This is a genomic window from Pseudoalteromonas sp. PAST1 (genome assembly GCF_021532515.1).
GTDB lineage: Bacteria > Pseudomonadota > Gammaproteobacteria > Enterobacterales > Alteromonadaceae > Pseudoalteromonas > Pseudoalteromonas simplex.
On sequence record NZ_JAKGBH010000007.1, the window covers coordinates 55,863 to 146,334 of the forward strand.

General features: G+C 41.5%; 71 protein-coding genes (1 of these 71 running past the window's edge). 27 read left to right on the forward strand and 44 right to left on the reverse strand.

Annotated elements, in window-relative coordinates:
* The 3 genes from L1272_RS05035 to L1272_RS05045 all read right to left on the reverse strand — a co-directional run.
* Window positions 1-564 carry the 5' portion of an ATP-dependent Clp protease proteolytic subunit gene (locus L1272_RS05035; RefSeq protein ID WP_194442745.1) on the reverse strand. It extends 132 nt beyond the left edge of the window, so only the first 564 of its 696 coding nucleotides appear in the window; the start codon lies at window positions 562-564; the stop codon falls past the left edge of the window.
* Between the two features lie 43 nt (window positions 565-607).
* Window positions 608-1,528 carry an alpha/beta fold hydrolase gene (locus L1272_RS05040; protein ID WP_194442744.1) on the reverse strand — a complete coding sequence of 307 codons (921 nt, stop codon included), beginning with the start codon at window positions 1,526-1,528 and terminating at the stop codon, window positions 608-610.
* A 158-nt stretch (window positions 1,529-1,686) separates the two neighbouring features.
* Window positions 1,687-4,056 carry a TonB-dependent receptor domain-containing protein gene (locus tag L1272_RS05045; protein ID WP_235372880.1) on the reverse strand — a complete coding sequence of 790 codons (2,370 nt, stop codon included), beginning with the start codon at window positions 4,054-4,056 and terminating at the stop codon, window positions 1,687-1,689.
* A gap of 251 nt (window positions 4,057-4,307) precedes the next feature.
* On the opposite strand from L1272_RS05045, the gene L1272_RS05050 reads away from it, so the two are divergent.
* From L1272_RS05050 to L1272_RS05070, 5 genes are all read left to right on the forward strand, one after another.
* Window positions 4,308-5,558, forward strand: a complete 1,251-nt coding sequence (locus L1272_RS05050; RefSeq protein ID WP_235372881.1) for an MFS transporter — start codon at window positions 4,308-4,310, stop codon at window positions 5,556-5,558.
* Between the two features lie 143 nt (window positions 5,559-5,701).
* Window positions 5,702-9,262 carry an ImpA family metalloprotease gene (locus L1272_RS05055; protein ID WP_235372882.1) on the forward strand — a complete coding sequence of 1,187 codons (3,561 nt, stop codon included), beginning with the start codon at window positions 5,702-5,704 and terminating at the stop codon, window positions 9,260-9,262.
* 139 nt (window positions 9,263-9,401) lie between these two features.
* Complete coding sequence (locus L1272_RS05060; protein ID WP_235372883.1) at window positions 9,402-9,875, forward strand: VOC family protein; 474 nt, start codon at window positions 9,402-9,404, stop codon at window positions 9,873-9,875.
* Window positions 9,876-9,971: 96 nt separating this feature from the next.
* Window positions 9,972-11,285 carry a DASH family cryptochrome gene (locus L1272_RS05065; RefSeq protein WP_235372884.1) on the forward strand — a complete coding sequence of 438 codons (1,314 nt, stop codon included), beginning with the start codon at window positions 9,972-9,974 and terminating at the stop codon, window positions 11,283-11,285.
* A gap of 130 nt (window positions 11,286-11,415) precedes the next feature.
* The gene (locus L1272_RS05070; protein ID WP_235372885.1) at window positions 11,416-13,098 is read left to right on the forward strand and encodes a sensor domain-containing diguanylate cyclase; all 1,683 of its coding nucleotides are present in this window, start codon (window positions 11,416-11,418) and stop codon (window positions 13,096-13,098) included.
* Here L1272_RS05070 and L1272_RS05075 read toward each other — a convergent pair.
* The 8 genes from L1272_RS05075 to fucP all read right to left on the reverse strand — a co-directional run bounded on the left by L1272_RS05075 (window position 13,084) and on the right by fucP (window position 22,840).
* On the reverse strand, window positions 13,084-13,653 hold the full coding sequence (locus L1272_RS05075; RefSeq protein ID WP_138619528.1) for a DUF2799 domain-containing protein: 570 nt from the start codon (window positions 13,651-13,653) through the stop codon (window positions 13,084-13,086). The genes L1272_RS05070 and L1272_RS05075 overlap by 15 nt on opposite strands.
* A 115-nt stretch (window positions 13,654-13,768) precedes the next feature.
* Entirely contained in the window at window positions 13,769-15,436 is a 1,668-nt protein-coding gene (locus tag L1272_RS05080) for an asparagine synthase (protein WP_235372886.1), read from the reverse strand.
* Between the two features lie 112 nt (window positions 15,437-15,548).
* Window positions 15,549-17,432 (reverse strand): propionyl-CoA synthetase, encoded by a 1,884-nt coding sequence (locus L1272_RS05085; RefSeq protein WP_054551846.1) that lies wholly within the window; start codon window positions 17,430-17,432, stop codon window positions 15,549-15,551.
* A gap of 160 nt (window positions 17,433-17,592) precedes the next feature.
* Window positions 17,593-19,809 (reverse strand): tetratricopeptide repeat protein, encoded by a 2,217-nt coding sequence (locus L1272_RS05090; RefSeq protein WP_194442738.1) that lies wholly within the window; start codon window positions 19,807-19,809, stop codon window positions 17,593-17,595.
* A complete protein-coding gene (locus tag L1272_RS05095; RefSeq protein ID WP_138619536.1) occupies window positions 19,809-20,567 on the reverse strand; it encodes a substrate-binding periplasmic protein in 759 nt (252 codons plus the stop codon). Before L1272_RS05095 ends, L1272_RS05090 begins: the two co-directional genes overlap by 1 nt.
* Window positions 20,568-20,651: 84 nt before the next feature.
* Complete coding sequence (locus tag L1272_RS05100; protein ID WP_054551843.1) at window positions 20,652-21,032, reverse strand: hypothetical protein; 381 nt, start codon at window positions 21,030-21,032, stop codon at window positions 20,652-20,654.
* Window positions 21,032-21,412: a hypothetical protein gene (locus L1272_RS05105; protein ID WP_171041543.1), complete on the reverse strand. Its 381-nt coding sequence runs from the start codon at window positions 21,410-21,412 to the stop codon at window positions 21,032-21,034. The genes L1272_RS05100 and L1272_RS05105 overlap by 1 nt, the downstream gene beginning before the upstream one ends.
* Before the next feature lie 150 nt (window positions 21,413-21,562).
* Window positions 21,563-22,840 (reverse strand): L-fucose:H+ symporter permease, encoded by a 1,278-nt coding sequence (fucP, locus tag L1272_RS05110; protein WP_194442737.1) that lies wholly within the window; start codon window positions 22,838-22,840, stop codon window positions 21,563-21,565.
* Window positions 22,841-22,995: 155 nt separating this feature from the next.
* Between fucP and L1272_RS05115 the strand changes: the two genes are divergently transcribed.
* Window positions 22,996-24,126 (forward strand): ROK family transcriptional regulator, encoded by a 1,131-nt coding sequence (locus L1272_RS05115; protein ID WP_194442736.1) that lies wholly within the window; start codon window positions 22,996-22,998, stop codon window positions 24,124-24,126.
* A 32-nt stretch (window positions 24,127-24,158) separates the two neighbouring features.
* Here the strand turns inward: L1272_RS05115 and L1272_RS05120 are convergent, their stop codons facing one another.
* The gene (locus tag L1272_RS05120; protein WP_138599923.1) at window positions 24,159-26,198 is read right to left on the reverse strand and encodes a S9 family peptidase; all 2,040 of its coding nucleotides are present in this window, start codon (window positions 26,196-26,198) and stop codon (window positions 24,159-24,161) included.
* A gap of 141 nt (window positions 26,199-26,339) precedes the next feature.
* Entirely contained in the window at window positions 26,340-27,572 is a 1,233-nt protein-coding gene (locus L1272_RS05125; RefSeq protein ID WP_235372918.1) for a TMEM143 family protein, read from the reverse strand.
* Window positions 27,573-27,808: 236 nt separating this feature from the next.
* On the opposite strand from L1272_RS05125, the gene L1272_RS05130 reads away from it, so the two are divergent.
* The 3 genes from L1272_RS05130 (at window position 27,809) to L1272_RS05140 (ending at window position 31,042) form a co-directional block, all read left to right on the forward strand.
* Window positions 27,809-28,717 carry a GGDEF domain-containing protein gene (locus L1272_RS05130; protein WP_054551839.1) on the forward strand — a complete coding sequence of 303 codons (909 nt, stop codon included), beginning with the start codon at window positions 27,809-27,811 and terminating at the stop codon, window positions 28,715-28,717.
* A 59-nt stretch (window positions 28,718-28,776) separates the two neighbouring features.
* Window positions 28,777-29,361: a YqaA family protein gene (locus L1272_RS05135; RefSeq protein ID WP_054551838.1), complete on the forward strand. Its 585-nt coding sequence runs from the start codon at window positions 28,777-28,779 to the stop codon at window positions 29,359-29,361.
* A gap of 94 nt (window positions 29,362-29,455) precedes the next feature.
* Window positions 29,456-31,042 (forward strand): L-lactate permease, encoded by a 1,587-nt coding sequence (locus L1272_RS05140; RefSeq protein ID WP_235372888.1) that lies wholly within the window; start codon window positions 29,456-29,458, stop codon window positions 31,040-31,042.
* 58 nt (window positions 31,043-31,100) lie between these two features.
* Here the strand turns inward: L1272_RS05140 and L1272_RS05145 are convergent, their stop codons facing one another.
* Together L1272_RS05145 and L1272_RS05150 are read right to left on the reverse strand one after the other, a co-directional pair.
* On the reverse strand, window positions 31,101-33,041 hold the full coding sequence (locus L1272_RS05145; RefSeq protein WP_235372890.1) for a phytase: 1,941 nt from the start codon (window positions 33,039-33,041) through the stop codon (window positions 31,101-31,103).
* Window positions 33,042-33,099: 58 nt separating this feature from the next.
* On the reverse strand, window positions 33,100-35,400 hold the full coding sequence (locus L1272_RS05150) for a TonB-dependent receptor plug domain-containing protein (RefSeq protein ID WP_235372892.1): 2,301 nt from the start codon (window positions 35,398-35,400) through the stop codon (window positions 33,100-33,102).
* A 284-nt stretch (window positions 35,401-35,684) separates the two neighbouring features.
* On the opposite strand from L1272_RS05150, the gene L1272_RS05155 reads away from it, so the two are divergent.
* Both L1272_RS05155 and L1272_RS05160 read left to right on the forward strand, forming a co-directional pair.
* A complete protein-coding gene (locus L1272_RS05155) occupies window positions 35,685-36,602 on the forward strand; it encodes a GGDEF domain-containing protein (RefSeq protein WP_235372893.1) in 918 nt (305 codons plus the stop codon).
* A complete protein-coding gene (locus L1272_RS05160; protein ID WP_235372895.1) occupies window positions 36,586-37,584 on the forward strand; it encodes a helix-turn-helix transcriptional regulator in 999 nt (332 codons plus the stop codon). The genes L1272_RS05155 and L1272_RS05160 overlap by 17 nt, the downstream gene beginning before the upstream one ends.
* A 36-nt stretch (window positions 37,585-37,620) precedes the next feature.
* Here the strand turns inward: L1272_RS05160 and L1272_RS05165 are convergent, their stop codons facing one another.
* From L1272_RS05165 to L1272_RS05175, 3 genes are all read right to left on the reverse strand, one after another.
* The gene (locus tag L1272_RS05165) at window positions 37,621-38,691 is read right to left on the reverse strand and encodes a cytochrome-c peroxidase (RefSeq protein WP_194442730.1); all 1,071 of its coding nucleotides are present in this window, start codon (window positions 38,689-38,691) and stop codon (window positions 37,621-37,623) included.
* Window positions 38,684-41,341: a TonB-dependent receptor plug domain-containing protein gene (locus tag L1272_RS05170; protein ID WP_235372896.1), complete on the reverse strand. Its 2,658-nt coding sequence runs from the start codon at window positions 41,339-41,341 to the stop codon at window positions 38,684-38,686. Before L1272_RS05170 ends, L1272_RS05165 begins: the two co-directional genes overlap by 8 nt.
* A gap of 258 nt (window positions 41,342-41,599) precedes the next feature.
* A complete protein-coding gene (locus L1272_RS05175) occupies window positions 41,600-44,359 on the reverse strand; it encodes a cadherin-like domain-containing protein (protein WP_138599933.1) in 2,760 nt (919 codons plus the stop codon).
* A gap of 259 nt (window positions 44,360-44,618) precedes the next feature.
* On the opposite strand from L1272_RS05175, the gene L1272_RS05180 reads away from it, so the two are divergent.
* Both L1272_RS05180 and L1272_RS05185 read left to right on the forward strand, forming a co-directional pair.
* The gene (locus tag L1272_RS05180) at window positions 44,619-45,971 is read left to right on the forward strand and encodes a magnesium transporter (RefSeq protein WP_138619557.1); all 1,353 of its coding nucleotides are present in this window, start codon (window positions 44,619-44,621) and stop codon (window positions 45,969-45,971) included.
* Window positions 45,972-46,277: 306 nt separating this feature from the next.
* Window positions 46,278-47,183, forward strand: a complete 906-nt coding sequence (locus tag L1272_RS05185) for a tetratricopeptide repeat protein (RefSeq protein ID WP_054551828.1) — start codon at window positions 46,278-46,280, stop codon at window positions 47,181-47,183.
* Here L1272_RS05185 and L1272_RS05190 read toward each other — a convergent pair.
* From L1272_RS05190 to L1272_RS05200, 3 genes are read right to left on the reverse strand one after another with little or no spacing between them, the layout of a single operon-like run.
* Window positions 47,180-47,728, reverse strand: coding sequence for a hypothetical protein (locus L1272_RS05190; protein WP_235372897.1), 549 nt, complete (start codon window positions 47,726-47,728; stop codon window positions 47,180-47,182). The two genes, L1272_RS05185 and L1272_RS05190, sit on opposite strands and share 4 nt — an antisense overlap.
* Before the next feature lie 59 nt (window positions 47,729-47,787).
* Window positions 47,788-48,483: a response regulator transcription factor gene (locus tag L1272_RS05195; RefSeq protein WP_166339112.1), complete on the reverse strand. Its 696-nt coding sequence runs from the start codon at window positions 48,481-48,483 to the stop codon at window positions 47,788-47,790.
* A 4-nt stretch (window positions 48,484-48,487) separates the two neighbouring features.
* Entirely contained in the window at window positions 48,488-49,960 is a 1,473-nt protein-coding gene (locus L1272_RS05200; protein ID WP_235372898.1) for an ATP-binding protein, read from the reverse strand.
* Window positions 49,961-50,128: 168 nt separating this feature from the next.
* Between L1272_RS05200 and L1272_RS05205 the strand changes: the two genes are divergently transcribed.
* A complete protein-coding gene (locus tag L1272_RS05205) occupies window positions 50,129-51,010 on the forward strand; it encodes a dioxygenase family protein (protein ID WP_235372899.1) in 882 nt (293 codons plus the stop codon).
* A gap of 62 nt (window positions 51,011-51,072) precedes the next feature.
* On the opposite strand, the gene L1272_RS05210 is transcribed toward L1272_RS05205, so the two are convergent.
* From L1272_RS05210 to L1272_RS05225, 4 genes are all read right to left on the reverse strand, one after another.
* Window positions 51,073-53,592, reverse strand: a complete 2,520-nt coding sequence (locus L1272_RS05210) for a TonB-dependent receptor plug domain-containing protein (protein WP_187489926.1) — start codon at window positions 53,590-53,592, stop codon at window positions 51,073-51,075.
* Between the two features lie 135 nt (window positions 53,593-53,727).
* Window positions 53,728-54,708, reverse strand: a complete 981-nt coding sequence (locus L1272_RS05215) for a GGDEF domain-containing protein (RefSeq protein WP_235372900.1) — start codon at window positions 54,706-54,708, stop codon at window positions 53,728-53,730.
* 150 nt (window positions 54,709-54,858) lie between these two features.
* Window positions 54,859-55,236, reverse strand: a complete 378-nt coding sequence (locus L1272_RS05220) for a DP-EP family protein (RefSeq protein WP_235372902.1) — start codon at window positions 55,234-55,236, stop codon at window positions 54,859-54,861.
* Between the two features lie 23 nt (window positions 55,237-55,259).
* Complete coding sequence (locus L1272_RS05225; RefSeq protein WP_235372903.1) at window positions 55,260-58,514, reverse strand: nSTAND1 domain-containing NTPase; 3,255 nt, start codon at window positions 58,512-58,514, stop codon at window positions 55,260-55,262.
* A 226-nt stretch (window positions 58,515-58,740) separates the two neighbouring features.
* Between L1272_RS05225 and L1272_RS05230 the strand changes: the two genes are divergently transcribed.
* On the forward strand, window positions 58,741-59,169 hold the full coding sequence (locus L1272_RS05230) for a hypothetical protein (RefSeq protein ID WP_194442725.1): 429 nt from the start codon (window positions 58,741-58,743) through the stop codon (window positions 59,167-59,169).
* Window positions 59,166-59,357, forward strand: coding sequence for a helix-turn-helix transcriptional regulator (locus L1272_RS05235; RefSeq protein ID WP_054551820.1), 192 nt, complete (start codon window positions 59,166-59,168; stop codon window positions 59,355-59,357). The genes L1272_RS05230 and L1272_RS05235 overlap by 4 nt, the downstream gene beginning before the upstream one ends.
* A gap of 53 nt (window positions 59,358-59,410) precedes the next feature.
* Here L1272_RS05235 and L1272_RS05240 read toward each other — a convergent pair whose 3' ends face one another.
* Window positions 59,411-60,601 (reverse strand): MFS transporter, encoded by a 1,191-nt coding sequence (locus L1272_RS05240; protein WP_235372904.1) that lies wholly within the window; start codon window positions 60,599-60,601, stop codon window positions 59,411-59,413.
* Window positions 60,602-60,868: 267 nt separating this feature from the next.
* Here L1272_RS05240 and L1272_RS05245 point away from each other — a divergent pair, with 267 nt between their 5' ends.
* Together L1272_RS05245 and L1272_RS05250 are read left to right on the forward strand one after the other, a co-directional pair.
* Window positions 60,869-61,720 carry a universal stress protein gene (locus L1272_RS05245; RefSeq protein WP_235372905.1) on the forward strand — a complete coding sequence of 284 codons (852 nt, stop codon included), beginning with the start codon at window positions 60,869-60,871 and terminating at the stop codon, window positions 61,718-61,720.
* 104 nt (window positions 61,721-61,824) lie between these two features.
* Window positions 61,825-63,957 carry a TonB-dependent receptor gene (locus L1272_RS05250; RefSeq protein WP_235372906.1) on the forward strand — a complete coding sequence of 711 codons (2,133 nt, stop codon included), beginning with the start codon at window positions 61,825-61,827 and terminating at the stop codon, window positions 63,955-63,957.
* A 785-nt stretch (window positions 63,958-64,742) separates the two neighbouring features.
* Here the strand turns inward: L1272_RS05250 and L1272_RS05255 are convergent.
* Window positions 64,743-64,889: a DUF2986 domain-containing protein gene (locus tag L1272_RS05255; RefSeq protein ID WP_082389188.1), complete on the reverse strand. Its 147-nt coding sequence runs from the start codon at window positions 64,887-64,889 to the stop codon at window positions 64,743-64,745.
* A 156-nt stretch (window positions 64,890-65,045) separates the two neighbouring features.
* On the opposite strand from L1272_RS05255, the gene L1272_RS05260 reads away from it, so the two are divergent.
* Window positions 65,046-66,536, forward strand: a complete 1,491-nt coding sequence (locus tag L1272_RS05260) for a dipeptidase (protein WP_235372907.1) — start codon at window positions 65,046-65,048, stop codon at window positions 66,534-66,536.
* A 65-nt stretch (window positions 66,537-66,601) separates the two neighbouring features.
* Here L1272_RS05260 and L1272_RS05265 read toward each other — a convergent pair whose 3' ends face one another.
* The 4 genes from L1272_RS05265 to L1272_RS05280 form a co-directional block, all read right to left on the reverse strand.
* Window positions 66,602-67,393, reverse strand: coding sequence for a putative porin (locus L1272_RS05265; protein WP_152967109.1), 792 nt, complete (start codon window positions 67,391-67,393; stop codon window positions 66,602-66,604).
* Window positions 67,394-67,519: 126 nt separating this feature from the next.
* A complete protein-coding gene (locus L1272_RS05270) occupies window positions 67,520-67,948 on the reverse strand; it encodes an OsmC family protein (protein WP_235372908.1) in 429 nt (142 codons plus the stop codon).
* 89 nt (window positions 67,949-68,037) lie between these two features.
* Complete coding sequence (locus tag L1272_RS05275; RefSeq protein WP_082389187.1) at window positions 68,038-68,190, reverse strand: DUF2256 domain-containing protein; 153 nt, start codon at window positions 68,188-68,190, stop codon at window positions 68,038-68,040.
* On the reverse strand, window positions 68,180-69,676 hold the full coding sequence (locus tag L1272_RS05280) for a cryptochrome/deoxyribodipyrimidine photo-lyase family protein (protein ID WP_138616891.1): 1,497 nt from the start codon (window positions 69,674-69,676) through the stop codon (window positions 68,180-68,182). The genes L1272_RS05275 and L1272_RS05280 overlap by 11 nt, the downstream gene beginning before the upstream one ends.
* Window positions 69,677-69,845: 169 nt before the next feature.
* Between L1272_RS05280 and L1272_RS05285 the strand changes: the two genes are divergently transcribed.
* Window positions 69,846-70,133, forward strand: a complete 288-nt coding sequence (locus L1272_RS05285) for an EF-hand domain-containing protein (RefSeq protein ID WP_054551812.1) — start codon at window positions 69,846-69,848, stop codon at window positions 70,131-70,133.
* Window positions 70,130-70,597, forward strand: coding sequence for a hypothetical protein (locus tag L1272_RS05290; RefSeq protein ID WP_235372909.1), 468 nt, complete (start codon window positions 70,130-70,132; stop codon window positions 70,595-70,597). The genes L1272_RS05285 and L1272_RS05290 overlap by 4 nt, the downstream gene beginning before the upstream one ends.
* A gap of 43 nt (window positions 70,598-70,640) precedes the next feature.
* Here the strand turns inward: L1272_RS05290 and L1272_RS05295 are convergent, their stop codons facing one another.
* A complete protein-coding gene (locus L1272_RS05295) occupies window positions 70,641-71,240 on the reverse strand; it encodes an FMN-dependent NADH-azoreductase (protein WP_235372910.1) in 600 nt (199 codons plus the stop codon).
* Window positions 71,241-71,426: 186 nt separating this feature from the next.
* Here L1272_RS05295 and L1272_RS05300 point away from each other — a divergent pair, with 186 nt between their 5' ends.
* Entirely contained in the window at window positions 71,427-73,349 is a 1,923-nt protein-coding gene (locus tag L1272_RS05300; RefSeq protein ID WP_138601398.1) for an alpha/beta hydrolase family protein, read from the forward strand.
* A gap of 59 nt (window positions 73,350-73,408) precedes the next feature.
* Here L1272_RS05300 and L1272_RS05305 read toward each other — a convergent pair whose 3' ends face one another.
* From L1272_RS05305 to yghU, 3 genes are read right to left on the reverse strand one after another with little or no spacing between them, the layout of a single operon-like run.
* Window positions 73,409-73,795: a hypothetical protein gene (locus tag L1272_RS05305; protein ID WP_054551808.1), complete on the reverse strand. Its 387-nt coding sequence runs from the start codon at window positions 73,793-73,795 to the stop codon at window positions 73,409-73,411.
* 58 nt (window positions 73,796-73,853) lie between these two features.
* Complete coding sequence (locus L1272_RS05310; protein WP_054551807.1) at window positions 73,854-75,152, reverse strand: MFS transporter; 1,299 nt, start codon at window positions 75,150-75,152, stop codon at window positions 73,854-73,856.
* 35 nt (window positions 75,153-75,187) lie between these two features.
* Window positions 75,188-76,027, reverse strand: coding sequence for a glutathione-dependent disulfide-bond oxidoreductase (yghU, locus tag L1272_RS05315; protein WP_054551806.1), 840 nt, complete (start codon window positions 76,025-76,027; stop codon window positions 75,188-75,190).
* A 111-nt stretch (window positions 76,028-76,138) separates the two neighbouring features.
* On the opposite strand from yghU, the gene L1272_RS05320 reads away from it, so the two are divergent.
* Both L1272_RS05320 and L1272_RS05325 read left to right on the forward strand, forming a co-directional pair.
* Complete coding sequence (locus L1272_RS05320; protein WP_054551805.1) at window positions 76,139-76,513, forward strand: STAS/SEC14 domain-containing protein; 375 nt, start codon at window positions 76,139-76,141, stop codon at window positions 76,511-76,513.
* Between the two features lie 8 nt (window positions 76,514-76,521).
* Complete coding sequence (locus tag L1272_RS05325; protein WP_235372911.1) at window positions 76,522-77,541, forward strand: endonuclease/exonuclease/phosphatase family protein; 1,020 nt, start codon at window positions 76,522-76,524, stop codon at window positions 77,539-77,541.
* Between the two features lie 39 nt (window positions 77,542-77,580).
* Here the strand turns inward: L1272_RS05325 and L1272_RS05330 are convergent, their stop codons facing one another.
* Both L1272_RS05330 and L1272_RS05335 read right to left on the reverse strand, forming a co-directional pair.
* Entirely contained in the window at window positions 77,581-78,171 is a 591-nt protein-coding gene (locus tag L1272_RS05330; protein WP_187490558.1) for a rhomboid family intramembrane serine protease, read from the reverse strand.
* 112 nt (window positions 78,172-78,283) lie between these two features.
* On the reverse strand, window positions 78,284-78,970 hold the full coding sequence (locus L1272_RS05335; RefSeq protein ID WP_187490557.1) for a type 1 glutamine amidotransferase domain-containing protein: 687 nt from the start codon (window positions 78,968-78,970) through the stop codon (window positions 78,284-78,286).
* Between the two features lie 134 nt (window positions 78,971-79,104).
* On the opposite strand from L1272_RS05335, the gene L1272_RS05340 reads away from it, so the two are divergent.
* Complete coding sequence (locus L1272_RS05340; RefSeq protein WP_235372912.1) at window positions 79,105-80,016, forward strand: LysR family transcriptional regulator; 912 nt, start codon at window positions 79,105-79,107, stop codon at window positions 80,014-80,016.
* On the opposite strand, the gene L1272_RS05345 is transcribed toward L1272_RS05340, so the two are convergent.
* The 6 genes from L1272_RS05345 to L1272_RS05370 all read right to left on the reverse strand — a co-directional run bounded on the left by L1272_RS05345 (window position 80,013) and on the right by L1272_RS05370 (window position 87,201).
* On the reverse strand, window positions 80,013-80,750 hold the full coding sequence (locus L1272_RS05345; RefSeq protein WP_235372913.1) for a dienelactone hydrolase family protein: 738 nt from the start codon (window positions 80,748-80,750) through the stop codon (window positions 80,013-80,015). The two genes, L1272_RS05340 and L1272_RS05345, sit on opposite strands and share 4 nt — an antisense overlap.
* A gap of 89 nt (window positions 80,751-80,839) precedes the next feature.
* Window positions 80,840-82,069 carry a glycerophosphodiester phosphodiesterase family protein gene (locus tag L1272_RS05350; RefSeq protein WP_235372914.1) on the reverse strand — a complete coding sequence of 410 codons (1,230 nt, stop codon included), beginning with the start codon at window positions 82,067-82,069 and terminating at the stop codon, window positions 80,840-80,842.
* Window positions 82,070-82,104: 35 nt separating this feature from the next.
* A complete protein-coding gene (locus L1272_RS05355; protein ID WP_054551798.1) occupies window positions 82,105-82,962 on the reverse strand; it encodes a carboxylate/amino acid/amine transporter in 858 nt (285 codons plus the stop codon).
* 98 nt (window positions 82,963-83,060) lie between these two features.
* Complete coding sequence (locus L1272_RS05360; RefSeq protein ID WP_235372916.1) at window positions 83,061-84,488, reverse strand: amidohydrolase family protein; 1,428 nt, start codon at window positions 84,486-84,488, stop codon at window positions 83,061-83,063.
* 147 nt (window positions 84,489-84,635) lie between these two features.
* Entirely contained in the window at window positions 84,636-86,774 is a 2,139-nt protein-coding gene (locus tag L1272_RS05365; RefSeq protein WP_194441708.1) for a M3 family metallopeptidase, read from the reverse strand.
* 217 nt (window positions 86,775-86,991) lie between these two features.
* Window positions 86,992-87,201, reverse strand: a complete 210-nt coding sequence (locus tag L1272_RS05370) for a hypothetical protein (protein ID WP_138616917.1) — start codon at window positions 87,199-87,201, stop codon at window positions 86,992-86,994.
* A gap of 198 nt (window positions 87,202-87,399) precedes the next feature.
* Between L1272_RS05370 and L1272_RS05375 the strand changes: the two genes are divergently transcribed.
* Window positions 87,400-88,272, forward strand: coding sequence for a mechanosensitive ion channel family protein (locus L1272_RS05375; protein WP_054551795.1), 873 nt, complete (start codon window positions 87,400-87,402; stop codon window positions 88,270-88,272).
* Window positions 88,273-88,294: 22 nt separating this feature from the next.
* Here the strand turns inward: L1272_RS05375 and L1272_RS05380 are convergent, their stop codons facing one another.
* The gene (locus L1272_RS05380; protein WP_054551794.1) at window positions 88,295-88,843 is read right to left on the reverse strand and encodes an HdeD family acid-resistance protein; all 549 of its coding nucleotides are present in this window, start codon (window positions 88,841-88,843) and stop codon (window positions 88,295-88,297) included.
* A 156-nt stretch (window positions 88,844-88,999) separates the two neighbouring features.
* Between L1272_RS05380 and L1272_RS23200 the strand changes: the two genes are divergently transcribed.
* Complete coding sequence (locus L1272_RS23200) at window positions 89,000-90,364, forward strand: mechanosensitive ion channel domain-containing protein (RefSeq protein WP_235372917.1); 1,365 nt, start codon at window positions 89,000-89,002, stop codon at window positions 90,362-90,364.
* Window positions 90,365-90,472 lie beyond the last annotated feature (108 nt).

Below are 90,472 nucleotides of genomic sequence, written 5' to 3' on the forward strand. Positions count from 1 at the left end.
TTGTGCCACAGCTGCAGGTTTTAGCTCTTTAGATAAACCAATCGTTAGCAAGTCATGATTAACTCCGCGTTTTGCATAAAAGGCTTTTTCACGAGCCATGGCTTTTGCGATTATTTCATCGTATTGAGTGCGCAAAGCCTGCCACTTGGTTGTTTTTTCTGGCTCTTTTAAATGGCTTACCATGGCATCAATATCGCTATCTCGCCAGCGAGCTGAAGCGGCATCGCCGTGCCAACCGACAATGGCGTTCTTAGCTATGGTGGTAGGGTTTCCTGCAAGTAATACGTAATTAGCACACGACGAAAAGCAAAATTGTTTTACATGAACTTTTAAATTATGCGCCAAAATCAATTCGGCGAGATCCATACCTAAATCAATGTTTCCGCCACCACTGGTGATTTGTATGCTGTTTATGTTTTGCTGCTCAGCCAAAAGCTGTGCAACATGTTGATTGTTTTTGGCATTAATTTCGCCTTGATAAATAATGCGCTGCTCGCTCAGTGACACACCGGCAAAACTTAACCAAGGGATGATTAAAAATAGACTAAAAAATACACGTAACATAAAACGCTAACCTTATAAATTGTATGATAATTCTATCATGCTTTTAGGGTTTTTTAGCGGCTTTTTTGGCGCTGACTTTAGCGGCATGTTTAGCTATCCACTTAGTCATTTTTTTCATTAAAGCGGGTGGAAAATCATGGCCCATTCCGGGCACGACTCTTAACTTACTGCGCTTTATTAACAGGGCGGTGTTAATACCCGCAGACAGCGGCATAACAGGATCAGCACTGCCGTGAATTACTAACGTGGGCGCTTTAATCTTTTTTAGTAATTGCTCGCGATAAGGCGTTGCGGCAATGGCTGCAAGCTGACGTTTAAAGCCTGTTTGATTTGTGTGGGCCCGCTCAATATAGCGTTCAGCGTTGGCGTATAAAGCGTGTTCATCTTGTGGGTAGGCTGGGCTGCCAATGAGTTGGTTGAGCCTAACATTGTAATCAATCGCGGCTTCTTTATTATTGCTTCGGGGGCGTATTTTTGCGAGCTTTACCAAAAGGTTAATGTTTGATCCCGAAAACGATAACGGCGAGCTACTCGACATAATTGAAGTTAAGCTCAGTACACGTTTTTTATACTTTGCCGCGGCAATTTGCGCAATCATGCCACCCATCGACGCCCCCACTAAGTGCGCTTTTTTGATAGCCAGTGCATCCATTAATTCTTTTACATCGCGAGCCATGTCATCGAGCGAATAGGGCAGTTTTGCGCGAATGGGTAATCGGCGGCTAAGCCAATGCTTTACGAGACTCGGCTTGCCTAACTCATCTAACGATGAGGATAGCCCTGCATCACGATTATCAAAACGAATAACCCGAAAGCCTTTTTCGACCAAGCCAAAATAAAGCGACTCTGGCCAAACGGTAAATTGAGCACCTAAGCCAATAATTAAGATGATCACCGGCGCATTTTTATCGCCTTCATCTTGATAACTAATACAGATACCGCTGGCTGTAAGGATATGTTCCATAGACTGACAAATAGGCTTACGCAGGTACCATCAGCTTAATGTGTGAAGTTGGCAATTTAGTGACAGTAAAAAGAATACTGATAACAGGAGCAATAATAGGGACGGTAAGGAAAATAGACAGCATATGACTACATGCTGTCTATTTTCAGGGAATTTACTTAGAAGTAAGCGGTAACGCCAATCCAGAAGTTACGGCCTTTATCTTTAACGTTGTAGTCGTCTGTGAATGTAACTTCGCTAATTACACCGCGACCTGTTAGGTATTCGTACTCACCATCGCCATTTAGGTCGGTATAGCTTGTGCTATAAGAGGTGAAATCTTCGTCTAATAGGTTGTTTACACGGGCATTGATTTGCACGTACTCATTTACATAAAACTGTGCACCTAAATTAAGTAGGTTGTAGTTTTTGTAATACAGCGCTTTATCGTGCACGTTATCCCAGCCGCGGTAACGGTCTGAACGATATACACCTTGTAGGTATAGGTTCATAAAGTCAGTCGCTTCCCAGTTTAGGGTAAGGTTTGCCATGTGCTCAGCTGAGTTAGTTAATGGTTGACCTTGTTCAGGACCGCTCTTTTGTTCGCTATCAGTCCACGTGTAGTTACCGTTAACAGACACTGTTTTAGTGATTGTGTATTGACCAGCAATTTCAACACCTTGAAGGTCTACTTCGTCGATATTGATCTTTTGGCTGTAGCTATCGTAGCCAAGCTGATCGTATTGACCTAAGTTCACACATGGACGTACGTCGTTAGTTTGCTCACAACTTAAAATTGTATCGCCGCTGGCAATTTTGTCTTCAAACTTGGTGTTGTAGTAAGTCACGTTAATGTTGTGATCGCCATCAAGTGAAGTCCAGTAAAGTGCAACTTCTGAGTTAACACTGGTTTCTGGTTCTAATTCAGGGTTACCTGCAAATGGGCTTGTGCCTTGGCCACCAAATCCGGTGATCCCGTCATAAAGGTCAGTTGTTTTTGGTGTTTTGTAACCTGTACTTACACCACCTTTTAAGGTCCAAGTGTCAGATAAGTTATATACACCGTAAACACGAGGTGATACTTGGCTGCCAAATACATCGTGGTCATCGTAACGAGCACCAAGTGTAAAGGTGAAGTTATCAGTTGCCATCCAGTTATCTTCGGCAAAGATTGAGTACATGTTTTGCTCTTGTACTTTGCCAGCTTGATCACTTTCAAGACCAAATACACCGTCTTTTAATTCACCGTCGATAAGCTGGCCACCAATTGCTAGGTTATGGCTACCAAAGCGTCCCTCGATTGGAATATCAAAACGTAAGTCATAGGTATATTGGCTGCTTTCAAGTGGGCGAGCAGGGCGTGGTAAGAATGTTTCTTCAGCTAAGTCTTTACGTGCTTGCTCGTCCATTCCTTCGTATTCGCCAGTACCATCGTACATAGCTTGCAGCTCTAATCGCTCGCTTACACTCAGTGGTAAAGTACGGCCATTGTTTTGCGTATCAACATAAGACACAGAGGCTTTTACCGTTGCCCAGTTAAGATCGCCATCATAACTGAGTGACCACCATTCACGGTCAAACTCTTGGTCTGCGGCGTAACCTGCGCGCGGGTTTACTTGGCCGCGGCGATCTTGCCAAATTGATTCAATGTTATCTTTAGTACCAAGTGGGTAAGTAATGGTGCCTGACTCAATGTCGTAGCTAGGTGTGTTGTCGTACACTTGGCTTGAATTGTCATAATCAAAACGTAAATGATGAGATTCAAACGGGGTATAAGTTAACGTAAAACCATACTGCTCATTTGTGTTATCAACGGTACGACCGCCACTGCCAAAGCCTAATGAACGAGTATGTACAACACCATTAGGATCGGTCGCAGGTTCAAATGTTGGCGATGATGCTTGTTGCTCGTAAACACTGCCGCGCACACCTAAACTTAATACGTCTTTAATTAGCGGGCCCATCACACTAAAGTCAGTGGTAATGTCATCACCAAAATCATCGTTTTGCTGTAATGAACGGCTAAAAGATACTGCACCACTCCAGCTGTCAGTGTGCTTTTTAGTGATGATATTGATTACACCACCCAGCGCATCTGCACCATAAAGTGTTGATGCAGGACCGCGAATTACTTCAACTCGCTCAATCGCATCAACCGGTGGTACGTGGTTAAACGCGTTGCCACCAAAATTGTTTGGGTAAATGTCGCCATGGTTATTTTGGCGTTTACCATCAATTAGTAACAGGGTGTATTCACCTGTTAAACCACGCATACTCACACTGCCTTGGCCCGTTTTATCACGAGTTGTGCCAATGTCGATACCTTCTAAATACTGCACAGCATCAAGTACTGAGGTGAAGGCATGAGATTTAATATCTTCATTGGTGATAATTGAAATACTTGCAGGTGCTTCGGTAACTTTTTGCTCAAAACCTGTTGCGGTGATTACTAAGCGTTCCATATCTTGTTTCGGCTTAGCGTCATCAGCAAAGGCTGAAAAATGTGTTGCTATGGCAAGTGCCAGTAAGCTTGGTTTTATTGATTTCATTGTAGGGTTCCAGTTCTTTTTGTAGGTTATCCCTTTGAGGGACGCTGCGTATAGTACAGAAATGAAAAATACAATCAATAATTATTCTTATTTAGATTAATCTTTTTCAAGTTGCATTTACAGTTATTACAACTTTTTTCTATTTATGTTTTTGTTGATTAGTAAAATAAGATGATTAAAGCGAAGTCAATTTACAATCTTAAAGCCTGTTAATGTATAGTGCTTCCATCATCACCATAAAAATTAAAATAATGAATTCAGACATCTCTTTAGCGCGCTTTAAGCAGTTTCCTGTGCTTATGTGGATCTTCTTATTTGGCTCGTTTATTACCCGTGGTAGCTATTACATGGTATGGCCATTTCTCGCGGTGATTTTGTACGAAAAGTTTGCTTTATCGGCAACAGAAGTCGGGTTGGTACTTACCAGTGCTGCGGTGATTTCGGTGTTTACCAGTTTTATTGGCAGTAGCCTATCCGATAAAGTGGGCCGGCATACGCTGATGTACATTACCGGCGTGCTGTATATCATTTCTTTCTCGCTGTTGGCTGAGGTAGAAACCGTGGCCGGTTATGTGATTGTGATGACCTTATGCTCGATTGCGACTGCGCTTTGGCGACCATTAACCAGTGCGGCAATTGGCGATATTATTGATGATGCACAAACTCGTGAGCTGGCCATGCAGTCGCTGTACTTTATTGTTAATGTGGGCTGTGCGGTGGGCCCATTAGCTGGGGTATGGCTAGGTTTAACCGGTGAGCAGTCGAGCTTTTATATTACCGCAGGGGCATTTGCTATTTTATTAGTGCTGCTTGTTTGGGGCTTTAATTTTAGTGATAAAGCTGCAAAAAATACTGCCGCAATCGACGAGCCAGAAGAGAAAAAACCAGCTGTAAAGGGCAAGCAAATTTTACGTATTTTATTTGCAGATAAGCTGTTGCAGTGTTTAATTTTAGCCAATATTTTGTGCATGTTTATTTATGCGCAAATGGATAGTTCACTCATACAATACTTAACTCGTGCAGAGGCTCCCGACCTACTTGCATTGATTTCTGCGCTTATTTTTACCAATGCGTTAGTGATCATTTCAAGTCAATTTCTGCTGTTAAAAATGATGGCGCGATTTAGCCTAACGGTGCGCATTCAAATTGGCTTGGTGCTATTGATGGTGTCACAGTTTTGGCTAGCACTTAATCCAATCGATTTATTCTGGGGCTGGATTGGTGCGATAGTGGTGATGAGTTTGGCCGAAACCATTTTGTTTCCGACGATGAACGTTCACCTTGATAGGCTGGCGCCTTCTCATCTTCGTGGTGCCTACTTTGGCGCAGCTTCGTTTTATGATTTAGGGTTTGCTTTAGCGCCACTCGGAGGTGGTTTAATTTTAGATTATTACAATGGCCCAACCTTGTTCTTTGTAGCAGGAGGGCTTTGCGTTGTGGTGATTTATTTATACGCCATACTCGAAAAGTTACCCAGACCCGATTTTGCAAACCCGTCATAACCTTTAAATAGCCCCTTTATGGGGCTTTTTGCGCTTTAACAATTAATGACAGCGATATCAATTTACGTATTTTTTCCGAGATATTAGTTTGTAGTATCGGCTTATAATGTTAAAAAATTGTTTACCATACCAATAAGAACTCAATGAACGCACCTTACTCTTTGTGCAAACGCTCGCTATTATGCTCGGCTGTATTGCTAACACTTGCTGCTTGTGGCGGCTCAGGCTCAGATGAAAAACAAACAACAACACCGCCTGTAACCGAAACACCACAAAATCAAGCGCCGCAAATCAGCGGTCAATCACAGACTTTACGTGTTGGTGAAACCTTGAGTTTTAGCCCTGAAGTCTCTGATCCAGATAATGACCCTCTTACTTTGTCTGTAACAAACTTACCAAGTTGGCTAAGTTTTAATGAAGCCTCAGCAAGTATCAGTGGCACGCCAGAGCAAGCAGGTAAGTATGCAAACATTGAGTTTACGGTCACTGATGGGCAGCTGTCTGCCCAGCTTTTGATTGATATTAATGTAGAAGCCAAGCTTGTCGAAAATACGCCGCCAACGCTCACGTCTACACCATCGGATAGCAATGAAGGCCAAGCTTATACTTACCAGCTAACATTTACTGATGCACAAAATGACACTGTGGTAATAAGTGAAGTTAGTAAACCTGATTGGCTTAGCTTTGATGCGACTAACCTCAGTTTTAGCGGCACGCCCTTGTTTGCGAATACGGGCGAACAGCAAATTCGTTTTCGTTATTCAGATGGCAAAGTGACGCAGCAGGCAGAGCAAACATTTAACATCGCTGCCAGAGCAAACTCAGCGCCGGTGGTTTCTCCACTGAGTAGTGAAGTGCGTGCTGAGCAGGCATTGAGTGTGCAGTTAGTCAGCAACGATGCAGACAACGATGATGTGAGCTTAACCGTAACAGGTTTACCAACGTGGCTAAGTTTTGATGAGCAAACTAGCATCTTATCAGGCACCGCGAGTAATGAAGAACTTGGTGAACATAAATTCACAATCACAGCCTCTGATTCACGTACAGAGACTAGCTTCGAGTTTGTGTTAAACATTACTCAAAGTTATGTGGCCGAGGCACTCGAAACGGGTAATGCGCTGGTTGTGCCAAACAGCGAATTACTTCTTGATGCGACACTTAATGAAATTGATACCCACAAAGCGCGCTTTCAAAGCATTAAAAATAGCTTATTTGGGTTTGGCTCAAGCTCCACCCTTGATGAATTAAGCTGGTATCCAACCTGGGATGCAACGCTATTAAATGCCACGTATCCATTCAATGAGCCGGTACTACTTACCAACAATAGTTGGCAAGATGGCTACGAGACAAAAATTAGAAATCTTGCTGTAGTCGGGACTAGTGATGGTGAGCAAGGCCGTTACTTGGTATTTGGTAGTAATCCTTATCGAAATACCATTAACGAGCAAATGACTCAGTTTTTGAAAAACAGCACCACATGGTTAGCTGGCAGAGAAATAACCGCAGAGCAGCCACTCAAACTTGTATTAGCACAACTAGATCAAAGCTATTACTTTCAAGATAGGATCAAAACGCGAGAGTGGTTTGATAGTCAATATGAAGGCATGGTGAGCTATAACGACAATGCAAGTTGTGACAACGACGCTTTAGCAACGTGTTTAACATCTGACACGGATATCCTGATTATCTCTCAGCATGAGCGTGAAGGATTAAATATTGATAATGTAGTGGCTGCAGTAAAGCAAGCGCAAGAAAACGATATAGCAGTGATCTATATTCAGCGTGATGGTAGTCAAACGGCACTAGGTAAAGCGCTATTTGAATTACTCCATGTGAGCGTTGCAGGTGATAACTACTGGCACCGGTTAGAATTGGCAAATTGGAACCCAATTGCTATCAACGACAGCTTGCCAACTGATGCGCAAACTATTAAAGACTTACTTAGCCGCTTTAAAAGCAGCGAATTTAGTGTTGATTTAAGTGCTTGCGATAATCGAAGCTGTCCAGCTGAAAGCCAATATCAGCAACAGTTTAGTGATGCGGCAACGATCATTAATTCGGTGTTTAGAGGTTTTGACCAAGCTAAAACAGATATCTTTACTGAGCAAGGCTATCGCTTTTATCAGTTACTGGCGCTGCTTGCAGATCATTATCGCCAAGTAGTGAGCTTCCCGATGGATAAACTAAGCACCGATAATACAAGCTTCTTTCGTGCCCTGTTTACTGATCATGCGGTATTAAATATACGTAAAGTTAACCCACTTCAAGTTGATATGGGGAATTTCAGCCGTAGTGATTTTAGTCATGTAACACCTAAAACCGTCACCGTGAATATGCAAAGTAAAGCGTATTTTCGCTCAACGGGTGTGTATGCCTTGCCGGGGCAAACATTTGCTATCAAACGCACTGATAATCAAGCAGTGAATACCAAGGTGTTTGTTAATACTCTGCGCGATGGCGCAACACATTACATGAGCAGCAATGGCTATAATCGACCCGCTAAATTGCAGTCGGTTCATGTGCCTATAGAGACAAATGAAACAGTCTATTTTACGTCACCTTACGGTGGGCCAATTCAAATTGAGTTTGATCAAAATGATTTAGATGTCAGCTTTGAATTTAGCAATGTAGGTGAGCACCCGTATTGGCGCAGTAGCAGTGATGATGAGCGCTTTGCTGAGTTGCTTGAAAAAGGGGATTATGATTGGGCTGAGGTGGCAACCGGTGGTTTTGAGGTGCATTCAAAGCTCGAGAAAATGCGTATTTCAATTAACGATGGTTATTGGCCTGTAGCGTCTGACTTCGCCCATGCTGTAGAGCGTTATACCCATAACTATCCGCATGTACTTGCTGGTTTCAAAGGGCCGGGCATCGATGTGGTTAGCGAAATTCATGACTTTGCGAGTGAACGCAATATTGAAGTACAAACAATTGATATTGTAAAACATATGAATGCAGACCAACCGACCTGTGGTTGGGGCTGTTCGGGCAATCCGTATGACGCAGGTTGGAATTTTAATCCAACAGGGCATGGCGATATCCATGAGTTAGGGCATGGACTTGAAAAAGGGCGCTTCCGTATCGAAGGGTTTGGTGGCCATTCAAATACCAACTTTTACTCCTACTACAGTAAGTCGAAGTTTGAGGATGAAACCGGCTTTTCGGCATCGTGCCAAAACTTGCCATTCGAGAACTTGTTCGATCATTTACAAGCCAGTAAACAAAGCGCAGACGCATTTGCTTATATGCAAGATTTAGCGATGTCAGAGTGGTCGCAAAGCCACGCTATTTATTTACAAATTATGATGGCCGCACAGGCACACAATAAGCTTGAAAACGGCTGGCATTTATACCCTCGCTTACACATTTTGGAGCGTGCGTTTAATCTAGCTGATAACAGCGAGACTAATTGGCAGGCACAAAAAGATGCACTTGGCTTCTCAAGCTACAGCTTGTCGGAGGCACAAAGCATAGGCAACAATGATTGGCTATTAATAGCGCTTTCTGAAGCAACCGAGCTCGATTTGAGCGACTACTTCAGCATGTGGGGCATGGCAACGTCAGACAAAGCAAAACAGCAGGTTAAAGCGAAAAACTACACGGTATTAGGTGATGTTTACTATGCCTCATCTGCCACTGGCTATTGCACGACGTTAAATCAAACAGAAGTTGCAATTGATGGGGCGCAAAGCTGGCCTGAATAATACACCGCGTTGTTAAGTTGATTGGTATTCGTATTTAAAACGCCAGCGAAATGTTTCGCTGGCGTTTTTATCATTAGATTAGTGAAATTAGCTACAACTGCTACCTTTATAACTCACACATTTAACGTTGAGGTGTAACATGGCTGTTTCTGCAATCCCAAAAGGTTACCATGCGGTAACCCCGTATTTGGTTATTGAAGGTGCCACTAAGGCGATAGAGTTCTACAAACAAGCTTTTAATGCAGAGCTTGTAATGCAAATGCCTCTGCCTGATGGTGGGGTGGCGCATGCTGAAATAAAAATAGCCGACTCTCATATTATGCTTTCTGATAATTGCCCTGATGTGCAATTTAAATCGCCGCAACAACTTGGCGGTACGCCGGTGAGCATTATGCTGTATGTTGAAGACGTCGATGCTGTTTTTGCTAAAGCCTTATCGCTTGGGGCGAAAGAGCTGCGTCCAGTACATGACCAATTTTATGGCGATAGGTCAGGGACTCTAGAAGACCCTTTTGGCCATATTTGGACTATAGGTACACACAAAGAAGACCTCAGTGAGCAAGAGCTTATGCAGCGCATGAGCGAGCTTATGAGTAAAGAGCAAGATGCTTAATACCTATCTGCAAATTATAGTTAATCATTTTGTTCTGATATTTAAATCCGGATAAGAAGGGTATTCGTATGTATGTTAAAACATATGAGTTATCCCATGAAAAAACGAGTTTTATATTGGCTACAAAATGATTTACGCCTAGCTGATAATGAAATTTTATCTGAATTAGCAGATTTTGCTGGCGAGCTTGATTTAGTGTTTGTGATTGAACCGCGTTGGTTTAGGCAAACTAATTACCAACAGAAGCCATATGGGGAACATAAGTACAACTTTTTACTTGAGAGCCTATCTGCATTTGCAAACGCAGTTGATAATCTTGGCCAAACACTTCATGTGATCACAGGTGAGCCTGAGTATGTAATCAGCCAACGTTTGCAAAAATATAACATTGAAACATTGGTTTGTACCGAGCAAGTTGGCGTTTATGAGCAAAAACAGCTCGAAAAAATTAAAGCTTTATGCCCTCAAGCTGCCGTGAAAATTTATCAGCAAGATACCTTGTTTAAAGCAGCGGACTTACCTTTTCAGCTTGATGAATTACCAAAAAATTTTACCGCCTTTCGAAAAAAGGTAGAAGCTGAGCCAACCTTTATAGCTGCACCGCGACCTGCGGTCAGCCGATTACCTCACCCAGTACAGTTATGCGCTGAACACAATATTGCTGACGTAGTTACCCAGTCAGCTAACTTTAAAGGAGGTTTATTTGCAGCTCAGCAACATTGCAGTGCGTACTTTTCCTCAAAAGCACCAAGCAGCTATAAAGAGACTCGCAATGAGTTAGATGGCTTTAGCAACAGCACTAAGTTTAGTGTTTGGCTCGCTGGAGGCACAATTAGTGCTAAACAACTGTATAACGAAGTTGAAAAATATGAGCATCAAAACGGTGCAAATGAGTCGAGCTATTGGATAAAGTTTGAATTGCTATGGCGCGAATATTTCAAATGGCATGCACTGCAAGCGGGAGCAAAGCTTTTTTTATTCAAAGGTCAAAAGCAAAATGCGCCGCTAACAACGTTTAACAGCCAGCGTTTCACTGCTTGGTGTAATGGCTGCACTCCATTTCCATTGGTAAATGCGATAATGCATGAACTCAACACAACAGGCTTTATATCTAACCGCTCGCGGCAGATTGCGGCAAGTTGTTTGGTTAATGAGTTAGCTCTTGATTGGCGCTATGGTGCAGCTTACTTCGAACAGCAACTTATTGATTATGATGTGGCTGCAAATTGGGGCAATTGGCAATATATTGCGGGTGTCGGTGTCGACCCTAGAGGTGGGCGTCACTTTCATATCAATAAGCAAACAGCGCTTTATGATCCTTTGTCACGTTACATTCGCAAATGGAATGGCGAGCAAACGACCACAACGCTTTTTGACTCGGTTGATGAGGTTGACTGGCCGTCAAGGTGAAAAATACCAATCCGCAATAAATCTGTAAGAGTATATTTATTTGATTATATTTTAGTATTTTTTGCCTTTTTAACTAAAATAATGAATAAGACTTAATTGTTTATCATTAGGCTAGTTATTAAGGCAGATTATGGCATTTAGTGAAGCTTACAATGAACTAAAGTCGCAGCTAGGACTAGATATTGCACAGTTGCTTCTCGAAAGTGGTGATGTGGGAGTTTGGCTCTGGAATGTGCAAACAGGCGAAACAATTTTTAATGATAAATGGGCAGATATCATTGGCTATTCTCTGTGCGAACTAGAACCCGTTTCAATTGATACTTGGCTTACCTTTGCTCACCCTGAAGACTTAGTGAAATCTGAGCAATTATTAAATGAGCACTTCGAAGGTGAATCAGCGCGATATGTCTGTGAAGCGCGTATGAAACATAAACGAGGCCACTGGGTTAAAGTGCTTGATAAAGGCCAAGTACAAACGTGGGATGAAAACGGTAATCCAGAATGGATGGTTGGAATACATATTGATATTACGGAACAATGGCAAAAAGAACGCGAAATTGAATTCCTACATCAAGAACTAAAAAAGTTCACTGATAACCTCCCAGGCTTTGTTTATCAATATGTAATAGACAATAAAGATGAAGCGTTTTTCCCATTTGCTACATCAAAAGTATTTGATATCTATGGCTGCTCTCCCAAAGATATTGAGTCATCAGCAGATAGAGTTATGCAAGCGATACATCAAGATGATCTGGAACGTATTGTACGAAGTATTGAGCATTCACGTGCAGAGCTAACTGATTGGTGTGAAGTGTTTCGCGTTAACCACCCCAAAAAAGGACAGATCTGGATTTCGGCAAAATCATCTCCTATAGCCCGAGCTGATGGCAGTGTAGAATGGAATGGTTATTCTGAGGATGTTACAGAGGAAGTTAAAAGTAATGAGAGAATTAAACTATTAACGGCTGTTTTTTCTACAACTAGCCGAGGGATTCTGATCACCACCGCTGAGTCTGTGATTGTTGATGTAAATCCTGCTTTTGAGCAAATAACAGGGTTTAAGAAGCATGAGGTAATAGGTAAAAAACCTTCAATACTTTCTGCAAAGAAGCAACCAGATGAGTTTTATCAACAAATGTGGACTGAGTTGCTCGATAAAGGCTGTTGGCAAGGAGAGGTATGGAATAAGCGAAAGTCAGGAGAGGTGTTTCCTGAGCAATTATCCATAGATGCACTGTATGATGAAAATGGCTTAGTTTCTCATTATATCGGTGCATTTGATGATATCTCTTCGGCGGTAGAAAAGCGCCAGCTTCTCAATGAGCTAGTTAATCAAGATCCACTTACTAAGCTATTGAATCGCAGAGGACTCGATATTCAATTGCGTGCTTTCTCACAAAGAACGCCAGCAGAGCATAACCAATTTGCATTGATCTATCTTGATCTTGATAATTTCAAACTCGTTAATGATACATATGGTCATGAACAGGGTGATAATTTGTTACTGGACATTAGTCAGCAATTGCGTTTACAAATGAGAGATAAAGATGTGCTATCGCGCATTGGTGGTGATGAGTTTGTTATTGTTTTACCTTCATTAACAAAGGCTAGTTTGTGCCAAGATATAGCGCTACGATGTCAGCAGGCGGTTAAAAAAGTAGCGCAAGATTATGAAACGGTTCAGCCGGTAAGTGCGAGTTTTGGTATCGCCATGTATCCTTTACACGGACACAGTGCAAAGGAACTTTTGGCCATCGCTGATAAACAAATGTATGAAATGAAATTGGCTCTAAAAGTCTCACCACTCGGTTGATATTTCAACACTAGGCAGTTTATTCAAAAGCGGAAGTAATGTGCGTTCTTTGCGCAAATCTTTACGCTCGTTTTCTAAATCTTTGCGTTCTCGATAAAGCTCTTTTTGCTGAGTATTATTAAGTTGGTTACTGTTAAGCTCGCCACGAATATCTTTTAATCGACGGTCGATATCGTCAATACGATTATCAATATAACTCAGCCTTTGTTGCACTTGATATCTATCGTTACCTTCTTGCCATGCTTTACGAAACGCTGTGCTATTACAGACACCATTGTATGATGCGCCTTGCATGCCTAACGTAAAGCCATTTTCTGGTTCACAGTATGTAGCGAGGCCCTGATCGTATCCCACTTTATATTTAGCAATGTCAGCATTTACACCATACTCACTGCATTGTGATAGTGCATCTATGCCATCGCGATACTCAGTGCCATCTGCACCATGTTTATAACCAATACCATGCCAGTCAGCTTGTAAACATTCATTTTTGCTAACCGAGGTGCAGCCTGCTAATACGATTAGGGGTAGTAGAGGAAGAGTCCATTTTCTCATTAAAATCTCAGCTTATGATATTAATAACCTAATAGATTCTAGCCCGAAAAGTTCGTTGTTAGAAAGCTGTTTTTACTTCAAAGCAATTAATTCAAAATGATGGCCTGAACTTCATTCACCATTGGCAGAATTTCTGAGCAACACGTAAATTAGGCTGAACATTCTTTAAATGAGTTAACTGTAAGATGCAAAGTAAAGTGAAATGGCAGCGCTTTATCAATAAATGGCGGTCAAAAAACATAATTTTAAACCATAGCTTTAATAGTTCTGTGGGCGACATAAGTTTTGCGCTATTCAATTGCCATTGGGTTTGATGCTTGACGGTTATTGGGCAAGGCAAGTGTCCTGGGTATGTTTGCCAAGGCGCAAGTAAAGCTCGTGGGTAATCGGTTTTTAACCATCGTTGATAAAAACGGTGTTTGCGAACGTACTCCACCGGTAAACCCAACGGATATTGTAGGACCTTCCACGAATAAAATGGATGGAAAAACTCCATTTTAAATTCGCAAACCTGCTCGTTAGGAACACTCAAATGGTGGTGTTGATCGTTAAGCAGCAAGAATAATTGAAATGCTTTTTCAAGTGGTAATTCAGCGAGTGGTTCGAAGCTAATTTTTAAGTTAGCTATCAGTTTTTGTTGTAATTGTTCAGCATTATGAACAACTGACTTAGGTAAAAAAGCGTATTGTTGTTTGAGGTAAGCACTGATTAGTTTATCTAAGTTGTTTTCTTTTGCTGCAGCATAAATTTCATCACCGTAATAAATAAGCCCGATCCCAACACTACCGCCATTTCCTGACCAGCTTATTTGTGGTCTGCATACGTTAGTGAAATCTTGATGTTTCGCTTTACGCCAATATTTGCCAAGGCGCTGTTCGACAGATAGCCGCTGGGTGTCTGAAACTTGTATTACTTCTAATGGTACTGCATTTTGTGATGCATATTGTTTAGCACAAAATAGATCTTGGCTATCAGATTGCGAAAAGTTAAACGACTTCAATTGCACGCCTTGGCGCAATAACTCACTGTTAATAAGCCTAGAGTCTAAACCGCCAGACAAAGTGCTAAGAATTGTTTTATCTTTATGTTTTGCCTTTGCAACTAAAGTTTTAAAAGCCTTTGAGATCCCTTCAATTGCATCTGGTGCAACGAGCTTTTGTTTTGCAAGTGATACCCAATCAAAATATCTTTTTCTAGTTACACCCTGTTTTGCATTAAAGCATAGCATTTCACTTGGGTATGAGCATTTTACGTCTTTAAATGGCGTATGATCTAAAAGAGGATAACCAAGCACGGCAAGCTCAGTTAAGGCATCCGGATTGTTCTGTAGTTGGATATCCAACTGCTTGAATAAATTAAGGTTAGTGGAAAATAGTAAACCATACTGTGTTTGTAAGGTATAAAAAGGTTTTAATCCAAGTGGATCAGTCGCTAATGTTAGGTGCTGGCTCTGCAGATCAAATTGACAAAAGCTAAATACTCCTTCGCATTGCTGCAAAGAAAAGTCGAGAGACTCGCAGCCCGCAAGTGTAATTAGGTCCTGTGTTCTAGAGCTTGATATGAGAGGGTGTCCAATGAGTGTTGCAATTTGCGACTCAGTTCGCAACCAGCTCGACTGCTGATAGGCATCAAAATCATACTGAAAAATGGCTCCATACTCGCAATTAAAAAAACGAACATGTTCTTTTTCATAGTTACTAAATACATTAGCTAGTTGATTTATATACTTAAAGTCAGTTTTATCTGAATCATTGAATTGGAAATAACCTGCAATAATAGCCATGTTAACCACCTTTTCGTTTGCTAACTTATTAGTAAAGTTGCAAGCCATAGGCCAAAACGAATAAAGGCCTTAAACAAGGCCTTTGGTAACATTACAAAATTACAAACGCAGATCAGCGATTGTTAAGTTGTTGGTTGATTTCATCAAATATACTCGCATCATCAATGGTAGATGGAATTTGTAGTTCTTCACCATCGACCAATTGGCGTAAGTTCTTTCTGAGTATTTTCCCTGAACGGGTTTTTGGTAGACGCTCAACATGCAAAACATTCTTTAAGCAGGCAATGGCACCAATTTGATGCCTTACAGAATGGACTAGCTGTTGCTCGACTTCTTTGCTATCGCCAAGGTAATCGTCTTTGAGCACTATCATCGCCATAGGTAATTGCCCTTTGAGTGCATCGTTAACGCCAAATACTGCACATTCAGCAACAGCAGGGTGGGCTGCAACAATTTCTTCCATTTCACCGGTTGATAAGCGATGACCCGCAACGTTAATTACATCGTCGGTACGACCCATAATAAATAGATAACCATCGTCATCAATATAGCCACCATCACCAGAGAGGTAATAACCCGGATACTCGCTTAAATAACCCGCTTGAAAGCGTTCATTGTTTTGCCAAATTGTTGGTAAGCAGCCAGGAGGTAAGGGCAGTTTAATTACCACCGCACCATTTTCGTTTGCTGAGCACTGCTGCCCATTCATATCAAGAATTTGTACATCAAAGCCCGGTGTTGGCACTGTTGAGCTACCCGCCTTAGTGGCAAGCTGTTCAATACCAATTGGATTACACGCAATGGCCCAACCTGTTTCTGTTTGCCACCAATGGTCAAGTACGGGCAAGCCGGTGTTGTCTTTTAGCCATTCATAAGTGGGAGGATCTAGGCGTTCACCGGCCAAGAATAAACGTTTTAAACTCGAAGTATCGTATTGTTTAAAGCCCTCGGCGGTAGGGTCTTCTTTTTTAATAGCGCGAAACGCAGTAGGAGCACTGAATAAGGCGGTGACTTTATAATCTTCTACAACACGCCAAAACGCACTGGCATCAGGGGTTCTTATGGGTTTGCCTTCATAAAGTACGGTAGCGCAGCGATAAATAAGCGGTGCATATACAATGTATGAGTGACCTACCACCCAGCCAATATCAGAAGCAGCCCAAAATACTTCGCCGGGTTTCATGCCATACACGGTCTCCATGCTGTAATGCATTGCAACAGCGTGACCACCGTTTTCTCGAACCACCCCTTTAGGTGTGCCTGTGGTGCCTGAGGTGTAAAGAATATAAAGCGGGTCGTCACCTGCAACCGGCACGGCATCGACTGAACTTGCTGCATCAGAGGCTGATTGCCAATCGATGTCTCGGCCATCTTGCATCTCGGCAATGGCTTGCTCACGCTGAAAGACAATACAGTGTTCAACAGTATGCTGGGCGTTTTCGAGTGCTTCATCAAGCAGTGGTTTATATTCAATCACATGATTGATTTCGACCCCGCAAGACGCAGTAAGCACAAGCTTAGGCTTTGCATCATCAATACGCACCGCGAGTTCGTGCGGTGCAAAACCACCAAATACAACGGAGTGAATGGCACCAAGGCGAGCACACGCTAGCATACCAATAACCGCTTGTGGGATCATTGGCATATAAATGACTACACGGTCACCTTTGCTTACGCCAAGGGATTGCATGAGTCCTGCAAATTTAGCAACTTGAGTTTGTAACTCGCCATAAGTGTATTGTTGTTTAGTATTGGTAACAGGGGAGTCGTAAATTAGTGCAGTTCGGTCGCCATAGCCTGCTTCGACATGTTGGTCGAGGGCTAGATAACAAGTGTTTAGTTGACCATCGGCAAACCAATGGTAAAAATCATTATCGTCATATTGATAAGGGGCACTTGGCTCTTTAAACCAAGGAATTCGTTTACTTTGCTCAAGCCAAAACTGACCCGGATCGCGCTGGAACTGTTGGTATTGTTGTTGATATTCGCCCGCCATTGTGAGGCTCCTATACTTTTTAGTGAGAGATTTGTACAACGTACTAAAAAATATAGGGCGGTTTTTGATTAAATAATATGCGACCTTGGTCGGCATTAATGGGGCTAAATGTCGTGAAATCGCCCGGATTTGGGGCGATTTCAGGGAATCGAGATGCTAATTAAACCTGTTGTTCACTAATAAGCGGTAAGCAAATGAGGATCTTAACGCCACCTAACTCACTGTGCTCAGCCTTGATAGTACCTTTGTGCGTTTCTATTAGGCTTTTACAAATCGCCAGTCCTAGGCCTGAGCCACCCGTTTGGCGACTACGTGATTTATCAACGCGGTATAAACGTTCGAATATTTCAACTAACTGATTGTCGGTCACACCGGGTGGGGTATCTTCAATACTAAAAGTAATACTCTGCGCTGAGGCTGTCGCTACAAATTTAATTTTGCCGGGTTTATCAGTATAAAAGGTGCTGTTTGATAAAAGATTAGCCAGTACTTGCTTAATTTTATCGATATCCCATGTCACCTTTAAATCAGCAGTAACATGAATGTCACTGGTAAATTCAAAGCCTTTGCTTTGTACAAAAGCAGCAAAGTCTTGCTGCCAAACGGATAATACATCAGCAAGTAAATAGGGTTTTAGGTTCAGGTATAGGCTATCTGAGTCTGCTTGTGCTAGTTGGTGGATATCACGGATCAGTACATTGATATCGGTTAGCTTTCGATTAATGGCATCGTAAGAGGCATCAACGTCTTTTGCGATATTGTATTGCAATGCTTCAACTTGCAATTGTAGCGCTGTGAGTGGTGTGCGAATTTCATGGGATACATCGGCTAGTAAGCGGTTCTTCTTATCAACGACTTCTTGTAATAGTTGTGCTCGCTCGCTGGCAAGTTTACGCGTTTTAAATGAGCGGTAACCAAAGCCTGATATCAATAAAATCACACAGCTTAGGCCGAGTAACCAGGCTTTAAATTGCCATTCACTTTCGCTTAGTTGTGCTGCTTGAATTTGTTTATCTGCACTTAATTGGTTTATTTCTTGCTGATTTCGCATAAAGGCGACTTGGCTTTGCATCGCGGCCACAGTTAAGTCGTGCTGATTTTTACCCGTTTTATTTTCAAGGGTTTGATAGCGGCTTTGCGATTCAAATGCCTGTTTATAAAGTTGTAATGCAAGGTAAGAGTCAGTGAGTAATTTATTTAAGCTAATTTGATCTTCGACATCTTGTAACTCATTAGCCTGGTTTAAGGCCTGTTCTGCGGTTTTAATTGCTTTTGCATGGTCATTAAGAGCTTGATAGATACGTGTTTGGGTGATCGCTAAAGACACTAAATGGGAGCGGAAATTAAAGTCAGTGGCGATTGCCATGGCGCGATCAATATAGGCTTGCGCTTCACTAATGTTATTTTGTTTTAGAGCAATTAACGCCATTAAATTATATGAACGGCACAATCCTGTGTTTGAAGATGAGGGTAGATAATAGCTAATCGACTTTTCTGCATAGTCTGTGGCTGTTGTAAGCTCACCTTGTTTTAGCGCTGCATAGCCGACCTTCATGGCACTATTACCGATATCGACTTTAGAGCCAATTTCTAAATCCAGAACGTGCGACATTTTAAAGTGCTTTAACGATTGGGCACTGTCACCCATACGTCGATAAACTTCGCCAATTTCATAAAGTGCATCAGCAATGCCTTTTTTATCGTCAAGTTTTTGATGTAAAGAAAACGACAAAGTAAGATTGGCTAGTGCGTCGTGGTGGTCACCAATAATTGCTTCAATAATACCTAAGTTCTGCAATGCAGAGGCATAAGATTTATCGTCATCAAACTCTTGTAAAATATTGACTGCTTTTTGTGCTTCATTGAGGGCAGCTATGTACTTATCTTGCCAGCGTAAAATGGCTGCTAATCGCTCATAGGACTGGGCAATCAGCACTGAGTTATTTATCTGTTTGGCAATGGATAATGCAGCGCGATAGTGTTGCTCTGCCTTAAGAAAGTTACTTTTTCTGCCTTGTGCGTAACCTTGAATAAGCATTGCTCGTACTGTTACTGACTGGTTATTGTGCTTTTCCCCGTAATTAAGCAGCTGCTCTGCATAGCTAAGAGCTTGGTCATAATCGCCACTGCCCATATTCATAAATGCCAGCGATTCGAATGCCTCTTGTATGATGTTAGGTTCATTGGAAAGGGTCGAGTCGTTAGTTAATTGCTCAAATATTTTAGTGGCTTGGTTTGGATTACTGTTACGTAACAATTGTGCTTCGTTAAGCTTTTCTAAAGCTTGTTCAGGGGTAATAGCAAGGGTATTTAGCGATAAGCAGCTAAGCAAAATAGCTAAAGCTAAGCCTTTGTAAGGTGATTGCGTGTTTTTCATTATAATCTAGGTAAAGGCAGATGCCATTTTTGTAAAATTGCTTGGTATTGACCGTTTTGTTTCAATGCTTTTATGGCATCACTCAATTGCATAGCAAGTTGCTTGTCCAATTTTAGATTCGCGGCTAAATAAAGGCCTGATGGGTAGTCGTCTAAGTGGAGGCTCTTATTAATGTCATTAGGGAGAACTCCTGATAACGCGAGTTCGTTTTGTAAGGTAAGCGTGTTGGTTAGTACAAAATCAATTCGTCCTTTCTCTAGCATTTGCCAAAGTTGATGGTAATGACTGACCAGCACCAAATTTTTATTTTCATTAAAGCCGGCTTGTTTCAAATAATGTTCACTTGAATAGCCACGAATTGTTGCCACACGATATTTCTTTGCTTGTTTTAAGCTTTTTATTTCGTGGTTTTGTTTGGCAAGCCCAACTAAATAAGCATCGGCAAAATAGGTTTGTGCTAGCCATTGGAATTTATATTCACGAGACTCATTTTTTAGCAATGAAATCATCAATATGCTTGGGTCATTTTGAAACTCATGAAAAGCTCGGGCCATTGGCATAATTGCGAATTCGCCAGCGATGTTTGTTTTCGCTAGGGCAGACTTTATCACTTCAACAAGCGCACCATCGGCTTTACCTTGCTGATTTTTAAAATGGTATGGGGGTAAATCTTCGGCAATAAAGGTCAGTGTTTTCGCCGTCGTAGCACTACTGATAAAGCAGAAGATAATAACAATCAGCAATGAACGAAGAAGCATAAAGAACCTACACCTTTAAACATATTGTTAACATAGTAATGAATATTAATAAAAAGGTATAGGTTTTTAATCGGTGAATCGGAATTAGTTGTTCTTTTTGCTTCGTGGCGCACCGAGTAAAATACCGATGTGGCAAACACAGACAGATAAAAACGCACTCAACCCTAATGCACCGCCATAGCCATGTAAGCGCGGCACGAGGTACTCAAACAACAAAGCAAATAGTAATGACGCAATGGCTAATGTAAAAATGCCAAAGCGTTTTGGTGCGCTCATACCGATGAAAGTACCACCGAAAAATGCCACGCTGTATAGCTCAACATCAACGGGGAATAGACTCAAAATCGCAAATGCAATAATGCTGGTGGCCGCTGATGCGCGAATGCCGTCGAAGCGATTATGATGTGCTAAAAAGTAGGTTGAGTAAGCACCTAATAACGCTGTTATCGCAATAAATATATTCATCAAAAAATCCCTTTTGCAAGCATATAAAGCGCCACACTGGCAAAAGCCACACTACCAAGTCGGCCGCCAAAACCTGCAAATAGATTCATAGTCAAAATATAAAGACTGGCACCGATCAATGAAATAAGACTTAGCTCCCAATAACTGTTTATTAAACTTGAAGAGCACATGCCAGCAAAGCTACCAGCGTAAATGGCCGCATAAGGGTGTGATTTTAACGTTCTTGAAAAAGGTAAAAACGTACCGATTAAGCCTGTCGCAGCAGCGGCTACAACAATAGGAACACGAAAATATTCGTGTAAGACGAAACAGATAAAGCAGCCAAAAAAGAAACAAATATACTTTATTAAAAAAAACCGAAAGTGCTCAAAGCTACTCATGTTTTTAAGCTTTGCTGTGTAATTTAAGATAAAAAGCTTAAGTGATTTCATACTCACTTATAGGTAGTTAGAAAGATAGTGATTTTCACATTATCTAACCACAAAGTACAATTATAAAAGGCATCTGACTTTGCAAGATGCCTTTAAAAATTATGATTGCTGGTGTCGTGGTGACCTAATGCTGTGGTGCCCATAAAGAGATACGATAAGAAAACATCCAAGTGGTACAACAAACGAAACCGCAGTGTTAAAAGCATCTATGGTTGCGGCTTGGATCAGAGGTAAAAATGCGCCCCCTAAAATTGCCATTACTAAACCAGCTGCACCAACTTTTGCATCTTCGCCAAGGCCTTCAAGTGCTGTGCCGTAGATGGTTGGAAACATCAAAGATAGACAGCTTGAAATAGCTACAAGTGCGACTACGCCCACTAAATTCACTTGTGTGGTAACAATAAAACACAGCACGGCTGCAATTAAAGCCATCAAACGCAGTAATTTAGCGCCGCTAATAAAGCGCATTAGCCATGTCATAATGAAACGAGATACTAAAAACACCAACATCGAACATTGTAAGACTTGGCCGCCGGTAACTTCTGTCGTGTTAAGTGCTTCCATGGTGTAGCCAATGGTGTAGGTCCATACACAGGTTTGCGCGCCAACATTAAAAAATTGTGCCAGCACACCAAATCGATAATGCTTGTTTTGATACAAATGTTGAAAGGTCTTTTTAAGTTTACGCGGCTGCGCTGTTACTTTTGTTTCTGTTGCAGGAGAGCGGCTAAAGAAGATACATAGCCATAGTAAGATTAAGCAACAGGCCATACCCACATACGGCACCATCACAGCATCGAGCTCTGCACTCACAACGGTTTTTAATTGCGCTTCACTCATCAGGGCACGGCTTGCGCTATCAGCTTGATTTAAGTTCGGTAAGATCAACGTCGCAGCTAAAAACACACCAATATTAGTCCCAACAGGGTTAAATGCTTGCGCGAGGTTAAGTCTGCGGGTTGCTGTTTGCTCGCATCCTAACTGCATAACATAGGGATTGGCAGAGGTTTCTAAAATAGACAAACCACCAGCAAGAATAAACAAGGCCAATAAAAAGTGGCTATAGAGCATGGTTTGACTAGCAGGGTAAAACAATAAGGCACCACAAGCGGCCATGGCTAAACCCACTAACAGCCCTGTTTTATAATTAAATCGTCTATTGATCATGGCCGCCGGTAAAGCTAAGCAAAAATACGCGCCGTAATAACTAAACTGCACCAGTGCTGATTGCAACGCACTCATAGAAAATGTTTTGCTAAAAACTTTCACTAATGGGTCTGTCATATTGGCCGCAGTACCCCAAGCAGCAAAGCAAATCGTAAGCAGAATAAAAGGCCAAAGCATTTGGCGCGATACAATAGCGGACTGTGTTTGCATAGTTCACCAGGTTAATGTGTTCATATTGTTGTGGCCGACAGTATTCACGACTATAAATAATAAATCAACCTAGTTGATTTATTATTTTGACTGGTAGATAGTACTGCAAACAGGTCTAATAGGCCGCTTATCAAGCTTGTATCAAGAAGGATGTTATGAAGAGCAGTTTATCGCGAGCACCAAGAAGCAATAACGAGCGCGCAATCTTAAGTTTAATTAGGCAACAGCAAAGCATGCCTAAAGCACAAATAGCAAAAGCGTTAGCCTTGTCTGCTCAGGCGGCAACAGTGAATATTAATAAGCTTGAAGAAGATAAGCTGTTGCTTCGTGATGCACCTGTTAAAGGGCGAGTAGGGCAGCCAAGTGTGCCGTTTAGGCTCAACCCAGATGGTGCATTTAGTTTTGGTTTGAAAATCGGGCGACGACGCTTTGACCTGATACTCGTTGACTTACAAAGCACGCAAAGGACGTCTGTATCTGTTGAGGTGCATGAAGCATCGGTTGAAGAGCTTAAATCATTTTTAGAAACACATATCCCAAAGCTAATCAGTCAATTAGAGCCTGATCTGCGCTCACATGTGTGTGGGCTTGGGGTCGCTATGCCGTTTGATATTTGGCAATGGCAAGCCGCTTCATGCTCAGCAACCAGTACACTTAGTCAGTGGCAAAACTTTGACTTAAAAGGTTACTTAGAAAGCCAGTTCCAGCTCCCTGTTTATATTAGTAACGACAATAACGCTGCCTGTTGTGCAGAGCTAAGTCTTGGAAACCCTAACAACTACTGCGATTTTTTATATGTTTATTTGGGGGCTTTTTTAGGTGGTGCAGTGGTGATTAACCATCAGCTTCTCGAAGGTAAAAGTGGTAATGCCGGTGCTATAGGCTCAATGCTAAACACTGATCGTGAACAGTTACTTAGCCAATGTTCATTACTTTCACTGCAAAGCGAGTTTGATAAGCTGCAGTTGGGTATTTCTGTGTATGAGCTGACAGACAGTCAGTTTACAGCGCATAATCGACTCGTTCAGCCTTGGCTTGAAAAAGCCGCTGAGGCTATCAGTATTGCCATGCATAACAGTTTAAGTTTATTAGATATGCAAGCTGTGATTATTGATTCGCCGTTACCGAGTAAAGCACTTGAACATCTCAAGCAGTTATCAATTGCCGCATTTGCACGTTTAGATAATCGTGGGTTACGTAGCTGTGATGTGAGCTTAGGTGTGTGCGGGGAAAAAGCGCAGTCGATAGGGTCTGCCCAACTTGCGCTTAGTCATCATTATTTTTAAGAGGAGTGAGCACCTCACTCCTACTTAATTCATTACTTCTGATATTGTTTGAACCACGCAAGGGTGTATTCAATTTTCGAAATCATACGTGATGGACGACCCGCAATACCATGGGGTGAGCCCGGTACACGAATAAGAACGGTATCTACCTTTTGCAGTTTTAATGCTTGATAGAATTGCTCTGATTCTGAAATTGGCGTACGGCGGTCTTCTTCACCTGTCATGATCAATGATGGCGTGGTGACGTTACCTACTAATGAAAGTGGCGAACGTTTCCAGTAGTGCTCAACATTATCCCAAGGCATGCCAGGGAATTGGTTACGAATTTGACCAATATAGCTGTCAGCTGAAAGCGTTTTACTTAACCAGTTGATCACAGGCTTGGTAATTGCCGCAGCGTTGAAGCGGTTTGTTAAACCAACCGCATAAGCCGTTGCAATACCACCTGCTGAACCACCCGCAATAAATAGGTTATCTTTGTCGATAAAGCCTTTAGCAATCATGGCATCAACTGCTGAGTTGTGGTCAGCAAAGTCTTCTTCTGAACTGTATTTACCATCTAGCAGTAGTGCAAAGTCTTTACCGTAACTTGTTGAACCACGGTAATTCACATACACAACCACATAACCTTCAGCGGCATAACGTTGTAATTCAGCAGTAAAGCTTGGGCCATAGGCTAGGTGTGGGCCACCGTGAATTTCAACCATTAATGGGTATTGTTTGTTTTCATCAAAATCAGGTGGCGTAATGTACCAACCTTGAATAGCTTGGCCATCGAACTGTGACTTAACATTTAGTTCGTGCACTTTACCAAGCTTTTTATGGCCTAACACATCTTCATTTAATGAAGTTAGCGTTTTACTTTTACCCTTGTATAGGTAGCCTAAATCAGCTGGACGGTACTCGCTGCCTGTGGTGTACGCAATAGCGCCATTATTGGCCATGCTGAAACTACCACTGATATACGGACGACCAATTGAAGTGCCCGATACCGTATCCGTTAAGTCAGTGACCTTACCGCGGCTGTTTACTTTAGCAAGCTTACGCTTACCAAAATCATCGTACTGAATAACAAAGTCGCCATCGCCTGACCACTTATAATCAGCCACTGAACGGTCTAATTTTTCAGTAATATGCTTGATTGATTTATCGTCTAAATCGAGCATAGATAGTGTTGAGTTAATGTAAGGCACAGGGGCGTTGTCACGCGCAACAAAGGCTAGTTCATCACCGTCTTCAGCGTAACGCGGGTTACTCTCACGGCCCGGTAAATCAGTTAGTTGCGTAAGCTCGCCTGATTTTACATTGATTTCATAGAGGTCTGACTCAGTTGTGCGATATTCCCACTCATCATTGCGATCAGCAGAAAAAGCTAGTTTTGTGTTACTTGGATCCCAAGCAAGTGGGCCATAGTGCTGATAATCACCCGATGTTAATTGGCGTGGTGTGCCACCCGAAACCGGAATAACAAAAACGTGACGATATGAAGGCTCTAAAAAGCCAGCGCCATCAGCTTGATAGCGTGCTTTTTCAAACACTCTCACTGGTTTTGACCACTCAGCGCCTTTTGGTTTTTTCGGCAGTTTTACCGATTTAGCGAACGCAGATTTACCTTCAGGAATGCTCATGGTGAAGGCAATTTGTGCAGAATCATTTGACCACGTTAAGTTACGTACTGACTTTGGTAGTTGCGTTAATAATGCTTGTTTGTCTTGCGCTAACCAATAAACGTGAAGTTGATTCGAACCGCTTGAGTTGCTGGTAAAAGCAATTTTCTTGCTATCTGGAGACCAAGTGGGTTGGCTGTAGTTATGCTCATCAGAAAACAGCGGCGTGTGTTGACCTGACTTTATATCGTACAGCCAAAAGCTACGCTTGTTACCATCTTTCATGATGTCGTAGCCGCTGCGCACATAAACGATTTTTTTACCGTCAGGGCTTATTTGTGGGTCGCCTGCGTATTCAAGTTGAAAAATATCTTCAGAGACAAACTTGTCGTTAGCATATACTTGAGCCGTCGTTGCTGCGCACAGCAAACTTGCTCCAATAAGAATTGTTTTTTTTAATTGCATGGAATGGTCTTTTTTTAGCCGTAAAATTTTATCCTAAAAGCAGAGCATTCGCTGCGCAAGCACATTGAGATAAAGTTGCATTTACCCCAGTTGAATTGACTCGAAGTTAATGTGTACTTGCTAGTACCTGATTTTAAAGGCTTAGGCAAACTTAAAATAGTCATCCCAACGACTATCTAAGCGCTGTTTGGCCTTATCTAAATCAACGGCTGTATAAACGTTATTTTGTTGATGAACCAGCTCAAGCTTGACGAGTTTGTCTAAAGCATCATCAATTTCAAAGTCGAGCTGGCAATGATGCTGCGCGTTAAACCATTGCTCAATTTGACTATCTAATTGCTCTGCAGTCATCGCTGATTCGCTTTTTAGTAAAAAGGTGTAGGCAAGTAGCGCTTCTTTAACATCTTCTTCTTCAGCTGCATCGACTAGGGTATGAAAAACCCCGGCGTTGTTATCGAGGTTTTTAAAATACAAGTTGTCGGCTAATGCTTTCATAAAACGAATTTTACGGTTTTTAAACTTGCTCCATTCTTTAAAAATAAAGCTGCCAAATACCCCCATGCCGATTGCAAAGGTAATAAAGTGTTGCTGACTCATATGCACTTCTTCACTGCGCCAACCACCCCAAAAGGCAATCATAGCAATCAGGAGTAAAATTGACGCACCTAATTTTGTTACCAACACCACAGCTCCACCAATCAGTGCTGATGAACCAATAATCAGTTTATCTATTGGACGCATTTTTACTTCGCTATTCGGAAACAGCATTTCTAAATCGGCTTTTGGCACATTCTGGAATAATTTGACGATGGTTGAGTTTGGCTCAAAGCCTACCGGCATTTTGCCTTTTTCTAAAAAGTACTGCTCGTCTTTAAAGCGGATGAATATGGCAACGCGGTCATAGTTAGTAAACTGAATCTGCTTTTTCTTAAGCCCCCAAAAACTGCGTAGCGTCTCGGTTTTTTGCGATTCGCCGCGACGGTAAAAGACCACTTCTGCAAAGTCATCAAACTCAACGGCTAAACGTACTTTAAATAAAGACTCTTCATTCAGTGCATCTTGTAAGTCTTGATTGGTAATGGTTTCAAAATTGGCAGCATTGAGTACTTTGGCAAACTCTTTTGCAAAGGCAGATTGGTAGCTGGCACGTTGCTCGTTGGTAATCAGTGTTAGCGTGCGGGTGTCGCTATTTGGGTCAAATGGCGCATAGTTGTTTTTTAAAGACTCCAGCAGCTCGTGATATTGATAATGAGTCACGCTTTGCAAAAGAGTAGCAAACTCCATAAACGAAGCTGATTGCGGCTCACCCAAGTAAGCTTGGCAAAGATTTATGATGTCGTGTTTTCGAAAAGGGATGAATCGCGCGTTGCTCATAGATTTGTGTAATGTCATTAAAACTGGCTGGGATAATAAAAAAATAACGACAAAATTGCGACCGTTAGTGGCAAATGGCATGAACTTAGACTTTTTTACTGACTAAAACGGCTTATGTTTAGAATATTTACTCCAGTAAAAACGCTGGTTTTTCCCCTTTATAGTGGCTTTATCATGCACTTTTAAATTTGCTTTGCTAATGTTTAATTCATTGCAGCAAGTTGTCGTGATTAATTATGAATAAGCAAGCACCCCCTCCAGAAGTAAAGGCTGAGTTAAATTCAGTACCTCTTGTAGTAAAGCAATTCTTTATTAGCTTTTTTGTTGTCGTTTTATTGATGATAGTCGTGACTTATTTGTATAACTTTAATCGGCTTGAAAGTGATGTTTACTTAAATGGTGTGCTCAGTGATGCTATTAATTTGCTCATTTTGATTTGTATTTTTGCGTTTGTGCAAACTTCGGTGGTTGCTAAGCGCAGTTACTTATTTTTAAGTGTGGGTATCTTCCTTTGGAGCGTCGGACTTACATTTGATTTTTTAGATGAGCTGGTGTTCCAACCAATCTGGGTCGGCATTTATATCGAAGATATTACCCGCACCTTAGGGATGCTTATCACTGGGTTTGGTCTTTATTTAGCGCTTACTGATTTAGCTAAAACCCGAGAGCAGCTCGAAGAAGAGCTAAAAACCGATGTATTAACAAAGGCGTACAATCGTCGTTATTTTTACCATTATGTGCAGCAAAACCAAAGTAAACCACATAGTTTAGTGATCGCCGATATTGATCATTTTAAGGCGATTAATGATGAATATGGCCATGATGTAGGCGATCAGGTATTGATAGACTTTGTTTATCAGTGTCACCAAGCATTAGGAGAAGACGTTCTATTTGCGCGAATTGGTGGTGAGGAGTTTGCAATGTATGTTGCCACAGATGATGCAGATGAATTACATGCTACCTGCGAGCAACTGCTGAGCCTTGCCAGTAATGTGATGGTGACACCGAGTAAAACGCTCAGCGTGAGTGTTGGTTCAGCGATCAAACGTGCTACTGAGACCTTTAGTAGTACCTTGAAACGTGCTGATCAAGCGCTTTATTTGGCTAAAAATCAGGGTCGTAGTCGCTATGTTCATAAACCGTAAGGGACGGTTAAGACTTTTTGTTGTAACCTAAAATGCAACAAAACGATTAAGGATGAATAATGGCGATTGCAAAAAAGCTTAAGCAAAAAACACGGCAGTTTATTGACTCAAAACATATGCTTAAATCGATTACGGTGGCATCATTTTTAGAGTCAACCATAGTGCCTATTCCTCTTGAAGCTGTGCTTATTCCGTTAATGCAAGCCCGCCGTGAAAAGCTTTGGTTAATTGCCTTAATGGCGACCATAGGTTGTATAATCGGTGCTATTTTTGGCTATGCCCTTGGCTATTATCTATTTGATGTAGTGGGCGATTGGGTGATTAATACCTTCTCAAACCCTGAGCAATTCGAGCAAGTTAAGCAAAAAATGCAGGCACAAGGCTTTTGGTTTGTATTGACGCTCGGTATTGTGCCCATCCCATTTCAAATTGCCATGCTTGCCGCTGGGGCTACTAAGTATTCGATTTTTCTATTTTTACTGGCAACGGTCATTGCGCGTTCAATTCGCTACTTTGCTCTAGCTGCCGTTGTTTATTACGCGGGTAATCAGGCTGAGCGAATTATTCAAAAGCACAAAACCAAAGCCTTAGTGGCTATTTCTGTGTTAGTACTGTTACTTTGGTGGCTAAGTACGCTCATTTAATACACTCATTTAACAAATAAAAAATACTGATTAGGGTTATCCTGTCTATACTTTTAATTAAGGAAAGCGCTTAATAAAAACAACAGGATGACCCATGAATACCCTAGTGGCTGCACTGCCTATTTTGGTGCTGATCTGGATGATGGTAAAAAGCAGCCCCATCGCCTCTTATATTGCCTTACCCATCACAGCGCTACTCGCTGCTTTACTGCAACTGTTTTTCTTTCAAGCTGATTTAAGGCTGTTGCTTGCTAATTCGTTTGCTGGTGTATTGTCTGTTATGACGCCTATTTCGATTATTGCTGGGGCTATTTTACTTAACCGCATGTTGGCAATATCAGGGGCCGAAACCACGATTAAACACTGGCTCGAATCTATTAGCAGTAATCAAGTTGCACAGTTGATGATCATCGGTTGGGCGTTTGCATTTATGCTCGAAGGTGCATCGGGATTTGGCACGCCAGCGGCCATCGCTGCGCCTATTTTGGTCGGGCTTGGTTTCTCGCCTTTTAAAGTGATTATTTTCACTCTTATTTTAAACTCGATCCCCGTATCTTTTGGTGCAGTTGGCACACCAACATGGTTTGGCTTTTCAGCGCTACAATTAGATGATGGGCAAGTGCTGGCTATTTCAAGATGGACGGCGCTTTGTCATGTGATTGCTGCTTTGGTTATTCCTATGATTGCGCTGTATCTTGTTTTACCACTAAAAAAGGTGCGTCAAAATAGCGTATTCATTTATTTAAGTGTGTTTTCATGTGTTTTGCCTTATTGGTTGTTTGCCCAGTGGAACTATGAATTTCCATCACTGATAGGTGGCGCAGTGGGTCTATTAGTCACTATCTATTTAGCCAATAAAGGAGTGGGGTTAGATAAGTCAGCTGTAAATGCACAAAACACGAAAGGCAAAGCTGAGTTCACACCCAAAGCGCTATTTTTAGCATTATTCCCGTTATTACTTTTGATTGTTGTGCTGGTGATAACCCGTATTCATCAGTTGGGCATTAAAGCATTGCTTAACGACGAAACGCTCTGGCTGAGTATTCATTTGGGCTTCGCACAATTTGAATTAAGCAAAGCGCTGATCTTATCTTTACATGAGATATTTGGCACCTCAGTGGGGTGGTCGTATAAAACCTTGTTTGTACCAGCCTTGATCCCGTTTGTATTGGTGGTGCTGATCTGCGTGCCGTTACTTAAAATGAGCAAGCCACAAGTAAAGCAAATGTGCTCCGACACCTTAGGCCGTATTGCTATGCCATGTATCGCTTTAATCGGGGCGCTGGTGATGGTGAATGTTTTAATGCAAGGCGGCCATAATGTGCCCATATTTTATATGGCGAGTACCTTTGCTGATTTAAGCGGGGAGCACTGGGTGTTATTTGCCTCGTACTTGGGGGCACTCGGCACTTTCTTTTCAGGCTCTGCAACCGTGTCTAATCTTACCTTTGGCGGTATTCAATATGGTATTGCACAGCAAGTGGGCTTGTCAGAAACCTTAGTGCTTGCGCTACAATCAATAGGGGCGGCGATGGGGAATATGATCTGCATTAGTAATATTATTGCTGTAGCCAGTATTGTTGGTGTGAATAATCAAGAAGGGCCAGTGCTTAAGAAAACCTTTTTGCCGATGCTGATTTACGGTGCAATTGTAGGATGTTTTAGTTATCTATTTTACTGATTAAACATGTTCAGATAAAAAAGGTGCCCAGATAAACCGAGCACCCTTACAGAGTAATTTATTGAATGGCTTTTTTTACTTCGCGCCAGTCAATAATCTTAAAGTTTTGCGGTGCCTGTGGCATGCGGTTGTAACCATCTTGCACAATGAGCACCCCTTCAGGGTAGCCCGGTAGTGCAGCCGGTGTGACCGTTAGGCCATCGGTTTCTGATACGCCATCTATTGCTAACTCTAGGTTATTGCTGATTGCAAATTTACCCGCAAACGCTAGGCTAGGGGTATTGCCATCAATAATTTTATAAAGCACATAGCTGTAATCACCTTGGCTAGAAACCACTAAATAGCGGGCATCTTTTGCGTGGTAGATTTCCATGCCTTCTACATCATCAACCAACAGATCGTTCACGGTTTGCAGCATTACAGGTTTATTTCCAGCTGTTGGCTCAGCGCCAATAAACCAAATACCTTCGTCTTCTTCACCTAAAAATAGCTGTGCGGTTTTATCATCAGCACTACAACCTTCTGGCTGGCTTGGAACACTAAACTCGCGCACTAGTTGTGCAGATACGTTCTTATTATCACCTGTTAGTTTGTATTGCTGAAATAGGCCTGATTTGTCATTCATAAACACATAGTTGCCTGTGTTTGATGAGTACATACACATACCGTAAATTTCGTTTAGAGTCGTTGGCAGCTCAGCAAAATGTTGCACCTGATTGTGAGTATCGACGCTGTAAACACTGATGCTGTTATGAGTACGGTTACTACCTGCAATCCAGGTATTCGTTACATTGTTGATACTGGCATGTTGGCGCACATCAACATTATTTAAACGGCCTGTTTCTAGTGCTTGTAGCTCTTTGCCTGCAAGGTCATACACCATTAAGCCACGGCGTTTATCGGTACCTAAGATCAAGCTTTTAGCTGCATTATTAGGGTTTACCCAAATTGCAGGGTCATCGGCGGCATCACCAAAAGCACGTACTGCATCGGTTTGCGCTTGTGCATTGATGTAAGTAACAGCCGCTGTTTTAGTGCTATTTTGTTGCTTGGCTTGTGCTTTAATTTGCCCATCGATTTGACCTTTTACATAATGACCTGATTCATCATCGTATAACACGATGTCAGCTTGATTATTGTTAAAGCGCACTGCGGCAGATTCAATCGCCAGTTCACCAGCAAATTGCCAGCTGCTAAAACGCTTTGTGCTATTTTCGTAGCGATGTAATTGGTTATCTTCAGAAGTGGTGAACCATAAGCTACCATCTTCTGTTGTGCTTAATCCGCCAACTTCAGGCGCTAAGCTGCCAAATGGCGACATCATAGCAAGGGGCTTTTTATCGGCGCGTGATTCAGCGTCGGCATTAATTTGCCAAATGCCTAGCTCGCCTTCACTTAAATAAAGAGTTTTACTGTTATCATCAACCGCACAGCCTGATGTTTCACTTACGCCAGCAAACTCACGTAATTCAAGGTTTAACGCGCGTTTGTTTGCCATATCAAACACCAGTGTTTCGCGGATAAGACCACGAGCGTCTGCCACAAATGCCGACACGGCTTGAGTGGTCGGGTTGGCAAATAAGCACACCGCCTCAGGTTTTGCTTTTGGTGGGCTGATACGGCTAATTTCAGTTAGCTGCCATTTAGCTGCTTTTTGTAAGCTAAAAATCACCGCTTGGTCGGCTTCGTTGTCGATGCTGGCAACAAGGTAACTGTTTTTGTCGATCGCCTTAACAGATAGCGCTTCGAAGTTACCTTTTTGTAATGCGTGCTGTTTACCAGTGGCATCAATAAGTTGTAGGCCTTGGCTTTGTGAGCTTAATAGCCAAGCGTCATCAGCAAGGGCTGCTGCTTGTGAGCCTTGCATATTTTCAGTTGTGCCAAAGGCTGTTAATTGGTTTTTACTTGGTGCCTCGTTTGCCGTTGTTTGGCTACACGCTGCTAGGGTGCTTAGCATCACTGCACTGGCAACAAGATTAAGTGGTTTTTTAAAATTCATGGGATCCCCAAATATACAACAAGGCAGCAATGCGCTGCCTTAATAACTATTATGTGTATTAAAACGCGTAGCGCAGCATTAACTGGATAACAGGGCCTGCTTCTTCAGACTCCAGTTCATACTCGTCAAAGTCGCGGTTAATTTGGTCATCAACCGTGTCGAACTTGTTGAAGGTTTCGTCTTTGCTTGCATCAAGTAGGTTTGAGCCTACTAAACGAAGCGTGACGTCTTGCCAGCGTTTTTCTACGAATACTTCAAGGTCTGCGCCGTAGTGTGTGGTTACTTCTTCACCCACGATACGACCATAAGCATCACCTTGTTTACGGTAAGTTGCACCGAACGAAGCGCCTAAATCAGGTAGGTCTTGAATAAAACCAACGTTAAACACGTAGTCAGATTGGTCGTTGAATTTACGGCTACCGAAAGTGTCATCTACTTCTGAATCAAGCCATGAGTAGTTAAAGAATACCCCTGTGTTTGGCATGCTAATAGCGCTTAGCGGCGTTGATAAATCAAGCTCGATACCTTTTACGTTGCCATCACCGGTGTTACGCGGTTGCAAAATGTAAGTACCATCACCCTCTGAGCCTTGTTGGCCTGTATTGGCTATTTCGATAAGGTCAGTGACATCGCGATAGAACACATTAATACCCACGACGCCGCTTTTACCTAAGCGATATTCATAGCCTAAGTCCATACCCCACGATGATTCTGGTTGTAGGTCTGGGTTACCTAAAAAGTCGTTATCGCCTAGCTCTTTTTCAAGTAGAGCAGGGGTGATGTAGTCAAAGTCAGGGCGACGTAAGCTACGTGCAACCGATGCACTAACACGGCCATTTTCAGAGACGTTGTAGCGTAAATGTGCCGATGGTAAGAAGAAGTCATAATCGTTTTTAGCGCTTACACCTTCTACTTTGTCAGTAATGGTTGAATCAGTTGTTTCGTAGCGCACACCTAACTCCCACGAGAAGTCTTGGTCTTCGTGCTTAACTAATGCAAATACATCTATGCGGTCTTCTTCGAGTTTATTGACACCACCAGCGGCTGCTTCAAACTCGTTATTAAAGCCTGCCAGTGACAGTGGTGTTTTGTTGAACTGATCCCAGCTAGTAAAGCTTTGTTCGCTTTCACCTTCGGCTTGATAAACAGCAGTATCGCGCTCTTTACCTTGTACAAAGGCACCGAATTGAATCGTTTTGCTCTCGCCTGCAAATAAGCTATGTTGCCATTGTAATGACCATTCTTTGTCATCAAGGTCTACGGTTTCTTCTTCTTCCTCAAACACCATAGGTAACTCAGAGGTATCGATTTCTACTTCTTGCTCGTAAACTGACTCTTCAAAGCTTGCAAAACCAAGCTTAAATTTACTGGTGCCACCAAAAAGGGGTAACTCATAACCCGAGTTGATGTTGTAGTTGGTTTGATCGATGAAAGATACATTGGCGTTATCGGTCTCAAGGTTACCGCCTTCAACAATTGAGTTATTGATTGCTGTTGGATCGTCATATTCGAATGAACGCTCATCTTCAGTACGGTCGGTATCAACCCAAATCGCGCTGATATCGAACTTGCTGCCGTCATCAAAAGCTATTTCGTAGCTGGCATTTAGCGAGGTGTCGTCACCGTCACGGGTGTCTGTTTGGTCTTCACGGTTATCGAATTCTTCGGTTTTGTAATTGGCGTTATTCTCTGGGCTGTCGCCATAGCGTAGGCTTGATTTTTGTTTTGGGTTATAACGACCTTGTAAGTTCGCACCAAGTAGTAAACGGCCGCCAGCAAACTCAGTGCCGTAAACACCAGCAAAGCTTTCTTTTAATTCGCCATCGTCATAACGCAGGCCACCTGCACGCAAGTAACCACCATCTAGGCTGTAACCGTCACGCAATACAATGTTTAGCGTGCCGGCAATGGCATCGGCAGAGCGGTTTGCACTTGAAGCACGAATAATTTCTACACGCTCAATTAGCTCGGCAGGAATACGGTCAACAAAGAATGAGCGGTCAGCACCTGCACCAGGTACTTCTTCACCGTTGATAAGCACCTTTGTGTAAGCTGGGCTTAAGCCACGCATACGTGCGCCATCAGACTCTAAAACATCCGATAAAAACGTCACACTCGGTACACGTTTTAATGCATCACCGACAGTCAGCGGTTCAAAACGTTGAAAGTATTCTTGTGAGTATTCAAGCGTCGGTGCCAGCTCTTGTGAGCGGTTGCGATAGCCGATTTCGCCATATACAACAAGCTCTTCAGAGACTTTTACTTTTTTCTCATCGCTGCTTTGTTCGTCTTGTGCGTAAGCGGCAAATTGGCATAAGGCGAGGGCGCTTACTAACGCCTTCGTTTTAAATTGTTTCATGGGGTTGCTCCTGGTTGTCCTTGGTTTGATGAGCAAAGTACGCAGCTTAAATGACGCAAATGTGACAGAAAATCGCTAACAACCAGTAAAAACAAGTGATTAGCGGGTTTTAAAAGTGCTTTTGAGCTGTAATAACCCCACCTTTTTAAGGTAAATACAGTGCTGAAGGGGTTTAACAAGGTATGACTGTCGTTTTGCTGTCACATCATTGAGCTAATATGACCCTGCTGCTTTAAGCGCTAACGAGTTAGCATGGCAGCGTGAATTATTGTTAGGTACTGAGAATGCGATATAACCCTTTTACTCATCATCGATTTTTAACCAATGCCGTTATTGCTTTGTTTGTGATTGCGTTTTTGCTAAGCGCACAAGCAGGAGAGTTAAAGCCTTTTGCCGATATTGCTTGGTTAGATATTTTAGGCGAGGGTGGCATTGTGCTAATGACCCTGACTTGGATAGCTGCGCTACTTATTTCGAGGCCGCCCGGCAAAGTCACCAGCTTTTTAGTGCTTGGGCTAGGGCTTTTTATGTTTTCAGCTTCCCTTGATTTATTTGATGAGTGGTTACATCAACCAACCAATACGTGGCTTACTTGGATTGAATCATTGCCTGCGCCGATAGGCATGATTTTCACAAGCCTTGGGCTGTATCAGTGGCACCAAGAGCAATACGTGCTTAACAGGCAACTAAAACGCCGTGAAGCTCAGCATCGTGAGCATGAATTAGTATGCTCAATAACAGGGCTGTATAAGGCTGATTACTTACAAGCTGTGTTAAAAGAGCAATTAAGTGAGCCGCAGCCATTGCAACTGGCCGCTATTGATATTCGTGGTTTTGCTGATTTTAACGCTGAATTTGGCTTTATCGAAGGCGACCGCTTACTAGGTGAAGTAAGCGAGCTTTTATTGATGAATTGTCGCCTTAGCGATGCGGTGTGCCGCTATGCAGGAGACTGCTTTATGGTGCTAATGCCAAACACCAGCGCAGTACAAGCGAAAGAGCTGGTGGCGCAAATTACCTCGGCGCTGAGCCATTGTGCATTTAAGGTCGAAGGCGAAAAACACGCTAAGTTTCAAGATGTAACAGCGGCCTTAGTGGGCAGTATGCATGGCGATACACCACAAAGTTTAAGCTCGCGTTTACACGCTAAGTTACAACAACAAAAACAACAAAGAGTCAGCCATTGTGAAGTCGTATCTTAATCAAGATGACAAATACCTCACCGCACAGGGACTGATCACCACGTTGGTGGAGCTGGCCTTAAGTCGCGGCATTGCACTGCATAAGTTACTCAGAGGCACAGGGGTGTTTGAGCAAGACTTAATGAGTGTGCAGCATCAGTTTAGTATTTCGCAGCAAGTACGCTTATTGACGCAGTTTAAGCAGTTGATGAAATCCGCCGACAGTGGCTTTTTATTAGGCAGTCAACTAGCAAACGATACCTCTGTTGCCGCCCAAGGCGTGTTACATGCAGCGCATATCGGCCAAGCTTTAAAGCAGTTACACAATTTACGCATGCAACTAGCCCCTTTGTTATTTAGTTACAGTTATGTACATAACGAGCAGTATTACATTGTGCTGCAAAATGCTGTGGGCTTGGATGATGAAATAAGCCAGTACGTAATGGAAATTTATAGCGCCGCGTTTTACCAAGTTCTTAAAAAAGTGGCGGGTGAGCGAGTACCTTGTCAGTTTGAGTTTGCCTATAAACGCGCCAGACATAGCCAAGAATACGAGCAGCATTTGGGCCTTAAAGTTGCTTTTGAAAAGCCTATAACCCGCTGGGTATTAAATAAACACGCGCTTAGGCTTACTAACCCCGCGTTTAGTAGTTTTCGGTTCTCACAAATTAACTCGCAGCTAGCGGCATTAGATTCAGCAAATAGCACTTTTGTGGAAGCCGTAAGCCGATTAATTTATCAAAATCCGGCGTTAAATTTAGACCAAGTAGCTAGCCAATTTGCCATGAGCCCTGCAACCTTCAAGCGTAAATTAAAAGCTCATGGCGTACGTTTTTCTACCTTGTATGATGAGCAAAGTAAGCGCAAAGCGATTTACCTACTTGCCATGCGCGAGCAATGCAATGAGCAAGTTGCCATGCGCTTATCATTTTATGATATTGCTAATTTCAGACGAGCGTTTAAACGCTGGACCAGGCTTACGCCAAGTCAATTGAAGGGGTAAGAAAGCCCGCTCTTATCGCTAAGAGCGAGCGTGCAGTTAAAGGGTTTCTAAAAATGCGATGAGTGCATTTTTTTCATCCTTACTGAGCTCTAACTTATGCAGTAACTCTGTTGTTTGTGGGTAGTTTGGATCATCTTTAAATTTTTTGCTCGGTTTTGGCCTTGCTCCACCTGCATTATAAAAGTTGACTATCCCCAGCAAACTTTGAAAGCCACCATGGTGCATCCAAGGCGTACTTTGTTGTAACGCTAAAAGAGAAGGGGTTCTAAACTTGCCTATATCAGCTGGGTCTTGGGTGGCATCAAAACGGCCTAAATCTTGAAGTTTTCGACCATAAAAATGCAGCCCTGTAACATGGAATTCATTGTCGCTGAGTAAAGCACCTTCATGGCAAGTCATACACCTTGCTTTGGTTCTAAAAAGATGCAAGCCTTCAAGTTGTTGATCGTTTAAAAGTGCAACCGCTTCACTAGGACTCGTTTGCGCTTTATCGATAAAGCGCGTGAATAATGATTCTGGAATATCAAAGGTACGTTCAAAGGCAACAAGCGCAAGAGCCAATAGTTCTTTATTAAGCGCTTCTTTGCCAAAGGCATTGAATATTGGGCTTTTATAGTCCTCAGCACTGTTTACTTTGTTAAGCACAAGATCAACAGAAGTGCCCATTTCTATCGGGTTTTCAATCGGCATTAATGCCTGCTCTGTCGCAGTTTTAGCCCTGCCATCCCAAAAGAAACTTTGCCAATGGTCAACACCAATAATGGCTTGGGTATTTCGGGTGCCCACTTGGCCATCAATGCCGACAGCTAGTTTTCGCCTATCTGAGAATGCTAAACGAGACTCATGACAGCTTGCGCAGCTTACCGTGTTATCTCGTGACAAACGGGTATCGTTAAATAGCTTTTCGCCTAATGTGATGATCTCATCACTTTGATTAAACGGTTTAGCTTTTAAAGGTTTGAGCGGGGCAGCTGGCACATCTTTACTGCTAATAATCGCAGGCCACTCATGCTGTGGCTTTGCGTATAACTTGCGTAATGATTGCTCTTGTGTGAAGGCGCTCGTTGTAAAAATGCCGCAAGTTAAGAGAAATAACCATTTATTCATAGTTATAAGATACCCCTAACCAAAACATTCTACCTGGTTCAATACCTGAATTTCCTTCTGTAATAGCGTGACTTCTGGCATTAAATAAGTTGCTGATATCAAGGCGAACTTCAAGAGATTGAGATTGACTAACTTGATACTCCCAACGGCTACTTAAGGCAAATATAATACGAGCGTCAAAGGTATGAGCTTCATATTTGGATATATATATATCGGTCGAACCACACGTAGCACATTCACTTCCAATGCCTATTCTTTGATCGTTACTAGACTTAATAGCGGTTGTATAACTACCGCTGTAGGTTGCTGTTAGACCAGTTGAAAAAGTATCAGTCCAGTTGGCATTCCAACCAAAGTTAGCAGTTACAGGGCGACCAAAATTCGCTTTAAGGGTATCTAACTCAGATAAGCTCATCAGCTCACCCTCATAGTAAACCAGTGTTTCAACAGGCGTGTTATCGGGTGTTGCAGTGTAGTCGCTATTGCTTTCACTGTTTTGGCTATAAGATGCATTAGCCCATATTGAATGGTCGCCAAATTTGGCATCCCAAGATAGCGAGTAACGCTCGCTTTCACCTGTACCATTATTATAAATAGTAATATATTTAAAACCGTCATTTTTTAGGTAGGTTTCTTCGTTTCTCGCTAATTGTTCTTTTTTGTTACGGTGCACATATTTTAATGCAAAGTTACCGAAATCTTCTGTCGCGTGACGAAGACCTAAGGCAATTTCATCATCGTAAGGACTTTTTACGTTGTCATAGATATAGCGGAAGTTACCTGTGTAAGAAGAAGGAAGCCAAGCTTGTAAATAACCGTTTTGAATAGGGCGATACTCACGATAAGCAAACTTTTGTTGCTCTTTAATTTTATAACCGAGTAGGCCCGCATCGTAATAACGGTTTAAACCCGCAGTCAATAGTGTATTGCCATCGTTAAATACGTCATAACCCATTGATAAGCGTGGCGCGATATTGTGATTTTTGAAAAAATCATCGTAGTCGTATCTAATACCTAAATGAAAATCAAATTGTTTCCAGGTGATCACATCGGTGGCATATAGTGCCGCTTTATTTAAGCTTACGTCTATTTGTTCACTGGGTGTGACCAAACGTGAGTTAAAATACTGAGCTGTTGTCGCTACGTTATTCGAGTAGGCAAGTAAGTGCTCTGGATTATTAAAATCGATACTGCCACCTAATTGCTCGGCAAGGGTATCTAAATCAACATAAAAATTTTGCTCAACACAATCAAGGGTATAGCCACTACAGTTTAGTTGTGCGTTGGTTGATGAGTATTGAATTGGCGAGTCATACTTATAATAGTTTTGTTGGCGGGTACGCTCATAGTTTTGATGGTTGAGTTCAGCGCCCACGCGAATTGCGTGCTCAGTATTGCCCCAACTTTTACGCTCAAGTGTTAGGGAATTTCGCCAATTAAAGCTAGTTTGCGTGTTATCAAGATTGCCATAACCGCCGTATCTTGAAACAGGAGTTGAATCAGGGCTCTGATCGGCTAATTGACCCCACTCTTTGCCTTTTGCTTGAAGCCAAGTATAAAAATGCGCAGGCCCTGTACGGTTGTTATCACTTTGGCTCATATTAAACTTACTGCTGAAGTGACCAAAGCGTGTTTCTTCACCTAAATTAGCCGTAAAACCAAAGCTTCCTCCTTCGACTTGGTAGTCACTATTAAGCACGTCTTTCAAGTATGAATCTGAAGTATAAGGGGCATACATAACGCTTAAATCGAGTGAATCAACCCAGCCATCGCGATAGCTGTATTTAAGTAATGCATTGATGTTTTCTCTACTTTCGACCTTTTGTGCTGAAAGCGAAACATCTGAGATATCACTTTTTAAATAGCTTACGCTTAGCAATAAGGCATGCTTGTCAGTCAACTCTTTTTGAATTGAAAAATCGATATTGGTTTTTTCATAGGTTGGTGGCTCAAGGGCGTCTTTGCCCTCAGCGGTGTCATCTGGCTCATCATTATCGATTATATGGTACTCCCCCCAATCACTGCGATTACCACGAATACCTAAGCTTACACGTGTTTCTCTAGAGAAAGCAGATATCGTTTCGGCATCAATCACGCCACCAGAAAAGTCGCCAAAGTCTGCTGGAATGTTGTGATCGTACACAGTAATTGACTCTACGATTTGACTGTTAATATTCATGCTTTGCACACCGCCTGACACCTCATTTTCAGAGGCGCCAATGCGGCTCGCACTGGCAGGATCAAGACGATTGTTATAGTTCATGCCATCAATCATAAAGCCTGTTTGCCAAGGCTTTGCACCCGAAATACTAATTTCAGGGGCACTAATTTCCGCAAGGTTATCAATCGAGTAGTAGTCTTCACTTAATTGCACGCCCGGCAGTAAGGCAATCAATTCGTTGATATCACCATTACCTTTTGGAGTTGCTTCAATAAAGTTTCTATCTAAATAGGCGCGACCAATTACTTCAGGTACTTCAATCCCTATGTATTGCCCTTTAATGGTAATGCGCTCTACCTCTTGATCTGAGCATTGCTTATTGTTCTTATCATTACATTGAGGATTTGTTGCTTGTTGCTTTACTTCATTAGCGTGTATAGGGGCATTAAGTAAAAGCATCAAACACGCTGATAAGTAGCGCATTTGCATGGTAAAACTCCTGAAATACAAGTGATTAGATTAAAATAGGAACAGTCAAATGACTTGTAAGGCTTCATTGCATTTTTTAAATGCTGCTTTTATTGCGCATTACACATAAAAGTAAATGATGAAAAATTACAATGCTAAACATACGAAGAGATTTCGGATGTGTTTTAAAGTTTGACTTTCTATTGAATATAAAATTTTTTTCTTAATGTTATTGAATAATAATGCGAGGCAAGGCGACCTCGCATTATTGTGATGGTGTTATTCTCCTAAAGGAGTCACATCGATACTATCTTCAATACCATCATTGTCGGCATCGTTATCAGCAATTAAGCCCGATTCAGCAATTGCTTGCTCTGATGCGCTGGATAGGAAGAAGTTAGGTTTGCCATCGTGGTCTGTATCGATACTTGCGATCGAAGATGCAGGGAAGTCATCTTTTTTAGCTACTAAGTTAGCATAAAGGGCTGTAAGTGATAGCTTATCTGCTTCTGCATTGACTGAGTGATCGATTAATTCTTTTACTGCGGCATCATTGCCAAGTCGGGCCTGAAAAGTAAGCAATGTTTCAAGGTTACTTTGAATAACTTTATCGGTTTGTAAGAGTACAAACGTATTTGCATTGGCTACGAATGGCTTTAACATTTCAATTGTTTCAGCATAAGCTGAAGCATACTGCTCGTTATTTACTTGGAATCTAGCTAATGATGAGGTGAGAGAATAGCTTTTGAATAGTCCACCACTTGTTTCGCTATTACTAAGTGTCGCGTAAAGTACTTTATCAAGTAGAGTTTTATAGTCATTAATATCAAGGTTTGATTGTTCTGATTGCAGTGTGGTTAAACTGATATCTAACCAATTTAACGCCATATCAATTAGCCCAGCTTGCACAAGGTATCCGAGTGAACTCAATCGCCATTCTATTTGTGTTTGTTTTTCTTCAATTAAGTTAATTTGAGTGTTAAGTCTTTCTGCGGTGATGGCTACCGAGTCATTCTGAGATACAAATCCAAAAATAGCTAACTGCTGATTTAAAGCATAAGCAGCAGAGGAAGTACTAAAGTTAGTGTTATTTTCTATAAAGTAAGAATCTATAACCTCAGCACAGCGTTGTGCAAAAATATTTGCTTGTTCTTCCCCACCTAAACTAAGGGTAAAGTCGACAAGGCCGCCACAACCGAATATTCCGGTGACATAATATGCGTTAGTTTCATTTAACACATACTCTTCAGAAAATAGGATGTTTGCGGCGTAATCCGTCAGAATTAGGCCAAGTTCATTTTCACCTCGAACTCGAAGAATATCAGCAGCACCTGGTTGGCCTGATGAAGTTATAAGTGTTTGATAGAAACTTTTTGCATTAGGTGTTTCGCCACTCATAAAGTATTCTTTAGCGTTTTGCACCGCATCCTCTATGGAGATACCCGCTTGTAGTTTGTTAGCTACTTCATAAGCAAAAGAAAATTCAATAGCATCATCTTTGTCATCTTGATCTGTAAGTAAAGCAAAGGCTGGGTTATTTGAAAGCTCTACATCATATAAAGCTTTAATATTTGCTGTTAACACTTCTAATGGATAGGTGTATGTCGCTAAAGTTGCTTCTGCATATGGGCTTGCAGTAAAGCTATATGTATTATCGAATCCAACAACACCATAATATGAAAGCGCTAAGTTCGTATAATATTTTGCCAAATCAACTTCATTGAGCTGTATAAAAGATTGAGCAGCCCATGCAATGTAAAGCACTCTCATACGCTCAGTTGGTTGGCCTTTGTAGTCACCTGATTTTTGAGTAAAATAACCGATTTTTTCACTTAACTCGGCCATGGCTTGGGTGACTTTTACTCCTTCATTTCTTACTGTTTCTGTGTGAGTCGCTGCGTATTGATCTTTAGAAGATTCAACGGTTTTTTTGATTGCAGATATAAATCTAATATAAGTCGCATTATATTCTTCTGTATAAACCTCATTTGCATAAAGTTTAAGTGTGTCTAACATGGCTTGAGCGTATTCGGTTTGGCCAGCTGCGTTGTATTGATTGGTTAGAGTCAGATAAAACCCCGGATCTGAGCTGCTGATGTTATCTAGGCCTTTTTCAGCAAGGTACTGATTGTAAAGAGTTGCAGCATCTTGTCTAAACGTTAAAGCCCTCTCGCTTAAACTTACTAAATCAAGAGATTTAGCTGCATCTAAATAGGCTTTTGCTTTTGTGTCTATTGCTGAAATTTTGCTGAAGTGTTCGTCTGCTTTCTCAGCAAAGCCTGCAATAAGATAACCAATAGCTAATTGTGTGTTTACTTCGTCCATGTAAACATCATCATTGATATTGTCACTAATCGCTTGTGCTTGTTTTAAATGAGAGTTATTTGAGCTGTAGTAGTAATTAAGTTTATCTTCGTTAGTCACATAGGACGGTTTTAATTCAATGGTTGCGCTGATAGGCGAGCTAATAATGCCATCGGTAAATTCGATAACAAAGCTGTCGTTAATTTCTGACAACGTATCAGCTGTGAATAGAAATTCACCCGTTTGTTCATCTAGAGTAAGGGTGCCGTTGGCAGGGGCCGTTACTAAAGAAACAGTCACAGTGTCACCGTCAACATCATTAAATACTAATGTGCCTTCAGTCGTTGTTGAGGTGGTTACAGTGATTGATTGGCTCGCCAGTGTTGGCGCATCGTTAACGTTATTAACCGTAAAAGTAAGTACTGCATCAGTACTTAAGCTGCCATCAGTGGCGGTAACGGTTACTGTGTCTTGGCCTGCAAAATCTTCTTTTGGGGTATAGCTAAAACTACCATCAGCATTTAAAGCAAATATCCCGTTACTTGCTGCAGAGCCGAGGGTATAGCTAACAGCATTATCACCTGTTGCCACAACTTGACCTGTAATAGATGTATCTTCATCTAGAGTGAACGCTGAGTTGCTGGTGAACTCAGGTGCATTATTACTATCTGAACCGCCACAGCCAGTGAGTGCAAATGCAATCACAAGTGGTAAATACTTTATTCTATTAGTCATGTTTATACCCGCATTTATTATTGGTAATTTCAAAAGGGAGGGAATGTTAACATTATAATACGAATGATAATAGATCTTAATAGCGTTTATTTGTGCATTTTTATGCAATTGTAGTGACTCAGACTTGAAAGCTTAGGTAGAAACTATGCTTTCCATCTGAGAATAATCGCATCATTGAAAATTAAAGCTAATTCATAGCAGTTATTTTTCCCGAGCTGCGTTAGACTATTGTTATTGATGTAATTAACCGAGGTCTCAAATGATTGAGTATCCTGTTGACCAACTTCCCCAGTTAATTGATGACTTGCTTCAGTGTGACACCACAACACGCAAAAATAAGTTACTTACTGATGCTAAAGAAAAGCTTTCTACAGAACATTTATCGTTATTGTTTGAAGCGCTACCTAAAGAACAACGTCTAGAGATTTGGCAATTACTCGATGAAGACACGCAACATGAAATCTTCATTAACTTAGGCGGTGATAGCTGTCGCTGGTTATTGCAAAGCTTAGATGAAGCTGAAGGTTTTAAGCTACTTGACGAAGTGAGCGTAGAAGAATTACTTGAACTCGAAGAAATTATTCCTGAGCGCTTTGTTGATTATGCACGTAAACAACTTGATGAAGTTCAAACAAAGCAGTACGACCTTGCACAGCAATATAACCCAGAGCAGTTAGGTCACTGGCTCGATTTTGATGCGCTAAAAGTATCAGAAAAACTCACCGTGGCTGGCGCACGTAAAATTTTTCAAAAAGGCTTACCGCAATACACCGAGGTGATTTATTTGGTCAGTCGCAAAGGTACATTAATTGGTGAAGTGGCAATTAATGCATTATTCAAAGCCAATGATAACGACAGCCTGCTTGATTACGCGAACCTTGATGTATCGGCTTTACATGCTGATGACGACCTATACGAAGCTGCTGAAGTGGTTATTCATAGTGAACAAATGGCGATGCCTGTTGTGAATGCCGATAACAAATTATTAGGCCGATTGTCAGTGTCATCTGCTTATGAATTGCGTCAAGAAGTGACCGACGAAGCCGCTGCAAAAGCCGGTGGTCTTCGTGAAGACGAGGATCTGTTCTCAAGTGTCACTAAGTCGGCAAAAAACCGCGGTATTTGGCTTGGTATAAACCTAGCAACGGCATTTTTAGCATCTTGGTTTATTGGTTTGTTTGGCGCAACCATAGAGCAAGTGGTTGCGCTGGCGGTACTGATGCCAGTTGTTGCCTCTATGGGTGGGATTGCAGGTAGTCAGACGTTAACGGTTATTGTACGCGGTCTAGCACTTGGTCAGGTTACCGACTCCAACCGCAAAGCACTGTTAAAGAAAGAGCTAAGAGTAGGGGCATTAAACGGCTGTGTTTGGGCCTTTGTGATTGGTGTACTCACTTATTTTTGGTTCAACGATGGTATGTTAAGTTTAACAATCACTATCGCTATTTTACTTAACTTAGTTGCCGCGTCGTTATCAGGGGTGGTGATCCCATCGATTTTAGATAAGCTTAAAATTGATCCAGCCCTTTCAGGTTCTGTGATCCTTACCACAGTCACCGATATTGTTGGTTTTGTCACTTTCCTTGGCCTGGGTAGTCTTCTTTTACTTTAAGTGGTTAATGCGCTGGCTAAGATAATTAGCCAGCTTCATTTCGATTATGCTGTTTCTTTACGGGTATTGGTTGCAATTACCTACAATTCCAATATCACGACGTTTTGCTTTGCCATCAAAGGTCCAAGTTGAATTGTTCTAACTTATACAAGTGACTATTCGAATTTATTCATTATTTAGCGTCTCTATTAAGATACTGGATTAGAACTATTGTCGGTTACATTTATTAATTTAGTTAAAAAATACTGTTATAAAGCATTAAACTTTGTTAGCTTTCTGAAGGTGTTATCACTGAGATAATTGTGGATGAAGAAAAAGTTAGCCATGTTATTGCTGGGGTTATCTAGTTTTAATGCCTCAGCCTCTGAAAACTTTAGTGATCATGAGATGTTTTGTGAGCGGCAATCGCAAATTAGTTGTCTAGATTACATTAATCAGCAGCTTGCCAGCAGCGAGATTGGCTCTGCGCGTTGGTATGAGATTAAATCGTATCAGTTAGATTACTTCTACGACAAAATGGAATTTCAAGCTTTAAAGGAAAGCGCTGAGCCTTTTATTACAAGTGAAGAATTGCCAGTCGTCTTTCAAGTACAAGTTTACTTTTATTACGCAAAATCAACACACTATTTAGGTGACTCAGAAACTGGTCATAAATATGCGACGAAAGCGTTTGAAAAGCTACAAGCTATTTTTGATTCGTTTGGTAATCCGATGCGTATGGTCGAACTGGCCAATTTGCAATTTGTGTTTGGTAATAAAGAAACAGCGTTGCAAATTCTTGATAGGGCAGAGCGCCGTTTTGGCAAAAGCAAAGACCCCATTTTTCATTTTGAATTAGCGTCGAATAAAGCGAATGTTTTTCATTCATTAGGGGATATAGATGGTGCACTTGTAAACCGACAAATTGCAGCTGATTGGATTTTAAAAACTAATCATAATCGTAAGATTTCTGTAGCATTAGGTAACTTAGCCCGTACTCATCAACTTCTTGCTGATTATGTGAAAGCTGATCATGTTTATGTGCAGTCACTCAAATTCATGGACACGGACTCAGATCGCAACGCAGTTGCTATTTATAAATTACGCCTTGCTGAAATCAATTGGCAAGCTGGCAAGCCAGCACAGGCTTTAAAGTGGTTTAAACAAGTGCATAAAGAAGACATTCGTCAATCACATGCGAAACTTTATGCACATCTTAGTAATGTGCTTTAGATAGTGTAAAAACACCCAGATTTTTCATCTTCACCTGGCGCTAAAATTTGTAGATGGGTTGAATCGCCTTGCTCCATCAAAGGTTTCATAGTTTTATCAAACTGCTTAGCGGCATGTTCAATTAACTTTGCTTGCTGCTCTAGCGCTTTAAAATCGGCATCATGAGCAGCCATCAGTTTATTGAGCTCTGTAGCCAACTTATCTTGCTCTTTTAATAAGCTTTTATTAATTCGCAGGTGATTCTCGTTTTCAATAACAGCTTTTTCGGCGATCGCTTCTATTTGCTCAGAGTACTCAGTCACTTGTTGTTCTATGTTGCTAATTGGTTGCTCTAGCGCTTCTAGTTTTACTTGCTCATGTTTAAGCTCTAGGTATGCAGCAATCTGTTCGTTATTGAGGGTAATTTCGCTCACCTTTTTACAGTCTTTAAAAGTGATAACGCGATAATCACCTTGGTCGTTCGCTGTACTGGCATTAGAGAGGCCGATACAAGCGGTAGTGGCAGCAATTAAGAGTGCGCTTGCGCTGATGCGTACTAAATTCATAATGATATCCTACAGGGTTATGTTATTTAGTTAGTCGTCGCAAGTATGAAAAAGGTTGTTTAAGTTTTAAATTTATATCCCACACCATAAATTGACTCAATGTAATGACTATTAGGGTCGGCTTGTGTCAGCTTTTTACGCAAGTTTTTAATGTGTGAATCAATACTACGCTCGTAGCTCTCAAAGTACTTCCCTTGGGTCATGGTTAATAAATCTTGGCGTGAAAAAACCTTATTGGGTGAGGCAATTAATATTTTTAATAAGCTAAATTCATTAATTGTTAGTTTTAGCTCTGCATTATTTACCAGTACTTTGTATTCGCTCGGATCAACAATAATATTGCCCGCTTTGAGCGTATTTGGTGCGGTAGTTGGCATTCGGCGGCGCTTTAAAATAGCCTTTACACGTGCCATTAACTCTTTTGGTTTAAATGGTTTAGTAACATAGTCATCGGCACCGACATCAAAACCAATTAAGTGGTCAATTTCTTCAACCCGTGCCGTAAGCATAATAATAGGCACATCACTGTATTGTCTTATCTTGCTACACAGCTCGATGCCGTTAGTGCCTGGCAACATGATATCGAGAATAATGAGGTCAGGGTTTAGCTCATTAACAGCATCAAGTGCGCAGGTGCCATCGTGAATTAAGCTTGTTTTAAACCCTTCCAGATATAAATATTTTTCTATTAGTTCGGCAATTTTAACTTCGTCTTCAATAACGAGAATATGCTGTTTTGCTAAGGTTTCTGACATATTATTACGCCTCTGCAAGCGGGAGTTTTAACGTTATACACAGACCGCCTAAACGGCTTTTAGTTGCATCTATGCTTCCATGGTGAGCTTCAATAATTGTTTGGCAAATCGCCAAGCCTAGGCCAAAACCGCCGGTTTTTCTGTTGCGAGAGCTATCGGTGCGATATAAACGATCAAACAGTTTTTCAAGGGCTTCATCGGGGACACCGGGGCCAGAATCTTCTATCGACAAAAATACATGATGCTTAGACACGGTTAAATCTAACCAGACTTTTTGCTGTTCATCGGTATAGCGTAAATTATTTTCTAAAATGTTTTGTAGTACTTGTGTAATACGATTCTGATCAGCCAAAATTATTACGGGTTGCTCAGATAAGGTGGCATTGAGGGTGATGTTTTTTGATTGAAATTTAAAGGCATATTTATGCGCTTGTAAAGTTACTAAGGTATTAAAATCAATCTCTTCCATCTGGTAGTTGAAGCTGTATCTGTCAAGTGTGCTGACTTTATGTAAGTCGTTCACAAGTCGACTTAACAGCGCCACTTCTTCTTGTAGTGAACTTATCGCTTTTTGGTTGGACTCGATAATGCCATCGTTAATTGCTTCAAGTTCGCCCTCTAAAATAGTTAAAGGCGTACGCAGTTCATGAGAAATATCCATAATCCATTGACTTTGCTGCGATTCAAAACGCCTAAGCTCTGTGGCAATACGGTTGAAATCTTCTGCTAAGGTGGCGAATTCATCGCTACTATTTACTGTAATTTTGGTCTCAAACTCGCGCTCAGCAAGGGCTTTTGCACCTTCTTTTAGTTGTGAAATAGGATTAGTAAAATGATGTGCGAGTAAGTAACTAAACAATAAAGCAATTAATAAACCAATCCCCGCTGTCCACAAACTGATATTAATTTGTGTATTAAGGTAATGCTGAGTAAGCGCGCTGACATGGTTACCGTTAGCATGCAACTGCAGCACTGCAACAACGGCACCATTGTGAGTGATTTCTTGCTCGTTCACGACCTCAGTATCGGTATTGCCTGCAATCAATATTTTGCCTTTTGCATCAAGCAAGCTGAGGCGTTTTTCAAAAGGCATAAAGTCATCAGCCATCGGTTTATTGCGAGGTGGTGGCATTCCCTCATTTTGCATGTGCTTTTGAGGGGGGCCTTCTAGTGAGAAAGGTCTGGGCTCTCTTGGTTTTGGTCTGTTCGGCGAAAACAATAAACGGCTTGAGTGAAAATTGCGGTTAATTAGCTCATACCACAGAGCTTTAGAGTCGATAAACATACCAATCGAACCCGTTTGCTGATACTGCTGGCTAATTTCAGTGGCTATAAGGTTAAATGCTTCGTTGTCTATATCCTCAAATACATTATTGAGCATACGCTTATTAGTTATTGCATTAAGACCAAACATGGTCAGTACCAGCAGTAACGTAATAATAAGATTGGTAATTAAGAGTTTGTGAATTAACTTCATAGGTATCATAGTAAAATGTAATAGCCAAAATTGAATATACTATAAATGTCTATTTTTTGGCATGTGCATCCTAATCACTCTATAAAAGCACCACTTTTTCTACACAAAGTCTCTACATTTGTTCTTTATACTCGACGCTAATTATTCAAGTTAACGAAGGGGCACAAGGTGACTTTAAAACCTGAACTATATACTCGTAGAAAAATGCTAAAAACATTAGGGGTTTCTCTTGCTACTGTGCCTATGTTGGCATTTTTAGGCTGTAACTCAGACACAATATCGTCAACGGACACAACCTCAGACACCGACACATCAACGGGCACAGGCACCAGCACTGATACAGGCGATACAACAACCACGAACGACAGTGAATATGTATCGGGCACAACAGCGCTTATTACTGATGACTTTCCGGATGACAGTATTTTTGAAACATCCACCGCATGTGTGTTAGCACTAACTAAAGCAACAACAGAAGGCCCCTGTTACTTCCAAGCTGATTCAGACGAAGATATTTCGGATGGCTTAACTGGTTTGCCTATGATGCTTTGTTTACAGTTAATTGATAGTGACTGTAACCCACTAGCAAATTACGAAATATCGGTTTGGCACTGTGATACCCGCGGTATTTACTCGGGTGATACAAGTAGTAGTTCTGATAGCTCACGTTTTGCGGGTGATTTCTGTACTGATGGCGATACCGAAGCTGAGGCAAGCACCTGGTACCGAGGTTCATTGATCACAGATAGTAGTGGTCGTGTGAACTTTAAAACGCATTTTCCAGGTTGGTATTCGGGGCGAACTATTCATATTCATTTTAAAGTGTCGAACAACAATAACGACTATGTAATTAGTCAGTTTTGTTTTACAGATGCGTTCGCTAAAGAAATTTGTACTACTCACAGCGAGTACAAATCACGAGGTGAACAAGATACAACCCTTGCTAGCAACGATAATGTGTTTGGTAGTGATTATGAGCAGTTTATTTTAAATACAGCACAAAATAGTGATGGCACTTTATTGGCGTATCACACTATTCAAATTAGTTAATTTATTCACTCATCATTGTAGGTTAGGGCGTGTTAGCAATTACTGCTTTCACGCCCTATTTTTTAAAAGCTATAAGTGATGTTACCGTAAACAAAACGACCATCTAAACTGTATGGCGTAAATGCACTGTAGGTAAAGATTTGATTGAAATCACTATAACCGATATTGCTTACAGTATCTTGAGGGTACTGATCAAATAGGTTATTAGCGCCTAATGCAAATTTCCACTGCTCATCGGGACGATAAGCTACCTCTAAGTCAGTGATCCATTTAGCATCAATAATTTCATCACCTTCAGGCGTACTTGAAGTGTCAACGACTTCGCCATAACGGGTTGCACGTAATGTGGTCTGAAAGTTTTCATAATCCCATGTTGCAGATAGGTTCCACTTATCAGCAGGAGTGCCTTCTTCAAAGCGAGTGATTTCACGGCGTGCGAAGTATTGATAGTTATCACCTAGTGCTTCAAGTTCTGCTGGGTTTTCTTTAACGTGTGTGACTTCTGTGTCGTTAAAGTTAACCGCAGCACTTAAGCGTAAATCACCATAGTTTTCTAAACCTAATGAGTAGGTAGCTACAATATCAACACCTTGCGTACGTGAATCAATAGCGTTTGTAAAATATCGAACGCTTTGAGTGTTTTGTTCACCAGCTGCAGCTAGAATCGCTTCAACTTCGGGACCACTTAAGTTTTCAGACAATACGATACGGTCGTCAATTTCAATGCGATATGCGTCAAGCGTCAGGCTAAAACCGCCTTGCGTAAAGATAAAACCCGCCGTCATATTAACTGATTCTTCAGCATCAAGTTTGCGTGCCCCTAGAGCTTGGGCTGCAGGTTCATCAACTGGGAATAAACCGACCTCACTTGGAATACCGTTTTCAAATACAGTACTTACTGATTTATAAGAAGTTTGTGCAAGTGAAGGCGCTCTAAAACCTGTGCTAATAGCACCGCGTAACGACAATGACTCGTTAATGCTGTAGCGCGTAGCTAGTTTAGAGGTAAAAGTGCTGCCAAAATCGCTGTAATCTTCAAAACGACCAGCCAACACTAGATTCCAATCTGTTGTTAGGTAAGTATCAAACTCAGCAAATACCGCAATGTTATGGCGGCTTTCGTCAGTTGCACTTTCTGGAGAGAAACCAGCTAACACTTGTGCGCCACCAGCAGCAACAGGGTTGCCATCGTCATCCAATACGGTGATGTATGAAGCCTCTTCACCTGCTTTGATTTGATAATTTTCGTGACGATACTCAGCGCCCACGGTAACAAACACATCATCAGGTAAACCAAGGTCAAGAGTATTGCTGGCATCCATGTTAATTAAGTATTGCTCATAGACAAGGGCGCCGTTATCAAATTCAGTTGGGCTGCTAACACCCATCGACGTATTTAAGCTATTACTGACCCCTAAGCCGAAATCGTTGCGACCATAATTGGTACTTACATCCCATGTCCAGTCATTGGTTTCGCCGTTAACTCCGATCGCAAATGAATAGTCATCAACATCTGTATCTATTTCAGGTAAGAAGCCGTTAGGGTATACTTCGGTTAAGTTACGAGAGTCTTTGGCACGGCGATAAAAGCCTGCCGAATTACCTTTACGGTTTGAGTAACTAGCAAACGAGTAAAGTGATAGCGAGTTATCAAACTCGTAACCTAGATTATAAAAAAGTGCATAGTCTTCGATATCGGCTTTACCAAAACGATGATTGTAACGGTCGAAATCAAATTCACGTGAGTCTAGGTTGCCATTATCATCACGACTGTATTGCTCGCGTTGATCAATTCCCGAGCGGTTTGTTGGCTCGTTATTGCGAGATTCGATAGAGATGTTTATAAAGCCGTTATCACCTAAAGCGAAACCGGCATTCGCGCTTGCTGTTCGCGAAATACCATCGTTTAATTTACGATCACTGCCTTTTGCAAAGCTCAAGTTACCATCGTTATCAGCGCTTGTGCTTAGTAGTTGCGGCGAGCCTGCCATTTGTGTGTCGTATTCACCGTAAGTGTAGCTAACGCTACCGCCTTCATCGGCATCTTTTAATACAATGTTGATCACACCGGCAATCGCGTCAGAACCGTATTGAGCTGCAGCGCCATCACGTAGAATTTCAACACGCTTAATCGCAGAAGTAGGAATATTGTTTAAATCAACGGCCGTCGAGCCACGACCCACTGTGCCACCTAAATTTAATAGTGCACCTGCATGGCGACGTTTACCGTTTACTAATACCAGAGTGTGATCAGGAGCAAGGCCACGTAAAACGGCTGGTTTTGCATGATCAGTACCATCGGCAAGAGTGGCGCTAGGGTAATTAAAACTTGGTAACTGTGAAGCAAGTACTTGGCTAATTTCAAGCTGACCAGTACTTGCTAAGTCGCGGCTTGTTAGTAGATCAACTGGCACTGTACTTTCAGAAAGGCTACGTAAACTCCTACGTGTACCTGTAACAGAGATAACCTCAATATCTTTTGCTGTATCTTCTGTATTTTGCTCAGCAGCGATTGCAGTCGCTGATGCAGCTAACGTACTTGCGATTGCAAGTTGCAAAGGTAATTTTTTGAATAATGTCATTATTGTTCCCATCTGACTTATCTAACTGAATTTAGTCTATAATACGAAACGGGAACAAACAAATAACATTAAAATATAGTATATGTGTTACTTATGATTGTTGTTGAATTTATGTTTTTATTGTTACTGTTATGTTTACGCGCTAATGCTTATTTTATTTCTGCCCTCTGTTTTTGCTCGGTATAAAGCAGTATCTGCAGCGCAAATTAATGCTTCTGAAGTACGATATTGATTATTGAACTCGCAAGCAATTCCTTGGCTTACACTTATTCTAAAATCACTCGGTAATCCTATGTCAGTAAATGGCATGTTATTTATTTTTATTTGAATATGTTTAGCAATAGCGGCGACTGTGTCTTTTTGACAACGGGGTAATATAATAGCAAATTCTTCACCGCCATAACGGGCTGCTAAACAATCGCGAGAAGGGAGTGACTCTGCTATTATACTTGCTACTTTTTGTAAGCATTTATCGCCTTTTACATGACCGAATCGGTCATTGAATAATTTAAAGTAATCAATGTCGATTAATATAGTGCTAATAGCCTGATTGGTTTGTACGCTTTCTTGCCAATGCTCTTTTAATGACTCTTCAAGGGTTAATCTATTTGCAAGGCCGGTTAAATGGTCAGTGGTAGCCTGTTTAATTAAGCGGTTATATTGTTCTTTGTGTGATGATAAATCGTGTAATACACAAATAAATAAATTTTCTGCAACGGCAATGTTTTTTGGCAGGCTCGATATACATAAATCCGCCTCAAGGGTTTTACTGTCGGCACGGTTTATTTTAACTTCGTTTGGCCCAAGGCTTATCGGCGAGTCTTTATGGTCTAACCAGCTAAGTAGGGTATACATGTATTTATCACGGTCGGTGTCGTGTAGGTAATGCAAAATGTTTTGCCCGATTAACGCTTCTTGGTTGTCACCTAAAAGCTGTGCCGCCATCGGGTTTGCAAATTCAAACGTGCCTTGGCCATTAATGATAAACACTCCCTCAGGAATGTTCTGAAACATTTGGGCAATCAGTGTAAGTTGCTCTGAATTGATAGACTGCGGTAGTCCGTTTTTCGCTTCTGGTTTAGCAGTGCTTGGTTGTTCATTTTTATTAGTAGACACGTTCGTTTCCTTTTTGCCGATGCAAACGATTTTGGTGTCTATAAAGTTACTTAAAAAAGTGCAAATTAACCTTCTGGTAATCTTCTGGTTTTAATCTGTTGTTTTGTAATGTAAAAAAGCTCCTAAAAAGGAGCTTTTCACAAGAGGTTTTTAGTTTTCTTCTTCATTTTTTATTTGCGGGTCGGCACTTTCATAGCTTGTGCCATTGCACTCAACGATGAAAATCATACACGCAGTACCGTTATTTTCATCAGTATCGGCTATTTCAATTGTTTGGCCATCATTAGTGACTTTAAAGCTAAAGTCTTGCTCGCAATCACCTTCAAGGTTTGCAAATTTAGCACCTGTAAACTGAAAGCCCGCTTCAACTGTTGCGTTATCAAGTGTATAAATACCGAGGCTGTTTCTTTCGTTGACAGTACCGCCACCAGAAACTTGCTGACCGTTTTGGAAGTATGTAAATACAGCTTCATTTTCAGTGTTAAGTGTAACATTCACTGTAAAGTTGTAAGTTTGACTTTCGCTCATTGTTATTACCTTCTAGTTGTTTTTTATAGATCAAAGTTAGTAATGCCTAACTCAATTAGTTTACTTTTATTTTTTTCTATCTCGCTTACTTTATTTAAACAGATATAAGCTTGTATAAGAGGGTAAACTGTTTTTATACTTTTACTACCGCTACTGTTTTCTTCTGTTGTACTTATAACTTTTCTGCAAAATTCACTTTTTGAAATAGGATCTTTTTCTAATTTTGCTTTTATTAAATATGTCTTTATAAGTATTGATTCGTTTTCTATTTTTCTTGTGTTGTTGATTCTTTCTTTAAATTCTGAGTCGTTTTCAAGTTCATTTAGTAACTCCTTTGCTTTTTGGTAATTTTTTCTATTTATAAAATATTTTATTAAACTTATTCTAATGTTAATTATGGTTGGGTTTGAAGAGGTTAGGGTATTAATGTAATTAATTACTTCAATAGCTTCGTCACTTGTTTTGTTATCTTCAAGTAGCATTAGTTGGTAAGAAAGAGATCTATAATATTTACGCTTGAAGTTAACGTTATTAGGATCTTGTCTGAGTGCTTTTTTTATAGAGATTGTTGCATTTTCAGCTTTCAGATAAGCATCTTTTTTGTCCGGGAAATAACTTAGAAGGTAGCTTTGTTGCATGTAGATATTAAAAATATCATTAAGAAGGCTAGCATCATCAGGTCTTATTTTTAGGACAGAATCTAATTGATTAATAGCTTGCTCAAGCATGAGCAATGCTTCGCTTAAATTCCCTAGGTTTTCTTCCGTAGTAGCAATCCAACTAATGGTGTCTGTTTTATCGCGTAATAAATTTTTATTATTAGGCTTAAGTTTAAGTGCTTGGTTTTTAAGTTTTAAAGATTCTGTAAAGCTCTGTTTTGCGAGAGCGTAGTTAAATTGCTTTAAATACAGTGAACCTAAGGAGTTGTAAGAATAAGATAGCTCTACAATCGAGTTAAAGTCATTGGGTGCTAATGTGTACATTTTTTCACTGTACTCTTGGTAGCGTTTTATCCAAGGCTCGGCGGCATTGTAGTCACTGCTATCAAAGTTTAATTGCCCAAGCCAGAAGGCATTAGCCCCTGCGAGCATTAAAACATCTAGGTTATTGGGTTGAATTTTTAGTAAAGATTCTAGGCGCGTTCGCGCATTTTCAAAGGCTGTGAAGGCTTCGTCGGTTTTGCCGCGCGAGTAGGCCACTTCGCCCATAGCCTCTAAGGTTTGAGCGTATTGAAAACGGTTATTAAACTCGGCTTGTGTATCGCTAAAATCAAACAAAGACGCTGTTTCTTCGTCTTGATTTGTAAAATACTCAAGGGCTTTGTTGCTAATACCATCAAGTAAATCCATACGTTCAACGCTTCTGAGTTTATCGGCAAATTCACCAACCATAAAACCCAATAAACTCTCAGCTTCTTGGCGTTTTTGTTTTGCTACTTGTTCGGCGTGATAGCTGCGCACGCTCATAAATGTGGCAATAAAGGTTAAGCACACAAGTGCAGCTGCCGTTATTTGTAACACGCGTTTTTTACGTTTGGCTTTATTGTTAGAAGCCTTAATTAACGCTTGTTCGTCACTCGATAAGCTAAACATAGGGTTTTTAACTAGGCTTTGTGCTTCTTGTAGCGGTTTACCTTGGGCTAATAAAAAGTCGCTGTGTTTTTGTTCAAGCAGCCAGCGCTCGGTGGCTAGTTGCACACGACTTTGAATTGCTAAGCTTTGTTGGTGCTCTTGCACCCAATCTATGGCGCGTTGCCAATGGCGTAGCAGGGCTTCGTGGGCAAGGCTAAAGCATGCTTGCTCATTTTTAAGGTGTGACACAAACAAGCGGCTGTCGACCATAGCCTGAACAAGCTTGGTCGCAGCTGGGCTGGTTAATTCGCTCCAATGTGCTGCACGGCTGGTGAGTGTTTCGCCATCTGGGTTTAAGGTGATCAGTTTTGAAAGAACCGCAGCAAGTTCAGTTTGTTGGTCTTTGGGTAATTGGCAAAATACCTGTTCGGCTTTTTGGCCGATAGCTCCTTCGATGGTGCCAAGCGCTTGGTATTCAGAAAACAATAATTCGTTGTCTGGGCTTCGCTGTAAATAAAGCTGTTGCAAGGTGTATTGCAGCATTGGCAATGCATCTGGGTTATTGGCAGTATCGTTACAAAGTTGTTCATCAAGCGGTGTGTGATGCTCTGGGTGATGTTGCCAACTTAAGCCTGCTGCAAGTGCTGGCAAACGGATCATTTGCTTAAGCTCAGAGCGAGTTGGCGCTAATAAATCAAAGTGTGCGCCGTTGGCTTTACCTGCCATTAAACTTGGTTGACTCACTACTTGCGGGTAAAAGTCATTACGACAGGCACTAAAAATGATCATGCAGCCACTTGTTGCTAAGCGCTCAATAAGTGCTAACAGCTGGTTGCGCTCGTCATCGATAAATAAAGGTGATGACAATAGCACTTCGAGCCGGTCGATAAATAAAAATAAATAGGGTGTAGTGCGCTCTTTATTTAGCGCTGCAAGTGCTGCTTTACAGCGGGAAATAACCTGTTCTGGATCTGTTAATAACAATTCAGCCAACGCATCGGCGCTTATATCGCTAAGTACAGGTGCGTCGTTTATTTCTAAATCGAGCAAGGTTGAGGCTAAATCAAGCAGTAAGCGCTCTTTGCTGACATCGGCAAAGTCGAGTTGGCAGTAACTATGTACTCTAATGCCATCGTAGCCATTACTCGACATTAAAGCGGGCAATACACCTGCGTTAACTAACGACGATTTACCTGAACCACTGGCTCCCAAAATTAAGCAAAATGCGCGACCAAACTCTATTTGAGCCGATACCCGCTGTAGCAAAGTGGCAATTTGTTTGTTACGACCAAAAAACACATCGGCTTGCTCTGGTGCAAATGCACTTAAGCCAACAAAGGGCGAATCACCTTGCCAACTGGTTTGGCTGGCTTTTTGTTCTTCGTTGAGTGGAAAGTTGATTTCGGCTATAACCCGATAACCGCGTTTACGAATGGTTTCTATGTAATGCGGATCGCTTGCTTTATCGTCAAAGGCTTTACGTAATTGGGTGATCACTTTATGTAGGGGGTTGTCACCGAGCGCCACATTTGGCCAGCAGTGGCTGATAATTTCTTCACTTGTTAGTAGCTCACCTTGTTTTTCGCAAAGCAGCAGTAATACATCCATCGCCTTGGGTTCAAGATGCTTTGTTTGTTCACCGCGTCGGATTGAATTAGTAGCCGGAGTAACTTGCCATTCGCCAACGAAAAACAGCGCCGTATTCATAGTGTTATCTTCATTGTTATTGTTAGAAACGCAGTCCGATTGGACCGATTACGGAATTCTTTGATTAATACAATATTATGAGATCAACAGCAAGCGCCTTGCCTTTTCTGACATTAAAAAATCATATTGATGTCGTGTATATAAAACTTTTTGTAAAGTTTATTTGACTTTTTGTGTTGCTAGGTTAATCTTTAGTCAAGTTTACTTTACTTTTAAGGTGAGAATAATGAATCAAACAGGATTAACCTTTAAACAACGTAATAAGCAGAACACGCTAAACCTCGCTAAATGGACATCTGCATGGGTGATTACTTTAGCAGTTGCCTCATTTGGGCCGCATTTTTTATGGCAAGAGCAGGCTATTTTTAGTGTTGTGGCAATCTTAATCAATGTAGTAGTTGGCATCATGATGATTTTATCGAACAAACGACAACTACAAGGAATGGATGAGCTGCAGCAGCGTATGCACCTTAATGCAATGGCCATTACCTTGGGTGCAAGCTTGGTATTTGGTTTAGCTTACTCGGTGGTGCAATCAAGCGGTTTAATTAGTTTTAAAGAAGATATTTCACACCTCGTGCTCTTTATGGGCTTAACCTATTTAGTGAGTCTTTTAATGATGAATAAGCAGTTAAACGACGAGGGCGAAGAATGAAAAACCGCTTGAAAGTGCTTCGTGCTGAGCACAACTACACCCAAGCGAAACTCGCAGAGCTTTTGGATGTGTCTAGGCAAACCATTAATGCGATTGAAAAAGGTAAATTTGACCCAAGTTTGCCATTAGCATTTAAAGCCGCGCGTTTATTTAACCTGAGTATCGAAGAGATATTTCAGGATGAGTAAGTCTGATAGCCTTCAGCCTTCAGCCTTCAGCGATCAGACTTACAGCTGACAGCTTAAGGCTGAAGGCTTTGTTTTTTCATCTGCATCGCACTTAACGACCACATTAAAAAGCCACCTAAGAATAATGCCGCCGAAACATAGCCTGTTTGACTAGGGAGTGCGCCTTCGGCAATAGCCATGCCGCCAAGCCAAGGGCCAATCGCATTAGCTGTATTAAACGCACACTGCACCAGCGCACCAATCATGGCATGCCCTTGTGGTGATACATCCATTAATAGCGATTGGATCACGGTACCTAAACCAACACTAAAACCAATAAAGAATATCACCGCGTATAACAGCCAAATATTATGGCTTGCGCTTACATAACTGGCTGCAAATACTACAGCACCAATTAGCGCAGCCCCTGTGGTTTTCAGCGGTGAGTGGTCGGCTGCTTTACCTAATACATAGTTACCTAAAGTACAACCAATACCAAACATGATCATAGCAATAGAGATAGTGTAAGCAGGGGTATGGGTGACTTCTAAAATAGTGTCGGCAATGTAAGTGTAAACACAAAATACACCACCAAAACCAATAATGATGATACCTAGAATGGTCCATACGAGCTTGTTCTTTAATACACTTAACTCATCGAGAATCGATGTTGGCGCGGTATTTTTTACGTTAGGTACGTATTTCACAATCAATACCAAGGCAACTAACGCAAGTACAGCGGTGCCTGCCAAACAATAACGCCAGCTAAAGTTTTGCCCCACTAAGGTGACCATGGGCACACCAACGATAGTGGCAATGGTTAAACCCATAAACACTTTTGACATAAAGCTTGCGCGTTTATCGGCAGGGGCGATGTCGGCAGCCAATAAAATAGCAGCGGCGAAGTAGGCACCGTGTGGTAAACCACTTAAAAAGCGAAATAAAATAAGTTGCTCAAGCGAGTTTGCAAAAGCACTTAAGCCATTGAATAAAAACATCATACTGACAAACATCAACAGTGCATTGCGCTTACGCATGTTGGCGGTTGTGATCATAAATAGCGGTGCACCGACGACGACGCCTATCGCGTAAGCGCTGATGGCATAACCACTTTGCGCTGGCGTAGACGAAAATGTTTCGCTGATCAGGGGCAACATTGGCATCATAGAAAATTCTGATAGGCCTAAAATGAATGTGCCTAAAGCCAATACTATCAGAATGGTAAACGTGCTTGCGTTGCCTTGGGAGTTGGCTACGTTAGTCATGTAATTCCTTTAAAATAAATTTAAAAACAAAATAGATTTTTGATAATTGAAAGTGCCAGTAACAAATACTTTGTTCTGGAGTAGAGATGTGTGCCCAGCGCTATTGTAATACAAATTAATGGGGTTGATACAGTACTTTTTGGAACGTTCTATATTAGTTTGCTATAAGAAAATAACCTGAACTTCTTAAGTCTTTGCTGTTCAAAATAAATACAGAGAAAAAGCCAACTATACTTGGTTAATTAAATTGGTTTGAAGGAGAGTGTAATGAAAAAGATATTTGCTTGTATCGACGGTTCATGCATGACCGATGCGGTGACAGAAGCGGCTATTTGGATTTCTAAGCGCTCCAGCCATCCAATTAATTTTCTGCATGCATTAGAGCCACCTTTGCCGCAGGGCAGTGATGATTTAACCGCAATTATTGGTTTAGGTTCGCAAACCTCATTGTTAGAGCAATTGGCAAAACTTGAGCAAGAGCGCAACAAAGTAGCGTCGCAGCATGGTCAATTATTGCTAGATGAAGCAATGAAAAAAGCCGAGCATGCAGGCTTAAACGAGATTGAGCAACAGCAGCTTTCAATGAGTCTTGTTGATGCTTTACTTGAACATGAAGACAATGCCCGTGTGATGATTATTGGCCGCTCTGGTAAAGGCCATTACGATGATTTTAAAGTACTGGGCTCGCATATTGAAACGCTGATCCGTCAGGTACATACCCCGGTTGCGATTGTGCCGCCGCAATTTCATGAGCCCACAAACTTTATGCTGGCTTATGATGGCAGCGAAAGTACCGACAAAGCGATTACACAAATTATCAAAGGCGGTATTTTATCCGGCTTAGATTGCCACTTGGTGATGGTTGATAAACAAGACGGTCACAGCCAAGACAAACTCGATACTGCCTCAGCAAGGTTGGCTGAAAACGGCTTTAATGTGAGAGCGCGTATGCTCGATGGCGATGTTTACCAAGCGCTGTGGCGATATAAAAGTGACCACGCCGTTGACTTAATGGTGATGGGCGCATTTGGTCACTCTAAATGGCGGCAGTTCTTTTTAGGCAGCACGACCTTAAAAATGCTTGAAGATAGCCGTATTCCTTTAGTGGTGTTGCGCTAAGTTATTTACCTGTGACAGGGTGCGACAATATGTCACGTGTTCAGACTAATTAATGAGTTTTATAATCGACGTCATTAATTATTTGCTTTGATTTTAAAAGAGTTATGAACACGCAATCTTCTCGCCCTGGTTTTTTATTTTCCAAAATTGCTGCAGCACTTAGCTGTGTTTTAAGTATTTCGGCCTTTGCTGATGATTCTATTGAAGTGATAGAAGTACAAGGTCATGCCCAAAATAACCATCAACTAGTTGGCTCTGCAGATGCGTTACTGAAAGATTTAGGTGTTGATTTTTCAGCAGCCGGAGGTGTGTCTAATTTGCCAGTAATGAACGGCATGATGGGCGATAGAGTTAAAGTTTTAGTCGATGGTGCTGATGTTACAGCAGCGTGTGCTAACCAAATGAACCCGCCACTCTCTTATGTGTCGGCAAACCAAATTGCCTCTTACAGTGTCGTTGCTGGTGTATCACCAGTAAGCAGTGGCGGGGATAATATTGCCGGTGTTATTAGGGTAAATACGATTGCCCCTGAATTTAGTGATACAGACTCAGTGAACTGGCGCACAGGCTATGTTACCGCCCAGTACAAAAGCGTTAACGATAGCCAAGCATACGCGCTAGGTGCCAGCCTTGCGAGCAAACAGTTTAGCTTGTCTTACCAAGGCAGCTTTGAAGATGCTAACAGCTATGATGATGGCCATGGTGAGCGTGTACTTGATACCTTATATCGAGTGCAAAATCATGCTTTAACAGGCGCTATTCGTAATGAGAAACAACAGCTTGTGGTTAAGCTGACGCATCAAAAAATTCCTTACCAAGGCTTTGCAAATCAATACATGGATATGACCGATAACACCAGTTATGGTTTCGTTGCTCAGTATCAACGTGAGCTTGAAAATGGTGATTTGCAGGTGCAAGTGAATGCGCATGATGTAAAACACGAAATGGGTTTTTTCAGTAATGAGAAAACCGGCATGATGCCGATGAATACCGATGCACAAGATTACAGTTACCAAGTTCATTGGCGCACTGACTTATCAAAACAGTCATCACTAATGCTAGGGCAAGAATATTACGGTTATCGAATTGATGATTGGTGGCCAGCGGTTACAGGGTCAATGATGATGGGCCCAAATGAATACGTAAACATTAACGATGGCAAACGTGACCGCCTTGCGGCATTTGCGGAGTACCAAAACCAAGTAAACCAAGCATGGTGGGTGTCGGCAGGTGTTCGAGTTGAGCAAGTCAGCACAGATACTGGCGAAGTGCAGGCTTATAACGAAGGTGGCATGAGCGGTATGGCTAATATGGGCTCAATGATGGATATGTCAAAAACCGACGCCCAAGCTGCGATGGAATTTAACCAATTAGACCGTAAACGTGACGACACCTTAGTTGATATTAGTTTACTTGCTCGCTATCAATTATCGAACAACGATGAGCTGCAATTTGGTTTAGCTCGTAAAAACCGCGCCCCTAATTTATATGAGCGTTATAGCTGGGGTGTAGGTACGATGGCAACCACCATGATTGGTTGGTTTGGTGATGGTAATGGTTATATTGGTAACCCAGATTTAGACGCCGAAACAGCTCATACGTTAAGCTCTAGCTACACCAAACTTGCCAAAGACGATAGCTGGCAAGTAACGGCAAATGTTTGGTACACGCAAGTAAATGATTATATTGATGCTGAAGTGACTAAGAGCTTTAATCGCACCGACATGGCGCATACCAAGCGTAATATTCTTACTTTTACGAACCTAGATGCCACTCTTTACGGTGCAAAACTGGCGGGTTTGGTAGAGCTTTACAACTCAAAGCAAGCAGGAAAATGGCAATTAAAAGGCTCACTAACCAGTACTCATGGTGAGCGTGATGATAGCAATGAAGACTTATATCAAACTATGCCACTGCACACTGAGCTGAGCCTAGAGCACGAATACAAAGGCTGGCAAAACGCACTGAGCTGGCAATGGGTTGATAGTAAAACTCATGTTGATGAGCGCCGTTTAGAAAACCAAACCGACAGTTATCAGTTACTGGCTATCTCAAGCCAGAAAACGTGGCAAAATTTAACCTTTAAGTTAGCAATTACCAACTTACTTGATGAATATTACCAACAGCCACTTGGCGGTGTAAGCATTGCTAATTACAAGCAAGATATGAGCAATGGCTTTGAGCAACTTGCCGGACAAGGCCGTTCGTATAATGCCAGTGTGAGTTATAGGTTTTAGGTTAGGGAGTTAGCGAGTTGCTAGAGTAAAGTTAGCAAGCTGCTAGGGTAAAGAGTGAAGAGAGCTGTCAGCTTTCAGATTAAAACCAGAGTTTCTAGTTACGAGAGTAAAGTTAGCGAGTCAGATCACGTGTCCGATATAAATGTGACATAAGCTGTCGTAGGCGTGAAATTTATTTCGCGTTAAAACATATTGCACAAAGAGAAAAGAATGAGAAGACAATGAGGTAAAACAATAGATTACTTGTTGTTTTCCTCTAAAGCGCAGCGTCTCTTATCCTCTTTGTGAAAATAAATGTCTTTGACGTAGGCGTGAAATTTATTTCGCGTTAAAAAAATTGCACAAAGAGAAAAGAATGAGAAGACAATGAGGTAAAACACTGGATTGCTTGTTGTATTCTCTAAAGCGCAGCGCCTCTTATCCTCTTTGTGAAAATAAATGTCTTTGTCGTAGGCGTGAAATTTATTTCGCGTTAAAACAAATTGCACAAAGAGAAAAGAATGAGAAGGTAATGAGGGAAAACACTGGATTACTTGTTGTTTTCTCTAAAGCGCAGCGTCTCTAATCCTCTTTGTGAAAAAATGTCTTTGCCGTAGACGTGAAATTTATTTCGCGTTAAAACAAATTGCACAAAGAGAAACTAATGAGAAGAAAATGAGGAAGTAATATTAAAACTTTTTTTGTTTTTCTCTAAAGCGAAGCGTCTCTTATCCTCTTTGTGAATCATAGAAGTGTTGCGCGATATAAAATCGCGCCTACAATTTTACCCCTGACCGCTAGGTATTTTAATTTTCCTGCTCAGCTTCTTGCTGTGCTAATTTTTCGCGTTCTGCCTTTGAGATGTAGGCCGGTTTATTGCTTTTATGCAATTTTGCATTGGCACGCTTATCTTTTTGCTTAAGTTTAGTGAAGATCTTTTTTCTGCGGTTCATGAGTCTAACAAACGAATTAATAGGGTGAGTGGCTATTGTACCTTGTTGGTATTTTTAAGCGATCTATTTTGCTTGAATTAGAGATGTTATGTCGGCGTTATAAGCGTTACAATCAAGGCGACTTTCTAAAAACCTTCTTAAACTCTGGAGCTTATCTTGAAACATTCATTACTTGCTGCATTTTTATTAAGTGCTTTCTCTAGTCAGGCTGCTGTGTCTGAGCAAAGTGAAAAGCTGGCTAACTACGCGGTAGAGCAATATCAACAAGCGCAAATTCATACCTTAGAGAATTTAGTTTCGTATCCAACGGTAAATAAAGAAGGTCTAGCGACTCCAGATAACCCAGATTTCATTGGCTTTAAGTCGTTCTTAAAAATGAAAGCGGCGCAGTTTGGTTTTGATTATCAAGATTTAGGCTACACAGTGTTAATTGGCATGGGTAACCAAGCTGACAAAGTAACCATAGTAACCCATGGTGATGTGCAACCTGCAGATGCCAGTAAATGGCAGCAAAGTCCTTTTAAAATGGATAAAACCTCTGAGCCAGGAAAGCTAATTGCTCGTGGTACAGAAGATGATAAAGGCGCAATTGCGACTGCACTGCATGCAATGAAGGCGATTAAAGACAAGGGTATTACTTTAAATAACCGTATTGAATTAATGGTTTACCTTGCAGAAGAGTCTGACTGGGCACCACTCGAAGAGTTCATGAAAACCTATCAGCAACCAAAATATGCTGTCACTATTGATGCTTCATACCCTGTGGTTGTTGCAGAAAAAGGCTGGAGCTTAATTGCGCCGACTTTCTCTGCGACCTCAGCACAAACAGGCTTATATGTCAGTGATTTAAAAGGTGGCGCCTTTGTTAGCCAAATCCCTGAAGATGCCAGCGTGTTAGTGCATAACGCTGATGCGGCAACTGTGGCTAAATTACACGACAATGTTGCTCAGCTTAAAAACGTCAAAGTGGCGATGACTGAGCAAACAAATGGCTTGTTAGTCCAAGTGAAGGGGATTTCAGCGCATTCTTCTGAGCCAGAAGCGGGTGAAAATGCCATCGCGCATCTTGCAGAAATCTTTAAAGGTATTGATCTTGAAAACAATAGTGATGGTCAAGCCATTGAGTTTATCAATCAACTAATTGGCCTTGATTTATACGGCGCGCAATTCGGTGAAATTGGTTACAAGCATGACTTTATGGGCCCGATGACTGTTTCGCCTACCTTATTAAGCCGCGACGGTAACGACATTAAACTGTCGATTAATATGCGTCGTCCGGTAGGTAAACAAGAAGCGGTGCTTAAGCAGCAAATTAATGAAGCACTTAGTGCTTGGCAAACCACTAATGGTGCTACGTTAAAAGACACTAAAGTTATTATTGGTACGCCAATGCTGTTAGATGGTGCGCCTCATGCAGAAGCATTACTCGATATCTTTAAGCACTTTACCGGCGATAAGGACGCGGGCTTTGTGTCAATTGGTGGTGGCACAAATGCTAAGCTGTTTGATAATGCGGTGTCATTTGGTCCATCAATGCCAGGTAAAAAGTACACAGGTCACTCAGAGCATGAGTTTATTACTGAAGAGCAGTTAGCACTGAACTTAAAAATGTATACTGCAATGATTATGAAGCTAGGTAATATGTAATTCTATAAACTGAAAACGCCGCTTTATAGCGGCGTTCTTGTTTAAAACTGGTGACTCATTCCTATTTAGAATTGGGCAACAAACTTAAGGTTATAAAGTTCAGCAGAGCCGCTTTCAGTGTAATTCGCGGTTAAATAGTATTTATCATTAATAAAGTACTTACCTTGTAAAACGAGTTCAGAATCATCCAACCCTGCACCTATGGCATAGTGATCGCCGAAGTAGTAGCTGATCATGGCATTGCTTGCTGAATTATAAAGGCTGTCTTGATGGCCAACATCGACGGTAATGTAATGGCTACCGCTTAAATGATTAAAGTATCTGGCAGAGACATTCCAAACGTCGAGTTCATCATCTGTTTCTGCGCTAAAACCAAGGTAATCCTTATCGTTGATTTGGAGGTTATACTGCGCTTTCAAGCGGAAATAATCATCACCATAGCTACGCACATCCCTATTTACAGAGACTTTTAAGGCATCGGCAAATAAGTAGCCAAGTCCTAGCGTGTAATTGTCTAAATCCCTCACGTCCCTCATATCAGCTACAGCAAACCAGTTGTTAAAAAAATACTCGCCTGATAAACCAATATCGTTGTAATAGTCTCCTCCTGAGTAATTCACTCGAAAGTTTGTATCTGTATCTAGGTAACCATAATCATCGAGCACCCCCGAGCTTTGCTGCTCTTCAAAGTAGTAATGGCTTACTAATTGATAGCCATCAAAGTCATAATAGTCATTATTAATATGAGTGTATTCGATACTGTTGAACCATTGTTTACTTACTTGTTGTTCTGTGGCGATTGAGCAGTTTGAATAAGCAAGTGTTGCAAGAGCGATCGGGGCTAATTTTTTAATCATACATATCCTTGTTGTATTTGGTTTTGCTTCATAAAGATAATACAACGAGGCGGTAAAAAGAATGTAATAAAGTGTTGTGGGTCTGTTAGTTTGTGAAAAGGCCAAGCACTGCTTGGCCTACAGAGATTAATTAAGCGTTGTGGTGAGTGATATTTCGGCATTCATCAGTTTAGAAATAGGGCAGCCTTGCTTGGTTTTCTCACAAAGTTGCTCAAACTTTTCGAGTGAGATTTCTTTTATCTTTGCGCTGACATCAAGTGCAATGTGGCTCACTTCGAAGCCGTCATCAACCTCATCAAGGCTCACTGTTGCTTTGGTCGTTATGTCGTCAGCGACAAAGCCTGCTTCAGTTAGTGCCAGCGATAGCGCCATGCTAAAACAGCTACTGTGTGCCGCTGCAACCAGTTCTTCAGGGTTAGTACCTGGCTTATCTTCAAAGCGAGTGTTAAAGCCAAATGGCTGTTTCTCAAGCGCGCCACTTTGACTAGAAATATAGCCTTTGCCAGATTTAATATCACCAGACCAACTCGTATGTGCAGATTTTTTAATTGTCATCGTCATCTCCTTTGTAAATTTTTTCGACGACCGTGAAAGGCTTTCAGGGTTTTGTGCCGAAAACGGTGAGTTCACGATATAAGTGCAACTTAAACGCCAATATTTCTTTTTGCCTCACGCTTGCAACGTTCTGAGCAGTATTTAACATGCTGCCAATCACGTTGCCATTTTTTACGCCACATAAATGGCCTGTCGCAAACGGGGCAGGTTTTGCTGGGTAAATTCAGCTTTTTATGAGCCATGGCGTTGTCTTTTAAGGCTTATCACATGCTTATGCAGTACGGCTTTTGTGCCACGTTTTACGTCATCACGTTCTCGAAATGACCATAACCGCTCACGTGCTTGTTTGGCTGCGTGTTCAATATCGACCATGGGCTCTGGGTAGTCTTCGCCTTGTTTAAAATTATTAAACAAGGCTTCCATTGGCGGTTGTTGCCATGGCTGGTGGAGATCTTCTTTGGGTAAGTTTTTAAGCTCAGGGCACCATGTTTTTATAAATATACCATCTGGGTCTTTGTCTTCAGATTGCTTTATTGGGTTATACAAACGAATGGTGTTAGTTCCTGTGACCGATGCTTGCATTTGGATTTGTGGGTAGTGAATACCCGGCTCAAAATCTAAAAAATAACGCGATAAAATAAAGCTGACTGATTGCCAATGAATGTTCATATGATGAGTCATAAAGCTGACTAGCATAGCGCGCATTCGAAAATTAATGTAACCCGTTGCTGCGAGGCAGCGCATGCACGCATCAATAATAGGAATACCTGTTTGACCTTGCTCAAAGCGCTTTAAGTGCTCTGCAACGAGTTCATCATCGCGATAGGGGTAGTGTAGGTAGCCCGCGTTTTGCGGTGCAAACTCCATGCTGCATTGAGTTTCGAACTTTTGCATAAAATGGCAATGCCAATGAAGCCTAGATTCAAAAGCATGTAATGAGCGACGCCAGCTTAAAGGCTGCTTTACTAAATAGTATTTTAGGGTTTGATAAACTTGTCTGAGGCTTAGGTTGCCAAAAGCTAAGTAAGGCGAAAGCCTAGAGCATGAACCTCTACTTTTGGAAGGACTTGAGATGCCACTTTGGTAGTTTTTTGCACGCTCTTCTACAAAGCTCTGTAGGCAAGCTCTAGCTGCATGAGGGCCACCATATTGAAACTGCGGGTCGTGCTTTAGAAAATCATTAACACAGGTCGCGGCTTGGTAATTATGAGGCAGCACTGCATTAAAGGCTTGCCAATTTGGCGTTACAAGACGTTGGTTCATCACGCCATGCCAATGTGCTTGCCAATCAAACTGTTTTGGCCGCGCTCGTTTTACACCTCCAAGTGGCGTTTCGTGCCATGGAATTGCTTTACTGTTTAGCCAGCGTGTGACCTGTTTATCTCGCTCAAATGTATTGTTTAGGCCTATTTCTTGATGACTATAAACCCCTGCAATATCAAAATCTTCACTGAGGGTTTCTAACAAGGTAATCATTTCTTGATTATAAATGGCGATTTCAGCGTTGTATTTTTCAAGTTGTTGGTTGATGTCTTTTAGTGACTGAGCAACAAAACGCCAGTGCCTTAAGCTGTAATGGGGGTCGTCGAGTAATAGAGGCTCAAAATTATAAATGAGTAAGCAAGGCAGGTCTGATGCAATCGCACTGGCAAGTGGTTGATGATCAGACAGTCTTAGGTCACGTTTGAACCAAACAAGATTTACTTTTTGTTTTTTTGAGTCTGCCATAAACGTGGAGTTGAAAAAGTGTTTTGCTCTTAATACGTAACAAGTTACAACTTCGATTAATTGCTACAACGATCCACAAAGTTTCCACATTTGTAGCATATTGCCCACACACTTTTGAATGATATTCAGATTATGCTTATGGTCAATTGAATGACATAAGAGGTTCGCTATGAAGCATTTATCTGCACTTTCTGTTTTAGCTATTTCGTTGTTAGTCACAGCGCCCGCTTGCTTTGCTCGCGATCATCAAGGCGGTCCACCCCAGCGACCTGACTTTACGACGATTGATATTGATGGCAATGGGGTGATTGATTTTACTGAGTTTAGTGAACAGCCTATGCCAGAAGATATGCTGCAAACCATTTTTAATGACATGGATACTGATCAAAATGGTGAAGTAACTGAAGACGAGTTCAACAACCATAAACCACCAAAACGTAAGGAAAATCAACGATGATCAACAGTGTCTCATCGGGTGCGAATTTTCAGCCCATGCAACGACCGCAAGCAGAGCCGTTAACCAGTGAACAGACAGAGTTAATGAATGAAACTTTAGCTCAGTTTGATCCTGAAAACTTAACTGCAGAAGATGCACAATCTATTATGCAAACATTTAAAGATGCGGGTATTCAACCAGGTCAAGAAATGGAAACAATTATGGCTGAAGCAGGCTTTGATGCCGCTGAAGTCGGTGAATTAGGTCGTCCTGAAGGTGAGCGTCCTCCTGGTCCGCCACCACCTCCGCCTAGTGGTAACTCACTTGAGCAGGTTGATACTGAAGAAGTTGTCAGTTATTTAGATGAGTTGTTAGCGCAATATTCTGATCAACTGGGAGAAGAAGATAAAGAAGCGATTCTAGCCTCTGTGCAAGAAAAGTTTGGTTTATCTGAAGGTGAATCGCTGTTATCGGTCACAGCGTAAATCACAAAGCGGTCATGATGACCGCTTTTTTATGCTCTGCTAATTACAGTGCTGCAGCAAAAGTCTTTATTTCGTTTTGTGCTGCTTCTAAGCTTTGCTCTGCACCCGGCATCGCAAGACCTTCGGCATAAATAAAATCAACGTCAGTCATACCCACAAAACCAAGTACATCTTTTAAGTATTTAGTTTGTGTATCCATGTCAGTGCCTTGATACAAACCACCACGTGCTGCAAGTACCACCACTTTCTTGTTTGCAATTAAACCTACAGGGCCTTGCTCAGTGTATTTAAACGTAATACCAGCACGAGCAATACGATCAATCCAAGCTTTGAATGTTGATGGAATTCCAAAGTTGTACATTGGTATACCAATAACAATCAGTTCGTTATCGTTAAGTTCAGCAATTAAATCGTCAGAAATTGCAGCAAGTGCTTTTTGCTCATCGCTACGCTCGTTTGCATCAGTCATCCAAACAGCCATTTCTGTCTGCGTTAAGTGAGCAATCGCATTGTCGCTTAAATCGCGCGTTGTTACTGAAATTTGTTGGTTGTTAGCAAGTTGCTCAACAAATTGTTGGCTAAGTTTGGTTGAATTACCTTGTTCACCATTTAAAGATGAATTTAACACAAGTACTTTTTTCATCATGTCACCTAAGAAAACTGAAGTAGTGCAGCCATTATAATTATCAAAAAATAAATTAATAATGCTATTAATCGAGTGTTATGTTCGTTTTAAGCGAATGAAAGATATGCCTAAGTTTTTTTGAGTTAGTCTTTTTTTGTAATTTAATGTTAATATTGTCGGAACAATAAAAAAATGGACTTTACTATGAAGTACTTACTGCTTACATTTTTTGCAGTGCTGAGCTTAATGCCCCGTGCTGCTGAAAACACGCAACTCCCTGTAGAATCATTCGCCTCTTTACGCGCTTTTAGCCAAGTAAAATTTTCGCCTAGTGGTGAACACATATCGTTTATTCGAAATGTGAATGGTGAGTTGGTTTTAATGGTTTATAACCGCAAAACTAAAGAAGCAGATGCTGTTATTCGTTCAGATAATCACACTATCTTCTTCGATTGGTATGAATGGGCAAATGATGAGGTACTGCTTTTAGGTGCACGCTATATTCAACGTCAATTTGGCGGCCCTAAATATACATCTACGCGTTTATATGCGTATAACATTGGTGGTGATGGAAAAGCGAAACTGGCTATAAAGCCTAACTTTAATCGTAATGAACGCCAACCGCAATTTGGTGATCAGGTCATCAGCTTTTTACCCGATCAAAAAGATAAAATTTTAGTTCAAGGTGACTTTGATGTTGCCAATGCCCCTGGCGTGTATGAACTTAATTTAAGTACACTTCGTAAGAAAAAAATTCAGCGCTCACGCAGTAAAGTGATTGATTGGACAGCAGACCGCCAAGGTAATGTGCGTATTGCCCTTAAAATGGATGAAGACGAATTCGAATATATTCTTTACGATGAAGATAGAGATAACCGTAAAACGTTATTTAAATATAAAGCATTTACCCCTGATGTAGTGACTGTTTTGGGCTTCGATAAAGACCCTAATATTCTTTATTTCAAAGCTCTTAAAGATGGCTATGATGCGCTTTATAAAATGGACCTAACGACCATGAAAAAAGAGTTAGTGTTCAGCGATGATAATTATGACTTCGACGGTCATATTTTCTACTCACCACTTACAGGTGAAGTAGCAGGCTTTACACACTCTCAATTAGATGAAGGGATCCGTTACTGGAATGAAGATTTAAATAAGCTCTATACAGGTTTACGCGCTGTTTTACCAAAAGATAAATTTGACATAGATATCATTGATACCAGTAAAGATCAGCGCCAATATGTGCTTTATTTAACAAGTGATGATAGTGCTGGAACTTACATGATTGGGAATCGCGATACCAGTGAGCTAACGGTATTTGCAAGCGCATTCCCAGATGTAAATGAAACAGTTTACAGCGGTAAAAAGAAAATCAGTTATAAAGCCCGTGATGGTTTAACTATTGAAGGGTATTTAACTTTACCTGTGGGTTACAAAGAAGGCGATAAACTACCCACTATTGTGTTCCCGCATGGTGGCCCTATGGCTCGTGATTACGCTGGTTTTGACTATTGGACTGCATTACTTGCTTATAATGGTTATGCAGTACTGCAACCAAACTTCCGTGGTTCTAGTGGCTATGGCCATGAATTTGAGATGGCTGCAGTTCAAGGTTTTGGTAAAGAAATGCAAGATGACTTGCAAGATGCGGCGAATTGGCTTGTTGAGGAAGGTATCGCTAATAAAGATAAAATCTGTATTGGCGGGGCAAGTTATGGTGGTTATGCTGCATTAATGGCGGTGGTTAAACACCCAGAAACATTCAAATGTGCAGCAAGCTTTGCTGGCGTTACTGATCTTGAGCGTATTGTTAGTAAAGCGCGTTATTTCACTAATAAAGAAATTGTGCGTAAGCAATTTGGAACTGATGGCGATAAACTAGAAAAAGTGTCGCCTGTTAATTTTGCAAAGCAAATTAATCGTCCGGTGCTATTGGTTCATGGCTCTGATGATAATGTAGTGCCTGTTTATCATAGCCGTGAAATGGATGATGAACTTAAAGACGAAGGTAAAGATGTTACTTACATTGAGCTTGAAGATGGCGATCATTACTTATCGCACCAGCCATACAGAATTAAAACGTTGAAAGCGTTTTTAGAGTTCTTCGATAAGAACTTGAAAAACTAGAATTAGCAAAGAAAAGGCGACCTAGGTCGCCTTTTTTAATACCTGATTCTGTGTCAATTTTATTTATAAGCTAATTCAGCATCAATATTGCGCATTAAGTTGGTGACCCAATTGATATATTGGCGGTGGATTTTTTTGCCATTGTAATCAAGGTTGATCGAATCTTTGTAATCAATAGAGTATTCTTGCTCGTTAAACGTTATATCAACGCGTAATTGGTGTTTACGAATATCAAGTTTACCTAAAATTTGACCTTCGGCATTTGAACGACACGTCCAGCCTAGTTTCATACATGCTTTTAAAATATTGGTTTTGATACTTTCAAGGTCATGTTGGCCAGACGCCATTTGCGGTACAGGGTTTGCGTCAAAGTTACGAATAGGCACACTGGTGCTACAAGCAGAAAGTGTAAGTAGGGTAAAAAGTGCAAGCGCTGCCTTTTTCATAGTAAGTCCTTTTTGGAAATAAAATCAGCGCGATTATGCGCTTTTTTTACCCGAGGGTCTAGGCATCGGGTAAAAACCACGCACTAATTGCACCAAGTAAGCCTAAGATACTGTAGAAAAAAATTAACTCAGCAGTAGTTAAGTAGGTATTTAGTAAGCCGACGCTACCTAGCAGTAATAATATAACTCCGATCACCGTATTACTAACAGAGACATAGTCAGTGCGCTTGTTTCCTTCAGCCATATCAACAAGGTAGGTTTTACGACCAAGGCGAACCCCTTGATGAGCTACGGTGAGTAAAAAATAACAGAGCGGTAATAGCCAAAACTCATTGAGCGTTTGTGGGCTTAGATAAGCAACTAAATAAACGGCGAAACCGTTGAGGGTGACGAGCATTGCAGCAAACACTAATACCTTGCGGCTCGATAAGTCACTTAGTCGACCCCAGATAGGCGCAGAGACTAAGCTGGCAAGCCCAGAAAGCGCCATAAACGTAGCAAGTAGTGAAAAGTCGAAAGCCTGTTCACTAGCAAGAACGATATAGAACGGGGCGCTCAAAGCAGAACATAGCAACAACGCACGGGTGATAATAAAGTGGGCAAATTGTTTATCTTGGTAAAGCAGTTTTAATTTTGATAAAGCATGCAAAAAGCCGTTTTCAGCGCCCTCGGTTGCGCCCTTGTATTCTTGAATGCGGCTATAACTGAGCGCTGCAAACAGCCACATTAAAGCGGCCAGCATTAAAGCAACATACACCCCATTTTCATAGCCAAGGCTTTGTAGATACCATAAACCAAGACCAAATGTGAGCGTTGCAAATCCGGCAAAACTCGCAGCAAGACCGCTAATACTGCCTCGTTGTTGTTTAGGTATGACCTTGCCTAATACATCTTTTGCAGCAATGGAATTAAAGCCACGAGCAAGGCTAAAGATAATCAAAATCGCGATGATAGCAAAACCTGCTGTTGCACCTTGAAGTGTTAAAGCACAAATAAGCATGCCTACAATACACAAAGCTTGCACTATGGCGCCAATCACCCAAACCCACTTTCTAACTGGGAGCCTACGAATAGCACTGGCGATGGCCAGTTGTGGCAACATTGAGCCTGACTCACGAATAGGCACAAGCCAAGCAATAAAACTACTTGGTACATTAATGCTTTGCAGTAGCCAAGGCAGAGTCACTTTAGGGTTTAGCAGGGCATCTGCAAACTTACTAAATAGTTGGCTCACTAATAAAGTAATAAAATTGCCGGGTACCACTTTACAAGCAGCTTCATCAATCGCTTTACAGGCACGGGCATCTTCGGTATTGCTAAGACGTTGATAGATATCTTCTTTACTGAGCTTTTTCATACTGTTTATTTTTATGAAAAAGGGCCGTTAAGCCCTTAAAAATCTTCCTTAGAGTGGCGCTCTGCTAATTGCTCAGCTTCATCACCCCAAGTTCTATTGACTCTACGACCTCGTTTTACAGCAGGGCGGCGCTCAATTTGTTTTGCCCAGCGCATCACATGGCTGTATGACTCAACATCTAAGAACTCTGCCGCATCGTATAAATTGCCAAGTACCAAGCTGCCATACCAAGGCCAAATAGCGATATCGGCAATTGAATATTCGCTACCAGCCATATAGTCATGGTCGCTTAAATGACGGTTTAATACGTCTAGCTGGCGTTTTACTTCCATGGTGAAGCGATCAATTGGGTACTGCATTTTAAATGGTGCATAACTATAAAAGTGACCGAAGCCTCCGCCTAAGTAGGGGGCAGAGCCCATTTGCCAAAACAGCCAATTACGACATTCTGTTTTACTGGCGTGATCGCTTGGGATCAGCGCATCAAACTTTTCTGCCAGGTATTGTAAAATTGCACCTGACTCGAACACGCGAGTAACGGGTGTGGTACTGTGATCCATTAAGGCTGGGATTTTTGAATTAGGGTTAACACTGACAAACCCTGAAGAAAATTGGTCACCATCGCCAATTTTAATTAAAAATGCATCGTAGTCGGCTTCATCAATACCAAGCTCTAATAGCTCTTCGAGCATGATAGTGACTTTTTGGCCGTTTGGTGTCGCAAGCGAGTAGAGTTGTAGGTCATGTTTACCAACGGGCAAGTCTTGCTCGTGGGTTGCACCTGAGACCGGACGATTTGTCTTCGCCCATTCACCACCGTTTTCTGCATCCCATTGCCACACTTTAGGTGGCGTATAACTGTCGGTATTACTCATTGAAACTCCTAAATTGTGCTTTAATGAATGTCATTACGAGACTACCATCCTAGTTGATCAGATAGAGCAAGGGAAGTACAGTTATTAATTATGAATAACAAGGAGGATGACATGAAAAAGCATGGTTTAGCCATTGGCCTTGAGCGCACTGGCACGACTTTTTATCTCACAATGAAAATTGTTGGGAAGCTTACCCACGAGGATTATAAAACTCTCACTCCGCTTATAGATAATGCTGTAGCGGCAGTTCCGAGTGCAAAAATAAGAGCCTATGTTGATATTACTGAACTAGAAGGCTGGGAGTTACAAGCCGCGTGGGATGATTTTAAGCTAGGCCTTAAACACAACAAAGAGTTTTGCCGTATAGCAGTAGTTGGTAACAAACACTGGCAACAAGTGGCAAGCAAAGTGGGTAACTGGTTTATCAGTGGCGAAGTGAAATACTTTGAAGACCCGATTATTGCCTCTGAGTGGTTACACGAATAAGGAATTAAGTGATAGAAAACAGCCAATTAAAGGTGGCGACATTTAATTTATATAATTATTTAGCGCCACCTGACGCCTTTTATGATTTTCAGCGCATTTATAGCGCTGAGCAATGGGCCAAAAAGCAGCGCTGGTTGGCCGATTACCTTAAAAATCAGCAGCCAGATATTATTGGCTTTCAAGAAGTGTTCAGTATCAATGAACTAAAACATCAAGTTAACGCAGAGGGTTACCCTTATTTTGCAGTCGTTGATGAGCCAACGGTGATTGATGACTTTATTTATCGCGATTCGGTTGTGGCCATTGCCTCACGCTTTAAAATTGTTGCTGTCAGTCAGGTTGAGGCAGAGCAAGATGATATTTTAGCGATGGGCTTGAGCGATAATTTTAACTTTAGCCGCAGTATTATTCGCGCAACACTTGAAGTACCTCACTTAGGACATGTCGATTGCTATGTAGTGCACTTTAAATCTAAGCGCAGCATGCTCCATCACCAAGATGATGAAAGCCACAGCGAACAGCAAAACTTAGTTATGCAGTTAAAATCGCAAGCCCTTGGGCGCTGGGCATCAAGTATGCAGCGTGGCAGTGAAGCAGCGCTGTTACTCGTTGAAATTATTAAGCGCAGAGCGCACACCAATAACCCTGTGATTGTGATGGGGGACTTTAATAATGAGTTACACGATGGTGTGCTTAACCATTTAATCGCTGACCACCTTCGTTTTAGCGGTCATAGCCCAAATAGCCCATCTCGTTCAGAGTTTAAACTACAAGATAGTTGGCAACTCTATCAGCGACATGTTGTCACCGAGAACGACAGAGAAGCCACCCACTATTTTGGTAGTAGCAGCTCAGTATTTGATTATATTTTGTTATCCCGTGAGTTTGATGCCGGGTTTCAGAGCAGCTTTTTCGAGGTAGTTGATTATCACACCTATGATCAGCACTTAATCAACCCACAGTTTGCCTATGATGATCAAAGTACCGACCATGGCGTTGTGATGGTGACAATGAAGTTAAGAGACTAGAAGCTTATAGCTTTCAGCTTTCAGCTTTCAGCTTTCAGTTTAAAGCTTAGGGCTCTTTTGTTTATCACGTTTTGCCATAATATAACCGATAAATGCGCCGCTGATTGCGCCGAATAAATGGCTTTCGAATGAAATATGAACGCGCTGCGGAAAAACACCCCAAATCAGGCCGCTGTATAACACAACAACCGCAATACTGATTAAAATGGCTTTGAATGAGCGGTGCATAATGCCGTAGCTAATTAAATAGCCCCATAAACCGTAGATAACACCACTTAGTCCTACATGAATATTGCTGCGGCCAAATAGCCATACTAGTAATCCACCAATGAGCGCAGTACCGGCAAACACCAGCCAAAAGCGTTTAACGCTAAATTGGCAAACTAGCCAGCCGAGAATAGCAAATGGCACTAGGTTACTAAAAAGGTGTGCCCAGCCACCATGTAAAAATGGCGCAAAAAATACCCCTGATAAACCAGACATCTGCCTTGGTAATATACCTAAACCGTTTAAATTTATGCCGGGTAGGGAATTAACTATTTGCAGTACCAAGCACACCAGCATAATGCCGAAAATTGCGAATCGTTTACTACTGATAGGAGGAATTTTGACAGTTTTTTTTTCAGTCATGATGAGAAGCTCTTAAATCAATGTGACCGAATGAGTATAACTTATTAAAAGTGAAGGTAAACACCTTGATATGCAAGGTGTTTACTAAAGGTCTAGGGCATGTTGACCTAGTCTAACCTAATTTGGTCAGTAGTTTTTTCGCGGCAAGCTCAGAGCTTGCAGGGTTTTGCCCTGTAATTAGTAGGCCATCTTCAATTGCAAGCTCGCCCCAGTCATCAGTTTTTTGATACTGACCACCTTGTTTGATTAACTCATCTTCAACAAGTAATGGCACAACATTGGTAAGCTGTACGGCATCTTCTTCTGAATTACTAAAGCCTGTTACTTTTTTATCAAATACCACAGATTTACCAGCGGCATTTTTCGCATTCAGTAATACGGCACTGGCGTGACATACTGCACCGACTGGCTTATCTGAGTTAAGAAATTGCTCAATTAAGCTAATCGAATCTTGGTTATCAACTAAATCCCATAACGGACCATGGCCACCTGGGTAAAATACCGCATCAAAATCATCGGCTTTAACTTCAGCAAGAGGTTTAGTATTAGCCATTAAAGTTTTTGCTGCGCTGTCTTGCTCAAAACGTTTTGTGGCATCGGTTGCCGCATCAGGGGCTGCACTGTTTGGATCAACCGGAGGTTGGCCACCTTTAACAGAGGCTAAAGTTACCTCTACACCAGCATCAATAAAGGCGTAGTAGGGTGCTGCAAATTCTTCGACCCAAAAACCCGTTTTATGGCCTGTATCGCCAAGCTGATCGTGTGAAGTAAGTACCATTAAAATTTTCTTAGCTGACATAGTGAATCCCTTTTTGTGTATTAAACATCGTCGATAACACTATAGGGGTGAAAATAGAGTTAAACAACGCAGATAAATTTGACTTCATTGGATTAATAATTGATACAATGATTCAGGTTCGGTTAGGAGTTTGTATGAAAGTATCGTTTGAGCAGCTAAAAAGTATGGTGGTATTTGCCCACATTGTGCGGCAAGGCAGCTTAACTAAAGCGGCTCAACAACTTGGTCTATCAAGGGCTGTAGTTAGTTATCACTTAAAGAAATTAGAACAGCAATTAAAGCTCACGTTACTTAACCGCTCAACGCGTACCATGACCCTCACCGAAGCAGGTATGGCTTATTATGAACGTTGTCAGGCTATCACCGAGCACGCTGAGGCTGCTAACTTACACCTTGAGAACTTAAAGAGTGAACCGGTTGGGGTTATTAAATTGAGTTGCCCGGTGAATGTAGGCTTGCAACTTGTGGTACCGGCACTTGCTCAGTTTAAGCGTTTGTATCCGAAAATTGATCTTGATTTACAGCTTAGTGATGATGTGGTTGATATCATCAAAGAAGGCTACGATTTAGCGATTAGAGGCGTGGCCCTTGAAAGCTCAAACTTACAAGCCACTAAACTTGCAAGTATGGCGACTTGCTTATGTGGTTCAGTCGATTACTTTACAAAATACCCTATACCAAAGAGCATTGCTGATTTAGCAGAGCATACATGGGTGGTGTATCAACCAAGTAGTGCTGTTGTCACGCTCGAAAAAGAGAAACGCCGCTTTGAGGTGGCAGTTAGTGGTGGCATAAGTACCAATAACGCTGCTGCACGAACTGCCTTTGTAGAAGCTGGGCATGGCTTAGCTAAAATCCCAGTTTATGATGCATTGCCAAGGATCAAAGCAGGATTGTTACGCACAATCTTAGATGATTACAAAACTGCCGATATTGAACTCTATGGCGTATTCCCGCCAGGGGCGGCGGGAAGTAAAAAAATGCGGGTTTTACTTGATTACTTGAAGGATTATTTTACTAATCAAGTTGCCACTATGACGATTTAAACAAGCGTGCGATTAAATAAAGCAACGGCTTGTTGATACATGCTGATGGCAAGGGCTGGATCGTATCGGTCGCCTTCGTCGCGCATAAACGCATGTTGGGCGTTCACTTCTTGCCACTGGTAATTAATGCCTGTTGCCACCGCTTGTTGGTAAATTTTAAGGCGGCCTTCTTTTGGTACATGAGGGTCTTGTTTACCCCAAACAAAATGAATTTCACCTTTAATATCTGCCATGCGCTCAAATGAGTTATTACCTGCTTGTGCTGGTAAAGTATCGCTGTGTATATCTGTCGCGTATAAACAAAAAGCGGCTTTGATACTCGGGTTTAATGCAGCACGGTATGCAAGGTGACCACCAATACATACGCCCATGGCACCTACATTGCCTGTGCAGTAATCTTGCTGACGTGCAAATGCAATTAAGGCGTCAGTATCTGAGTCATGGCTCTCAAGCGGTTTTGCCCATTTGTCGGCATTGCCTTTGTCTTTACCTGCATCATCATAGGCAAGTACTGTCCCAATAGGATTTAACTCATGAAAAACTTCTGGCACTAACACGACAAAGCCATGACCAGCAAGTATTGCCGCAGAGCGTGCAATTGGTGCTGTTTCTTGGAAAATCTCAGAGTAGAAGATAATACACGGGTATTTACCTTCTTCTACAGGGCGATAAATACTGGTGCGCATTTCACCTGTGTTGGTCGCTATGTCGTGGCTATGGTGCTGAATAATCATGTTTATCCTTGTAAAAAACGGTTTAGCTAATAATACCTCAGCCCCACCTTTTGGACGAGTAAAAGCCCTTGAAATTTATTGATGCTCAGTTAACTCTCTGAGGCAGGATACTGCATACAGCTTGCGTAATAGGTAAGAGTAGCAGGCCAGTCAGAGAAAATAGCCATCACACCCACTTGCTTAGCAAGGACGTCTACCACTTTCATCATTTGCCCATCTTGTTTAATTACACGGGCAATCGACTGGTAATAATAACCACCGCCATTATTTAATGGACCAGAGCGCTCTAAACTCCAAGTAATGATGTTCAGTCCGGCTTGTTTAGCTTTAATAGCATAAAGCGATGGCACGATTGCACCTGACTCATCAAGGCTTAAAAGCATCCACATTGGCGGTGCGATAATGCGTACTCCATCGTCATACAGAGCCTGCATTGATGGCTGCCAAGTTGTTTCATCCATCGCATCAAAGTCTGCTTGCTCATCTCGGCCATCAAGATAAATACTGTTGCTCGCAAATTCAGGGTGATTGTTTAGCCAATACTTCACATCTTCAAGATTAAATGATTGCGGATACACATCATCGCTATTCACACCTAAATCCCGATACTCATCAAGCATTTTTTGCGCATAATCTTGCTGGCTAAAACCGTTAAATGGCATGCTAACTTCTGGGCTTTTTAGCTCGGGTGTCATTTTTACACCCAGTGATTTGAATAACTCAATGCTTTGCTGGTGGGTCATAACAGTGCCACTGTTTGCGTATAAATCAGTGCGCCAGCTTGGTGTACCTTGCATATATTCTGCGACGGTTTTGGCATTTGCATTGGCGCCATCCATTTTAGCTTTTAAGGTTAAAAACTCAGCTTGGGTGATATCGCTGGTACAGCATTTAGCCTGAGCTGGTTGGCCGTCTTTGGCCGGGGTAAAAGGTTGGCTGCATTTTGCAGCGAGCTCAGGAATCGCTAAAATGTTGGTAGTGGTGTGTAAATCACACTGTGAATGGCGACACACGAGTTGTTTGTCTTTAGTAAAGGCGACGTCACATTCAAGTACGCCAGCGCCCATTCTTGCAGCGGCTAAATATGACTCTTTGCTGTGCTCAGGAAACTGCATGGGGGCACCGCGATGACCAATTACAAAATCAGTTTTATAGAAAGGGCCATTAGCGCATGTCGCAAGTTGCTGCTTTAAAGGTCCATCTGTCATCTTGTCGATTAAATAGTAAGGCCTAGCACCCACTTGCACTGCCTGCTCCTCAGGCAGACTTTTACAACCTTGAATAATGAAAACTAAACAACATAAAACCAGTGTGCGCATAACAGCATTCCTCTAATCTAATCGAGTTTAGCCTATCATTGCTCCATGGCAGTTTTATTAAGTTTCTGATTTATAATAAGTGCTAATAAGATAATCGCTGCGCCGATGGTAAGCTTGATGATATCGGCATCACGATTCCAAATCACAATGTTAACGATGATCCCTGCTGGAATCAGGAGATTATTCATTACGGCCAAGGCACCTACATTGACGATGGTCGCGCCCTTATTCCAAGCAAAATAACCAAGCCCTGAAGCAATCGTGCCTAAGTAAATTAACACGCCCCATTGTGTCGTTGTGGTGGGTAGCTTACTGGTATCCCCAAATAAACCGTAACAAATCAGTGCGACAATTAAAGCGCCAATAAAGAACCAAGCAAACACCCGAGAGTGGGGGAGCTGCTCATCTTGCATTAAACGTTTGTAGGTTACTTGCCCAGTGGCAAAGCAAATATTGGCAGCCTGCACCATTAACATACCAATAAGGTAGTTCTCATCGACGCCTTCATAGCGAATAGCAACGGCGCCTAAAATAGCCAGTAATGCGGCGAATAAAAACTTGGCATTAAAACGTTTTTCAAGCAAATCGTTTAACAAAGTGATGTAAAGTGGCGTCATTACCGTGAATAGCAGTACCTCGGGCACGCTAAGGTACAAAAACGAATGGTAATAGAAGCTGTACATCACACCAAGTTGTACTGCGCCAATAGCCATGAGCTTTAGGGCTAAGGCTTTAGGAGTTTTACGCCAGTGTAAAAAGGGCAAAAATACGCAAGTTGCCAAGCCAATACGCATTAATACACTAAACCATGCATCCACTTGGCCTGCTAAATAGACACCAATAAGACTAAACGAAAAAGCCCAAAGCAGGGTTACAGCAAATAAGTAGGTCATGTTATTCGAGTTATGTGCAAAAAGGGCAGTGTATATGAGATGGCTGAAAATTAAAATTGCCCATGACGGATAATACGCGGTCATGGGCAATGGGGGGGTTAGGGTTGGCTGGCAACAAAGGCTTTGGCTTGTTGCTTTAAAAGCTCAAGTGCGTTGCTATCGTAAAACGTGCTGTGCGAGACAACACCCTTTAGCGTTTGTATATTACGAATATCAATAAGCGGGTTTTTTGAAAGCAAAATGAGATCCGCTACTTTGCCTTCACTAAGGGCACCGTATTGCTGTTGTTTATTTAAAAATTTAGGCCCCGCAAGTGTCGCAGCTTGCAGCGTTTGCAGTGGTGTTAGGCCATATTCAGTAAAAATACTCAGTTCTTGGTGTAAAGAAAGCCCCGGATAAATATACGAATTTAAAAAGCCTGCATCTGTGCCTGCAATAATGCTCACACCTGCTTGTTGGGCGATAGGGAGTAACTGTGCGGTTTTAATAAAACGCTCTTTGCGCTGTTTGATTTGTGCAGGGGTGTCTTTGTTAGCTCTATCAACTCGCCATTGATAAGTCGCTTTTAAACCCTTACCTAAATAATCTAAATAGGCATCGTCCTGATGATTATCTTCATCAATGTAAGCCGTTATTTTGCCACCAATCAAGGTTGGCACCACGGCGGTGTCGTTGTTAGCAAGAACCGTAAACTTCTCAATGGCTGTTGGTTCATCAAACTGCGCGGTGATAATGGGCAGCGCAGTGCGATAGCTCAGCTCTTTTGAGGCAACCTTTGCAGAAATATCCGCTTCGTTTTTAGCCGCAGCTTTAAGCATATAGGTCATATGCTCAATAGCATCAAGCCCCGCCTTGGAGACATCAGTCACAGACAATGAAAATGGAATATGCCCCGAAATTTGGTAACCCCGTTTTTTAACCTCTTTTACTGCCTTTAGATAAAGCTCAGGCGTTAAAGCGCTGTCGGTAATTTTGATAAAATCAACGTCCATGCTGTCTAACAGATCCATTGCAGCATGCATTTCTTCAGTCGTTTCTACTTCTAAATCACCAGGCCAAATAGACCCTTTACCTTCTAATTTCGGGCCTGAGGTGAAAATAGTTGGCCCCACTAACTGACCTTGTTTTACTTGTTCTCGCCAGCTAAGTACAGATTCACTTAAATCAGCCGCAGCATCACGAACAGTCGTTACGCCGTAAGCTAAATACAGTGGCAAGAGCTGTTTATTCTCTTCAATAAGCTCATCACCACCGCCAAAATGAACATGCATATCCCATAGACCAGGCATGACATACTGACCTTTGGCATCAATCAATGTTGAGCTTTGATAGTGGCTACTTAAAGATTTATCGCTACGTTTAATGATAATTCCATCGCGAATGGCAAGAGATTGCTGTGTTGCGATAGCCCCAGTTTGCATATCAATAATTTGGGCGTTTTCTATCACGATATCGGCACGCTCATCTGGGGTTGATGAACATGCAGCTAATGCTGAGCAAAGTCCTAAAAGTAAAGCGTTTTTCATGTGTGAGCTCGTGTTTTTCTTTGAGATTAGCAAAAACGAGTTAACTGACAACGACTTTGAGGTGAATAGGAATAAAAGCGGGGTGAAAATTTAATTGATACTTAAAAAGTATGAGGGTTGCCCCTCATACTCTAAACAACAGTGTGATTATTCAACTAAACCACGACGCTTTAATAGTGCGTCTGTTGTTGGTTTTTGACCACGGAACTCAATGTAGCTTTGCATTAAGTCGCGGCTGTTACCTTTTGATAAAATCTCTTTACGGAAATTATCACCGTTTTCACGTGTTAAGCCACCTTCTTCGGTCATGTGTGCAAACGCATCTGCTGCGAATACTTCAGTCCAAAGGTAAGCGTAATAACCCGCTGAGTAACCACCGGCAAAGGTGTGGCTGAAGTAGCAAGACTTATAGCGTGGTGGTACTGGGTAGTAAGCAATACCGTGCTTGTCTAATGCATCATGTTCAAACTTTTGAACGTCTGTAATGTCAGCATCAACACCAAATGAGTGCCATTCCATATCAAGCAGTGCCGCAGCTAAATACTCAGTTGTATCAAAGCCTTGGTTGAATTTTTGTGACTCAAGTACTTTATTTAAAAGCGCTTTTGGAATTGGTTCACCTGTTTTGTAGTGCTTGGCATAGTTTGCCAGTACTGTTGGTTCAATATTCCAGTCTTCGTGTGCTTGTGAAGGGAACTCAACAAAGTCACGAGCAGTGGCTGTACCCGCTAAGCTTGGGTATTTAACATCAGAGAATAAACCGTGTGCAGCGTGACCAAACTCATGGAACATAGTCGTTACTTCAGAGAAAGTCATGAGTGTAGGTTGGCCTTCAGCTGGCTTAGGAATGTTCTGTGCGTTGTAGATCACAGGCATAGTGTCTTTAAGACCGCTTTGGCTAACATAAGCACTCATCCAGGCACCACCACGTTTACCTTCACGTGCGTAAGGGTCCATGTAGAATAGGCCGATAGCGCTACCGTCTTCGTTAAATACTTCAAACACCATGACGTCTTCGTGATAAACCGGTAGGTCTTTACGCTCTTTAAAGGTAATACCGTAAAGTTTATTCATCGCAAAGAATAGACCGTCGTGGATCACTGACTGCATTTCAAAGTAAGGCTTAACTAAAGCTGGGTCTAAGTCGTACTTCTCTTGGCGAACTTTTTCAGCGTAAAACGCCCAGTCCCAAGGTTGAAGTGCAAACGTTTCACCTGACTTTTTGATTACTTGCTGGATTTGCTCTGCTTCTGCTTCTGCTTTAGCAACCGCTTTCGGTGCTAAGTCATCAAGGATGCCGTAAACATTTTCAGTTGTTTGCGCCATACGGTTAGTCATTACATACGAAGCCCAGTCTTTATAACCAAGTAATGCTGCTTTTTCTGCACGTAGCTTAGTTTCTTTAATGATGATAGGGCTGTTTGTTGCTTGTGCACGCGTTGAAGACGTTGTCCAAATCTTTTCACGAAGCTTGCGGTTTTCAAGGCTTTGTAAGATAGGTTGGCGAGTCGTGTTCACCAGTGTGATCATGTAACCTTCTTTACCTGCTTTTTTGGCAGCAGCTGCAAGGCTTGCAATTTCACCTTCAGATAAACCCGCTAATTCACTTTTATCTTTAACTAAAATCACATCTTCTTTGAATGACTTTAAGATGTTTTGTGAAAACTCAGTTGAAAGCTTGGCAAGCTCTGCGTTGATTTCACGCATTTTTGCTTTTTCAGCTTCAGTTAGTTTTGCACCTGCGTTTACGAACTTTTTGTAGTAGTAATCAACAAGACGTTGATCTTCAGCATTTAAAGACGCTTTGTTGTCGTAAATGCTTTGTACGCGAGCAAATAAAGCTTTGTTTAAGTAAATGTCATCAGTGTGAGCTGACATAATCGGCGCCATTTTCGCGGCGATACGTTGGTACTCACTGTCAGAGATTAAACCCGATAGATTAAAAAATGCCGCTGACGTGCGGTCTAATAGCTCACCAGAGTACTCCATAGCAACAAGGGTATTTTCAAATGTTGCTGGTTCTGGGTTGTTTGCAATCTTTGCAATTTCAGCTTTTTGCTGTGCGATGCCTGCTTCAAACGCTGGCTCGTAATCTTTGGTAGAAATTTTATCAAACTCAGGGGCCATGTATTGTAAAGGGCTTGGCTTGAAAAGAACGTTTTCAACATTAGCTGTTTGTGTTTCAGCGGCAGTTTCAACTTGAGTTTGAGTGTCGGCTTGTTGTGAACTACAAGCAGATAATAAAAGCACACTAGCAATCGTAGTTGCTACTAAGGTCTTACGCATGAGAGCTCCAAAAATGTGGATAAATCTTTTCTAACTTATCAAATTTTTGGCTAGAAACAATCAAGTTTGTCGTCTGAATGGGGAATTTGAACGCAAATAATGTGATGGAGGGGATAAATGTGCGTAAAAAGCCATCAATTTTGTTTTAATGGCTCACTTAAGTAAAAAGTGGCACTAGCTGCCAGTTTAAATCTTGTTGGTAATAAATCACCATAGGTTAGTTGTAACCCAACACAAACTTTTTCTCTGAGCCAAAGCTTTCTGGCATAGCGTTGCCAAACTCTTTGTTAATTAAAGTCAGTGAGTGTTCTTGCTCAGCAAGTAAGTTTAAGATGCGGTTACGGTACTCTAAACTTGATTCAAATAAGTTTAGATCGACCAAGGGTTGTAAAGTGGCAAGTTTTTGTGTGAGCGTCATTTGTGACATTGTGTTCTCCTCGTGCTATTCAAAGCCTGTGAAACTTCAAGCTCTCTCTATGTATATAGCAGCTGTAGTCTAAAATAGTTAATAATTAGCGCATATTGCGCATAAAGAACTTAGTATTTACCAAGTTTTCACCTATTATGCCGTGCTAAACTTAGTCACAACTGAATCAAACTCATTTTTTACTAGGAATGTTAATTTATGACCCTTGCTGATCTGCAATCTGCACTATCGTTTGTCTTGTTCACCTACAACGATGTGCAAATTACTGTACTAAAAGTAATTCAAGTACCTTTGGTACTGTTTTTAATGTGGTTTGTGGTCACCTGGATTGGTCGATTAATTAAAAAAGCATTGCAGGCAAAAAACCTAGGTCCTGACACAGTTCACCTGTTCACGCGTATTTATCTTGTTGTTACTATTGCTGTGCTCGTGTTTACCTCGCTTGAGGTGCTCAATATTCCTCTGACGGCGTTTGCATTTGTTTCTGGTGCCATTGCTATCGGTGTTGGTTTTGGTGCGCAAAACATTATTAATAACTTTATTAGTGGTTGGATATTAATGTGGGAGCGGCCAATTCGTATTGGTGACTTTTTAGAAGTAGGTACAGCAAAAGGGGTTGTCGAGACTATTAATACCCGTTCAACCCGTATCCGTCGTAACGATGGTGTGCATATGCTGGTACCTAATAGCCATTTATTAGAAAACACGGTAACTAACTGGACCTTAATTGACCGTAATGCTCGTTCGTTTGTAAATGTTGGCGTTGCTTATGGTTCAGATGTGGTATTGGTTGAAAAGCTGATGAAGCAAATTCTTAATGAGCATCCAGCCATTTTAAAAACACCTGCATCGTCAGTATTGTTTGATGACTTTGCTGATAGCTCTTTAACTTTTAGCGCTATTTTCTGGGTATGTGCTGAATCAGAAGCACCGCTTCGCCAAGTGCGCAGTGAGCTGCGTTTTAGCATCTATAAAGTATTTGCTGAAAACAACATTACTATCGCATTCCCGCAGCGCGATATTCATATTGATGGTGAAATTGCTTTAACAAGGCGTAACAGCCAAAAATAAAAAAAGCGGCTAAGCCGCTTTTTTATGCTTGTTCATTGAGTTTTTTCAGCTTCAAAGCAAGTAACACCATCATTATGCCAAACACGATTGCATAGCTTGCTACTAGCCACAGGAGGGTGATTATGCCTGCGCCTGGGTTAAATATCAGGTAGCCACCAAAGATTATTGAAATAATACCGCTACCAATTAGCAGCCACTCATTACTAATCTCTTTACGTAGTTTACTCGCAATCAATATTTCAATTACACCGATAGCAATGGCCCATGCGGCAATAAAGTAGAGCATTAAGATAGCCGTTACGTTGGGAGCAAACAGGGTTACAAGTGCAGCAGCAATTGAAATCAAACCACCCACTAATAGCATCCACCAAAGTGGGTTTTCATTTTTTGAAGCAATAGCTAACCAAGTTCTAATGGCACCATCGACAAAAAAGTAAGCGGCGAAAATAAACATCAGAATCGCTAGTGAAGCTTCTGGGGCAAACCAACCACACAAGCCAAAAACGATGGCAATGGCGCCATGGATCATCAATGACGACCAATGAGGAATGAGTGAACTTGAAATCTGCATTATCGTTTTCCTTTGCTTTAGTCTCTATATAACTAACATCTCAGCGCTTACTTGCAAAGATTTTTAATTATTTTTTGTACAGTTACACAAACCATGCTCTAATTTAATTAGCTGAATATTTCAGCGATTTAATGTTTATCTAACAAGGAATAAAGCGTGAGCCGTTGTAATACCCAGTTTTCATTACAATTTAGTAAATTATTAGTGTGTTTTTTACTGTTGTTTAACGCGCCATTATGGGCAACAACCACACCAGAAGTGACCGTTAAATCCTTAATTGAAAAAGACAGCAAGGAAGAACAAGTCGAACAAAAGCCCGTCAAACAAGAATCAGAAACCAATACACCTGCAACAGCTGAAAAAGCGCAGGAACCTCTCGAAGATGACTTGCCCTATGATGCCTTTGACCGGATAACGCCACGTAGTTCAATGCAGGGTTACTTAAAAGCGGCTCGCGCTCGCGATTTTGAACTGGCCAGCCATTATCTTGATTATCGTAACTTACCTAAAGAAGTTGAGGCATTAGGAAAAATTCAACTTGCTGAAAATTTATCAGTGGTACTGGATCGTACCTTATGGGTTGATGTTGATAACTTGAGTAATAAGCCTGAAGGTAAACAAAAAGAAAGTGTGCCTAGCTATCGTGATTTGGTGGGGGAAATCAGTACATCACAAGGTAAGGTACAAATTTTATTACAACTAGTACCTGATGATAAAACAGATAATCGGATCTGGAAAATATCAAATGCAACGGTAAGTCAAATACCGTTACTCACCAAAGAGTATGGTTATAACAAAGTAGGTGAATGGCTATATGATAACCTGCCAGACATCGAATTTTTGGGGGTGATGCTTTGGCAATGGATTTATTTTGCCTTCTCATTTGTGTTGTTTTTGCTAGTCGCGATTATCATTACTCGCTTAATTACATTTATCCTAGCACATTTGAAAGTACCTGTAGAAAATGACGTTATTGGTTTTATTAATGGGCCAATTAGCCTGTTACTTGCTGTGTTTATGGCGCGTTCATTGAACGACCAATCAAATGTCACTATTGCTGTAATGGCGCTATTCCATGGCGCAACTGTGTTATTAATTGCGTGGGGTTGGATTTGTTTACGTGCTGTGGATCTTGCCAAACACAGATTAAGCCAGCGTTTTATTAAACAAGATAAGCCACAAGCGATTTTCTTATTACGACCTATAAGCAATGTAGCAAAAACTCTGATTGTCATTTCATTGCTATTTATGTGGTTTGAAAATTTAGGCTTTAATGCTACTACCTTGTTAGCTGGCTTAGGCATTGGTGGGCTTGCTATTGCCCTTGCAGCGCAAAAAACTGTTGAGAATATCATTGCTGCAATCACCCTTTATATTTCTGCGCCGGTAAAAATAGGTAATCTATGTAAATTTGGCAGTCAGTTGGGGACTGTGGAAGAAATAGGCTTAAGAGCCACGCGTATCCGAACCCTTGACCGCTCTGTCATTTATGTAGCAAATGCCACGGCAAGATCATTATAAATTGAACTTATAGAGCAAGTAGTGATCAGATCAAGGCATAATAATTACTTGGTCGCATAAATATGAGCACTACTTTTCTGAAACATTTTAATTCAATTACAGATCCTC

What these genes read in the sequence shown, in the direction of transcription:
- L1272_RS05115 (WP_194442736.1), top strand. Translation starts at nt 22,996, where the DNA reads ATGAAGAGCAGTTTATCGCGAGCACCAAGAAGCAATAACGAGCGCGCA.
- L1272_RS05130 (WP_054551839.1), top strand. Translation starts at nt 27,809, where the DNA reads ATGAATAAGCAAGCACCCCCTCCAGAAGTAAAGGCTGAGTTAAATTCA.
- L1272_RS05125 (WP_235372918.1), bottom strand. Translation starts at nt 27,572, where the DNA reads ATGAGCAACGCGCGATTCATCCCTTTTCGAAAACACGACATCATAAAT.
- L1272_RS05120 (WP_138599923.1), bottom strand. Translation starts at nt 26,198, where the DNA reads ATGCAATTAAAAAAAACAATTCTTATTGGAGCAAGTTTGCTGTGCGCA.
- L1272_RS05270 (WP_235372908.1), bottom strand. Translation starts at nt 67,948, where the DNA reads ATGACAATTAAAAAATCTGCACATACGAGTTGGTCTGGTGATATTAAA.
- L1272_RS05250 (WP_235372906.1), top strand. Translation starts at nt 61,825, where the DNA reads ATGAACACGCAATCTTCTCGCCCTGGTTTTTTATTTTCCAAAATTGCT.
- L1272_RS05100 (WP_054551843.1), bottom strand. Translation starts at nt 21,032, where the DNA reads ATGAATATATTTATTGCGATAACAGCGTTATTAGGTGCTTACTCAACC.
- L1272_RS05290 (WP_235372909.1), top strand. Translation starts at nt 70,130, where the DNA reads ATGATCAACAGTGTCTCATCGGGTGCGAATTTTCAGCCCATGCAACGA.
- L1272_RS05220 (WP_235372902.1), bottom strand. Translation starts at nt 55,236, where the DNA reads ATGAGCGAAAGTCAAACTTACAACTTTACAGTGAATGTTACACTTAAC.
- L1272_RS05185 (WP_054551828.1), top strand. Translation starts at nt 46,278, where the DNA reads ATGAAGAAAAAGTTAGCCATGTTATTGCTGGGGTTATCTAGTTTTAAT.
- L1272_RS05320 (WP_054551805.1), top strand. Translation starts at nt 76,139, where the DNA reads ATGAAAAAGCATGGTTTAGCCATTGGCCTTGAGCGCACTGGCACGACT.
- L1272_RS05285 (WP_054551812.1), top strand. Translation starts at nt 69,846, where the DNA reads ATGAAGCATTTATCTGCACTTTCTGTTTTAGCTATTTCGTTGTTAGTC.
- L1272_RS05065 (WP_235372884.1), top strand. Translation starts at nt 9,972, where the DNA reads ATGAAAAAACGAGTTTTATATTGGCTACAAAATGATTTACGCCTAGCT.
- L1272_RS05225 (WP_235372903.1), bottom strand. Translation starts at nt 58,514, where the DNA reads ATGAATACGGCGCTGTTTTTCGTTGGCGAATGGCAAGTTACTCCGGCT.
- L1272_RS05095 (WP_138619536.1), bottom strand. Translation starts at nt 20,567, where the DNA reads ATGCTTCTTCGTTCATTGCTGATTGTTATTATCTTCTGCTTTATCAGT.
- L1272_RS05210 (WP_187489926.1), bottom strand. Translation starts at nt 53,592, where the DNA reads ATGACATTATTCAAAAAATTACCTTTGCAACTTGCAATCGCAAGTACG.
- L1272_RS05155 (WP_235372893.1), top strand. Translation starts at nt 35,685, where the DNA reads ATGCGATATAACCCTTTTACTCATCATCGATTTTTAACCAATGCCGTT.
- L1272_RS05075 (WP_138619528.1), bottom strand. Translation starts at nt 13,653, where the DNA reads ATGAGAAAATGGACTCTTCCTCTACTACCCCTAATCGTATTAGCAGGC.
- L1272_RS05265 (WP_152967109.1), bottom strand. Translation starts at nt 67,393, where the DNA reads ATGATTAAAAAATTAGCCCCGATCGCTCTTGCAACACTTGCTTATTCA.
- L1272_RS05195 (WP_166339112.1), bottom strand. Translation starts at nt 48,483, where the DNA reads ATGTCAGAAACCTTAGCAAAACAGCATATTCTCGTTATTGAAGACGAA.
- L1272_RS05275 (WP_082389187.1), bottom strand. Translation starts at nt 68,190, where the DNA reads ATGGCTCATAAAAAGCTGAATTTACCCAGCAAAACCTGCCCCGTTTGC.
- L1272_RS05355 (WP_054551798.1), bottom strand. Translation starts at nt 82,962, where the DNA reads ATGACCTACTTATTTGCTGTAACCCTGCTTTGGGCTTTTTCGTTTAGT.
- L1272_RS05360 (WP_235372916.1), bottom strand. Translation starts at nt 84,488, where the DNA reads ATGAAAAACGCTTTACTTTTAGGACTTTGCTCAGCATTAGCTGCATGT.
- L1272_RS05240 (WP_235372904.1), bottom strand. Translation starts at nt 60,601, where the DNA reads ATGACTAACGTAGCCAACTCCCAAGGCAACGCAAGCACGTTTACCATT.
- L1272_RS05345 (WP_235372913.1), bottom strand. Translation starts at nt 80,750, where the DNA reads ATGATTATTCAGCACCATAGCCACGACATAGCGACCAACACAGGTGAA.
- L1272_RS05300 (WP_138601398.1), top strand. Translation starts at nt 71,427, where the DNA reads ATGAAGTACTTACTGCTTACATTTTTTGCAGTGCTGAGCTTAATGCCC.
- L1272_RS05350 (WP_235372914.1), bottom strand. Translation starts at nt 82,069, where the DNA reads ATGCGCACACTGGTTTTATGTTGTTTAGTTTTCATTATTCAAGGTTGT.
- L1272_RS05175 (WP_138599933.1), bottom strand. Translation starts at nt 44,359, where the DNA reads ATGACTAATAGAATAAAGTATTTACCACTTGTGATTGCATTTGCACTC.
- L1272_RS05235 (WP_054551820.1), top strand. Translation starts at nt 59,166, where the DNA reads ATGAAAAACCGCTTGAAAGTGCTTCGTGCTGAGCACAACTACACCCAA.
- L1272_RS05230 (WP_194442725.1), top strand. Translation starts at nt 58,741, where the DNA reads ATGAATCAAACAGGATTAACCTTTAAACAACGTAATAAGCAGAACACG.
- L1272_RS05085 (WP_054551846.1), bottom strand. Translation starts at nt 17,432, where the DNA reads ATGGCGGGCGAATATCAACAACAATACCAACAGTTCCAGCGCGATCCG.
- fucP (WP_194442737.1), bottom strand. Translation starts at nt 22,840, where the DNA reads ATGCAAACACAGTCCGCTATTGTATCGCGCCAAATGCTTTGGCCTTTT.
- L1272_RS05070 (WP_235372885.1), top strand. Translation starts at nt 11,416, where the DNA reads ATGGCATTTAGTGAAGCTTACAATGAACTAAAGTCGCAGCTAGGACTA.
- L1272_RS05040 (WP_194442744.1), bottom strand. Translation starts at nt 1,528, where the DNA reads ATGGAACATATCCTTACAGCCAGCGGTATCTGTATTAGTTATCAAGAT.
- L1272_RS05190 (WP_235372897.1), bottom strand. Translation starts at nt 47,728, where the DNA reads ATGAATTTAGTACGCATCAGCGCAAGCGCACTCTTAATTGCTGCCACT.
- L1272_RS05330 (WP_187490558.1), bottom strand. Translation starts at nt 78,171, where the DNA reads ATGACTGAAAAAAAAACTGTCAAAATTCCTCCTATCAGTAGTAAACGA.
- L1272_RS05340 (WP_235372912.1), top strand. Translation starts at nt 79,105, where the DNA reads ATGAAAGTATCGTTTGAGCAGCTAAAAAGTATGGTGGTATTTGCCCAC.
- L1272_RS05370 (WP_138616917.1), bottom strand. Translation starts at nt 87,201, where the DNA reads ATGTCACAAATGACGCTCACACAAAAACTTGCCACTTTACAACCCTTG.
- L1272_RS05245 (WP_235372905.1), top strand. Translation starts at nt 60,869, where the DNA reads ATGAAAAAGATATTTGCTTGTATCGACGGTTCATGCATGACCGATGCG.
- L1272_RS05050 (WP_235372881.1), top strand. Translation starts at nt 4,308, where the DNA reads ATGAATTCAGACATCTCTTTAGCGCGCTTTAAGCAGTTTCCTGTGCTT.
- L1272_RS05375 (WP_054551795.1), top strand. Translation starts at nt 87,400, where the DNA reads ATGACCCTTGCTGATCTGCAATCTGCACTATCGTTTGTCTTGTTCACC.
- L1272_RS05165 (WP_194442730.1), bottom strand. Translation starts at nt 38,691, where the DNA reads ATGAATAAATGGTTATTTCTCTTAACTTGCGGCATTTTTACAACGAGC.
- L1272_RS05200 (WP_235372898.1), bottom strand. Translation starts at nt 49,960, where the DNA reads ATGAAGTTAATTCACAAACTCTTAATTACCAATCTTATTATTACGTTA.
- L1272_RS05310 (WP_054551807.1), bottom strand. Translation starts at nt 75,152, where the DNA reads ATGAAAAAGCTCAGTAAAGAAGATATCTATCAACGTCTTAGCAATACC.
- L1272_RS05145 (WP_235372890.1), bottom strand. Translation starts at nt 33,041, where the DNA reads ATGAATTTTAAAAAACCACTTAATCTTGTTGCCAGTGCAGTGATGCTA.
- L1272_RS05380 (WP_054551794.1), bottom strand. Translation starts at nt 88,843, where the DNA reads ATGCAGATTTCAAGTTCACTCATTCCTCATTGGTCGTCATTGATGATC.
- L1272_RS05150 (WP_235372892.1), bottom strand. Translation starts at nt 35,400, where the DNA reads ATGAAACAATTTAAAACGAAGGCGTTAGTAAGCGCCCTCGCCTTATGC.
- L1272_RS05060 (WP_235372883.1), top strand. Translation starts at nt 9,402, where the DNA reads ATGGCTGTTTCTGCAATCCCAAAAGGTTACCATGCGGTAACCCCGTAT.
- L1272_RS05180 (WP_138619557.1), top strand. Translation starts at nt 44,619, where the DNA reads ATGATTGAGTATCCTGTTGACCAACTTCCCCAGTTAATTGATGACTTG.
- L1272_RS05140 (WP_235372888.1), top strand. Translation starts at nt 29,456, where the DNA reads ATGAATACCCTAGTGGCTGCACTGCCTATTTTGGTGCTGATCTGGATG.
- L1272_RS05365 (WP_194441708.1), bottom strand. Translation starts at nt 86,774, where the DNA reads ATGCGTAAGACCTTAGTAGCAACTACGATTGCTAGTGTGCTTTTATTA.
- L1272_RS05055 (WP_235372882.1), top strand. Translation starts at nt 5,702, where the DNA reads ATGAACGCACCTTACTCTTTGTGCAAACGCTCGCTATTATGCTCGGCT.
- L1272_RS05135 (WP_054551838.1), top strand. Translation starts at nt 28,777, where the DNA reads ATGGCGATTGCAAAAAAGCTTAAGCAAAAAACACGGCAGTTTATTGAC.
- L1272_RS05335 (WP_187490557.1), bottom strand. Translation starts at nt 78,970, where the DNA reads ATGTCAGCTAAGAAAATTTTAATGGTACTTACTTCACACGATCAGCTT.
- L1272_RS05090 (WP_194442738.1), bottom strand. Translation starts at nt 19,809, where the DNA reads ATGAAAAACACGCAATCACCTTACAAAGGCTTAGCTTTAGCTATTTTG.
- L1272_RS05080 (WP_235372886.1), bottom strand. Translation starts at nt 15,436, where the DNA reads ATGGCTATTATTGCAGGTTATTTCCAATTCAATGATTCAGATAAAACT.
- L1272_RS05045 (WP_235372880.1), bottom strand. Translation starts at nt 4,056, where the DNA reads ATGAAATCAATAAAACCAAGCTTACTGGCACTTGCCATAGCAACACAT.
- L1272_RS05105 (WP_171041543.1), bottom strand. Translation starts at nt 21,412, where the DNA reads ATGAGTAGCTTTGAGCACTTTCGGTTTTTTTTAATAAAGTATATTTGT.
- L1272_RS05305 (WP_054551808.1), bottom strand. Translation starts at nt 73,795, where the DNA reads ATGAAAAAGGCAGCGCTTGCACTTTTTACCCTACTTACACTTTCTGCT.
- L1272_RS05170 (WP_235372896.1), bottom strand. Translation starts at nt 41,341, where the DNA reads ATGCAAATGCGCTACTTATCAGCGTGTTTGATGCTTTTACTTAATGCC.
- yghU (WP_054551806.1), bottom strand. Translation starts at nt 76,027, where the DNA reads ATGAGTAATACCGACAGTTATACGCCACCTAAAGTGTGGCAATGGGAT.
- L1272_RS05280 (WP_138616891.1), bottom strand. Translation starts at nt 69,676, where the DNA reads ATGGCAGACTCAAAAAAACAAAAAGTAAATCTTGTTTGGTTCAAACGT.
- L1272_RS05295 (WP_235372910.1), bottom strand. Translation starts at nt 71,240, where the DNA reads ATGAAAAAAGTACTTGTGTTAAATTCATCTTTAAATGGTGAACAAGGT.
- L1272_RS05255 (WP_082389188.1), bottom strand. Translation starts at nt 64,889, where the DNA reads ATGAACCGCAGAAAAAAGATCTTCACTAAACTTAAGCAAAAAGATAAG.